Source organism: Streptomyces sp. ID05-26A, from assembly GCF_033794685.1.
Classification (GTDB): Bacteria; Actinomycetota; Actinomycetes; order Mycobacteriales; family Pseudonocardiaceae; genus Lentzea.
In genome coordinates, this window is the sequence record NZ_JARAYZ010000005.1 from 57,532 (window position 1) to 169,492 (window position 111,961).

The 111,961-nt window shown below is 69.2% G+C and carries 116 protein-coding genes, 1 pseudogene and 1 riboswitch (2 of these 118 running past the window's edge); of the genes and pseudogenes, 64 read left to right on the plus strand and 53 right to left on the minus strand.

The genetic code is table 11. The features are described from left to right. Nucleotides 1–1,495: the 3' end of an AfsR/SARP family transcriptional regulator gene (locus PV646_RS34830; RefSeq protein ID WP_500346562.1), read on the plus strand. Its footprint begins 1,544 nt before the window's first position; 1,495 of the gene's 3,039 nt are visible here — the last part of the coding sequence; its start codon lies beyond the left edge, outside the window; its stop codon occupies nucleotides 1,493–1,495. 4 nt (nucleotides 1,496–1,499) lie between these two features. Here PV646_RS34830 and PV646_RS34835 read toward each other — a convergent pair whose 3' ends face one another. After that, nucleotides 1,500–2,144 (minus strand): response regulator transcription factor, encoded by a 645-nt coding sequence (locus PV646_RS34835; protein ID WP_500346563.1) that lies wholly within the window; start codon nucleotides 2,142–2,144, stop codon nucleotides 1,500–1,502. After that, entirely contained in the window at nucleotides 2,129–3,310 is a 1,182-nt protein-coding gene (locus tag PV646_RS34840) for a sensor histidine kinase (protein ID WP_500346564.1), read from the minus strand. Before PV646_RS34840 ends, PV646_RS34835 begins: the two co-directional genes overlap by 16 nt. 173 nt (nucleotides 3,311–3,483) lie before the next feature. Between PV646_RS34840 and PV646_RS34845 the strand changes: the two genes are divergently transcribed. Continuing rightward, nucleotides 3,484–4,347, plus strand: coding sequence for an alpha/beta fold hydrolase (locus tag PV646_RS34845; RefSeq protein ID WP_500346565.1), 864 nt, complete (start codon nucleotides 3,484–3,486; stop codon nucleotides 4,345–4,347). Here the strand turns inward: PV646_RS34845 and PV646_RS34850 are convergent. Next, complete coding sequence (locus tag PV646_RS34850) at nucleotides 4,337–5,242, minus strand: helix-turn-helix domain-containing protein (RefSeq protein ID WP_500346566.1); 906 nt, start codon at nucleotides 5,240–5,242, stop codon at nucleotides 4,337–4,339. The two genes, PV646_RS34845 and PV646_RS34850, sit on opposite strands and share 11 nt — an antisense overlap. 34 nt (nucleotides 5,243–5,276) lie before the next feature. Beyond that, nucleotides 5,277–6,992 (minus strand): glycoside hydrolase family 99-like domain-containing protein, encoded by a 1,716-nt coding sequence (locus PV646_RS34855; RefSeq protein WP_500346567.1) that lies wholly within the window; start codon nucleotides 6,990–6,992, stop codon nucleotides 5,277–5,279. A 175-nt stretch (nucleotides 6,993–7,167) separates the two neighbouring features. Here PV646_RS34855 and PV646_RS34860 point away from each other — a divergent pair, with 175 nt between their 5' ends. Genes PV646_RS34860 through PV646_RS34875 form a run of 4 tightly spaced genes read left to right on the plus strand, consistent with a single transcriptional unit; the run spans nucleotide 7,168 to nucleotide 10,230 of the window. Beyond that, nucleotides 7,168–7,731, plus strand: a complete 564-nt coding sequence (locus PV646_RS34860; RefSeq protein WP_500346568.1) for a hypothetical protein — start codon at nucleotides 7,168–7,170, stop codon at nucleotides 7,729–7,731. 5 nt (nucleotides 7,732–7,736) lie between these two features. After that, nucleotides 7,737–8,831, plus strand: coding sequence for a sensor histidine kinase (locus tag PV646_RS34865; protein WP_500346569.1), 1,095 nt, complete (start codon nucleotides 7,737–7,739; stop codon nucleotides 8,829–8,831). Then, nucleotides 8,828–9,451, plus strand: a complete 624-nt coding sequence (locus tag PV646_RS34870) for a response regulator transcription factor (RefSeq protein WP_500346570.1) — start codon at nucleotides 8,828–8,830, stop codon at nucleotides 9,449–9,451. Before PV646_RS34865 ends, PV646_RS34870 begins: the two co-directional genes overlap by 4 nt. A gap of 32 nt (nucleotides 9,452–9,483) precedes the next feature. After that, entirely contained in the window at nucleotides 9,484–10,230 is a 747-nt protein-coding gene (locus PV646_RS34875) for an excalibur calcium-binding domain-containing protein (RefSeq protein WP_500346571.1), read from the plus strand. Here the strand turns inward: PV646_RS34875 and PV646_RS34880 are convergent, their stop codons facing one another. After that, nucleotides 10,231–10,383 (minus strand): hypothetical protein, encoded by a 153-nt coding sequence (locus PV646_RS34880; protein ID WP_500346572.1) that lies wholly within the window; start codon nucleotides 10,381–10,383, stop codon nucleotides 10,231–10,233. A gap of 130 nt (nucleotides 10,384–10,513) precedes the next feature. Between PV646_RS34880 and PV646_RS34885 the strand changes: the two genes are divergently transcribed. Further along, nucleotides 10,514–11,380, plus strand: coding sequence for a peptidase inhibitor family I36 protein (locus PV646_RS34885; RefSeq protein WP_500346573.1), 867 nt, complete (start codon nucleotides 10,514–10,516; stop codon nucleotides 11,378–11,380). A 53-nt stretch (nucleotides 11,381–11,433) separates the two neighbouring features. On the opposite strand, the gene PV646_RS34890 is transcribed toward PV646_RS34885, so the two are convergent. Next, nucleotides 11,434–12,660 carry a PucR family transcriptional regulator gene (locus PV646_RS34890; protein ID WP_500346574.1) on the minus strand — a complete coding sequence of 409 codons (1,227 nt, stop codon included), beginning with the start codon at nucleotides 12,658–12,660 and terminating at the stop codon, nucleotides 11,434–11,436. 175 nt (nucleotides 12,661–12,835) lie between these two features. Here PV646_RS34890 and PV646_RS34895 point away from each other — a divergent pair, with 175 nt between their 5' ends. The 6 genes from PV646_RS34895 to PV646_RS34920 are packed head-to-tail and all read left to right on the plus strand — an operon-like array spanning nucleotide 12,836 to nucleotide 17,345. Continuing rightward, on the plus strand, nucleotides 12,836–13,132 hold the full coding sequence (locus tag PV646_RS34895) for a hypothetical protein (protein ID WP_500346575.1): 297 nt from the start codon (nucleotides 12,836–12,838) through the stop codon (nucleotides 13,130–13,132). Between the two features lie 12 nt (nucleotides 13,133–13,144). Next, nucleotides 13,145–13,987, plus strand: a complete 843-nt coding sequence (locus tag PV646_RS34900; RefSeq protein ID WP_500346576.1) for an NYN domain-containing protein — start codon at nucleotides 13,145–13,147, stop codon at nucleotides 13,985–13,987. Nucleotides 13,988–14,003: 16 nt separating this feature from the next. Beyond that, nucleotides 14,004–14,948, plus strand: a complete 945-nt coding sequence (locus tag PV646_RS34905; RefSeq protein ID WP_500346577.1) for an ABC transporter ATP-binding protein — start codon at nucleotides 14,004–14,006, stop codon at nucleotides 14,946–14,948. Then, nucleotides 14,948–15,685, plus strand: a complete 738-nt coding sequence (locus PV646_RS34910; RefSeq protein WP_500346578.1) for an ABC transporter permease — start codon at nucleotides 14,948–14,950, stop codon at nucleotides 15,683–15,685. Before PV646_RS34905 ends, PV646_RS34910 begins: the two co-directional genes overlap by 1 nt. After that, the gene (locus tag PV646_RS34915) at nucleotides 15,682–16,746 is read left to right on the plus strand and encodes a sensor histidine kinase (RefSeq protein WP_500346579.1); all 1,065 of its coding nucleotides are present in this window, start codon (nucleotides 15,682–15,684) and stop codon (nucleotides 16,744–16,746) included. The genes PV646_RS34910 and PV646_RS34915 overlap by 4 nt, the downstream gene beginning before the upstream one ends. Then, entirely contained in the window at nucleotides 16,743–17,345 is a 603-nt protein-coding gene (locus tag PV646_RS34920; RefSeq protein ID WP_500346580.1) for a response regulator, read from the plus strand. Before PV646_RS34915 ends, PV646_RS34920 begins: the two co-directional genes overlap by 4 nt. Nucleotides 17,346–17,504: 159 nt before the next feature. On the opposite strand, the gene PV646_RS34925 is transcribed toward PV646_RS34920, so the two are convergent. Then, complete coding sequence (locus tag PV646_RS34925; protein WP_500346581.1) at nucleotides 17,505–18,170, minus strand: DNA alkylation repair protein; 666 nt, start codon at nucleotides 18,168–18,170, stop codon at nucleotides 17,505–17,507. 104 nt (nucleotides 18,171–18,274) lie between these two features. After that, the gene (locus tag PV646_RS34930; protein WP_500346582.1) at nucleotides 18,275–18,796 is read right to left on the minus strand and encodes an RICIN domain-containing protein; all 522 of its coding nucleotides are present in this window, start codon (nucleotides 18,794–18,796) and stop codon (nucleotides 18,275–18,277) included. 157 nt (nucleotides 18,797–18,953) lie between these two features. Here PV646_RS34930 and PV646_RS34935 point away from each other — a divergent pair. Beyond that, a pseudogene (locus PV646_RS34935) lies at nucleotides 18,954–19,586 on the plus strand (AfsR/SARP family transcriptional regulator); the annotation flags it as partial. 874 nt (nucleotides 19,587–20,460) lie between these two features. On the opposite strand, the gene PV646_RS34940 reads toward PV646_RS34935, so the two are convergent. From PV646_RS34940 to PV646_RS34950, 3 genes are read right to left on the minus strand one after another with little or no spacing between them, the layout of a single operon-like run. Then, entirely contained in the window at nucleotides 20,461–20,826 is a 366-nt protein-coding gene (locus tag PV646_RS34940; protein ID WP_500346583.1) for a MerR family transcriptional regulator, read from the minus strand. A gap of 6 nt (nucleotides 20,827–20,832) precedes the next feature. Further along, nucleotides 20,833–21,195 carry a hypothetical protein gene (locus PV646_RS34945; protein WP_500346584.1) on the minus strand — a complete coding sequence of 121 codons (363 nt, stop codon included), beginning with the start codon at nucleotides 21,193–21,195 and terminating at the stop codon, nucleotides 20,833–20,835. A 35-nt stretch (nucleotides 21,196–21,230) separates the two neighbouring features. After that, nucleotides 21,231–21,659, minus strand: a complete 429-nt coding sequence (locus PV646_RS34950; protein WP_500346585.1) for a hypothetical protein — start codon at nucleotides 21,657–21,659, stop codon at nucleotides 21,231–21,233. Between the two features lie 61 nt (nucleotides 21,660–21,720). Here PV646_RS34950 and PV646_RS34955 point away from each other — a divergent pair, with 61 nt between their 5' ends. Then, complete coding sequence (locus PV646_RS34955) at nucleotides 21,721–22,461, plus strand: hypothetical protein (RefSeq protein ID WP_500346586.1); 741 nt, start codon at nucleotides 21,721–21,723, stop codon at nucleotides 22,459–22,461. On the opposite strand, the gene PV646_RS34960 is transcribed toward PV646_RS34955, so the two are convergent. After that, the gene (locus tag PV646_RS34960) at nucleotides 22,451–22,672 is read right to left on the minus strand and encodes a hypothetical protein (RefSeq protein ID WP_500346587.1); all 222 of its coding nucleotides are present in this window, start codon (nucleotides 22,670–22,672) and stop codon (nucleotides 22,451–22,453) included. The two genes, PV646_RS34955 and PV646_RS34960, sit on opposite strands and share 11 nt — an antisense overlap. Nucleotides 22,673–22,767: 95 nt before the next feature. Here PV646_RS34960 and PV646_RS34965 point away from each other — a divergent pair, with 95 nt between their 5' ends. Then, entirely contained in the window at nucleotides 22,768–25,506 is a 2,739-nt protein-coding gene (locus tag PV646_RS34965; RefSeq protein WP_500346588.1) for an ATP-binding protein, read from the plus strand. 172 nt (nucleotides 25,507–25,678) lie between these two features. Then, nucleotides 25,679–26,251, plus strand: a complete 573-nt coding sequence (locus tag PV646_RS34970) for a dihydrofolate reductase family protein (protein WP_500346589.1) — start codon at nucleotides 25,679–25,681, stop codon at nucleotides 26,249–26,251. On the opposite strand, the gene PV646_RS34975 is transcribed toward PV646_RS34970, so the two are convergent. The 6 genes from PV646_RS34975 to PV646_RS35000 are packed head-to-tail and all read right to left on the minus strand — an operon-like array spanning nucleotide 26,233 to nucleotide 33,502. Beyond that, nucleotides 26,233–27,141: an EamA family transporter gene (locus tag PV646_RS34975; protein WP_500346590.1), complete on the minus strand. Its 909-nt coding sequence runs from the start codon at nucleotides 27,139–27,141 to the stop codon at nucleotides 26,233–26,235. The two genes, PV646_RS34970 and PV646_RS34975, sit on opposite strands and share 19 nt — an antisense overlap. Nucleotides 27,142–27,154: 13 nt before the next feature. Further along, on the minus strand, nucleotides 27,155–27,787 hold the full coding sequence (gene upp / locus PV646_RS34980) for a uracil phosphoribosyltransferase (protein ID WP_500347062.1): 633 nt from the start codon (nucleotides 27,785–27,787) through the stop codon (nucleotides 27,155–27,157). A 29-nt stretch (nucleotides 27,788–27,816) separates the two neighbouring features. Further along, a complete protein-coding gene (locus PV646_RS34985) occupies nucleotides 27,817–28,479 on the minus strand; it encodes an HAD family hydrolase (protein ID WP_500346591.1) in 663 nt (220 codons plus the stop codon). Beyond that, complete coding sequence (locus tag PV646_RS34990) at nucleotides 28,476–29,396, minus strand: pseudouridine-5'-phosphate glycosidase (RefSeq protein WP_500346592.1); 921 nt, start codon at nucleotides 29,394–29,396, stop codon at nucleotides 28,476–28,478. Before PV646_RS34990 ends, PV646_RS34985 begins: the two co-directional genes overlap by 4 nt. A gap of 7 nt (nucleotides 29,397–29,403) precedes the next feature. Beyond that, nucleotides 29,404–29,628: a tautomerase family protein gene (locus PV646_RS34995; protein WP_189158774.1), complete on the minus strand. Its 225-nt coding sequence runs from the start codon at nucleotides 29,626–29,628 to the stop codon at nucleotides 29,404–29,406. Nucleotides 29,629–29,638: 10 nt separating this feature from the next. Beyond that, nucleotides 29,639–33,502, minus strand: coding sequence for an amino acid adenylation domain-containing protein (locus tag PV646_RS35000; RefSeq protein ID WP_500346593.1), 3,864 nt, complete (start codon nucleotides 33,500–33,502; stop codon nucleotides 29,639–29,641). A gap of 253 nt (nucleotides 33,503–33,755) precedes the next feature. Between PV646_RS35000 and PV646_RS35005 the strand changes: the two genes are divergently transcribed. From PV646_RS35005 to PV646_RS35020, 4 genes are read left to right on the plus strand one after another with little or no spacing between them, the layout of a single operon-like run. Then, nucleotides 33,756–34,403, plus strand: coding sequence for an ABC transporter permease (locus PV646_RS35005; RefSeq protein ID WP_500347063.1), 648 nt, complete (start codon nucleotides 33,756–33,758; stop codon nucleotides 34,401–34,403). Continuing rightward, complete coding sequence (locus PV646_RS35010; RefSeq protein ID WP_500346594.1) at nucleotides 34,396–35,511, plus strand: ABC transporter ATP-binding protein; 1,116 nt, start codon at nucleotides 34,396–34,398, stop codon at nucleotides 35,509–35,511. The genes PV646_RS35005 and PV646_RS35010 overlap by 8 nt, the downstream gene beginning before the upstream one ends. Further along, nucleotides 35,508–36,242 carry an ABC transporter permease gene (locus PV646_RS35015; protein WP_500346595.1) on the plus strand — a complete coding sequence of 245 codons (735 nt, stop codon included), beginning with the start codon at nucleotides 35,508–35,510 and terminating at the stop codon, nucleotides 36,240–36,242. The genes PV646_RS35010 and PV646_RS35015 overlap by 4 nt, the downstream gene beginning before the upstream one ends. Continuing rightward, complete coding sequence (locus PV646_RS35020; protein WP_500346596.1) at nucleotides 36,239–37,192, plus strand: glycine betaine ABC transporter substrate-binding protein; 954 nt, start codon at nucleotides 36,239–36,241, stop codon at nucleotides 37,190–37,192. Before PV646_RS35015 ends, PV646_RS35020 begins: the two co-directional genes overlap by 4 nt. A 12-nt stretch (nucleotides 37,193–37,204) precedes the next feature. Here the strand turns inward: PV646_RS35020 and PV646_RS35025 are convergent, their stop codons facing one another. After that, entirely contained in the window at nucleotides 37,205–37,489 is a 285-nt protein-coding gene (locus tag PV646_RS35025) for an Rdx family protein (RefSeq protein ID WP_500346597.1), read from the minus strand. Beyond that, nucleotides 37,486–38,349 (minus strand): helix-turn-helix transcriptional regulator, encoded by an 864-nt coding sequence (locus PV646_RS35030; RefSeq protein WP_500346598.1) that lies wholly within the window; start codon nucleotides 38,347–38,349, stop codon nucleotides 37,486–37,488. Before PV646_RS35030 ends, PV646_RS35025 begins: the two co-directional genes overlap by 4 nt. Nucleotides 38,350–38,493: 144 nt before the next feature. On the opposite strand from PV646_RS35030, the gene PV646_RS35035 reads away from it, so the two are divergent. Then, nucleotides 38,494–39,534 carry an NAD(P)-dependent alcohol dehydrogenase gene (locus PV646_RS35035; protein ID WP_500346599.1) on the plus strand — a complete coding sequence of 347 codons (1,041 nt, stop codon included), beginning with the start codon at nucleotides 38,494–38,496 and terminating at the stop codon, nucleotides 39,532–39,534. 18 nt (nucleotides 39,535–39,552) lie between these two features. Here PV646_RS35035 and PV646_RS35040 read toward each other — a convergent pair whose 3' ends face one another. After that, complete coding sequence (locus PV646_RS35040) at nucleotides 39,553–39,924, minus strand: MerR family transcriptional regulator (protein ID WP_500346600.1); 372 nt, start codon at nucleotides 39,922–39,924, stop codon at nucleotides 39,553–39,555. Nucleotides 39,925–39,983: 59 nt separating this feature from the next. On the opposite strand from PV646_RS35040, the gene PV646_RS35045 reads away from it, so the two are divergent. Further along, nucleotides 39,984–41,033, plus strand: a complete 1,050-nt coding sequence (locus tag PV646_RS35045) for an alkene reductase (RefSeq protein WP_500346601.1) — start codon at nucleotides 39,984–39,986, stop codon at nucleotides 41,031–41,033. On the opposite strand, the gene PV646_RS35050 is transcribed toward PV646_RS35045, so the two are convergent. Beyond that, nucleotides 41,024–41,611 (minus strand): TetR/AcrR family transcriptional regulator, encoded by a 588-nt coding sequence (locus PV646_RS35050; protein ID WP_258948789.1) that lies wholly within the window; start codon nucleotides 41,609–41,611, stop codon nucleotides 41,024–41,026. The two genes, PV646_RS35045 and PV646_RS35050, sit on opposite strands and share 10 nt — an antisense overlap. Nucleotides 41,612–41,705: 94 nt before the next feature. On the opposite strand from PV646_RS35050, the gene PV646_RS35055 reads away from it, so the two are divergent. After that, on the plus strand, nucleotides 41,706–42,086 hold the full coding sequence (locus PV646_RS35055; protein WP_500346602.1) for a nuclear transport factor 2 family protein: 381 nt from the start codon (nucleotides 41,706–41,708) through the stop codon (nucleotides 42,084–42,086). Continuing rightward, nucleotides 42,083–42,874 (plus strand): Rossmann-fold NAD(P)-binding domain-containing protein, encoded by a 792-nt coding sequence (locus tag PV646_RS35060; RefSeq protein ID WP_500346603.1) that lies wholly within the window; start codon nucleotides 42,083–42,085, stop codon nucleotides 42,872–42,874. Before PV646_RS35055 ends, PV646_RS35060 begins: the two co-directional genes overlap by 4 nt. A gap of 1 nt (nucleotide 42,875) precedes the next feature. On the opposite strand, the gene PV646_RS35065 is transcribed toward PV646_RS35060, so the two are convergent. The 7 genes from PV646_RS35065 to PV646_RS35095 form a co-directional block, all read right to left on the minus strand. Further along, a complete protein-coding gene (locus tag PV646_RS35065; RefSeq protein WP_500346604.1) occupies nucleotides 42,876–44,207 on the minus strand; it encodes a hypothetical protein in 1,332 nt (443 codons plus the stop codon). A gap of 32 nt (nucleotides 44,208–44,239) precedes the next feature. Next, on the minus strand, nucleotides 44,240–45,742 hold the full coding sequence (locus PV646_RS35070; RefSeq protein ID WP_500346605.1) for a glycoside hydrolase family protein: 1,503 nt from the start codon (nucleotides 45,740–45,742) through the stop codon (nucleotides 44,240–44,242). 16 nt (nucleotides 45,743–45,758) lie between these two features. Further along, the gene (locus PV646_RS35075) at nucleotides 45,759–47,621 is read right to left on the minus strand and encodes an HtaA domain-containing protein (RefSeq protein WP_500346606.1); all 1,863 of its coding nucleotides are present in this window, start codon (nucleotides 47,619–47,621) and stop codon (nucleotides 45,759–45,761) included. Next, on the minus strand, nucleotides 47,614–48,405 hold the full coding sequence (locus PV646_RS35080; RefSeq protein ID WP_500346607.1) for a hypothetical protein: 792 nt from the start codon (nucleotides 48,403–48,405) through the stop codon (nucleotides 47,614–47,616). Before PV646_RS35080 ends, PV646_RS35075 begins: the two co-directional genes overlap by 8 nt. A gap of 146 nt (nucleotides 48,406–48,551) precedes the next feature. Then, nucleotides 48,552–49,301 carry a heme ABC transporter ATP-binding protein gene (locus PV646_RS35085; protein WP_500347064.1) on the minus strand — a complete coding sequence of 250 codons (750 nt, stop codon included), beginning with the start codon at nucleotides 49,299–49,301 and terminating at the stop codon, nucleotides 48,552–48,554. Nucleotides 49,302–49,309: 8 nt separating this feature from the next. Next, the gene (locus PV646_RS35090) at nucleotides 49,310–50,314 is read right to left on the minus strand and encodes a FecCD family ABC transporter permease (RefSeq protein ID WP_500346608.1); all 1,005 of its coding nucleotides are present in this window, start codon (nucleotides 50,312–50,314) and stop codon (nucleotides 49,310–49,312) included. Then, a complete protein-coding gene (locus tag PV646_RS35095; protein ID WP_500346609.1) occupies nucleotides 50,311–51,369 on the minus strand; it encodes a heme/hemin ABC transporter substrate-binding protein in 1,059 nt (352 codons plus the stop codon). Before PV646_RS35095 ends, PV646_RS35090 begins: the two co-directional genes overlap by 4 nt. Nucleotides 51,370–51,454: 85 nt before the next feature. Between PV646_RS35095 and PV646_RS35100 the strand changes: the two genes are divergently transcribed. After that, nucleotides 51,455–51,943 (plus strand): neocarzinostatin apoprotein domain-containing protein, encoded by a 489-nt coding sequence (locus tag PV646_RS35100; protein ID WP_500346610.1) that lies wholly within the window; start codon nucleotides 51,455–51,457, stop codon nucleotides 51,941–51,943. 378 nt (nucleotides 51,944–52,321) lie between these two features. Here the strand turns inward: PV646_RS35100 and PV646_RS35105 are convergent, their stop codons facing one another. From PV646_RS35105 to PV646_RS35115, 3 genes are read right to left on the minus strand one after another with little or no spacing between them, the layout of a single operon-like run. Beyond that, on the minus strand, nucleotides 52,322–52,939 hold the full coding sequence (locus PV646_RS35105) for a phosphotransferase family protein (protein ID WP_500346611.1): 618 nt from the start codon (nucleotides 52,937–52,939) through the stop codon (nucleotides 52,322–52,324). Then, on the minus strand, nucleotides 52,939–53,583 hold the full coding sequence (locus PV646_RS35110) for a response regulator transcription factor (protein ID WP_500346612.1): 645 nt from the start codon (nucleotides 53,581–53,583) through the stop codon (nucleotides 52,939–52,941). The genes PV646_RS35105 and PV646_RS35110 overlap by 1 nt, the downstream gene beginning before the upstream one ends. Then, nucleotides 53,574–54,701 (minus strand): sensor histidine kinase, encoded by a 1,128-nt coding sequence (locus PV646_RS35115; protein WP_500346613.1) that lies wholly within the window; start codon nucleotides 54,699–54,701, stop codon nucleotides 53,574–53,576. The genes PV646_RS35110 and PV646_RS35115 overlap by 10 nt, the downstream gene beginning before the upstream one ends. Before the next feature lie 167 nt (nucleotides 54,702–54,868). On the opposite strand from PV646_RS35115, the gene PV646_RS35120 reads away from it, so the two are divergent. Continuing rightward, on the plus strand, nucleotides 54,869–55,510 hold the full coding sequence (locus PV646_RS35120; protein ID WP_500346614.1) for a DedA family protein: 642 nt from the start codon (nucleotides 54,869–54,871) through the stop codon (nucleotides 55,508–55,510). Nucleotides 55,511–55,729: 219 nt separating this feature from the next. Here the strand turns inward: PV646_RS35120 and katG are convergent, their stop codons facing one another. The 3 genes from katG to PV646_RS35135 form a co-directional block, all read right to left on the minus strand. Continuing rightward, entirely contained in the window at nucleotides 55,730–57,961 is a 2,232-nt protein-coding gene (gene katG, locus PV646_RS35125; protein WP_500346615.1) for a catalase/peroxidase HPI, read from the minus strand. A gap of 18 nt (nucleotides 57,962–57,979) precedes the next feature. Then, nucleotides 57,980–58,414: a Fur family transcriptional regulator gene (locus tag PV646_RS35130; protein WP_189158790.1), complete on the minus strand. Its 435-nt coding sequence runs from the start codon at nucleotides 58,412–58,414 to the stop codon at nucleotides 57,980–57,982. Nucleotides 58,415–58,481: 67 nt separating this feature from the next. After that, nucleotides 58,482–59,876 (minus strand): aminotransferase-like domain-containing protein, encoded by a 1,395-nt coding sequence (locus PV646_RS35135; RefSeq protein WP_500346616.1) that lies wholly within the window; start codon nucleotides 59,874–59,876, stop codon nucleotides 58,482–58,484. Between the two features lie 22 nt (nucleotides 59,877–59,898). On the opposite strand from PV646_RS35135, the gene PV646_RS35140 reads away from it, so the two are divergent. The 5 genes from PV646_RS35140 to PV646_RS35160 are packed head-to-tail and all read left to right on the plus strand — an operon-like array spanning nucleotide 59,899 to nucleotide 62,797. Further along, complete coding sequence (locus PV646_RS35140) at nucleotides 59,899–60,831, plus strand: DMT family transporter (RefSeq protein WP_500346617.1); 933 nt, start codon at nucleotides 59,899–59,901, stop codon at nucleotides 60,829–60,831. Next, nucleotides 60,795–61,337, plus strand: a complete 543-nt coding sequence (locus PV646_RS35145; RefSeq protein ID WP_500346618.1) for a DUF6939 family protein — start codon at nucleotides 60,795–60,797, stop codon at nucleotides 61,335–61,337. Before PV646_RS35140 ends, PV646_RS35145 begins: the two co-directional genes overlap by 37 nt. Before the next feature lie 44 nt (nucleotides 61,338–61,381). Further along, nucleotides 61,382–61,729 carry an MmcQ/YjbR family DNA-binding protein gene (locus PV646_RS35150; RefSeq protein WP_500346619.1) on the plus strand — a complete coding sequence of 116 codons (348 nt, stop codon included), beginning with the start codon at nucleotides 61,382–61,384 and terminating at the stop codon, nucleotides 61,727–61,729. Further along, nucleotides 61,726–62,088 (plus strand): VOC family protein, encoded by a 363-nt coding sequence (locus PV646_RS35155; protein ID WP_500346620.1) that lies wholly within the window; start codon nucleotides 61,726–61,728, stop codon nucleotides 62,086–62,088. Before PV646_RS35150 ends, PV646_RS35155 begins: the two co-directional genes overlap by 4 nt. 34 nt (nucleotides 62,089–62,122) lie before the next feature. Then, nucleotides 62,123–62,797 carry an SDR family oxidoreductase gene (locus tag PV646_RS35160; RefSeq protein WP_500346621.1) on the plus strand — a complete coding sequence of 225 codons (675 nt, stop codon included), beginning with the start codon at nucleotides 62,123–62,125 and terminating at the stop codon, nucleotides 62,795–62,797. Here the strand turns inward: PV646_RS35160 and PV646_RS35165 are convergent. Beyond that, the gene (locus tag PV646_RS35165; RefSeq protein ID WP_500346622.1) at nucleotides 62,794–63,603 is read right to left on the minus strand and encodes a serine hydrolase; all 810 of its coding nucleotides are present in this window, start codon (nucleotides 63,601–63,603) and stop codon (nucleotides 62,794–62,796) included. The genes PV646_RS35160 and PV646_RS35165 overlap by 4 nt on opposite strands. A gap of 206 nt (nucleotides 63,604–63,809) precedes the next feature. On the opposite strand from PV646_RS35165, the gene PV646_RS35170 reads away from it, so the two are divergent. Genes PV646_RS35170 through PV646_RS35180 form a run of 3 tightly spaced genes read left to right on the plus strand, consistent with a single transcriptional unit; the run spans nucleotide 63,810 to nucleotide 65,394 of the window. Continuing rightward, a complete protein-coding gene (locus PV646_RS35170) occupies nucleotides 63,810–64,232 on the plus strand; it encodes a hypothetical protein (RefSeq protein WP_500346623.1) in 423 nt (140 codons plus the stop codon). Further along, nucleotides 64,229–64,453, plus strand: a complete 225-nt coding sequence (locus PV646_RS35175) for a helix-turn-helix transcriptional regulator (protein ID WP_500346624.1) — start codon at nucleotides 64,229–64,231, stop codon at nucleotides 64,451–64,453. Before PV646_RS35170 ends, PV646_RS35175 begins: the two co-directional genes overlap by 4 nt. A 50-nt stretch (nucleotides 64,454–64,503) precedes the next feature. Then, complete coding sequence (locus PV646_RS35180) at nucleotides 64,504–65,394, plus strand: NAD(P)-dependent alcohol dehydrogenase (RefSeq protein ID WP_500346625.1); 891 nt, start codon at nucleotides 64,504–64,506, stop codon at nucleotides 65,392–65,394. Here PV646_RS35180 and PV646_RS35185 read toward each other — a convergent pair. Both PV646_RS35185 and ribA read right to left on the minus strand, forming a co-directional pair. Further along, nucleotides 65,352–66,533 carry an amidohydrolase family protein gene (locus tag PV646_RS35185; protein ID WP_500346626.1) on the minus strand — a complete coding sequence of 394 codons (1,182 nt, stop codon included), beginning with the start codon at nucleotides 66,531–66,533 and terminating at the stop codon, nucleotides 65,352–65,354. The genes PV646_RS35180 and PV646_RS35185 overlap by 43 nt on opposite strands. Nucleotides 66,534–66,571: 38 nt before the next feature. Next, nucleotides 66,572–67,207: a GTP cyclohydrolase II gene (ribA, locus tag PV646_RS35190; protein ID WP_500346627.1), complete on the minus strand. Its 636-nt coding sequence runs from the start codon at nucleotides 67,205–67,207 to the stop codon at nucleotides 66,572–66,574. 91 nt (nucleotides 67,208–67,298) lie between these two features. Between ribA and PV646_RS35195 the strand changes: the two genes are divergently transcribed. Genes PV646_RS35195 through PV646_RS35210 form a run of 4 tightly spaced genes read left to right on the plus strand, consistent with a single transcriptional unit; the run spans nucleotide 67,299 to nucleotide 70,393 of the window. After that, nucleotides 67,299–67,709: a 6-pyruvoyl trahydropterin synthase family protein gene (locus PV646_RS35195; protein WP_452255043.1), complete on the plus strand. Its 411-nt coding sequence runs from the start codon at nucleotides 67,299–67,301 to the stop codon at nucleotides 67,707–67,709. Further along, nucleotides 67,687–68,658, plus strand: coding sequence for a glycosyltransferase family 4 protein (locus PV646_RS35200; RefSeq protein WP_500346628.1), 972 nt, complete (start codon nucleotides 67,687–67,689; stop codon nucleotides 68,656–68,658). The genes PV646_RS35195 and PV646_RS35200 overlap by 23 nt, the downstream gene beginning before the upstream one ends. Continuing rightward, nucleotides 68,655–69,434, plus strand: a complete 780-nt coding sequence (locus PV646_RS35205) for a class I SAM-dependent methyltransferase (RefSeq protein WP_500346629.1) — start codon at nucleotides 68,655–68,657, stop codon at nucleotides 69,432–69,434. The genes PV646_RS35200 and PV646_RS35205 overlap by 4 nt, the downstream gene beginning before the upstream one ends. Further along, nucleotides 69,434–70,393 carry a lysylphosphatidylglycerol synthase transmembrane domain-containing protein gene (locus tag PV646_RS35210; RefSeq protein WP_500346630.1) on the plus strand — a complete coding sequence of 320 codons (960 nt, stop codon included), beginning with the start codon at nucleotides 69,434–69,436 and terminating at the stop codon, nucleotides 70,391–70,393. The genes PV646_RS35205 and PV646_RS35210 overlap by 1 nt, the downstream gene beginning before the upstream one ends. Here the strand turns inward: PV646_RS35210 and PV646_RS35215 are convergent. Beyond that, nucleotides 70,310–70,999, minus strand: coding sequence for a creatininase family protein (locus tag PV646_RS35215; RefSeq protein WP_500346631.1), 690 nt, complete (start codon nucleotides 70,997–70,999; stop codon nucleotides 70,310–70,312). The genes PV646_RS35210 and PV646_RS35215 overlap by 84 nt on opposite strands. After that, complete coding sequence (locus PV646_RS35220; protein ID WP_500346632.1) at nucleotides 70,986–71,963, minus strand: zinc-dependent alcohol dehydrogenase; 978 nt, start codon at nucleotides 71,961–71,963, stop codon at nucleotides 70,986–70,988. Before PV646_RS35220 ends, PV646_RS35215 begins: the two co-directional genes overlap by 14 nt. Before the next feature lie 44 nt (nucleotides 71,964–72,007). On the opposite strand from PV646_RS35220, the gene PV646_RS35225 reads away from it, so the two are divergent. Both PV646_RS35225 and PV646_RS35230 read left to right on the plus strand, forming a co-directional pair. Beyond that, nucleotides 72,008–72,739 (plus strand): CDP-alcohol phosphatidyltransferase family protein, encoded by a 732-nt coding sequence (locus tag PV646_RS35225; protein WP_500347065.1) that lies wholly within the window; start codon nucleotides 72,008–72,010, stop codon nucleotides 72,737–72,739. Next, the gene (locus PV646_RS35230; RefSeq protein ID WP_500346633.1) at nucleotides 72,732–73,136 is read left to right on the plus strand and encodes a DoxX family protein; all 405 of its coding nucleotides are present in this window, start codon (nucleotides 72,732–72,734) and stop codon (nucleotides 73,134–73,136) included. Before PV646_RS35225 ends, PV646_RS35230 begins: the two co-directional genes overlap by 8 nt. On the opposite strand, the gene PV646_RS35235 is transcribed toward PV646_RS35230, so the two are convergent. Then, nucleotides 73,114–73,887: a RibD family protein gene (locus PV646_RS35235; protein ID WP_500346634.1), complete on the minus strand. Its 774-nt coding sequence runs from the start codon at nucleotides 73,885–73,887 to the stop codon at nucleotides 73,114–73,116. The genes PV646_RS35230 and PV646_RS35235 overlap by 23 nt on opposite strands. Between PV646_RS35235 and PV646_RS35240 the strand changes: the two genes are divergently transcribed. Beyond that, nucleotides 73,859–75,439: a sulfatase-like hydrolase/transferase gene (locus PV646_RS35240; RefSeq protein ID WP_500346635.1), complete on the plus strand. Its 1,581-nt coding sequence runs from the start codon at nucleotides 73,859–73,861 to the stop codon at nucleotides 75,437–75,439. The two genes, PV646_RS35235 and PV646_RS35240, sit on opposite strands and share 29 nt — an antisense overlap. Here the strand turns inward: PV646_RS35240 and PV646_RS35245 are convergent, their stop codons facing one another. The 3 genes from PV646_RS35245 to PV646_RS35255 form a co-directional block, all read right to left on the minus strand. Then, entirely contained in the window at nucleotides 75,440–75,958 is a 519-nt protein-coding gene (locus PV646_RS35245; protein ID WP_500346636.1) for a DinB family protein, read from the minus strand. A gap of 158 nt (nucleotides 75,959–76,116) precedes the next feature. Continuing rightward, complete coding sequence (locus PV646_RS35250) at nucleotides 76,117–76,296, minus strand: hypothetical protein (RefSeq protein WP_500346637.1); 180 nt, start codon at nucleotides 76,294–76,296, stop codon at nucleotides 76,117–76,119. Between the two features lie 35 nt (nucleotides 76,297–76,331). Further along, on the minus strand, nucleotides 76,332–77,297 hold the full coding sequence (locus PV646_RS35255) for a peptidase (RefSeq protein ID WP_500346638.1): 966 nt from the start codon (nucleotides 77,295–77,297) through the stop codon (nucleotides 76,332–76,334). Nucleotides 77,298–77,406: 109 nt separating this feature from the next. On the opposite strand from PV646_RS35255, the gene PV646_RS35260 reads away from it, so the two are divergent. After that, a complete protein-coding gene (locus tag PV646_RS35260) occupies nucleotides 77,407–77,976 on the plus strand; it encodes a DinB family protein (RefSeq protein WP_500346639.1) in 570 nt (189 codons plus the stop codon). A gap of 4 nt (nucleotides 77,977–77,980) precedes the next feature. Here the strand turns inward: PV646_RS35260 and PV646_RS35265 are convergent, their stop codons facing one another. The 4 genes from PV646_RS35265 to PV646_RS35280 form a co-directional block, all read right to left on the minus strand. Further along, nucleotides 77,981–79,219 carry a YeeE/YedE family protein gene (locus tag PV646_RS35265; RefSeq protein WP_500346640.1) on the minus strand — a complete coding sequence of 413 codons (1,239 nt, stop codon included), beginning with the start codon at nucleotides 79,217–79,219 and terminating at the stop codon, nucleotides 77,981–77,983. A gap of 19 nt (nucleotides 79,220–79,238) precedes the next feature. Further along, nucleotides 79,239–79,442: a hypothetical protein gene (locus PV646_RS35270; protein WP_500346641.1), complete on the minus strand. Its 204-nt coding sequence runs from the start codon at nucleotides 79,440–79,442 to the stop codon at nucleotides 79,239–79,241. A 95-nt stretch (nucleotides 79,443–79,537) separates the two neighbouring features. Continuing rightward, nucleotides 79,538–81,148, minus strand: a complete 1,611-nt coding sequence (locus PV646_RS35275; protein ID WP_500346642.1) for a hypothetical protein — start codon at nucleotides 81,146–81,148, stop codon at nucleotides 79,538–79,540. Then, nucleotides 81,148–82,962 (minus strand): hypothetical protein, encoded by a 1,815-nt coding sequence (locus PV646_RS35280; RefSeq protein ID WP_500346643.1) that lies wholly within the window; start codon nucleotides 82,960–82,962, stop codon nucleotides 81,148–81,150. The genes PV646_RS35275 and PV646_RS35280 overlap by 1 nt, the downstream gene beginning before the upstream one ends. A 375-nt stretch (nucleotides 82,963–83,337) precedes the next feature. Between PV646_RS35280 and PV646_RS35285 the strand changes: the two genes are divergently transcribed. The 3 genes from PV646_RS35285 to PV646_RS35295 are packed head-to-tail and all read left to right on the plus strand — an operon-like array spanning nucleotide 83,338 to nucleotide 85,867. Continuing rightward, nucleotides 83,338–83,832 (plus strand): phosphatase PAP2 family protein, encoded by a 495-nt coding sequence (locus PV646_RS35285; protein ID WP_500346644.1) that lies wholly within the window; start codon nucleotides 83,338–83,340, stop codon nucleotides 83,830–83,832. A gap of 8 nt (nucleotides 83,833–83,840) precedes the next feature. Next, complete coding sequence (locus PV646_RS35290) at nucleotides 83,841–85,220, plus strand: sensor histidine kinase (RefSeq protein ID WP_500346645.1); 1,380 nt, start codon at nucleotides 83,841–83,843, stop codon at nucleotides 85,218–85,220. Then, complete coding sequence (locus PV646_RS35295; protein WP_500346646.1) at nucleotides 85,217–85,867, plus strand: response regulator; 651 nt, start codon at nucleotides 85,217–85,219, stop codon at nucleotides 85,865–85,867. Before PV646_RS35290 ends, PV646_RS35295 begins: the two co-directional genes overlap by 4 nt. 157 nt (nucleotides 85,868–86,024) lie before the next feature. Here PV646_RS35295 and PV646_RS35300 read toward each other — a convergent pair whose 3' ends face one another. Then, complete coding sequence (locus PV646_RS35300; protein WP_500346647.1) at nucleotides 86,025–87,605, minus strand: monocarboxylic acid transporter; 1,581 nt, start codon at nucleotides 87,603–87,605, stop codon at nucleotides 86,025–86,027. Nucleotides 87,606–87,608: 3 nt separating this feature from the next. Next, nucleotides 87,609–88,025: a DUF485 domain-containing protein gene (locus PV646_RS35305; protein ID WP_500346648.1), complete on the minus strand. Its 417-nt coding sequence runs from the start codon at nucleotides 88,023–88,025 to the stop codon at nucleotides 87,609–87,611. Nucleotides 88,026–88,323: 298 nt separating this feature from the next. Between PV646_RS35305 and PV646_RS35310 the strand changes: the two genes are divergently transcribed. From PV646_RS35310 to PV646_RS35350, 9 genes are all read left to right on the plus strand, one after another. Continuing rightward, nucleotides 88,324–89,778: an OFA family MFS transporter gene (locus PV646_RS35310; protein WP_500346649.1), complete on the plus strand. Its 1,455-nt coding sequence runs from the start codon at nucleotides 88,324–88,326 to the stop codon at nucleotides 89,776–89,778. Next, nucleotides 89,775–89,885, plus strand: coding sequence for an MFS transporter small subunit (locus PV646_RS35315; protein WP_433203837.1), 111 nt, complete (start codon nucleotides 89,775–89,777; stop codon nucleotides 89,883–89,885). The genes PV646_RS35310 and PV646_RS35315 overlap by 4 nt, the downstream gene beginning before the upstream one ends. Continuing rightward, nucleotides 89,885–91,975, plus strand: coding sequence for a sensor histidine kinase (locus PV646_RS35320; protein ID WP_500346650.1), 2,091 nt, complete (start codon nucleotides 89,885–89,887; stop codon nucleotides 91,973–91,975). The genes PV646_RS35315 and PV646_RS35320 overlap by 1 nt, the downstream gene beginning before the upstream one ends. Further along, nucleotides 91,972–92,370: a roadblock/LC7 domain-containing protein gene (locus PV646_RS35325; protein ID WP_500346651.1), complete on the plus strand. Its 399-nt coding sequence runs from the start codon at nucleotides 91,972–91,974 to the stop codon at nucleotides 92,368–92,370. Before PV646_RS35320 ends, PV646_RS35325 begins: the two co-directional genes overlap by 4 nt. After that, nucleotides 92,367–92,891: a DUF742 domain-containing protein gene (locus tag PV646_RS35330; RefSeq protein ID WP_500346652.1), complete on the plus strand. Its 525-nt coding sequence runs from the start codon at nucleotides 92,367–92,369 to the stop codon at nucleotides 92,889–92,891. Before PV646_RS35325 ends, PV646_RS35330 begins: the two co-directional genes overlap by 4 nt. Nucleotides 92,892–92,947: 56 nt before the next feature. Then, a complete protein-coding gene (locus PV646_RS35335; RefSeq protein ID WP_500346653.1) occupies nucleotides 92,948–93,535 on the plus strand; it encodes a nitroreductase family protein in 588 nt (195 codons plus the stop codon). Further along, nucleotides 93,526–96,441, plus strand: coding sequence for an AfsR/SARP family transcriptional regulator (locus PV646_RS35340; protein WP_500346654.1), 2,916 nt, complete (start codon nucleotides 93,526–93,528; stop codon nucleotides 96,439–96,441). The genes PV646_RS35335 and PV646_RS35340 overlap by 10 nt, the downstream gene beginning before the upstream one ends. Nucleotides 96,442–96,987: 546 nt before the next feature. After that, nucleotides 96,988–97,536, plus strand: a complete 549-nt coding sequence (locus PV646_RS35345; protein WP_500346655.1) for a Uma2 family endonuclease — start codon at nucleotides 96,988–96,990, stop codon at nucleotides 97,534–97,536. A 144-nt stretch (nucleotides 97,537–97,680) separates the two neighbouring features. After that, nucleotides 97,681–99,816: a terpene synthase family protein gene (locus tag PV646_RS35350; protein ID WP_500346656.1), complete on the plus strand. Its 2,136-nt coding sequence runs from the start codon at nucleotides 97,681–97,683 to the stop codon at nucleotides 99,814–99,816. Here PV646_RS35350 and PV646_RS35355 read toward each other — a convergent pair. Together PV646_RS35355 and PV646_RS35360 are read right to left on the minus strand one after the other, a co-directional pair. After that, complete coding sequence (locus tag PV646_RS35355) at nucleotides 99,800–100,822, minus strand: alpha/beta hydrolase (protein ID WP_500346657.1); 1,023 nt, start codon at nucleotides 100,820–100,822, stop codon at nucleotides 99,800–99,802. The two genes, PV646_RS35350 and PV646_RS35355, sit on opposite strands and share 17 nt — an antisense overlap. After that, complete coding sequence (locus tag PV646_RS35360; RefSeq protein WP_500346658.1) at nucleotides 100,819–102,150, minus strand: cytochrome P450; 1,332 nt, start codon at nucleotides 102,148–102,150, stop codon at nucleotides 100,819–100,821. The genes PV646_RS35355 and PV646_RS35360 overlap by 4 nt, the downstream gene beginning before the upstream one ends. Nucleotides 102,151–102,272: 122 nt before the next feature. Between PV646_RS35360 and PV646_RS35365 the strand changes: the two genes are divergently transcribed. After that, nucleotides 102,273–103,091, plus strand: coding sequence for an SAM-dependent methyltransferase (locus PV646_RS35365; RefSeq protein WP_500346659.1), 819 nt, complete (start codon nucleotides 102,273–102,275; stop codon nucleotides 103,089–103,091). Between the two features lie 73 nt (nucleotides 103,092–103,164). After that, entirely contained in the window at nucleotides 103,165–104,253 is a 1,089-nt protein-coding gene (locus tag PV646_RS35370; RefSeq protein ID WP_500346660.1) for an FAD-dependent monooxygenase, read from the plus strand. On the opposite strand, the gene PV646_RS35375 is transcribed toward PV646_RS35370, so the two are convergent. Beyond that, a complete protein-coding gene (locus PV646_RS35375; protein WP_500346661.1) occupies nucleotides 104,234–105,745 on the minus strand; it encodes a hypothetical protein in 1,512 nt (503 codons plus the stop codon). The two genes, PV646_RS35370 and PV646_RS35375, sit on opposite strands and share 20 nt — an antisense overlap. Before the next feature lie 90 nt (nucleotides 105,746–105,835). Further along, nucleotides 105,836–105,907: riboswitch (adenosylcobalamin-variant (AdoCbl-variant) riboswitch) on the plus strand. A 34-nt stretch (nucleotides 105,908–105,941) separates the two neighbouring features. Here PV646_RS35375 and PV646_RS35380 point away from each other — a divergent pair. The 7 genes in view from PV646_RS35380 to PV646_RS35410 are tightly spaced (at most 46 nt apart) and all read left to right on the plus strand, a layout consistent with a single transcriptional unit that may run on beyond the window. Beyond that, nucleotides 105,942–107,147, plus strand: coding sequence for a prenyltransferase/squalene oxidase repeat-containing protein (locus tag PV646_RS35380; RefSeq protein WP_500346662.1), 1,206 nt, complete (start codon nucleotides 105,942–105,944; stop codon nucleotides 107,145–107,147). After that, nucleotides 107,147–107,560 carry an SCO2322-related protein gene (locus PV646_RS35385; RefSeq protein ID WP_500346663.1) on the plus strand — a complete coding sequence of 138 codons (414 nt, stop codon included), beginning with the start codon at nucleotides 107,147–107,149 and terminating at the stop codon, nucleotides 107,558–107,560. The genes PV646_RS35380 and PV646_RS35385 overlap by 1 nt, the downstream gene beginning before the upstream one ends. Continuing rightward, the gene (locus tag PV646_RS35390) at nucleotides 107,557–108,324 is read left to right on the plus strand and encodes a hypothetical protein (RefSeq protein WP_500346664.1); all 768 of its coding nucleotides are present in this window, start codon (nucleotides 107,557–107,559) and stop codon (nucleotides 108,322–108,324) included. Before PV646_RS35385 ends, PV646_RS35390 begins: the two co-directional genes overlap by 4 nt. A gap of 10 nt (nucleotides 108,325–108,334) precedes the next feature. Beyond that, entirely contained in the window at nucleotides 108,335–109,366 is a 1,032-nt protein-coding gene (locus PV646_RS35395; protein ID WP_500346665.1) for a CbiQ family ECF transporter T component, read from the plus strand. Beyond that, nucleotides 109,363–110,919 (plus strand): ABC transporter ATP-binding protein, encoded by a 1,557-nt coding sequence (locus PV646_RS35400; RefSeq protein WP_500346666.1) that lies wholly within the window; start codon nucleotides 109,363–109,365, stop codon nucleotides 110,917–110,919. Before PV646_RS35395 ends, PV646_RS35400 begins: the two co-directional genes overlap by 4 nt. Before the next feature lie 44 nt (nucleotides 110,920–110,963). After that, the gene (locus tag PV646_RS35405; RefSeq protein ID WP_500346667.1) at nucleotides 110,964–111,725 is read left to right on the plus strand and encodes an ECF transporter S component; all 762 of its coding nucleotides are present in this window, start codon (nucleotides 110,964–110,966) and stop codon (nucleotides 111,723–111,725) included. Nucleotides 111,726–111,771: 46 nt separating this feature from the next. Then, a protein-coding gene (locus PV646_RS35410) for a beta-N-acetylhexosaminidase (RefSeq protein WP_500346668.1) crosses the window boundary here: on the plus strand, nucleotides 111,772–111,961 show its 5' end (the start). 1,538 nt of this gene lie beyond the right edge of the window; 190 of the gene's 1,728 nt are visible here — the first part of the coding sequence; its start codon is at nucleotides 111,772–111,774; its stop codon lies off the right edge, out of view.

A 111,961-nucleotide genomic window follows, 5' to 3' on the forward strand; every position in this document is an offset into this window, starting at 1 on the left:
CCGGATGCTGCCGGCGGGCGCGCAGCGTGCTTTCCGGCTGGCCGGCCTGCTCGACGCGCACGACTTCGCGTCCTGGGTGGTGGCGGCGCTGCTCGACCTGCCGGTGCGGCAGGCGGAACGGGAGATCGAGACGCTGGTCGACGCGCATCTGCTGAACCTCACCGGGACCGACGAGACGGGCAGGCTCAGGTACCGGTTCCACGACCTGATCCGGTTGTACGCGAGGGAACAGGCGCGGCGCGAGGACTCCGAAACAGAGCGTCGTGCCGCGCTCGCACGGGCTTTCGGCGCGTGGCTGGCCCTGGCGGAAGTCGCGTCGGAACGCGTCCCGGGCCCCTGCTACACGCTCATGCACAGCGACGCGGCACGCTGGCGGCTGCCCGCGGCCGTCTCCGGTGCGCTGCTGGCCGACCCGATGGCCTGGTTCAGCGCGGAACACGCCGCGTTGATGGCGGCGGTCGCCCAGTCGTGCCAGGAGGGACTGACCCAGCTCGCCTGGGACCTGGCGGGGGCCACCGAGACGTACCTCAACGTGCGCGGTGTGTACGACGGCTGGCAGCGCATGCACGAGCAGGCCGTGGTGCTCTGCCGGCAGACCGGCGACAAGCGGGGTGAGGCCGTGCTGATCCGCGGTCTCCTGCAGGTCACCACGTGGAACTCACCGCCCGGTCCCGGACCCGCGATGACGCGGATGCGGGCCAGCGCTTCACAGCTCCTCGAACTGTTCACCGCGCTGAACGATCCACGCGGGACGGCCGACGCCCTGGCGACGCTGGCCTGGAGCATGACGGCCGACGGGAACAGCACCCGGACACTCGGCCTGGCGGAGCGCGCGCTGCGGATGGCGACCGACGCGGACTACCTCGAAGGCCAGGCGCGGGCCTATCACGTGATGGCGATCATCCACGGCGAGGACGACCCCCACGGGGCGCTCGCGGTGCTGGAGAAGGCGACGACGGTCGCCGAGAAGCTCGGCAACCCCCACTACACCACGACGGTCACCCAGTTCCTCGGCGCGGCGAAGTCGCTCTCCGGTGACGTCACGGGCGGCAGGGAACTGCTGGAGAGCTCGCTGGAAATGGCGCGGCGGTTGAACTACCGCTACCTGGAGACGTTCTCGCTGCTCTACCTGTCGAAGCTGTTCGCCATGGTGGGGGACGAGCGAGCCAGGGCGACCGCCGAGCTGACGCTGGCCTACAGCGAGGACGGCAACTTCGGCCACTACCTCGCTGACGCGCTCAGCATTCTCGGACAGCTGGACCTGGCGGAAGGCGACGTGCCCGCCGCTGTCAGCGCGTTCGAACGCTCGGTCCGGGTGTGGCGGACTCGCGGCTCGATTCCTTATCTGGCAAGGACACTGCGCGCACTCGGTGACGCGTACGGTGCTGCCGGCGAGGACCAGAAGGCCAGGGCCGCCTGGGAAGAAGCCCGCGAACTGTTCCTGGGGATCTCGCACGAAGAGGGTTGGAGAACGTTGGACGCCCGGCTCGGCTGAGAGGTCAGCCTTCCAGGTACGCGAGAACGGCCAGGACGCGGCGGTTGTCGTCGTCGGACTGTTCCAAGTGGAGCTTCGTGAAGATGCTGCAGATGTGTTTGCTGACGGTCTTCTCGGTGACGACCATTCGTGCCGCGATCGCGGCGTTGGAGCGGCACTGGGCCATCAGGGAGAGGACTTCCCGCTCACGTGGGGACAGCGTTCCCAGGTCGGGATCGGCCGAGCGGTGGGTCACCAGTGCGGAGATCACGTCGGGGTCCATGACCGTTCCGCCCGCGGCCACCTTCCGGACGTCGGCGACGAACTGGTCCACGTGCATGACCCGGTCCTTGAGCAGGTAGCCCACTGCCCCGGTTCGGTCGGCGAGGAGTTCCCTTGCGTAGAACTGTTCCACGTACTGCGACAGCACCATGACCGGCAGGCCGGGGATCTCCTTGCGTGCCTCGGCTGCGGCGCGCAGGCCCTCGTCGGTGAACGTCGGGGGCAGGCGCACGTCGACGACGGCGATGTCGGGGCGGTGCGCGGTCAGGGCTTGGATCAGCGACGGGCCGTTGTCCACGGCTTCCAGGACCTCGCAGCCGTTGGCCTCGAAGATCCTGATCAACCCCTCGCGGAGCAGGGCCAGGTCTTCGGCTATGACGATGCGCACGGCAACGACATCCTTATCTCCGTGGGCCCTCCGTGTGGGCTGTGGATGGTCATGGTGCCGTCGAAGGCAGCCAGGCGGCGGGCGATGCCGCGCAGGCCGGTGCCCGCGTTGGTGTCCGCGCCGCCGCGGCCGTTGTCGGACACCCGCATCGTCAGTTCTCCCGCGCTCCCCGTGAGCACTTCGATGGTGATGTGGCCGGCTCCGGAGTGCTTGATGGCGTTGGACAACGCTTCGCTGACGGCGAAGTAGGCCGCGGACTCGACCGGTGCGGGCAGTCGTCCTGGCAGGCGGGTCGTCACGGTGGTCTCGACCGGGTTCACCAGCGCCAGGGCTTTCAGGGCGCCGGCCAGGCCGCGGTCTGCGAGGACCGGCGGGTGGATGCCGCGGACCAGGTCGCGCAGTTCGGTCAGGGCTTCGGCGGTCGCCGTCTGGGCGTCGGACAGCATCTGTCGCACGGCCTGTGGATCGTGGTCCAGCACCTGTTTCGCGAGGCCCAGGCTCATTCCCAGTGAGACCAGACGGGCTTGCGCGCCGTCGTGCAGGTCTCGTTCGATCCGGCGCAGTTCGTTGGCCTGGGTGTCCACGGTCTCGGCTCTCGTCGCTGCCAGGTGTGCGACGCGGGCTCGTAGCCGGGCCTGTTCGGTGGGGCCGAGCAGGGAGCGGATCAGGCGGGCGTTCAGCTTCGCCAAAGAGGTGGAAGTGCTGAACCAGAGCAGGAGGAGCACCGGGCTCAGCGGGACCAGGATCAACGACTTCTGGACGTCGTCGAAGAAGAACGGGTGCAGCAGGGAGGCCACGCCGAGGAGGAAGAGCAGGAGGGACAGGCCGCTGGTGAACCAGAAGGTGATCGCGTTGACCACCAGCCAGGTCCAGTCCCGCCAGCTCGCCGGGTCGCGCAGGATCGTCCGCAGTCGCGTCGGCCACGTGGTGCCGGGAGCGGACAGGTAGGAGCGGGGGATCGGTTCGCCGAGGCGGTCGGCGGCCCAGTGGCGGTGCAGGTCGGCGAACCAGCGGACCACGGGTGTCACCAGCAGGGCCAGCGGGATGCCGGCTCCCAGTGCGACCAACGGGATCGACGTGATCCAGAGCGTGGCCAGTGCGGCGCCCGCGGCCGCTCCCAGCAGCAGCACCAGGGACCAGCCCAACTGGCTCAGCCGCAGGACCATCGGTCATCACCACCTCGTTCGCCCGGTCCACGATCATGGCCGGACAGGTGTGTTCGGCACAGGGGAGCTAGCACCACTGTGTCGGCAGGGGACTTGGCACCCACTCGGAACGGTGGCCCGCCGGATCGTTGACAAGGCCTGGAATTCCTAGGGTTCTCGGCATGGTCAATCACATGAATCCATTGCGCCGCAAGAAGATCGCTGCATCCGCCGCGGTCCTGCTGGCTGCCTCGCTCGCCGCGTGCTCGGCACCGGCCGCCGAGAGCGCGCCCTCGTCCACCACTCACAAGGTGACGAACGCCGAGCACGAGGTGGTCTTCCACGTGGTGGACGGGAAACTGCCCGCCCTGGTGCTGGACGCGGGCGGTGGGCTGAGCTCGTCGTACTGGAAGGACCTCGCGCCGCGGCTGGCGAAGGCCACCGGGTCGAAGGTGATCACCTACGACCGTGCCGGTGAGGGGGAGAGCGACGAGGTGTCGGGGCCGTGGCGGGTCGAGAACGCCGTGTCGGACCTGGAAGCCGGGCTCAGGGAACTGGGGGTGACCGACGACGTGGTGCTGGTCTCGCACTCGATCGCCGGTGAGGTCGCCACGAACTTCGTGAACAAGAACCCCGGCTGGGTGTCCGGTGCGGTCCTCGTCGACGCGAACGTGCCCGACTTCTTCACCGACGGGATGCTGACGGCGTTCGCGCCGGTCATCGAGAAGCAGAAGGCCGACCTGCTGGCCCAGCCGTCCACGAAGAAGAACCGCCAGCTGCTGGCCGTGATGGCCGACTACGCACCGGTCCACCGCGTCTTCCACCGGCTCGCCTGGCCGAAGGACGTGCCGGTGACCGCGATCGTCGCGTCCCAGACCCCGTTCGTCGACTCACCCGAGGCGGCACAGCTGTGGCGGGACGGCCAGGCGCGGTTCGCCCAGGCCGGACCGAACCGGAAGCACGTGGTCGCCGAGAACACCTCGCACGAGGGGATCGTGACCGAACGCCCGGAGGTCGTCACCGGTGCGGTGGACGATCTCCTGAAGATCATCCGTTAGCGGCCCGCAGCGCAGTGGCCAGCCACTGCAGGTCTTCGGTGGCGTCCGGCGCGCTGCGTTGTCCCCGGACGCGGCCGACGAGGACGCGATACCGTTCCGCGCCCGCGTCGATGCCCGCTTCCAGGGATGTCAGCACCGCGTTCAGATCGGCGTCCCGGAACATGGTGGAGATCAGCTCGGCCGCGGCGGGGGTGTCGGGGCTGATGCCGTTCTCCCTGGCCTGTGCGACGTTGTTCACGACCTGCCGGGCCCACCAGATGGTCGCGCCGGGCGGTGCCTGCTGGCCTGGGATCGGGGTGTTGAGTGCCAGGAAGGTGCCCAGGCGGGTGCGGAAGTCCGGGTCCTGCACGAGTTCCGCCAGCTCGATCCAGGCGTTCACCTGGTCGGGCGTGGGGTCTTCCGGCAGGTCGATGCGGAGTTGTCGCACCTTCTCGCGGAGTGCCGGGTCGATGTCGAGGCGGTCGAACACCTCCGCCTTGAAGTCGTCGATGATCTGTACGCGTTCAGCGGTCGAGAGCCTTGCCAGCCGGTTCATCAGTGCGGTCTCCTCGAGGGTGGATCGGCGTTGCGACACAGTGGACAGAACAGCCCGGCTCACCTTCAGGGCGCGGATCTGCGCGTCGATCGCGGTCACGTGGGCCTCGGCGACCTCGGCGAACGATGCGCCGCGTTCGAGCACGCGGCGCACGTCGTCCAGTCCCAGGCCCAGCTCGCGCAGGGTGTGGATGAGCTCGACGCGGACCACGCACGCGGCGTCGTAGAGCCGATAGCCGCTTGCCGAGCGGCCCGCCGGGGTGATGACCCCCTCGTTCGACCAGAAGCGCAGCGTGCGGGCCGAGATGCCCGTACGGCGTGCCAGCCGGCCGATGGTGAGGAGGTCGGTGTGTTCGTCCATGGGATGAATCCTCGACCTTGCAGCCGCTGGAAGGTCAAGGGGTGCAGCCGACGCCTTTCCTGAGGTGCAGTTCGGCCCGGACGGCGTCGAGGTACGTGCAGCCGTCACGCTCGTTCGGTTCGATGGCGCCGCCTTCGTGCCATTCGTTCCACGCGTACAGCAGCACGATGTTGTCCACTGTGGATGGGCGGGTGGAGGCGTCGACGTCCGCCCTGACGTCGGCGAGGAGTCTGCTGAACGCGGCCGGTGACTGGTCCTCGTACCAGCGGAAACTGGCGTGCAGCTTGGCCCTTGCCTGCTCGGGTGTGTCGGCCGGGAGGACCGGGTCCGGTTTGCTGATGCCGATCCTGGGGCGTTCGTCGAAGTCGGAGGTGGCGCAGCGGATCAGGGAGTTCGGGATCGTGGCGAACCAGCGTCGTTCCGCGGCCACGTAGTTCTCGTACGAACCGGTGGCGCTCCAGCGGCCGGGGCAGTAACTGCCGTCCAGGCCCTGTTCCGGCTTGGGCGCACCGTTGTCGGTGGTCATCATGATCATGACCTCTTCGCCGAGCCGTGTCCTGGCACGGGTCTTCACGGCGTCGGAGAACTGGCGGACCGCCGCGTTGTCGATCGTGTTGTTCTCGCTGGTGTCGTTGGGTTTGCCGATGCCGCGGACGTCGCAGAGCTGGAGGATCGGGCGGCCGTCGTTGGCGCGCAGGATGTTCGGCTGGCTCAGGTAGTCGTCGACGAGGATCTCGGCGGCCCTGTCGATCTGCTCGGCCGGCATGCGCAGGGTGCCGCCCGCGCCGCCGCGCCAGGGGTGGATGCAGGGGAGGACGGTGAACTTCAGGTCGGCGCGGTTGCTCGCGGCCAGGAACGCGCGGAGTCCGGCGGCGTACTGCTCGGTCGCGGCGCCGGGGTTCCAGTACCAGTAGAACGCGAAGTGGTCGAGGCCTGCGCCCGCCGCCTGGGCGATCTGCCGTTCCAGGGTCTCCGGCCTGGAGTCGTCGTAGTAGCCGATCGAGGGCTTCAGGTGGGAGAAGTCCTCGTCGGGCCAGTGCTTCACCGCCTTGGGGTTGCGGTCGTGGGCGTGGCGGACACCGCCCCACCAGTCGTCCTTGGCGTCCGGGCCGTAGTACTGCTCGATGCGGTCCATCATCGAACGGTTGCCGTTGGCGTCGAACGTGCCGAAGTAGATCGCCCCGGCGCGGATCCACCTCGGGTACACGTGGCCCAACGGGCCGTCGACCTTGTCGTAACCGAGGGCGCGCATCGCGTCCAGTTGTGAGGCGAGCACCGGTCGCCAGGAGTTGGCCAGGCCCTCCTTGCGCACGCGGTAGAGGATCTCCGTGCCGGGTCGCGGCGTGGAGAACGCGTGCCCGATGACTCCTTCGTAGTGGAACTGCGGGGTGGAGCCGGACGTCAGGTCGTCCCGTTCTCGCACGGACGCGGTGAGCAGGTACGCGCCCTGCTTGCGCAGCCGGAAGATCGGTTGAGAACCGTCGAACGCCTGCCGCTGGAGGTAACCCACCCGTGCGTCGGCGCGCAGGCGCATGCCGTGCCGGCTGACCGCCGCCTGCATCTCGGCCTGGGACAGCGTCCAGAACATGCCCTGGTCGCCGGGCGTCGACAGCTCCAGCAACGGCACCGGATCGGTGACCTTGTTCTCCGAATTCGCACTCGCCGCGGCGGGCGGTGGAGTGGTCGAGGTCAGCGTTGCGAGTGATGCCGCAACGGCGACCGCTGTCAGCAACGAGAGGTGTTTCCGCACGGTTCGCATCGTGCAGCAATCGAGGTGGAGGTGGGTGGGGGAGCGGGGATTCGGCGACTGCGGTTGCCCACCTCCGGCACGTGCCGAACGGCACCCCGCGGGGCATGACCTGTGGCGTCCGGAGTGGCCGGTCGGGACTCCTGGGCACGGCGGTGGCGTCCCTAGCGTCGACGGCGTGACGGACAACAAGATCTTCTTGCCGAGGTTCGGTGCTGCGTGCGGGGTCGTGCTCGCGTTGTCGATCGGGGTGCCGGGGGCCGTGGAGGCCTTCACCGGGGAGACCGCGCTCACCAGTGCGGTGATCGGGCTGGGGACGGCGTTCGGGGCGCCCGCCGTGCTGGCGTTCCACGGGCATCAGGCGCACGCGTCCGGGCGGTTCGGGGCGTTCGCGTTCGGTGCCAACGTGCTGGGGCTGGGGGTGTTCACCGGGGTGGCCTTCGCGTTGAACCTGGTGATCTTCTTCCTGGAGCCGGGCGGGCTGGCGCCGCTGACCCAGGTGGTGGTGAAGGCCGGGTCCCTGGTGTTCGTGGCCGGCACCGTGTTGTTCGGGGTGTCGATGGTGCGAGCCAGGGTGTTTCCCGTGGTGCCGGCGTGGGGGTACGGGATCAGCTTCGTGTTGCTGGCCGTGTTCGCGGTGCTGCCGGACACGCCGGTCTCCGCGGTGGTGCACGTCGTGTGCGCGGTGGTGCTGGTGTGGCTGTCGAAAGCCGTGTGGTCGGCGCGTTCGGCACTAGCCTGAGCGGCATGTACACCTCGCGGCCGGCGTTCTGGGTTTCGCCGGTGATGTGCGCCGCCGTGCTGGTCGCGGGGGTGTACGCCGCGCTGTCCGGGCTCGGTGACACCAACGTGCCGTTGCTGGTCGGTGGGCTCGCGGTGCTGGTGGTCGTGGACCTCGCCGAGTTCCGGCGGTATCCGGTGCGGACGCCTCGGCGGGTGGCGGCGGGGTTGTTGGTGTCGCGGGCCGCGCTGTACGTCGGACTGGCCGTTGTGGACGGATCCGGGCTGGCGCGGCTGTTGTTGTTGCTCGTGCCGTTCACGGCCTACTTCGCGTTCGGGCGGGGTGTGGCGATCGGGCTTGCTGTGGCCTGTCTGGCGGTGGCCGTCGTGAGCACCCCTGGCTGGTACGCGCACGTCGAGCAGGTGTCGGACCTGGTGATGTTCGTCGTGGGGCTGGTGCTCACGATCACGATGGCCGCGGTGGCGGTGCGCGAGCGCGACGGCCGGATCCGGTTGCAGGAGTCGCATCGGACGGTCGCGGAGCTGTCGGCCGCGGCGGAACGGGCGAGGGTCGCCAGGGACCTGCACGACGACCTCGGGCACCACCTGACGGCGATCGTCGTGTTGCTGGAGAAGGCTTCCGCGTTCCACGAGCGCGCACCGGACACGGCGAAGGCCGCGGTGCTGGACGCCGAACGGTCCGCGCGGCGGGCGTTGGGCGAGGTGCGCGAGTCGGTCCGGTCGCTGCGGTCGTTCCACCTGCCGGCCGCCCTGGACGAACTCGTTGCGGGGCAAGGAGATGTGACGCTGACGGTCAGCGGTTCGCCCGAGTCGCACGACACCGGCTCGCTGCACGCGTTGTACCGGGCGGCGCAGGAGGGCATCACGAACTCACGCCGGCACGCCGCCGCCACGCGCATCGACGTGGCGGTCGAGCTCGACGCCGAGCGGGCGCGGCTGACCGTGGCCGATGATGGACGGGGCATGGGCGCTGCGGCGGAGGGGTTCGGGTTGCTCGGGATGCGGGAACGGGTCGCGCTGGCCGGCGGGCGGGTCGACCTCGCCAGCACGTCGGCCGGCACCCGGCTGACCGTCACGATTCCCGTTGCGGGGACGGCATGACGCGCGTGCTGGTCGTCGACGACCAGCGGCTGATCCGCGAGGGCATCGCGTCGTTGCTCGGACTGCAGCCCGGCATCGAGGTCGTCGGCACGGCCGCGGACGGGCACGAGGCCGTCGAGCAGGCGGTGGTGCTGGCGCCGGACGTGGTGCTGATGGACGTGCGGATGCCCGGCCTCGACGGGGTCGAGGCGGTGGCGTTGCTGCGCAGGCGGGCACCGGCCTGCAAGGTCGTCATGCTGACCACGTTCGACGACGAGGACTACGTGGTGCGTTCGCTGCGTGCGGGCGCGACCGGGTACCTGCTCAAGGACCTGCCGTCGCAGGAACTCGCGGCGGCGGTCAAGCTGGCCGCGGCGGGCGTGGCCCAGTTCGACCCGGCCGCGGCGGCCCGGCTGGCGGCAGTGCTGGAGCGGTCGGACAGTCATCGCGAACCGCTGACCGTGCGCGAGGTCGAGGTGTTGCGGCTGGTCGCTGTCGGGGCCACGAACAAGGAGATCGCCGAGCGGCTCTTCCTGTCCGAGGGCACGGTGAAGAACCACATCTCGCGCATCCTCGGCAGGCTCGGGTTGCGGGATCGCACGCAGGCCGCGCTTTATGCGCAGTCGAATGGACTTGTGTAACGAGGTGCGGCGATGGCCGCGATGTGGCGGCCATGACCGTTTTCTCGAAGCTGGCCAAGGAAGCCGCGATCGTGGCCGGTTTCCTGTTGGCGGTGTCCGCCTGTGGCACTGAGGCACCCGCGAATCTTGCTGCCGACGTGTCCACCGCGACGACCACCACGACCACGACCATCACGACGATGACCGCGCCGCCACCGGTGACGGTGGAGTCTGTTGTGGACGGACGCACGGTGTTGTTGTCCAACGGTGCCAAGGTCGTGCTCACCGGGCTCGCTCAGCCCGGTGAGTGCTGGGCGGCGTCGGCCGTTGAGTTCGCGACGAAGACGTTGGTGGGCAATCCAGTCCAAACCGCAGTGCTGAGCCTGCCGGCTCAGACCATGACGTCGAGTCTGATGCTGGCCGATGGCAAGGACTACGCGGTACTCGCGGCGAGTCAGGGTGTCGCTCGCGCAGTCGCCGGTGTGAACTCGGCAATCGAGGTCGCGGAGACCACCGCCAAGCAGGCCTCGCTCGGGTTCTGGGGACCGTCGTGCGGTGGGCTCGACGTGAAGCCCGCGCCCGCACCGGTGGCACCGCCGGTGGCGCCGAAGCCCGCACCGCAACCCGTTGTGCCGCAGCCGAAACCGCAGCCGGCGCCCGCGCCACCCGCTCCGGCGCCCGCGTACTACGCGAACTGCTCCGCTGCGAAGGCCGCCGGTGCGGCGCCGCTCTACCGGGGCCAGCCCGGCTACGGCTCGCACCTCGACCGCGACGGTGACGGCGTGGCCTGCGAGAAGTAGCTAGAACCCGCGCTCCAGCACCTGCCGCGCCTCCCGCACCTCGCGGTCGGCCTCGGCCTCCTCGAGGGCGCCGGGGAGTGGGTTGGTGTCCTTCTCGGCCACCCACTCCTCGGGCTTCGGACGGTCGGGCAGCGCGTTCCACCTGTCGCTCATGGCTCCAGTGTGCCCTGACAAATCGGTGGCTGCCGGTGTCAGCGGGATGTCAGCGGCGCTCGGAATTCTCTGGCTCGACGAAGCTCCCCCCGACCAGGCCGGGGAGCCTGTGGAGCGAAGAAGGTCAATCGTGCTGAAGAAGTTCACGTTCGTGGCACTGATGGGTGCGCTGGTCAGCGCGTCCTTCGGTGCCGGTGTCGCCAACGCGGCGACCGACCGCAACGGGTCGTGTGAGACCGGGGAATTCTGCCTCTACTACAACAGCGACAACGCCGGGTCGGTGTCCGACTTCGCCGGCTCGATCGCCGACTACGGTGACTCGCAGCCGAGCTGCTACGACTTCAAGAGCGCGGGCAACGGGCAGGGCGTGTGCGTCAAGAACAACGCCGCCTCGGTCTGGAACAAGACCAGCAAGGCCGTCACCGTCTTCTACAACAGCAACTACGGTGGCGCGAAGCAGACGTTCGCGGCCGGCGCCAAGGGAAACCTCAAGGCCGAGCTGAAGAACGAGAACGCCTCGCACCGCATCGGTGACGCCGGCAACGACCCGGACCCGTCGCCCGGCACCTACCCGACTCCGGCCACCAACAACGAGCCCTCCCAGGCCGTTCGTGCGCCGCAGGCGAGCAAGCGGACCGCGTTCGTGCGCACGCAGATCTCCACGCTGACCGGTGAGAAGCAGTGCTACGTGGGTGACTACCGCTCGGGTGAGTCCTCGACGAGCAACCACAACACCGGCAACGCGCTCGACTGCACCATCTCGAACGCGATCGGCCAGTACCCGAACGCCACGCAGAAGGCCCAGGGCTGGAAGCTCGCCTACTGGCTGCAGAAGCACGCCGTGAAGCTCGACGTCCGCTACGTGATCTGGCAGGGCAAGATCTGGAGTGTCGCCCGTGCGTCCGAGGGCTGGCGCAACTACACCGCCGGCGGCGGTGTGACCGGTGGTCACTACGACCACGTCCACGTCTCGATCCAGAACCCCTACGGCGACTGATCTGAGCCGTTGACAAGGCGAGCGCACTCCGGTGCGCTCGCCTTGTCGGCATTTCAGGACCTGAGGTCGTGCACGATCAACGACGCCGAGAGCAGGCGGATGTCAGTCGGGTCGGCCGGGTTGTAGCCGGTGAGCTCGGCGACGCGGCGCAGCCGGTAGTTGAGCGTGTTGCGGTGCAGGTGCAGCTCGTCGGCCGTGCGGTGGCGGTTGTGGTCGCTGTTGATGAACGTCCGCAGCGTGTGCAGCAGGTCGGGGTGCTCGGCCAGCCGGTCCATCACGCGTGCCAAGCGCTTGCGGCCCGGGCCGGGGCGGCAGAGCTGGTACTCGAGCAGCACGTCGTCGAGGACGTACGCGCCGGGCGGGCGGCCCAGACGCTGGGCGAGTTCGGCGATGTCCGCGGCCTGCCGGGCGGCCGCCGGGATGTCCTCCCGGCTCTCCGCCGCCGCGATTCCGCCTGTCAGGCCGGTGCCGGCGGCGGTGAGGAGGTTGCGGACGAGTTCGGCGGCCACCTCCATGTCGTTGTCGATCTCCTCGGCTGACGTCGGCAGCAGCACCGTTCCGCCGTCGTGGTCCAACGCGGAGAGGGCGTGCTTGGGCAGTTCGGCCCGTAGCCGTCGCACCAGCCCATGGACGGCCAGGCGTGCGTCGGCGCCGTCGGCCACTGACGGTGCCTCGACGCGCACGGCGACCACGACGTGGTGACCGGACAGTTCCAGCCCGATCCGTTCGGCGAGCGGCTCGGCCTCCCTGCCGGTCAGCAGGGCCGCCACCAGCGCACGACCGGCTTCGCGGCGTTCGGCGTGCAGGGCCTGCTGCTCGGCGAGGTACGACCCGGCGACCGCGGGCACCGCGACGCTCAGGTACCGCAGCAGCGCCGGCACCGTCGCGAGCAGGTCCGGAATCTCCTCGGGCTCGGCGACCGCGGCCATCGCCTCCCAGCCGACGGTCGCGGCGACGTGGTAGGTGCTGAGCACGATGTCGAGGGGGACGCCCTGCTGGGCGCGCCGGACCGCCGTGGCGATCTGCATGTCCAACTCCTCGGGCGCGGGTGGCCGCTGTTCTCGCAGTGCGCGCAGGAAGACCTGCAGGTGACGGGTCACGGCCTCGGTGATCTCGCGGTCGACGAGCTGGTGCGGCAGCTGCCGGTACGTCGCCGATCTGGCGAAGAACGCCTCCAGCACCTTCTCGGCGATGCGCGGGATCTGCGTCGCGGCACGGTCGTAGAGCGGTGCGGCGGGGTTCGGGGCGGGGATGTCGACCACCGCCAGAGGCTTGCGCATCCGTCGGCCGCAGGCGATAGCCCGATCCGGTCCTTCTCGGCTGGCCGAGTGCACGAAAGAGGGACGCTCATGTTGTGCACGTGCCCGAAGGTTTTGACCCTATCGAGTGACGACAGGTGGGGTCGGCCACCGCGCACAGCCACAATCGGATGTTGTGAGCGGCGTCGAGGAATGCATGAAGTTGTTGCTGCGCAGGGGGTTTCAACGGACCGTGGTGCGTGATCGCTTCACGTGCGTCAACGCTGTGATGTTCAGACGGGTGTGGCGGGGCACCAACGAGACGGTGCTCGCGTACTCGGAGTCGGAGGCCCTGGCCTATCGCGTGGCCGAGGGCGACGCGGACCCCACGGACCCGTTCGTCGTGGATCCCGACCTGACGATGTGGCAGTGCGGGGGCGAGTTCCTGGACGTCGCGGGGCAGCTGCTGGAGTTACCGGCCGTGCCTGGTCACTCCGCTTTCGGGGGGAAGTAGTAATCTCTGCTGGTGGGTGAGACCGTCCGGATCGGAGTGTTCTACGACGGCACGTGGTTCGCCTATCTGAGCGACTTCTACGCGACAGCGCACCCCAGGGGAGCGCGCGTTTCCCTCGACGGCCTGCACGACGCGGTGCGCTGGTACGTCCACACTGAGACGGGTCGTCCGCTGGACGAGTGCGTGGTCGCCGAGGCGCACTACGTTCGCGGTCGCATCGACACCCCCGCTGAGTCGTTCGACCGGGCACTGGCCGCGGCCGGCATCACGCGGCACGACCTGCCGCTGCACAACGGCAAGGAAAAAGGCGTCGACGTCCTGCTCGCGCTGGAGGCGTGGGACCGGGCGATGACGGTGCCGCTCGACTGGGTCGTCCTGCTGACCGGTGACTCCGACTTCTCCCCGCTCGCGTCCAGGCTGACCGAACGCGGTGTGCACGTGATCGTGCCGGTGGTGGACATCAGGACGGTGCAGGCGCCGCCCGCCTGGACCCCGCGCACGGCCGCACCGCTGCGGGCCGCGACGCCGTTCACGCCCGGTTTCGACGAGCTGTTCGCCCCCGGTGACCAGGCCGACTACCCGCTGCGGCGCGCGTTCGTGCGGTCGTCGCAGGCGGTGGCGTCGCCGGTCGGAGCGCCGCGCGGACGCCGCAAGGGCACCGTGGCGACGTGGAAGACCGGGCAGGCGCACGGCTTCATCACGGACACGCGCGGCGGGTCGTGGTTCGTCTCGCGCGACGAACTGCCGGCCGGGCTGACGCTGCTGCTCGCGGGCACGCCGGTCTCGTTCACCGGGTCACCGGCCCCGATGCCCGGCCGCAAGTACCCGAGGGCGCAGGCCGTCCGGCCCGAATGACTTTTGTCATCCGGATGTGGTGACGCCGCTTCACTACTGGCGCGAGCCCGCGCCGACCAGGCTCAACGCCATGGAAACGGTGCTCGAAGTACGGGGAGCGCGGCACAACTACGGTGCCACGCAGGCGCTCGACGGCGTTGATCTCGACGTCGGCGCGGGGGAGTGCGTGGCGCTGCTCGGGCCCAACGGCGCGGGCAAGACGACGCTGGTGAACCAGGTGATCGGGCTGCTGCCCGCCAAGGCAGGTTCGGTGCGCGTCCGCGGTGGTGATCCGCGCGTCGCGTCGACCCGCCGGCAGCTCGGCGTGGTGCAGCAGTCGCTCGGGTTCCCGAACACGCTGAAGGTGTCCGAGCTGGTCACGGGGGCCGCAGTGCGCGCGGGGAAGCCTCGTGCGGCGGCCGGGCCGGTGATGGCGGAGCTCGACCTGACCGAACTGGCCGGGCGGCGCGCGTCGAAGCTCTCGGGTGGTCAGAAGCAACGGCTGCAGCTCGCGATGGCCCTGGTCGGCGACCCGGCGTTGCTGGTGCTGGACGAACCGACCGCGGGCCTCGACGTGCCCGCCCGCAAGCGGTTCTGGCAGATCCTCGCCGAACGGCGTGAGCGCGGGACGGGCGTGCTGCTCACCACGCACCTCATCGAGGAGTCCTCGGCCGTCGCCGACCGCGTCGTCGTGCTCGCTCACGGCCGGGTGCTCGCCCAGGGCACGCCCGACGAACTGGTCGCGAAGCTGCCCGACCGCACGGTGATCGCCCGGACGGGTCTCGGCTTGGAGCGCCTCCAAGCGCTGCCGGGTGTCGTGTCGCTGCGCAACGACGGTGACCACGTCCACCTCGGCACGCGGGCACCGGAGGCATTGCTGCGGGTGCTGCTCGTGGAGGACCCCGGCCTGACCGACCTGCGGGTCGAGGGCGCCGGGCTGGAAGAGGCAGTGGCCGGTCTGATCGAGAGGGGTGCCGCGTGATGAACACCAAGGTCTTCGGTGTGGAGCTCACGGACGAGCTGAGGGGTATCGTCCGCGAGCCTGCCGCCCTGTTCTTCTCGATCGTCATGCCGGTCGCGTTCTTCGCGCTCTTCGTGTCGCTGTTCGGGAAGTTCAGCGCCGGCGGGGTGTCCGCGGGCACCACGATGCTCGCCACGTTCGGCACGTTCGGCGCGATCTCGGTGGTGCTGATGAACCCCGGCATCGGCGTCGCGGCCGACCGGGAACGCGGCTGGCTGAAGTCCAAGCAGGTGTCCGCGGTGCCGATCGGGGTGACGCTCGCGGCGAAGGTCGTGGCGGCGCTGCCCTACGCGGCCGGGGTGCTGATCGCGATGACGGTGACGGCGGCGCTGACCGGTTCGCTGAACGCGCCCCTGCCCGCGTTGCTGCGGCTGCTCGTCGTGCTGCTGGTCGGCTCGCTGCCGTTCGCGTTGCTGAGCCTGGCGATCGGGTTCCAGGTCGGCGCGGGTGCGGGTGCCGCTCTGCTCAACGCGCTCCTCATCCCGACGTCCGTCGTGTCCGGACTGTGGATGCCGCTCGACATCATGCCGGCGTTCTTCTTGGACGTGGCGCGGTTCCTGCCGAACTACCACCTGTCCCAACTCGCTCGTGCGCAGCTCACCGGTGGTCCCGTGTTCACACATGTGCTCGTGTTGGTGGGCTTCGCGATCGTGGCTGCGGTGCTCGCGGCCGTGTCGTATCGTCATGCGCGGTCATGAGAAAAAACGTGGGGGTCTCCCGCTGGTTCCACCTGATCTACCTCGGGAACCTGTTGTGGGCGCCGGTGTTCGACCCGGCCGTGGACTGGGCGGACTGGGCGCTCGTCGCCGCCGTGGTCGTGGCCTTCGTCCCGATGTACGTGCTGTCGTGGAGCCGTCCTGAACTGGTTCGCCGCTGGTGTCTCGTGCCGACGGTCGTGCTCGGCGCGCTGGCGACCCCGTTCAACGCCGGCGCCGCGGTGCTCTTCGTGTACGCGGCGGTGTTCGCGGGCCTGTCGGAGTCGCGCCGGGTGGCGATGCGGTGGTTCGTCGGCCTGTCCGCGCTGATCTGCGTGTTCGGCGTGGTGTCGGTGGTCGAGATGCCGTACCGGGTGTGGGCGCTGCTGCCGTCGTTGATCTTCCTGTGGGTGGTCGGCCTCGTGCAGGTCGAGTGGGCCGAACGAGAGCGCGAGGGCTCCGACCTGCGCATCCGCACCGCACGGGTCGAGCACCTCGCCACCCTCGCCGAACGGGAGCGCATCGCCCGCGACCTGCACGACCTGCTCGGCCACACGCTGACCGCGATCATCCTGCGTGCTCAGCTGGTCACTGCGGACCCGTCGCGGGCGAAGGAGGAGGCGGCGGAGATCGAACAGGCGGCCCGTGCGGCGCTGGGCGAGATCCGCGACGCCGTCACCGGGTGGCGCAGCGCGTCGCTCGAGACCGAACTGGAGGCGGCGCGTGCCGCGTTGTCGAGCCTCGGCGTCGAGGTGACCGTGCACAGGGATCCGGAGCTGGTGATCGTCGGCTCGACCGAGCACGAACTGGCGCTCGCGTTGCGGGAGGCCGTGACGAACGTGGCCCGGCACGCGCGCGCCAAGAAGTGCCACATCGGCGTGGAGGCCCGCGACGGCGAACTGCGGCTGGTGATCGCCGACGACGGTGTGGGTGGGCATGCGGTGGAGGGCAACGGGCTGACGGGCATGAGGGAACGGATCGCCGCACTGGGCGGCCTGGTCGCGCGGACGGTCTCGGCGGGCACCACCGTCACGATCGCCGTCCCGCTGAAGGTGGCGACGTGATCAGGGTCGTGCTGGCCGAGGACCAGGCGATGGTGCGCGGGGCGTTCGCCCAGCTGCTCGACCTGCAACCCGACGTCGCGGTCGTCGCGACCGCGGGCGACGGCGACGAGGCCCTCGCGGCCGTCGCGGAACACCGGCCCGACGTGCTGCTGACCGACATCGAGATGCCCGGCCGGACCGGCCTGGACGTCGCCCAGGCGCTGAGCGAGCGCGGTGACACGACCCGCGTCCTGATCTTCACGACGTTCGCCCGCAGCGGGTACCTGCGGCGCGCGATGGACGCCGGGGTCGCGGGGTACGTGCTGAAGGACGCGCCGATCGCGGACCTGGTCTCGGCGCTGCGCCGCGTCCACGCCGGCGAACGCGTCGTCGCGCCCGAGCTCGCGATGGCGGCGTGGGACAGCGCGGATCCGTTGACGCCGCGCGAACGTGAGCTGTTGCAGGAGGTCACGACCGGCGCCAGCAACGCCGACATCGCGGCCCGGCTCAACCTCGCCGAGGGGACGGTCCGCAACTACCTGTCGACGGCGATGGCGAAACTGGGCGCGCGCAACCGTTCGGAAGCCGCCAACACGGCTCGTGAGCGTGGCTGGCTCTAGTGGTGTGGCTCGGAACGTTGCCGGGGGAATTCGCGGTCAGACGGGTGCATCGTGGTGTCGCCCCCACGTCCTCGTACTGGTTGTACGGGGGCGTGGGGGCGGCGCCGCGAGGCGCCCTGCTGAGCGTGGATTACCTCGCCAACGGTCCGGGTCGCACCACTAGCCCTTGCGCCGCACCATCTCGTTGATCCAGATCGGCGCGAACGGTGACGTGCAGTTCGGCGGCGTCGGATAGTCCTTGAGGACCTCCAGGCGTTCGCCGATCTCGATCGCCCGCGCTCGCAGCGAGGGGTGTTCGATCCCGATCTGTGCCAGGCAGTGGTTCTGCGCCCACTGCAGACGCTGCGGGGCGGCCTTCATGTCCTTCTCGACGAGGTCGAGGAGACCGTCGAGGTCCAAGCCCTCGGGCTGCTTCGCGACGCGGTCGATCGTCAGCGCCCAGCCCGCGCTCGCGACCACCGGGTCCGGGTCGTCGAACCACAGCACGCGCAGTTCTTCGGCGTGCGGGTTCTTCTTCACCACGTAGTTCACGAGCCAGTCGTGCACCTTGGGGCGCTTGGCCTCGCGCAGCATCACGTCGAGCTGGTCGTGGGAGAACGCCTTGGGGCGGCAGATCAGCAGCGCCAGCAACCTCGCCGCCGTGTCGCCCGTTGCCCACAGCTCCAGCGCCAGGTCCTGCCGGGTCTTGAGGCGTTTCGCGATCGCGCGGAGCTTGCCGAGGTTCACGCCGTGGTCGTCGCCGTGCTTCTCGTTGACCGCACGGGCTTTCGGATCGTCGAGCGCGGCCAGTTCGGCCAGCAACTCCGCCACCGTGTCGTCCGCCACCGCTCGACCTCCCGTTCGCCACCGACGCCCGACAGCCTACGAGCCGGAACGCCGGAAGGCGGGTTGTGCCTCCGGCAAGAGGCACAACCCACGTGAGGGGGCGATCAGCCGATGGTGAAGAGCTGCGCGCGGTGGGTGACGCAGGTGTCCTGGTGCAGGATCGACTTGTCCTCGAAGTCGCGGTCCTCGATGTCGAGGCACAGGCCGCTGTGACGCGCCCGGAACTTCTTCGCGCCGGAGTCGGTGGTTTCGACGAGGAACTGCTGGTTCCACTTGGTGGCACTGCAGGTGTACTGGACGGCGTCGGCGGTCCGGTCCTGGCTCGAGTCCCAGATGTCGATGCACTTGCCGCTGTGCGCCACCTTGATCCGCACGGCGCCGCTGCCGTCACCGACCTCCTCGAGCGCCCACTGCTGGTGCGACTTCGACGCGTTGCAGGTGTACTGCAGGATCGCGGCCTTGTCGGAACGGCTGCCGTTGGCGACGTCGAGGCACTTGGCGCTGTTGGAGTTGCGGAGCAGGTCGTAGGTGACGGCCGCGGACGAGGTGCTCGCGCCGGCGAACGCCACCGCTGCGGCGGTCAGCGCGATCGCGGCGCCGGTACGGCGAAGAAGCGTCCTGGACATTGTGCCCTCCGAAGGTCTGGCTGATCTGTTGTGGACGACCTAACCCGTCCGGTGTTCGGCAGGGATTCGGGAACTGTGTGATCGGCTGCTCAGGGGAGTGTGGTCAGTGGAGTTCGGACTGCTCGGCGATGTCGAGGTCCGCGTGGGGGACCGGGTCGTGGACATCGGTCACGCCCGGCAGAGGTGTGTCCTGGCGGTGCTGCTGGTGGAGGCGAACCGGCTGGTGCCCGTCGACGTGCTCGTGGACCGGGTGTGGGGTGAGGACGTGCCGCATCGGGCGCGCAACGCCGTGGCCGGGTACGTGTCGCGGCTGCGGCAGGTGCTCCCGGGCGTGCGGATCGTGGGCCGTCAGGGCGGGTACGTGCTGACCGCCGACCCGATGTCCGTCGACCTGCACCGGTTCGAGTCGCTCGTGCGTCGTGCACGAGTGGAATCCGATGCCGTTGCGCTGCTGGACGAAGCACTCGGACTGTGGCGCGGTGAACCGTTCTCCACTGTGGACACACCGTGGCTGGCAGGCGTGCGGACGGCGTTGGAGGCGAGGCGGTTCGCGGCGTTGCTCGACCGCAACGATCTCCTGCTGCGCCTGGGAGGGCACGCGGAACTGCTGGCGGGCCTCGAAACGACGGCGGCGGCGTTCCCTCTGGACGAACGGCTGGCCGGGCAGGTGATGCTGGCGCTGTACCGCTGCGGGCGGCAGGCCGACGCTTTGCTGCGCTACGAACGGATCCGGCTGCGACTGGCCGACGAACTCGGTGCCGATCCCGGGCCGGAGCTGCGGGCGGTGCACCGCCGGATCCTCACGGCGGACTTGGCGCCGCCCCGGTGGATGCCCGCGCCGCCGCGGTCGTTCGTGGGGAGGGAACGTGAGCTCGCCGCGCTGGACGCGGTGGCGGACAGGCAACTCGTGACCGTGACGGGCACGGCCGGAGTGGGGAAGACCGCGCTGGTGCTGCACTGGGCTCATCGGGTCGCCGAGCGGTTCCCGGCCGGGCAGCTGCACGTGAACCTGCACGGGTTCGGGCCGGGCGGGGAGGTGGCGCTGCCCGAGACCGCGCCGGGCCGGCGCCTGGTCGTGCTGGACAACGCCAGGGACGCCGACCAGGTCCGGCCGCTGCTGGCCCGGTTCCCCGGCTGTCTCGTGGTGGTGACCAGCCGCGACCGGCTGACCGGCCTGGTCGCCGTGGACGGCGCGCACCCCGTCGCGGTGGGCCTGATGTCCACAGAGGACTCACGGGCGTTGCTCACGGCGAGGCTCGGCGTGCTCGGCGACTCGGCGGCCGAGATCGTCACGTGCTGCGCCGGCCTGCCGCTCGCGCTGACCGTCGTGGCCGCGCGCGTCGCCTGCACCGGGTTCTCGTTGCGGGAGATCGCCGCCGAGTTGCGCGGCGGGCTCGACCCGTTCGACGGCGGCGACTCGGCGACGGACCTGCGCCGCGTGTTCTCCTGGTCCTACGACGCGCTGGGACCGGACGCGGCGCGGCTGTTCCGGTTGCTCGGCCTGCACGCGGGCCCGGACATCTCCGTCGAGAACGCCGCTGCCCTGTCCGGAACGCCGCTGGTCCGGCCGTTGCTCGCCGAACTCGCCCAAGCGAACCTGCTCGCCGAACACCGCCCCGGCCGGTACTTCCTGCACGGTCTGCTGCGCGCCTACGCCGCCGAACTCAGTCGCTCAGCGCCGCGACCACAGGGCACTGATCGCGCACGCCGTTCTCGGCGACGTCCAGCAACGCGAGCCGCACCCGGTCCAGATCGTTCATCCGCTGCTCGATCTCCGCGACCTTGCCGGTGATCACGTCCCCCACGTCGGGCGTGGTGGAGGCGGAGAGGAGCTGCTCGACCTCGGTGAGCGTGAAGCCGAGCCGGGCCGCGCGGCGGATGAACCTCAACCGCTTCAACGCTTCCTGGTCGTAGTGGCGGTAACCGCCGTGGGACCGGGTGGTCGGCACGACGAGGCCGCGGCGCTCGTAGAACCGCACCGTGCTGATGCCCACCCCGGCGGCCCGGGCCAGTTCGGATATGCGCACCACCGGAAACTACCTCCGCAGCAGCGCGCGCAGCTGCGCCACGCCCCAGAACAGTTCCAGTGCCAGGAACACCGCGATCGCCGGCGTTTCGCCCTGCCACAGCGCCCACGCGAACCAGCAGCTGAACAGTGCACGGCCGAGGGTGTCCGCGGTGATCAGCAACCGTTCGGGACGGAGCCACCGGACGATCGACCACATCACCACGACCGTGCCGAACAGCGTGGCGAACATCCGTGTAGCGGTGGTGTGGGGCGTGCCGAGCAGGTCCATCGCGAGTGCGCCGGTCCAGGGCGTCACGAACGCGACGCTCGCCACGAAGTCGTACAGCGCACCGGCTTTGCCCCAGCGGGCGACGTGATCATCTCTGGTCATGCCGATCACGATGGACTCTGCACCGTGGTGCAGAGTCAAGTCCGCTTGCGGGTCAGCCAGAGATAGCCGGTGCCCATCACGACGACGACCACGCCCGCGCCCCACAGGGTGAGGATCCCGAGACCGCGGTGGTCGCGGCGGATCTGGTGCGAGTGGACGCCCTCGGCGTCCCCGATGTCGTACGCGGGCACGATGTCGCCGGGGCCGAGGTGTGCCGGGAGATCGACGTCCAGTCGGACCTCCTCGCGGATCACCTCGCCGTCCTCGCTCGTGAACCTGCCGTCCGGGCTGATGCAGCCGGTGCGGGGAGCGCAGGAGAAACCCTCGCCGACCACGTAGGTGCCGGGCCTGCCGATGTCCAGGGCGGCCACGGCACCCAGCCACGCGCTCTGCGCGCAGAACAGCGCCAGCAGGAACCCCACGACCACCGACGCACCGACCACGCCACGGTGTGAATCGTCCACCCGCCACCCCCTGTCCCCACTAACGTTGCCAGGCGAGGGTTCGTTGAGCCGAGGGGGACGTGTGACCGGCCAGATCGTCCGCCACGCCGGCCTGATCGAGGCCGTGCGCGTGCGGTTCGCGGCCGTGCACAAGGCGAGCGCGGTCGTCGTCGGCGACGAGACCGTGTACGGGCGGCTGTGCCGGTGGGTCATCCACCCCGTCCTGGAGAAGCACGCCCGGCAGGACGAACTGGTCGCCTACGTCGAGGAGAACCTGCGCCTGATCGTGGCCGGGCTGTACGACCTCTACGGCGTGCGGGCGCCTCGGCCGGACCTCGTGCGCGAGGCCGCCGTGCCGTCGCTGGTCGAGCCGGTCGAGGACTCGGCACGGGCGGCGATGGAGCAGATCGGGCCGTTGCGGGACGTCCTCGACGACCTCACCGGGCTGCCGGACGTCATCGCCGCGCACGCGATGACCTGGTACAACATCTCGGCCGAGCAGCAGGACATGGCCGACGAGCTCGAAGACCTGCTGGAACTCGACGCGCCCGAGTGGACCGGCGCCGAGGAGCACCTGCGGTTGATGGGGCACAACATCGACGCGATCCGGGGGCTGAGCTCGGTGTCGGCGGCGTTCGGGGAGATCACCGAGAGCGTCGGGGTGCTGGTCGCGCAGACCCGGCGGCTCGTGCGGGAACTCGTGATCGGCCTGGCCGTGGCGCCGACGGACGCGACGCTGTGGCGGCTCGCGTGCCGGATCGCGGTGTACGGGGTGGCGCTCGACGCCACCCTCACGCACCTGGAGGACCGGCTCAACGGGTAGCGGCCTGGCGAGCGCGCCGGCGGGCGAGCTGCGGCAGGAACCACATGTAGACGCCCGTCCCCATCAGGACGAACAGCGGCAGCAGCGGCACGTACGACACCCAGATCGCCTCGGCGTTCACGGTGAGCGCGACCGCCGTGAACACGACGGTGGCCATGAAGACCATGCTCACGACGCGGTGGAACTGACGGATTCCCTTGCTGCCGGCCATTTTCCTCGTCCTCCCGGTTGTTGGTGAGGACAACGGTAAGAGCGCGGGCTCAGCGGTGCTTCTCGATTCCTGACCGGCTAGTACGCTCGGGCGCCATGCAGTTCCAGTCCCCGGTGCTGGTCGGTCGTGACGAGGAGACCTCAGCACTGCGGGCCGCGGTCACACGGGCCGAGCACGGTCGCGGTGGCGCGATGTTCCTGGTGGGGGAACCGGGCATCGGCAAGTCGCGACTGGCCTCCGAGATCGCGGGGCACGCCTCGCGACGCGGATTTCGCGTGCTCAAAGGACGAGCGAGCCGTGCGGTGCCGCTGAGGGCGTTGTGCGAGGCCGTGTTGTCGGCTTTTCGCAGGGTGGCGCCGGACGAGGAGCAGCTCGGCGCGTACCTGCCCGTGCTGGTGCGGATGACCCCGGACGCGCCCGCCGGTGTGCCGGACCCGGCCGTGGTGCGGGCCGAGGCGGTCCTGCGGCTGGTCACGGCCGAGAAGACCGTGCTGGTGCTCGAAGACCTGCACGAGGCGGACGGCGAGACGCTGGCCGTGGTGGACTACCTGCTCGACAACCTCGCGGACGAATCCGTGCTGCTGGTGGCGACGTTGCGGCCGCATCCCGACGGTGCGCACCGGCTCGCCGACGAGGCCACCGCGCGCCGGGTGGCCGGGACGGTGAGGCTCACCGGGCTGACCGGGGACGAGGTGGCCGAACTCGCGCACCACTGCCTCGGCGAACCTGCCCCGGACGACGTGCTCGCCCAACTGGTCAAGGTCTCCGACGGCGTTCCGTTCGTCGTGGAGGAGCTCCTCAACGGCGACCTGCGGGCCGTGCCGCCCACGGTCGCGGCCGCCACGTTGCAGCGGGTCGACGCGCTCGGACCGGAGTGCGTCGCGGTGCTCGAAGCCGCCGCGATCTTCGGGCGGACGTTCCCGCTCGACGTCGTCACGGCCGTCGCGGGCAGGTCGGCGGACCTGTTGCAGGCCGCCGAACGCGCGCAGCTCACCGAGGGCCCGCAGTTCCGGCACGCCCTGACCGCCGACGCCATCACCGGCCGGATGACGCCGACCGCACGGGCGACGCTGGCCCGCCGCGCCGCGCACGCCGTGGAGGCGTTGCGGCCCCGCGAACTAGAGCTCGTCGCCGAGCTGTGGGAGGCGGGTGGCGAGACCGCGAAGGCCGTGGGGTGCCTGGCGAAGGCCGGACGGCAGGCCGCCGCGCTCGGCCGGTTCGGCACGGCCGTGGAGCTGCTCGAACGCGGCCAGGCGCTGACCGCGGATCCCGATCTCACCGCCGACCTGCTCGACGCGCTCGCCGCCGTCCTGCCACTGGCCGCGGTCGTCGTTCCGGCGGACGACGGCGCACGGGCCTTCGCACTGGGAGAACGGCTCCAGCAGGCCCTCACCGCGGCGCACGCCGAGCCCGAACGCCGTGCGGCCGTCCGGCTCGCGCAGGCCGGGGTCGCCGCCGTCGCCGGTCAGTGGGAGCGCGGCCTCGACCTGCTGGCGGCGACGAAGGAGACCACCCCGTCCGTCGACGTCGTCAAAGCGGCGCTCCTGCTCGGCCTCAACCAGCTCGACCTCCTGCCCAAGGCCCGGGCACTGGCCGAACGCGCCGCCGCCACGGGCACACCGGAGGTCGTCTGCGAAGCACTGGAGGTCCTCACCCGCTGCACGAGAGGGCAGGACCTCGCGGAGGCGCGGCAGCACATCCAGCGCTGGCTCCACACGGCCGAACAGCACGGGCTCGCGGCGTGGCGGCTGCGGGCGTTGCTGGAGCTGGGGATCACCGACAAGTACCTGACGATCGGCGTCGACACCCTGCTGGCCGCCCGCCAGGCCGCGCTCGACACCGGGGCGATCGTGATCCTCATCGCCGCCGACCTGCACCTGGGTGGCACCTACCTCGTGCGCGGTGAGTACGAGGAGGCCGCGCGGTACGGGGCCAGCGCCGGGGAGGCCGCGCGGAAACTGGGCCTGCACGCGCTCGAAGCACTCGCCGTCGCGATCGAGGCCGGCATCGCGTCCATGCACGGCGATCGCAGGGCGACCGACAGGGCGCTGGCGTGGCTGCGTGAACGCGGCGGTTCGGAGGAGATCTGGTCGTACAGCTCGGCTGTCTGCGCGTTGATGGAGGAGCGGTACGACCGGGCGCTGGCCGAGTTCGACGAGGTGGAGAGGGCTGTCACGGAACCGCGCATCCTCCGCGGCACCTTCTACCAGGGGCCGCGGCTGCTGGTGCGGGTCGCGCACGGCCTCGCGGGCCGGCCGGAGTACGAACGGCTGGCCGAGTCGCACCTCTCCCAGGTCCGGTTGCACCGCACGTACTTCGCGTGGAGCCACGCGATCCTGCTGGGTCGCGAGGGCCGGACGGCGCAGGCCGACGCGGCGGCGGCCGAGGCGCTGGAACTGAGCGCCGGTCTCGGCCTGCCCCGTTACCTCGGCCTGCGGCTCGCCGGGCCGAGAGCGCTGGCGGACGGCTGGGGTGAGCCGGTGCGGTGGCTGCGTGAGGCCGAGGAGTACTTCCACCGGACCGGCGTGCCCGCCGTCGCCGCCGCCTGCCGGGCCGTCCTCCGCGAGGCGGGCGCACCGCAGCAACGTCGGCGCCGCGACCACGACACCGTGCCCGCCGAGCTGCGCAAAGCCGGCGTCACGGTCCGCGAGTACGAGGTGCTGAGGCTGGTCGTGGAACGGTTCGGCAACGCCGAGATCGCCGAGCGGCTGTTCCTGTCCCCGAGAACGGTCGAACGCCACGTCGGGAGCCTCAAGTCCCGCACCGGCTGTCAGAGCCGGGCTGACCTCATCACCCACGCCCGCCCGCTAATTGGGGGCTCTGCCCCCATGTGAGCGGCTCGACCAGCGGGAAGACTCCCCGAGCAGACCGGCGGCGCTGGACTCGGAGGGGTGTTCAGCGCCGCCGTCACGCATGTCGCAAAATCTCCTGGCGCGAGATGTCGATTTCCGCCATCTCCCGTTCGACGCACTGATGACAGCAAGCGCGAACACCGAGGAGAACTCCATGCGCACCCTGATCGCCACCGCTTTCGTCTCCCTCGACGGCGTCATCGAGGCGCCCGGTGGCGAGCCCGGTCACCGCAGCTCCGGCTGGACCTTCAAGGACATCGAGTTCGACGAGGCCGCCTACGAGATCAAGGGCCGCGAGCAGGAAGAGGCCGCGGCGATGATGATGGGCCGGGTCAGCTACGAGGCGTTCTCCCCGGTGTGGCCGACGCTCGACTACTTCCCGCAGTACAACGCGATGCCGAAGTACGTCGTCTCCAGCACCCTGAAGGACGACCAGCTGGTCGACAACTGGGGTGACATCACGATCCTGCGGTCCCTGGACGACGTGGCGGCGCTGAAGGAGACCGAGGGCGGCCCGATCTCCCTCCACGGCAGCGCGACGCTCAACCGCAACCTCTCCGACGCGGGCCTGATCGACCGCTACCACCTGCTGGTGTTCCCGGTGCTGCTCGGCGCCGGCAAGCGGCTGTTCAGCGCGACCGACAAGGACAAGCAGCAGCTCAAGGTCGTGGAGAGCGAGTCCTACGGCAACGGCATCCAGAAGCTCGTCTACGACGTCGTGCGCTGAAGTTCGCGTTCCGGTTCCAGCACCGGCTTCTTCGTCGGGGTGAGTTGCACGAGGACGATCGACCCGATGAGGACCAGCGCGCCGACGAGTTGGAACGCCGACAGCGTCTGACCGAGGAACACCAGTCCGAGCACGGTGGCGATCAGCGGGCTGCAGAAGCCGAGGAACGACAACCCGATCGCGGGCACCCGGTCGGTGCCGCGGAACCAGACCGAGTAGCCGAACAGGGAGCCGAGCACGATCAGGTAGCCGAAGCCGAGCACGTTGGTGCCGGTGATCGTGCTCGGGAGGCCCTCCAGCAGGAAGAGCGCGGGCAGCAGCACGAGCCCGCCGGCCGTGAGCTGCCAGCCGGTGAACAGCAGGACGTTGACCTCGGCCGGGCGCTTCCAGCGCTTGGTCAGCACGATGCCGGACGCCATGCTGACCGCGCCGCCCAGCGCCGCCAGCACCCCGACGAAGTCCAGCTGTGCCGTGGCTTTCAGCACCAGCAACGCGACACCGGCGGTGGCGGCGAAGCAGGCGAGCACGTGGGGGAGCCGGATCTTGTCGCCGAGCACCAGTGCCGCCAGCCCCAGCATGATCACCGGCTGGACCGAGCCGACCAGGGCCGCCACCCCGCCGGGCAGCTTGTAGGCGGCGACGAAGAGCAGGAAGAAGAACGCGCCGATGTTGAGCGTGCCGAGCACGAGCGCACGCCACCACCAGATGCCCGTGGGCAGGATCCGGCCGAACAGCAACAGGATCAGGCCCGCTGGCAGCGCGCGGACGACCGAGGCCAGCAACGGCCGGTCGGGCGGCAGGAGCTGGGTGGTGACGATGTAGGTGCTGCCCCAGATCATCGGCGCCAGCGCCGTGATCGCGGAGTCGGCCAGCAGCCGGTTGCCCTTCATGGTCGTGCCCCCGTCACTTGTCGGTGCCGAAGAACCGGTCGCCGAAATCGCCGATGCCGGGCAGCATGTAGGCGTTCTCGTCGAGCCGTTCCTCGATCGCCGACGTCACGATCCGCACCCGCGGGAAGCGCGAGCACACCGCCTCGATGCCCTCCGGCACCGTGATGAAGGTGACGAAGACGATGTTCTCTTCTAACACTCCCCGGTCGAGCAGCACTTGAATCGCCTCGTTGGCGGTGCCACCGGTGGCGAGCATCGGGTCGAGCAGCAGCACGTGCCGTGACGCGATGTCGTCCGGCAGGTTGGAGTAGTAGAGCTTCGGGAGCTTGGTCTCCTTGTCCCGCTGGATGAGGATCTTGCCGATCCGCGCGCCCCGCACGACCGCGCGCAGCCCGGCCTCCATGCTCTCGCCCGCGCGGATGATCGGGACGCCGACGAGCTTCTCCGCGAACCTCAGTCCGTGGTAGGTCGCGCCGACCGGGGTGGTGACGTCGTGCGGTGCGAACGGCAGCAGGCCGAGGCCGGCCTCGATCAGCAGCCGGTTGATCCGCTCGGTGTAGAAGACGAAGTCCTCGCGGGACACGTCCCGGTCGCGGACGATCGTGTGCATCGCGCGCAGCTGGTCGTTCTGCGGCAACAGATGCACGTTCTTCTCGAGGTAGGCCTCGATGGAGATCACGAGCACTCCTTGACGGCGGCCACGACCCCGGCGAACGAGTCGACGAGCCAGGTGGGGTTGGCGCTGAGCAGTTGGTCGACGCTGTGCACGCCGTAGGAGACGCCGACGGATGCCATGCCGGCTCCGTGCGCCATCAGGACGTCGTGCGTGGTGTCCCCGACCATGACGGCGTTCCCCGGTGCCACGCCGAGCTTGCGCAGCACCAGGAACCCCGACTCCGGGTCCGGCTTGGGTTTCGAGACCTGGTCCGCGCCGACGACGACGGAGAACTCCTCGCGCAGACCGGCGGCGGTGAGCAGCGCCTCGGCGTTCACGATGAACTTGCTCGTCGCGACGGCGAGCAGGAAACCGTCCTCCCGCAACGACTGCAGCCCGTCGTACACGCCGGGGAACACCAGCTGCGTGGCCATCGGCAGCACGATCCTGCGGAACGTCGACTGGTAGAGCTCGACGCAGGACGCGACGACCGGTTCGTCCTCGGGGAGTCCGAGCACCTTCGCGAACGCGGCCGGCAGCGGCAGCCCGATCGTGCCGCGGATGGTCGCGGAGTCCACTGTGGGCAGGTCGAGCTGGGTGAACACGGCCGCGAACGTCGTGACGATCCCGCGCGGGGTGTCGACCAGCGTGCCGTCCAGGTCGAAGATCGCGCAACGACTCATGACGAGAACTCCTTCGCGTGGGCGGCGGCCAGCTCACCGGCGACCTCGGCGGTGCTGATCAGCACCGCCATGTTGGCCTTCGCGGAACGGCCCTCCGTCGCCCGGTCCACTGCCCGCATGAGGTACTTCGTGATCGCCTGCCCCGACACGCCTTCGCGTTCGGCTCGGGCGACGGCCTCGGTGATCACCGCCTCCACCTCGGCGCCGTCGATCGCGTCCGCGTGCTTCGTCGGTGTGGTGACGAGGAACGAACCGGGATTGCCAAGCGCCCAGTGGTTCTCGATCGCCTTCGCCAGCACCAGCGGGTCGTCGACGCGGTGCGGGGCGCGCAGACCGCTGGACACGCAGTAGAACGCGGGGAAGTCGTCCGAGCGGTAGGCCACGACCGGAACGCAGTGCGTCTCCAGGAACTCCATCGTGAGCCCGAGGTCGAGGATGTTCTTGGCACCCGCGCAGACCACCGCGACCTTGGACCGGGTGAACTGCACGAGGTCCGACGAGACGTCCATCGTCCGTTCGGCACCTCGGTGCACGCCGCCGATCCCGGCCGAGGAGAAGAACTTCAGCCCCGCCAGTTCCGCCGCGATCACCGACGACGCGACGGTCGTCGCGCCCATTCCACCGCGGGCCAGCACGATCGGCAGGTCGCGGCTGCTGACCTTCGGGATCCCCGGTGTGGACGCGAACCTCTCGATGTCGGTCTCGGTGAGGCCGATGAGGATGCGGCCGTTGTCGATGCCGATCGTGGCCGGCACCGAGCCGCTCGCCCGGACCGCGTCCTCGACCCGGCGGGCGGTCTCGGCGTTGTCCGGGTAGTCGAGGCCGTGCGTGATGACGTTGGACTCCAGCGCCACGACGGGCTGCCCCGCCGTGATCGCCTCGGCCACTTCCTCGCTGTAGACAAGGGGAATGTTCATCGGCACCTCAGTAGCTCGGGGTCTTGCGCAGGAGGTGGTGACGTTCCACGATCTCCGGCGCGTAGACCTGGTCCTGCCACGCCTGCGGCCCGACCGGCTCCAGGGCGATGGACACGACGCCCTCGTCGCAGCCGAACGCCTTGGTCACCGCCTCGGTGATGGCCGTGACCAGCTCGGACGCCTGCTCGTCGTTGAGCGGTGCAGGGAAGTGCTTGATGTTCACGTGCGGCATCGTGTGCTCCTCACGACCGGCCTCCCGCGATGGCGAGGGTGACGGCCTTGGTGACGGCCGCGATGAGCTCGGCCATCTGCGCGTCGGACAACAGCACCGGCACCTGGGCGATCTCCTGCTGCACGGCCGCGGTCTGCTCCATGGACGCCAGCAGCTCGTCGATGTCGGGCTCGCGCAGCAGGCTGTAGTGGTCGGCCCGCAGCTCGACGACGGTCGGGTCGGTGACCGAGAAGCCCTCGCTGCCCTCGATGAACGAGTAGTCGTCGCCCTGCGCCTTGAAGATCGTGAGCGGCGCGGTGATGGTGCGCTCGGCCAGTTCGCTGAAGGTGTACTTGAAGGAGAACGTCTCGGTGACGATCTTGATGATCCGTCGCACGAGCTCGCTGTCGAGGTCGCGGAACTCCGCGCTGATGAACGCCGCGAAGCTGTCCTCGTCCTTCGCGACCTCCAGGCACTTCGAGAGCCGCGCGTCGGTGATGCTGCCCGCGAACACGGAGAAGAGGATCGTCACGAACGCGCTGTTGTCGTACGACGCCTCGTCGCTGTCCCGCTCCGAGCGGACCTTCGGTGATCCAGGTGCGATCAGGTGGAGGTTCGCGACCACCTCGCCCGCCTGCTCCAGCTGGTAGGCCGCCTCGAACGCGACACGCGCGCCGAAGGAGTAGCCCCACAACGTGTACGGCCCCTCCGGCTGGACCTTCTTGATCGCCTCGATGTCGGCGGCGGCCATCTCGCGGATCGTGCCGTACGGCGTCTCGCCCTCGTTGATGCCGTGCGCCTGCACGCCGTAGAACGGGCGCTCCGAACGACTTGCGAGCGTGCGCAGGTTCATCGGGTAGCCGCCGAGACCGGGCCAGCAGAACACCGGCACCGCGTCCCCGTTGGGCTGCAACGGGACCAGTCGTGAGATCGGTCCCTCGTGCAGGCCGTCGACCCGCCGGGAGAGCTGCTCGATCGTCGGCGACTCGAAGAGCACCTGCAGGGGGAGGCTCGTGCCGAAGTCCTTGTTGATGCGGTTGACCAGGCCCACCGCGATCAGCGAGTTGCCGCCGGTCTCGAAGAAGTCGTCGTGCGTCGAGACGGTCTCGCGCTTCATCAGCTTCTTCCACATCTCGCTGATGCGGCGCTCGGTGATGGTGCGCGGAGCGACGAACGGGCGGTCCTTGTCGTCGACGTCGGTCTTGTCCGACGCCTCCAGGGCCTTGACGTCGATCTTGCCGTTCGCGGAGAGCGGCAGCCTGTCGAGCACCACGACCTTGTTGGGGATCATGTAGTCCGGCAGGAAGTTCACCAGGTCGTCCCGGATGAGCTCGGCCGGGCCCTTCATGTGGACGACGTCCTCCTTCATGCCCGGGCTGCGGCGCTGCTCGTAGGAGACCTTGCCGCCCAGGAAGAAGTACGACGGACCGCCGTCCTCGCCGAGGTCGTTCAGGATGCCGTTGATGCGCTTGGCCGACGGCAGGTCGTTGTCCGACTTCGAGCTGTAGCCCGACGACATGAAGCCGAGGTCCACGTCGTTGGCGGACAGGCGGTGCATGGTCCGGCCGAGGTCGACGTACCGGCGCCAGTCCTCGGCGGACCGGCTGACGGCCGTGACACCGAAGCTCGCGCGCTCGTAGACCGCCTGGTTGATGGCGATGACGTGCTTGCGCAGCACCAGTTCGTCGGACACGCGCTCGAACTCGCCGTCCGCGTACCGGTACTGGCCGCCGGGCAGGTTCGCGACGCGGCCGGGGTGCGTCTGGACGTAGACGTCGACGTCGTCCTCGCGGATGCCGGTGTAGGCGCACAGTTCGAACGTGCCGAGGTAGTAGTCCTCGTCCGCGACGTCGAGCTGTTCCTTGGTCTCCGGCGTGTACGCGGCGGCCGTGATGTCGAGGCCGTAGCCCGGCAGGACCTCTTCGAAGAGCCCGACCATGTGGCCGGTCTCGATCTCCAGGACCTCCTGGATGTTGTTGAGGTAGACCGACTCGATCGCGGCCTTGCGCCCGATGAAGTGCAGCTTCGCCTTGGCCTCGAAGCTTTCCGGCAGCTCCGAGATGAGCACGAGCTGGTGGCGCAGCGGGTGGTAGTAGTACAACCCGGCCGGCAGCCCCGCGATGTGGTGCAGCTCCAGGTGGAGCTGGGTCGCGTAGAGCGAACCCGGTGACGCGTAGCCGTACTTGGGCAGCAGCCGCTGGTCGCTGAAGTGCGCGCCGAAGTAGCGCAGGATCTCGCCCAGTTCGGAGACGTGGATGGTCTTCGGGTCCTTGGAACCGGCCCCGATCGGCTTGCGTTCCAGCAACCGCTGGAGGTCGGCGTCGGTGACCTGACCGCCCTCGTAGAAGCGGTAGGACTTGCGGCTGAAGACGACCTTGCGCTGCAGGCAGCTCGCTTCCTCGCCGGGCAGTTCGAAGCTCCGCCGGCCACCGAGGTCGTCGCGCACACCGGGGTTCGACAGTTGTGCGCGGACCTGCAGGCGGCTCGACTTCGACTGGTGGTGCGACCCGGAGTTGCCCTGGTCCATCAGGGCGGCTTCCTTGGGGTTCAGCTCTACGCACGCGATCAGGTTCTGGAACCCGGTGCGCTCGTCCTCCTTGACGATCACCGCCGCGTTGCGCACCCAGTCGTGCGTCTCGATCGCGAGCCGGATCTCGTCCAGTTCGACGCGGTAGCCGCGCAGCTTCACCTGGCTGTCGGCGCGCCCGGCGAACTGCACGGTGCCGTCGAGGTTCTGCGTCACGAGGTCGCCGGTGCGGAACATGCCGTCCACGAACCGTTCCTCGGTCAGCTCCGGCTGGTGCAGGTAGCCGCGCGCGACCTGGACGCCGCCGATGTAGAGCTCGCCGATCTCGCCCGGCGTGACCATGTCGCGGTTCGCGTCGAGCACCAGGTACGTCGTCCCCGCGACCGGCAGGCCGATCGAGATGGACTTCGGGGCTTCGGCGAGCTCGGCGGGGTCGACCACGTGCGACGACGAGTTGATCGTCGTTTCGGTGGGGCCGTAGAGGTTGATGAGCCGCACGTTCGGCATGTCCGCGACGAACGCCTGGGCGAGCGTGCGGGACAACGCCTCACCGCCGCTGAAGACCTGCTTCAACGACGTGACGGTGTGGAACTCCTCGGTGTCGATCAGCGCCTGGAGCAGCGTCGGCACGCACTGCAGCGTCGTGACACCCTGCTCGCGCATGGTCTCGATCAGCATCTCGGGGTCGCGGTAGATGCCGGGACGCCCCATCACCACGGTGCTGCCGACCGCGGGGGCGAGGATCTCCCACTGCGCGGCGTCGAAGCTCATCGGCGTCTTCTGCACCACGCGCTTCGTGCCGTCGATGGCGTGCGCGTCGTGCAGCCACAGCATCTGGTTGACGATGCTGCGGTGCTCGATCATCACGCCCTTGGGCCGGCCGGTGCTGCCCGAGGTGTAGATGATGTACGCGAGACTGGTGTGCGAGGGGGAGAAGCCGTCGTCGAACGCCTCGTCGCAGTCGTCGAGGGTGACGATCCTCGTGGTGCTGGGCGCGAGTTCGGTCAGGCGCTGCTTCAGGGCGCGCTGCGTCACGACGACCTTCGTGCGCGAGTCCTCGATCATGTAGCGGAGTCGCTCTTCCGGGTACTCCGGGCTCAGCGGCAGGTAGGCGCCGCCGGCGCACAGGATTCCCCACGCCCCGACCACGAGGTCCAGCGACGGTTCCAGGAACATGCCGACGCAGTCGTCCTCGCTGATGCCGAGGCGCCGCAGGTGCGTGGCCAGCGCGGAACTCTGTTCGAACAGTTCGCCGTAGGTGATGCTCTCTTCACCGAAGACGACGGCCGTGCGATCGGGGTGTTCCTCGACCTGCTTGCGCAGCAGGTCGGGAAGGCAGCCGCCGTCCACTTCAGCTTCGTGCGACATCTCAGAAATCCCCCAAGCGGTCAGCGGGCATGAGTGCGTGCGAGCGCGTTCTTGGTTAGTTGAAGAACGTATGAGTGACGGCTCGAAACCCACTGGAGTGATGCGCCTGGTGGACAGCCGCAGAGGTCTACCAGAACCGCCTTGAACCACACCGGAATTCCACCCGCTGAGACGGTGGTTCGGTGGCGAATGGTTGCCGCACTGTCCACAATGGTGTTGGGTTGACGCCAACTTCGAGGGCGGGGCCACGAGGATGAATGTGCTCGAGTACGTAGCCGATCGCTGGGATCGGCTGTCTTTGCAAGCGTTCCTGCACGTCAGTGCCGTGGTGCAGTGCACAGTCCTGGCAGCGGTGCTCGGGGTGGCGATCGGCGTCGCGGTGTACCGGAGTCCGGCCGGATCCGCGCTGGCCACGGCGTTGGCGAGCACGATTCTCACCATTCCGTCGTTCGCTTTGCTGGCGTTGCTGATTCCGGTGTTCGGCCTGGGCGCGGACACGACGGTGGTCGCTTTGGTGCTTTACGCGCTGCTGCCGATCGTGCGCAACACGATCGTCGGACTGGCCGGTGTGGACCCGGCTGTGAGTGATGCCGCAAGAGGGATTGGGATGAGCAGATTCGGGGTACTCACCCGCGTTGAGTTGCGGTTGGCGTGGCCCGCGATTCTCGCCGGAATGCGCGTCGCCACCCAGATGCTGATGGGGATCGCGGTCATCGCGGCCTATGCGAAAGGGCCGGGTCTGGGTTCCGAGGTGTTCTCCGGGCTCGCGAACGCCGGCAGCGCGAACTCCATGAACCAGGCCCTCACCGGAACGATCGGCGTGGTGATCCTCGCCCTGCTGCTCGACGGCGTCTACGTGCTGGTCAACCGTTTCACCGTGTCGAGGGGCGTCCGTGGCTGAGGCAGGCATCGAAATCAGGCTCGACCACGTGACCAAGCGGTACGCGGGGCAGAAGGCCCCCGCCGTCGACGACTTCTCGATGGTCTTGCCCGCCGGGCAGATCGTGGTGTTCGTCGGGCCGTCCGGGTGTGGCAAGACCACGACCATGCGGATGATCAACCGCTTGATCGAGCCCACGTCCGGCACGATCACGATCGGCGGTGAGGACGCGCTGAAGATCGACCCGGACGATCTCCGGCGACGCGTCGGCTACGCGATCCAGCAGGCCGGGTTGTTCCCGCACTTCACGGTGGCGCAGAACATCGGGATCGTGCCGGGGTTGCTGGGCTGGGACAAGAAGAAGACCGCCGATCGAGTCGACGAGATGATGGACCTCGTCGGGCTCGACCCCGGCGAGTTCGGCGCGCGCTTCCCCCGGCAACTCTCCGGCGGTCAGCAGCAACGCGTCGGTGTCGCGCGGGCGCTGGCCGCCGATCCACCGGTGTTGCTGATGGACGAGCCGTTCGGCGCGGTCGACCCGATCACGCGCGGGCATCTGCAGGACGAGTTGTTGAGGCTGCAGAACGAACTCCGCAAGACCATCGTGTTCGTCACGCACGACTTCGACGAGGCCGCGAAGCTCGGGGACAAGATCGCGGTGCTCGGCGACCGGTCCACGATCCTGCAGTACGACACCCCGGACGCGATCCTCGCGAACCCGGCGGACGACACGGTGGCCGGATTCGTCGGCGCCGGCGCGTCGCTGAAGGCGTTGACGCTCATGAGGGTCCGAGATGTCGAACTGGGCCAGACGGTCACGGTGCGCGCGGACGCCGATCCGTCCACTGTGGAGACCGGCGACGCCAGGTTCGTGCTGGTGCTCGACCAGCGCGACCGGCCGGTGCGCTGGGTGCGCGCGACCGAGCTGAAGCGGGCGACGTCGCTCGCCCGCATCGGCCAGCCGGTGCAGGACTCGGTGTCGTTGCAGTCGACGCTGCGGGACGCGCTGGAGGCGATGCTCACCGAGGGCGGCCGTGCCGTCGTCACCGGTGGCCGCGGCGAGTACGTCGGCACGATCGACCTCGCGGCCGTGACCGAGGTCGTCCAGCAGTTGCGGTCGAACGCGTGACGGCCGGGCGGATCCGGTTCTGGGCGCAGCCCGTCGTCGTGCTGCTGATCGTCGGCGGTGTGCTGGCGTGGGTGTTCGGCGGTGAGCTCACGGCGACCGAGAAGAGCACGCTCAACGCGACGTCGTTGCTGACGGCGCTGCGCGACCACCTGGCGATGACGGTCGTCGTGACGGCGATCGTGGTGGTGGTCGCCGTGCCGGCCGGGATCGTGGCCACCAGGCCGTGGGCACGATTCCTCGCCCCGGTGTTCCTGGCGATCGCGAACGTCGGCCAGGCCGCACCCGCGCTGGGTGTGCTGGTGCTGTGGTTCCTGGTCACCGGGGCTTCCGGCGGACTGTGGGTGGCCGCGTTGCCGCTCGCGTTCTACTCGTTGCTTCCCGTGCTGCGCAACACGATCGTCGGCATCCAGCAGGTCGATCCGTCCCTTGTGGACGCAGGGCGCGGCATCGGCATGTCGGCGTCGGGCGTGCTGTGGCGCGTCGAGTTCCCGTTGGCCACACCGCTGATCCTGGCCGGCCTGCGCACGTCGCTGGTGCTCGCGGTCGGCACGGCCACGTTCGGCCTGTTCGTCAACGCGGGCGGGTTCGGGTTGCTGATCGACACCGGCTACAAGCTGAACCTGATGAAGGTCCTGGTGACCGGCTCGGCACTGGCGGCGGGTCTCGCGCTGCTGGTCGACTGGGCGGGCGCGGTGATCGAGCAGTGGTTCGGCCCCAAGGGGGTCCGATGAAGAAGCTCGTGCTCGTGCTGGTGTTGTGCCTGTCCGGCTGCGGTCTGGACGTCAACACCGCGTTGCCCTACAAGGTGTTGCCGGGGTCCATCAAGCCGGACCAGTCGCTCCAGGGCGTCGAGATCACCGTGGGGTCCAAGGACTTCACCGAGAACATCCTGCTCGGCTACCTGGCCGAGATGGCGTTGTCCGCGGCCGGTGCCGACGTCGTCGACCTGACCGACCTGAAGGGCTCGCAGACCGCGCGCCAGGCCCTGCTCAACGGCGAGGTCGACGTCACCTGGGAGTACACCGGCACCGGCTGGATCAACTACCAGGGCAACGAGCTCCCGGTGCCCGGCGGTGAACAGGCGCAGTACGACGCGACGAAGAAGGCCGACCTGGAGAGGTTCGGCGTCGAGTGGCTCGCCTACTCGCCGTTGAACGACCAGTACGCGTTCGCCGTGACCGAGGACTACGGCTCGAAGCACGGCCTGAAGACCACGTCCGACCTGGCGGCGTTCCTGAACCAGAATCCGGACCAGGCGGTGTTCTGCCTGGAGACGGAGTTCACCAGCCGCCAGGACGGTTTCCCCGCGGCGCAACGGACGTACGGCTTCCCGACGACCGAGGTGAAGAACTTCGGCATCGGCACGATCTACTCGGCCGTGGCGGGTGGCACGTGCCCGGTCGGTGAGGTGTTCACGACCGACGGCCGCATCGCCGCGCAGAAGCTCCGCGTGCTGGAGGACGACAAGAAGGCCTTCCCGCAGTACAACGTGGCGCCGACGGTGCGAGCGGAGTTCCTGAAGCGCTACCCGCAGATCCGCGGGCCGTTGGAGGAGGTGAGCGCCGCGTTGACCAACGAGCAGATGATCGAGCTGTGCCGTCAGGTCGACGTGGAGGGCAAGGACGCGGGTGTGGTCGCCCGTGACTGGATGGTGTCGAAGGGGTTCATCTCGACGGCCTGACCACTGCGGTCGTCAGGAGTTCTTGCGGTCGGTGTGGCCCAGCGAACGTTCCGGTGCCAGCCGGTCGCGCACGAGCTGCTTGAGCACGGCGAGGTCCGGGAAGCCCTCCTGCTCCTTGCGGGACCACAGGGTCTCGCCGTCGAGTCGCACGTCGAACACGCCGCCGGTGCCGGGGATCAACGCGACCTCGCCCAGTTCGGCGGTGAACGTCGTCAGCAGTTCCTGCGCGGTCCAACTCGCACGCAACAGCCAGCGGCACTGCGTGCAGTACTCGATCTCGAGACGGGGTGTTCTCACGCCTTAGTAGTAACAGACGGTGTCGCGCCCGCACCCCAGTTGGCCAGCAGTTGCAGGCCCTCGGCGGACGGGGTGCCCGGTTCGGCGTGGTAGGTGCTGAGGAACATGCCGGGCTCGTTCGGCATGCGCAACGTCTCGTACGACAGCGTGAGCTCGCCCACCAGAGGGTGCTTGAGCACCTTCGTGCCGAAGCTCTTCTCCTTGACCTCGTGCGCGGCCCAGAGCTGCCGGAAGAGCTCGCTCTTCAACGAGAGCTCGCCGATCAGCGCGGCCAGTTCCGGGTCGTTCGAGCAGCAGGCGGCGTCCGAGCGCAGGAACGCGACGATGTCGGCGGCCTTGGTCTGCCAGTTGACGAAAAGTCCCTGGTACTCGGGTCGCAGGAAGATCATGCGTGCCCAGTTGCGGTCGCGCGGCGCCAGCTGGCCCCAGTCGCCGAACAGGGCCGCGGCCATCGGGTTCCACGCGAGGATGTCGGTGCGCCGCCCGCCGATGTACGCGGGTACGGCGATGCCTTCGAGCAGGTGCCGCAGCGCCGGGCGGACCATCGACCCCGGGTCGGCCTTCTTCCTCGGCGGCTTGCTGCGGGTCAGGTTGCCCAGGTAGTCGCGCTCGGCGTCGGTCAGGCGCAACGCGCGGGCGATCGCGTCCAGGACCTCCGTCGAGACGTTGCGGCCGTTGCCCTGCTCGAGGCGCGTGTAGTACGCGACGGAGACGCCCGCGAGCTGCGCCAGTTCCTCGCGGCGCAGGCCCGGTACGCGGCGGGTGCGGCCGTACCGGGGCAGGCCCACGTCGTCGGGGGACAGCCGTGCGCGGCGGCTGCGCAGGAAGTCGCTCAGCTCGGTGCGCGGATCGACGGTCATGGACCCGAGTATCCCCGCGCCGTCCACGACGTGCCTGCTACTGCTGGTGGTAGGCACGGCAGACATACGAAAAGCAGGTGACTGGGTAACCCCCTCGGACCGGAGCACTGTCGACATCGACACGACGAACCGAGGAGAAACCTGATGAGCACCGTCGCTGCCTACGCCGCTCCCGCACCCAAGGCACCGCTGGAGCGCACCACCATCGAGCGTCGCGCGGTCGGCGCGCACGACGTCCTGATCGACATCAAGTTCGCGGGCATCTGCCACTCCGACATCCACCAGGTCGACGAGGGCTGGGGCCAGGGGATCTTCCCGATGGTGCCGGGCCACGAGATCGCCGGCGTGGTCGTCGAGGTCGGTGCCGAGGTGACCCGCCACGCCGTCGGTGACCGGGTCGGAGTCGGCTGCATGGTCGACTCGTGCCGCGAGTGCGAGTTCTGCCTGCGCGGGCTGGAGCAGTACTGCGCGAACGGCAACACGATGACCTACAACGGCATCGACCGCCGCGGCGACGTCACGTACGGCGGCTACTCGCAGCAGATCGTGGTCGACGAGAACTACGTCGTGCGCATCCCGGACGCGTTGCCGCTCGACGTGGCCGCGCCGCTGCTGTGCGCCGGCATCACGCTCTACTCGCCGCTCAAGCACTGGGGTGTCGCGCCGGGCAAGAAGGTCGCCGTCGTCGGCCTCGGCGGGCTGGGCCACATGGGCGTCAAGATCGCGGCCGCGCTCGGCGCCGAGGTCACCGTGCTGTCGCAGTCGTTGCGCAAGAAGGACGACGGGCTCAAGCTCGGCGCCCAGGACTACCGCGCCACCAGCGACCCGGCCACGTTCACCGAGCTGAGGGGCAAGTTCGACGTCATCGTCTCCACGGTGTCGGCCCCGCTGGACTTCACCGCCTACCTCGGCCTGCTCAAGACCGACGGAGCCCTGGTGAACGTCGGCGCGCCCGAGGAGCCGATCTCGATCAACCTGTTCGGGCTGCTCGGCGGACGCAAGACGCTCGCCGGGTCGATGATCGGCGGCATCGCCGAGACCCAGGAGATGCTGGACTTCTGCGCCGAGCACGGCTTGGGCGCGGAGATCGAGCTGATCACCGCCGAGGAGATCAACACCGCCTACGAGCGCGTGCAGTCGAGCGACGTGCGGTACCGGTTCGTGATCGACACCGCCACGATCTGAGTTCGCGGCCGTGCCCGCTCACTGGGGCGGGCACGGCTTTCCGGTCGCGTACGCCGTCGTGGCGCCCGCGATCACCCTGTCGAGCTGCAGGAGCGTCTCCTGCAGCTCCTCGATCTGCTGGACCACGGACGAGCGGTGGCCGTGCAGCTTGGACAGCACCTCCGGCGCCGCCACCCCCGTCACCACGCACGGCAGCATCTCCAGGATCGACGCGCTGGAGATCCCGGCGCCGTAGAGCTGCTGGATGAGCCGCACCCTGGCGACGGCGTTCTCCTCGTACCGCCGCTGCCCGCTCTCGCTGCGTTCAGACGCGAGAAGGCCCTGCTCCTCGTAGTAGCGCAACGCGCGCACGCTCACGCCCGTGCGTTCCGCCAGCTCACCGATGCGCATGAGACCTCCGCCACAAAAGCTACCTCTGACGTCAACGTCAGGTTCCTAGCGTAGCTCTCATGCTTCTCAGCAGCTACCGACTCGGAAACCTGACCCTGCCGAACCGCCTCGTGATGGCGCCGATGACCCGCGCACGGGCCGTTGACGGCAAACCGACCGAGGCCACGGCCACCTACTACGCGCAGCGCGCCACGGCCGGACTCATCGTCACCGAAGGCGTGCACCCGAACGCGGTCGGCCAGGCCGGTCCGTTCATGCCCGGGGTCCACACCGACGACCAGGTCGAGGCCTGGCGCGTGGTCACCGACTCCGTGCACGCCAACGGTGGCCGGATCTTCGCCCAGCTCATGCACGGTGGCCGGATCGGGCACCCCGACGTCGCAGGGCACCACCCCGTCGGTCCGTCGGCGATCGCGGCCGGCACCGAGGTCTTCACCCCGTCCGGCATGGCGTCCGCGCCCGTCCCGCGCGCCCTGGAGACGGCGGAGGTGGCCGAGCAGGTCCAGGCGTTCGCCGACGCGGCACGACGGGCCGTCGACGCCGGGTTCGACGGCGTGGAACTGCACGGCGCCAACGGGTATCTGATCCAGCAGTTCCTGTCCTCCAGCGCGAACGAGCGCACGGACGGCTACGGCGGCTCGACCACCGGCCGCATCCGGTTCGCCGTCGAGGCGGTTGAAGCCGTGGCGGACGCCATCGGGCCGGACCGCGTCGGCATCCGGCTCTCACCCGGCGGCGAGATCCAGGGCATCGTCGAGGAGAACGTGCCCGTGCTCTACGGCGAGCTGCTGAAAGCGTTGCCGGACATCGCTTACGTCCACGTGCTGGCCACTGTGGACGACGAGGCGCTGATGGAACTGCGCAAGGCGTGGCCGACCGCGTTCATCCTCAACCCGGGCGGCCAGATCGGTCCGGTCGAGAGCACCCAGGAGCAGGGTGAACGCTGGCTCGCGAACGGCGCCGACCTGATCAGCTACGGCCGCGCCTACATCGGCAACCCCGACCTCGTCGAACGCTTCCGGCTCGGCCTGCCGCTCGCCGGCACCGACCGCGACACCTGGTTCCAGACGCCGAACGGGTACGTCGACTACCCCGGCTATCAGCACTGAAGCGCACGCAGCAGGTGGTCGACGAGCCGTTCGAGGTAGTCCGGCTCGACCTCGGCGCGGCGCACCGACAGCCGCCAGTAGACCGGCGCCGCGACCAGGTCCAGCGCGATCTCGAAGTCGAGGTCCGCGGGTAGTTCGCCCCGGTCGACCGCCCGTCGCAACGTCACCGCGCCGAGCGCGCGCCGGGGTTCGCCGATCGTCGCCGCGATCGCCTCGGACAACGCCGGGTTGCGCACGGCCTCGGCGGTGAGGTCGGGCAGGATCGTGGCGAACCGGGGGTGCGTCAGCCAGTCGTGCACCGCCGTGACGGTGGCCAGCAGGTCGCCGCGCAACGACCCGGTGTCCGGCACCTCGGCCAGTGGCACGGAGAACTCCGACAGCGCCGCGACCACCATGTCCTGCTTGGACGGCCACCGCCGGTACAACGCGCTCTTGCCGACCTCCGCTCGCTTGGCCACGGCCTCCATCGAGAGCCGGCCGTAGCCGTGCAGGGCGAGTTCGTCGAACACGGCGTCGGTGATCGCCTGCGTCACCTGGGGCTGCAGGACGGCGGCGCCGGTCGGGGTGCGCTTGGTCATGGCGCACATCATAGGACTGGACGAGACGGTCCCGTCCCGCCTAATGTGACGGACGGGACGGGACCGTCTCGTCCATTTCTTTCGGAGGGCTTCCGTGGACCTCATCCCCAAGGCACTGCAACTGCTGCTGGACAAGGACATGATCGGCTTCGCGGGCCTGTGGGCCGAGGACGGCGTGGCGGAGTTCCCGTTCGCCCCGCCCGGCTGGCCGGCCAGGCTGGAAGGCCGCGCGGCTGTCGAGGACTACGTGCGCGACTACCCGCAGATGCTCGACATCCAGGGCTTTCCGAAGCAGGTCGTGCACCACACGACGGACCCGGACGTCGTCATCGCCGAGTTCGACGCCGAGGGCGTGGTCGTCGCGACCGGCAAGCGCTACCGGACGTCCTACGTCGTGGTCGTCACGACCCGCGACGGCGAGATCGTGAACTACCGCGACTACTGGAACCCCCTCCTCGCGCAGGAGCTCGCGTGACCACGTTGATCATCGGCGGCACCGGCACGACCGGCGGTCGCCTCGCCTCGTTGCTGCCCGAAGCGCGGATCGGCACCAGGAAACCTCTGCGGGACAACCACGTCCGGTTCGACTGGGACGTGCCCGCGACGTTTGAGAAGGCGCTGGACGGGATAAGAAACGTCTACCTGATCCCCCCGATCGGGGTCGTCGACCCCGTTCCGGTGGTCGAGTCGCTGCTCGCTCGAGCGCGGCTCGTGCGGCGAGTGGTACTGCTGAGCTCGTCCGCGGTGCCGGAGAGCGCCACGGGGATGGGCGCTCTCCCCGCACTCGTGCGCGCCCTGCCGGAGTGGGCGGTGCTGCGCCCGTCCTGGTTCATGCAGAACTTCACCGGCGAACACCAGCTCGCGGCCGGTGTCCGCGCGGGCGAGATCGTGACGGCCACCGGTACCGGCAGGGTCGGGTTCGTCGACGCCGCCGACATCGCCGCGGTCGCCGCGAGAGCGCTGACGGATCCGTTGCCGCACAACACGGATCACCTGATCACGGGCCCGGAGGCGTTGAGCTACGCCGATGCCGCCGCGATCATCACCGAGGTCACCGGCAAACCCGTGCGGCACCGTTCGGTCAGCACCGCCGAGATGACCGTACGCTTCGCCGCCGCGCTGCCCCGCGAGTTCGCCGCGCTCCTGGCCGGGCTCGACGAGGACATCCGCGGCGGTGCCGAGGACCGGGTGACCACGACCGTGCTGGACGTGACGGGCAGGCCCGCGGGGTCGTTCCGGGACTTCGTCAGGCGAACGTTGTAGCTCAGCGGACGGACTCGCACGGAACGACGAAGAACCAGTCCTGGGGCTCGTGCTCCAGCCGTGCTTCCGGGGCCCCGGCGGCACAGGCCGCACGGGCCCTCGCCAGGCTCTCGTCCCACGGAACACCCGTCAGCACCGTGTCCGGCGTGCGCAGGTGGACGAAGACGCTGACCACCACGAGCGCCCCGATCAGGTACCGGCTGCCGGCCACCACCACGCGTTCCCACGTCCTCGCCGGCGTCGCGTCGAGGCCCACGAAGATCGCGGTGAACAGGAACAGGCACGGCGCGATGCTGTAGCGCTGCCCGGCCATCACGGCGTCGGGTGCCTGCACCTGCAGGGCCGCCGACCAGTTCAGCACCAGGCACGCGACGATGACGATCACGCTGTACGCACCGGAGACCAGCACGAGCGTCCGCCCGGCCCGGTCGCCGAACCGCAGGCCCGCCACGATCGGCACGACGGCGACCAGCAACGCCGCGAGGATCAGCAGGTTGCCCTGCGCCGGGTAGAACTGGCTGACCCGTTCCGACCCCGTGAACGCCACCACGGGCACCCGCAACAGGCTCGCCAGGAACACCTGCACGGGGTCGATCGCGTCGTGCGAGTACGGCGTCCGGGAAGCGAACACCATCGTCAGGCCCTGCACGACCAGCGCGCCGAGGAACGCGATCGGCACGACCCTGCGCGGCTGGAAGAGCCGCACGAGCGCGATCGGCGCCAGGATGAACACCAGCGGGCTCGACAGGGCGGCGAGGACCACGAACACCGCGATCGGCACGCGCGGGGCGTTGCGCCACAACAACGCCCAGAAGACGCCGTACAGCAGGAACCAGTGCAGGTTCGCCATGTTGTTCAAGGTCTCGGAGTTGCCCGCAGGCAGCACGACGACCAGGGCCGCGAGCGCGAACCGCAGCGGCGACGACCTCAGGTACGGCTTCGAGGCCGCGAACGTGATCAGCGCGATCGACGCCCGCAGTGCCGCGGCGCAGATAGCGAACCCGGCGGCCGTCCACTCGATCGGCAGCAACGCGACCAGTTGAGCGACCATGCGCGGCAACGCGTGCAGGTAACCGCCGTAGGGGTCGACCAGGTTCTCCAGCACCGGCGAGCGCACCGCGTCGACCACGAACCGGGCGCCGTCCTCGGCCCACAGGTGGTCGAGCCGGGACCAGCCGGCGGGGATGAGCAGCAGGAACGCCATCGAAGCCACGAAGGCGGCCGTCATGCCCAGCCACGTGAGCTCGTGCCGCGGTTCGTCCGGCAGAGGCACGACGCTGTCCGCGAGAGCCCCTGTCCGTTGTGCTGTCACGACCACCATTCGGTCCCCCATGTCCGATTTCGACCTCGGGAGAACGTATCCGGTCAGCGCCGGACGAGATCCGGCAGGCGCTCGTACTTGGCCCACTGCTCAGCGGTGACCTGGGTGATGGGGGACGAGTTCAGCGTCGCGATCTCGGGGGACCCGACGATCCACAGCTTGCCGTCGAGCAGCAGCCCGACCTGACCCGCGGGGTTGGCCACCGCGGGCGCTCCGGCCGGGACGGTGAACGCGACCTTCAGCGCGTCGACGCCCTGCGGCCGGGTGCCGAGCACGCCCTTGGCGAACTGCTGGGCGACCGAACGGCGCTCGAAGCGCATCACATTGGCACCGACGACGACGTCGAGCGTGCGTTCCGGGGAGGGCACCGCGAAACCGTTGAGCGCCTTCGCCTCGTTCGCGGTGGCGCAGCCCTTGAGGCCGACGGCGTCGATGCCGAAGTGGGAGATGTTCGTCGGACCGGCCGGGCCCTCGAAGGTGCCGCGCAGCACGTCGAGCGCCACCCGTCCGCACGGGTCCTTGGCGTTGGCCGGCGCGTGGCCCTCCGGCGTGCGCAGCAGGCCGGGACCTTCCTTCCAGGGACCGGGGATCACCACGGGTTCGAACGGGTGGCGGGTGAAGTCCCTGTTCCAGAAAGTGATGGTGGTGCCGTCGTCGGTCTCGTGGGCGATGGCGAACGAGGCCACCGCCTCGATCCACATCCAGTCCGCGCTGAACGCCTCGACGACCGAACGGGTGCGCGGCTGGTTGTTCGACGCCGCCGGCTTGAAACCCTGCGGGCCGAGCGCCTCGACGCCCTTGGAGAACGTCGGGTCCTTCGAACGCAGCACGTACTGGCCGGCGCCGTTCTGGTGCGAGGCGAGGCCGGTGGTGTCCGTGAACATCAGGTACACCCAGCCGTCGAGGTAGATCGCCGTCTGCTGGCCCGCGCCGTAGGTGTTCTCGCGGAAGTTGTCCCCGGCCGGGGCGACGATCGACTGACCGCCGGCCTCCCGCTGCCACGTGATGCCGTCCTTGCTGGACGCGACCCCGACCGCGCTGCCGTTCGCGTGGTTGTCCCTCGCCGCGCCCGTGTAATACATGTAGTACGTGCCGCCGATTTTGATCAGCGACGGGTCGCACGTGTGGATCGCGTCGAAGCTGCCGCCGCTGCCGGAGAACACCGGGACCGCCGTCGAGAACGGTCCGTTGATGGCAGGGCCGTCGCTGTAGAGGATGTCGTCGCCACCGGGCGGCGCGGCGCTGAGCTGGCTGCACCACCACGCGCGCACACGGCCGCCGTCGAGCATGACGGCGGGCGCGTAGTTGTACGGCGCGTCACCGGCCCCGGCGATGACCGTGCCAGGGCTCTGGCGGCCGTTCTCGACGCCGAGCCGGATCTTGTTCCTGAGCGGCGCCGCCTGCGGTGGCTTCTTCGTCGACGTGGGGTTCTGCTGGTCGAGCTGTGCCCCGACCGGGTCGCCGACCGCTGCGTTGGTGCACGCCGTGACCGCACCGAGCAGTGCGAGCGCAGCGAGTAACGCGAGAGGTCGATTACTCAGGGGCACTCACCCATCATAGTGATCAACTCCTCCGTCCGGGTGAAGTCCGGATCCTGGCTGCCCGCACGAGCGCGAAACCGCTGACCAGGAGCACGAATCCCGCCGCCAAAGGCACCAGTGGGGACGCACCCGTGTTCGCCAGCCGCTGAGGCCGGAACGCGAGCGGCGGCACCAGGTCCTGGGGTGTCTGCGCGACCGGCGGCGGACCGGCGGGACCAGCCTGTGGAGGCAGCACCGAGCAGGACGAACCCAGCGTGAGCGTGAGGTCGTCGAGCTTGTCGCCGGCCCCGTAGAACCCGGCGAACGCCTCGGAGTTCGTGAGCGTGGCCTTGACACCTGTGACGGTGAGCACACCGGCGTCGTTCGTGGTCTTCGCCGCGGCCAGGTCCAGGTCCGCCAGTTCGACGCCGATCAGCTTCGTCGGCTTGCCGGGCGTGGGACCGCTGGTGACGAGTTCGACGTTCGCCGAGAGCCTGCCCTTCGCGTCCTTCACACTGACCGCGGGGTTCGCCAGGTGGATGGTGAAGAAGTGGCCGGGGTACGTGAACGTGATCGTGCCGCCGAACGCGACGTCGAACTGCGTCTTCGACGTGTACCGCGCGTCCCGGAACGGGTACTGGTGCGCGCCGGTGGTGACGCCGTTCGTGTTCGGGGAGGCGTCGACGTCGGTGACGATCGCGCCGTTCGTGCCGGTGATGCTGTTGCCGCTGCCCTTGCCGACGTAGTCGCGGAAGCTCTTCTTGAAGCCCCACAGCAGCGTGCCCTGGGTGACCGCGGTGACGTCGCACTCGGCCGCTTTCACGGTGTAGGTGGCGCCGGCCGTGCGCTTGGAGGTGAGGCCGGTTGCGGTCAGGGTGTGCGTACCGGGTGCGGCGTTGGTGGTGATCTCACCCGCGATGCCGCCGTCCTGACCGGCCGCGAACGTGCCCCGGTCGTCGAGGCCGACCTGTTCGCCGGGGCTGAAACCCTTGCCGGTGAAGGAGAGCGTGCCGTTCTGGGAGATCTCGGTCCGGGCCAGCGTGAGGGTGGGCGCGGCGACCGGGTAGGTCAGGGTCGCGGGAGCCAGTGCCGTGTTCGGAGGCAGGGAGCCGTTCAGCGCGGTGCTGCCGGCCTCGGTCAGCTTCAGCTCTGCCCGGAGCGTGGCGTTGTTGCCGTTGAAGGCGGGCAGACCTGCCTTGATGTCGGCGAACGGCACCGTGACGCCGTTGACGTCGACTCGCAGCGTTTTGCCGTCGAGGTCGGCGCGGGGGTTGGTGATGCGCACGTTCGGCGTGGCGAAGTCGATCCTGCCGCCGAACTCGTGGGTGTTCCGCGTGCTGCTCCGGTACGGCCAGGTCTGGCCGACGGTGCCGTCGCTCGGGGTGCCGTTCCAGTCCGGCACCACCGGCCAGCTCAGGCTGCCCTGGCGCGGTGACGACGGCGAGGTGACGCCGGTGAACTGGAGCGGGACGACCAGGTCCTTGCTCGTGTCCGGGTTGTCCCAGCTGAAGATCATCAGGTAGAGCTGTTCGGTCGCGGCGCTGAACTCCTCGCTGCCGACCTCGTAGGTGGCCTTGACCGTCGGCGTGGCCTGCCAGGTGCCGTCGGGCTTCAGGCTGATGCCGACCGCCCAGTTCTCCTTGAGCAGCTTGGAGTACTGACTCGTGGTCGTAGTCCTGTCCCGCCAGCCGTCACGCTTCGGTCCGACGCGGACACCCCAGCCCTTCCCGTCGTTGAACTTCGGGTCGAACCCGGTGCCGGACACGGTGATCTTGCTGCCGGCGGGGTCGAGCGCGCTGACGTTCGGCGACACCGTCACCGACGGTGTCAGCTGTTCCTGCGCTGTGGCGGGTGTTGTTGTCGCCAGCGTTGCCGCCGCCGTGAGCGCCGCGAGCGTTCTACGCATCGGTCTTGCCCCTTCTGAACCGCAGCCACCACACGAGACCTGCCGCGAGCAGCACGGCGGCACCGACGCCGCCGGGGACGAGCCAGCCCGGTCGTTCGTCGGGGCTGGTCTGTGCAGCGGGCTGGACCTCAGGCTGAGTCGTGGTCGTCGTTGTTGTCGTGGTGGTGGTCGTGGTCGTCGTCGGGGTGGTCGTGACCAGGGCAGTGGTCGTGGTCGGTGCGGGTTGGATCGGTGTGGGTTGGTCCGGTGCGGGCTGATGCGGGACGGGCTGGTTCGGGACGGCGAACCTGATCGGTGTGAACGTCTCGTTGTTCGCGTTCACGACACCGTGCGCGCCGATGGTGATGACACCGCACGTGACCTTCGTGCAGTCCACTTCGGACACAGCGCCGTCCCGCCCAGCCGCTTTGAACCGCGCACCGGGCACGTTGAGCTGCGCACTCCACGTGCCGTCAGCGTTCACCGTCCCGTTCGCCGCGTGCTCGGTCTCGCCGCCGGGGAAGGAGATGAACCGCTGGTAACCGTTGTTGTCCTTGGCTTCGCGGTCCTGGACGTACCGCATCGTCGTGCCGGACGCGCCGCCCTGGCTGGGCCGCCACAGGTCCGAGACCCAGCCGAAGAACACGTAGACGCCGCCGTAGCCGTTCTTGACGGACTGGAAACCGGTGCCGCGCAACGAGAGCGTGGTGGCGTAGTCGGGGTCGGCACTGGCGGGGGAGGCGGACACCCGCGCGCTCTGGGCGTGGGCAGCGGGGGCGGTGAGGACGAGCAGCGCCGCGGCCACCGTCAGCGATCCCCGTCGCGTGGTTGCGGCTGAAGGTGTGCGCAACGATCCCCGCCGAGCGTTCGCTGTCGAAGGCTTGCGCAGGGGTCCCCTCCAGGGGGTCCCCTTGCTTTTATTCTTCCAGACAGCACCGACAGTTTTCGGCCTCACGATTCCCCTCTCCACGGCAGCACGACCGGTCGCCCGGTCCGCGGATGCGCGAACACCTCGACCCGATGCCGGTACACCTCGCTCAGCAACTCCCCGGTGAGCACCTCGTCCGGCGGCCCGTTCGCGACGATCGCGCCCTCGGACATCACCGCGACCCGATCCGCGTGCGCCCCGGCCATCCCGAGGTCGTGCACCACCACCAGCACCGCGTTGCCCCGAGCCGCCTGGCTCGTGGCGGTCCGCAGCACCAGTTCGGAATGCCGGATGTCCAAGGCCGCGGTCGGTTCGTCCAGCAGCAGCACCCCGGCTCGTTGGGCGAGCACACGGGCGAGCGCGGCACGGGCCTGTTCGCCGCCGGACAGCGTCGTGAACTTCCGTCCCGCGAACGCCGTCATCTCGGTCTGTGCCATGACCTCGGCTACCACGTCCTCGTCGTCGTCCCACGGAGCCCGGCCCATCCTGACCACCTCGGCCACCGTGAACGGGAACGACAGCGTGATCCGTTGGAGCAGAACGGCCCGGCGCTGGGCGGTTTCGCGCGCGGACCACTCGTCGAGCGGTTTTCCGTCCAGCCACACCGAACCCGCGTCGGCCCGGACGTCGCCCGCTAGCACTGCCAGCGCCGTCGACTTGCCCGCGCCGTTCGGCCCGACCAGCGCCAGCACCTCGCCGGAGGCCACGGTGAGGCTCAGGTCGCGCAGGACCTGCTGTCCGCTTAGCCGGACGGACACGTTCTCGCAGAACATCTCCGGCTTCACGCCCAGCCACCCGCCTGCTGCCGCGTCCTGCGGAGCAGCCAGAAGAAGAACGGCCCGCCGACGAGCGCGGTCAGCATGCCGATCGGGAGGTCCACGAACGTGATCACCCCGCGGGCGCCCAGGTCCGCGGCGACCAGCAGCAGGGCGCCGCCGAGTGCGCTGGCCGGCAGCAGCACGCGGTGGCCGGGTCCGGCGATCATCCGGATCAGGTGCGGCACCACGAGTCCGACGAACCCGATCACGCCGGTGAACGACACCGCGGCCGACACCATCAGCGCCACCAGCACGATCGACCCCAGCCGCAGCAGTTCGACGTTCACGCCGAGGTGCCGCGCCGGGCGTTCGCCGAGGGACAACAGATCGAGCCTGCGCGCGAGAACCGCGGCGAGCACGACGCCGACGACCGCGAGAGGCAGCACCGTCCAGACGTAGCTCCACCGTGCGCCGGCGATGCTGCCGAGCTGCCAGAACACGATCTGCTCGCGCGCCTGCTGGTCGCCGAGGAACGTCAGGAACGCGATACCCGCGCCCGCCACCGCGTTGACCGCGACACCGGTCAGGATCAGCGTGACCACCTCGGTGCGCCCGCCCGACCGTGCGAACGAGTACACGAGCAGCGTCGCCACCAGTCCGAACGCGAAAGCGACGACCGGCGTCGTGAACTGGCCGAGGAACGTCAGCTGGAACACGATCGTCAGGCACGCGCCGACCGCGGCGCCGCTCGACACCCCGACGACGCCGGGTTCCGCGAGCGGGTTGCCGAACACGCCCTGCATCAACGCGCCCGCGACCCCGAGCACCGCGCCCACGACGATCGACATGACCACGCGCGGGAACCGGACGTTCCACAGCGTCGCCTCGGCCATCGGATCGCTCGACGGACTCCCGAACAACGACGCGAAGACCTCGTTGACGGGGATGGGGAACTGGCCGATGGACGCGGACAGCAGCACGGTGCCGAACAGCAGGACGGCGAGCGTCAGGAAGAGCAGCGACCTCACGTGTACAGCGCCCTGGCCAGGCCGTCGATCACGGAGGCGGTCAGCGGTCCGAAGCTCAGCACCTGGTAGTCGTTCATGTCGACGATCCGGCGCTTCTGCCCGGCCGGAGTCTGCGCGACACCGGGCACGCCGACCATGCCGTCGACCCCGCCGACGGACTGGAGTCCCTTGGACATCACCAGGATCACGTCCGGTGCCGCCTTCGACAACGCTTCGGGGTTGATCGGTTTGGAGCCCTGCAACCCGGCCTCGGTGGCCACGTCGACCCCGCCGATCGCGGTGATCAGCTCGTCGGCGCCGGTGCCCTGCCCGAACATCTGGTAGACCCCGGACTGGCCCCGGACGTAGAGGAACACGATCCGCAACTGGGACCCGTTCGCGAGCCGCTGGGCAGTGATCTTGGCCTTCTCGATCTCGACCGTCGTGCGGTAGGCGAGTTTCTCGCCCTCCGCCGGCACCCCGAGCGCGTCGGCGACCTGCTGGATCAGCTTGCCGACGTTGTTGACGGCACGCCGCGACTCCGTGACGACGACGGGGATGCCGGAATCCCTGAGCTGCAGCACCACGTCCCACGGCCCGAGCGTGGTGTCGGTGATCACGACGGTCGGCCGCAGCGCGAGGATCGCCTCGGCGTTGAGCTGGTGGCCGTTCGTCGTGACGAGCGGAAGCTGTGCGGCAGCGGGGAAACCGGTCGACGTGTCGCGTCCGACCATGCGGCTGCCGAGGCCCAGTCCGAACACCGTCGCGCCCAGCGTGCCGTACTGGTCGAAGGCGAGGATCCGGTCGGCGCTGGTCACCGTGACCTGGGTGTCCTGTGCGTCGGTGACCGTCGTCGGCAGCGTCGGCGAGGTCCTGTCGCTGATCGGCACGACGTCCGGCACCGCCACCGTCGCGGTGCTGGGACCGGACTTCTGCCGGGGATCCGCGGCGGGTTCCAGCTGCTCCAACGGAGTTCTGCCGGGATCGCTCGGAGGCACCTCCGGCGTGTTGCGGCTCGCCGGTCCGGTGCATCCCGCGACCAGCGCGACCGTGAGCACAGCCACCCAGATTCTCACGCTTCGAACTTAACTTAGCCTTACCTAACCGTCTAGGGTGGAGATCCCACCACACCCGAGTTCCTATTCACACCAAGGACGAGTGATGGCAAGGAAGATCCTGGTTGTGGCGGCCGTTGCGGCTGCTCTCGTGACGACCGCCGTGCCTGCCTCGGCCGCGCCGGGAAGCGCTTCCCGCAACGGCCACACCCTGAGCGCCTCGAACGCCACCGACCTCGTAGTGGCGGGCGAGACGATCACCGTGACCGGCACCGGCTACGACCCGGCCAAGGGCTACTACGTGGCGCTGTGCCAGGTGCCCGACGACTACAGCTACGGCGCGGCACCGACCCCGTGCCTGGGCGGTGACGGGCAGGGCGGCACCGGTGTCGGCCCGTCCGCGTGGGTCACCAACCTTCCCGGGGGCACCACGACGATCGCGCCGAACGGTTCGTTCACCGCGCAGGTCCACGTCAAGCAGACCGGGGGCAACCTCGACTGCGCTCAGGTGACGTGCGCGATCGTCACCAGGCGCGACCACCTCGGTCTCTCCGACCGCAGCTTCGACGTCTTCATCCCGGCGTCCTGGAGCTAGTGGTGCGTCCCGGAACATCGGCGAGGTGATCCACGCTCAGCAGGCGCCTCGCGGCACCCACGCCCCGTGCAACCAGTACGAGGGCGTGGGGCGGCATCGCAGAGCACACGCCGTCCAACCGGTACGAGGGCGTGGGGCGGCACGCAAATGCGCCCGTCTGACCGCGAATTCCCTTGGCAAGGTGCCGAGCCACACCACCGGTTCGCCCTAGCCGGCCGGTGGGTGTTCGCGGACCGCGCAGCGGCGGCGGAACCAGGCGAGGAACTTCGCCGGGTCGCTCTGCTGGCGGATCGCGGACACCGCGCCGGTCAGCGGGAACATCGCGGCGTGCGTACGGGCCCGGTCGTAGAGGTGTGGTCTGACCCGCTTGACCAGGGGTCAGCCGTAGCTCGCGAACGCGGCCGCGTCGAGAGCGGGATCGCCGGCGCAGGCGAAGTCCCAGTCGATGATCCCGCTGACCTTTCCGTTGTGCCAGCGCAGGTTCACCGGTGCCAGGTCGCCGTGCACGAAGCCCGTCACGCTGGGCAGGCCGGCGAACCTGTGCAGGACGTCCTCGGCCTGCGCGCGTTCGTCGGCGTCGAGCAGCGGGAACACCAGCTCGGTGATGGCTTCCGCCGCGCGGCTTCCGCCCGCGTGGTGCAGCGGTTCGTCAAGCAGGGCAACGAGTTCGTCGTCCAGCTCGACTGCGGCGAGGGCGTCGAGCACCACGCGGACCGCGTCGTCGCTCGCCGTCTCCGACCGCTCGCCAGGCAGGTACGAGATCACGACGTGGGCCTGGCCGAGCGGCAGGTCCAGCCGGTCCTCGAGGACCTCCGGCACGGCGAACGGCAAGTCCAGCCGCGAGATCAGCCCGAGGGCCTTCGCGCGGCGCCTGGCGTCGGCCAGGTCCTGGCGGGGGAACCGCGCCACCCAGTGCCCCGGCAGCACAACCGCGTCGTTGAACGTGCCGTGCTCGAGTGTCGTGCCCGGCGTCCTCGCCAGCTCCTCGATGGCCATCAGCTGCCCAGGTAGCGGACGACGGCCATCACGCGGCGGCTCAGCCCCGACGAACCGGACAGGCCGAGCTTGTCGAAGATCGCGTTGATGTGCTTCTCCGCGGCGCTCTGCGAGATGTGCAGCTGCGCGGAGATGCGCGCGTTGGTGAGACCTTGGGCCATCAGTTCGAGGACCTCCTTCTCCCTCGCGGTCAGCGTTTCGATCGGGTTGACGTGGGTCGTCCTGGTCAGCAGCCTGCGCACGACCTCCGGGTCGAACGCCGCTCCGCCCGCCGCGACCCTGTCCAGCGCCTCCAGGAACTCGTCCACCTGCGCCACCCGGTCCTTGAGCAGGTAGCCGACCTTGCCGCCGGTGCTGGTGATGAGTTCGGTGGCGTAGCGGTTCTCGATGTACTGCGAGAGCACGAGCACGCCGACCTCCGGCCACCGCTCGCGGATCTCCAGGGCGGCGCGCATGCCGTCGTCCTTGTGGTCCGGTGGCATCCGGACGTCGGTGACCACGATGTCCGGCCGGTGTTCCTCGGTGGCCTTCAGCAACTCCGGCGCGGTGCCGACGGCGGCCACGACGTCGTGGCCCTCCTCGGCGAGCAACCGGATGAGGCCCTCGCGCAGCAGCGTCGAGTCCTCGGCCAGGATCACTCGCACGGCACCCTCGCGTAGACCGTGGTGGGACCGCCGGGCGGACTGGTCACGTCGAAGTCGCCGTCCACCGCCTTGACCCTCCTCGCCAGCCCGGACAGGCCGGTGCCGGTCGGGTCCGCGCCGCCGACGCCGTCGTCGCGCACCACGATCGTGATGCCACCCTCACCGTCCGGCCCCACGTAGATCTCGACCGTCGACGGATCCGCGTGCTTGGCCGCGTTGGTGACCGCCTCGGACGTCACGAAGTAGATCACCGTCTCCAGCGCGGTGCCCGGCGACTCCTCGAGCCTGTTCCTGATGGCGACGCGCACGCTCGACCGCTCCGCCAGCACCTCGAGCGCCGCGTCCAGCCCCGCGTCGTCCAGCACTGCCGGGTAGACGCGCGTCGCGACCTCGCGCAGCTCGTCAATGGCCTCGCCCGCCGTGTCGTGCGCCTGCTGCAACAACTCCTGCAACTGCTCCTCGCCCCTGGCACGTTTCGCCCTGCCGATCAGCATGCCGAGCGCCACGAGCCGCTGCTGGACGCCGTCGTGCAGATCGCGCTCGATGCGCCGCCGTTCGTCGTCGATCGCCTCGATCACCTCGGCCCGCGTGCTCGTCAGCTCCGCGACCCGTTCGCGCAGCAACGTCTGCTGGCTCGTGCCGAGCATCGAGGTGGCCAGCCACCGGTCCAGCACCGACACGCCCACCACGCCGGCCGTCGTCACGAAGATGACCAGCAGGCCCGGAATCGCCACGATCCCGATCAGCCCGAGGGTGACCACACCTTCTTCCTCGATGAACCCCCAGTCGCCGTCGAACAGCCACGCCGTCACCATCGACAGCGCGATGGCGTACCAGAACGCCAGCATCCAGATCACGCCGGCACCGAGCGCGCCGACCAGCCACCGCGCCGCGAGGTAACGGCGGCATCCCTTACGTGTCAGCGGGTTCGTGTGCACGGGCCGGTCGAACCGCGCGATCCTGGACAACTCGTACTCGGTCAACCGGACCGTGAACACGTCGACCGCCGAGGCGGCCAGCCCGGCCAGTCCTGTCACCGACCCGAGCGTGAGACCCACGAGCATGCGGAACCAGTCACGCACCAGCGAACCCGCGCTGAGCCGCTCCACCTGATGCACGTTCGCCACCGTACTGGCCGACTCAGGCCCCGGCATTGCGGTTTACCACAGTATGGCCCTGCGGTTTCCCCCACGATTCCCGACGGACAACCTCATGGTCCCGCTCGATCCCCATTCCTAACGTGGACCTCGACCGATTCCACCCGTTTCACCTGAGGGGAAGTCCAATGCTGGCTGAATGGGCCGTGTCGCTGATGGAGTCACTGGGAGGCGTGGGCGCGGCCGTGGTCGTGGGCCTCGACAACCTGTTCCCACCGATCCCGAGTGAACTGGTGCTGCCCCTGGCCGGCTTCTCCGCGAGCAAGGGCGTGTTCAGCCTGCCGGCGGCCCTGTTCTGGACCACCCTCGGCTCGGTGGCGGGAGCCGTCGTCGTCTACTTCGCGGGCATGCTGCTGGGCCGCACCAGGACCCGTGCCCTGGTCGCCCGGATCCCGCTGGTCCGGGTGACCGATTTCGACAGGACCGAGGCCTGGTTCACCCGCCACGGCACCAAAGCCGTGTTCTTCGGCCGAATGGTGCCGCTGTTCCGCAGTTTCATTTCGTTGCCGGCGGGTGTGGAACGCATGAACCTTCCGAAGTTCCTCGTGCTCACCACTGCGGGGAGCCTGATCTGGAACACGCTGTTCGTGAGCGCCGGTTACCTGCTGGGCGAGAACTGGCACCGAGTGGAGGCCTACGCGGGCATCTTCCAGAAGCTGGTGCTGGTCGCGGTCGCCGCGGCCGTGGTGCTCTTCGTGGTCACACGCCTGCGGCAGCGCTCGAAGGGCGACCCGGAGGCGACCGCGGTGTTACCGCGCGTCAAGCGATGACGTTGCCGCACAACAGGTTCTGCCTGGGTCGAGTGGGCGGCGACGGATCCTCGGCCGAGTCCGCGACATCGGCGAACCCCGCCGTCCGCCAACCCGAGAAGCTCCGAACAGCCAACCGCCACCAGCCGCCGGAGTCTGGAGTGGACAGTGAATGCACGCCGCGGAAACGCCGGTACCCCAAGCCGGGGGAGTGGCCTGGGGTACCGGGGTGGAGCTGGATCAGACGTCGTAGCGGTCCGCGTTCATGACCTTGTTCCACGCCACGACGAAGTCCTGGACGAACTTCTCGGCGGCGTCGTCACTCGCGTAGACCTCGGCGATGGCGCGCAGCTCGGAGTTCGAGCCGAACACCAGGTCGTTGCGGGTGGCGGTCCAGCGGACGGCTCCGGTGGCGCGGTCGCGGCCCTCGAAGTTCTCCTCGTCCTCGGTGACCGACTTCCACTCCGTCTCCATGTCGAGCAGGTTGACGAAGAAGTCGTTGGTCAGCGTCTCCGGCTTGGCCGTGAGCACGCCCGCCTGCGAGCCGTTGTGGTTGGCGCCCAGCACGCGCAGGCCGCCGACCAGCGCGGTCAGCTCCGGCGCCGAGACGCCGAGCAGGTTCGCCCTGTCGATGAGGAGGTACTCCGACGGCAGCGGGGTGGCCTTGCCGCCGTAGTTGCGGAAACCGTCGGCCTTCGGCTCCAGGACGGCGAACGACTCGGCGTCCGTCTGCTCCTGGGTGGCGTCGGTGCGGCCCGCGAGGAACGGCACCTCGACGTCGTGGCCCGCGGCCTTGGCGGCCTGCTCGATCGCCGCGGCACCGCCGAGGACGATCACGTCGGCCAGCGAGACCTTCTTGCCGCCGGTCGCCGAGCTGTTGAACGCCTCCTGCACGCCTTCCAGCGTGCGCAGGACCTGGGCGAGCTGGTCGGGCTCGTTGACCTCCCAGCCGCGCTGCGGCTCGAGGCGGATGCGGGCACCGTTGGCGCCGCCGCGCTTGTCGCTCTGGCGGAACGACGAGGCCGAGGCCCACGCGGTCTTGACCAGCTGCGAGATCGAGAGACCGGTCTCGAGGACCTTGGCCTTCAGCGCTGCCACGTCGGCGGCGTCGATCACCTCGAAGTCGCGCACGGGCAGGCGGTCCTGCCAGATCAGCTCCTCCTGCGGCACCTGCGGGCCGAGGTAGCGCTGGATCGGGCCCATGTCGCGGTGGGTGAGCTTGAACCAGGCGCGGGAGAAGGCCGCCGCGAACGCCTCGTTGCTCTCCGCGAACTTGCGCGAGATCGGCTCGTAGATCGGGTCGAAGCGCAGCGCCAGGTCGGTCGTCAGCATCTGCGGCGTGCGGTTGAGCGTGCCGTCCTCGGGGTCGGGCACGGTGTTGGCGCCCGCGCCGTCCTTCGGCTTCCACTGGTGTGCGCCGGCGGGGGACTTGGTGAGCTCCCACTCGAACTCGAACAGGTTCTTGAAGAACAGGTTCGTCCACTTGGTGGGCTGCTGCGTCCAGGTCACCTCCAGGCCGGAGGTGATGGCGTCACGGCCCTTGCCGGTGCCGTGCGTGCTGATCCAGCCGAAGCCCTGCGCGTCGATCGCGGCGCCCTCGGGCTCCGCGCCGACCAGCTCCGGGTCACCCGCGCCGTGCGCCTTGCCGAAGGTGTGGCCGCCGGCGATGAGCGCGACGGTCTCCTCGTCGTTCATGCCCATGCGGCCGAACGTCTCGCGGATGTCGCGGGCGGAGGCCAGCGGGTCCGGGTTGCCGTTCGGGCCCTCGGGGTTGACGTAGATCAGACCCATCTGGACGGCCGCGAGCGGGGACTCCAGGTCGCGGTCGCCGCTGTAGCGGCCGTCGCCGCCGAGCCACGTGGTCTCCGGGCCCCAGTAGACGTCCTCGTCCGGCTCCCACACGTCCGCGCGGCCACCGGCGAAGCCGAAGGTCTCGAAGCCCATGGTCTCCAGCGCGCGGTTGCCCGTGAAGATCATGAGGTCGGCCCAGGAGACCTTCTTGCCCCACTTCTTCTTGACCGGCCACAGCAGACGGCGGGCCTTGTCCAGGTTGCCGTTGTCCGGCCAGCTGTTGAGCGGCGCGAAGCGCTGCATGCCCGCGCCGGCGCCACCGCGGCCGTCGTGGGTGCGGTAGGTGCCCGCGCTGTGCCACGCCATGCGGATCATGAAGGGGCCGTAGTGCCCGAAGTCCGCCGGCCACCAGTCCTTCGACTCGGTCAGCACGGCGTCGACGTCGCGCGCCAGCTCGTCGAGGTCGACGGTCAGGAACGCCTGGCCGTAGTCGAACTCGCCACCGAACGGGTCCGCCTGGACGGGGTGCTTGCGCAGGATCCGGAGGTTGAGCTGGTTGGGCCACCAGTCACGGTTGCTGCCGCCCTCGCTGGGGTGGCTGATCCGGCCGTGCGCGACCGGGCAACCCCCGGCCTCCTCCTCGTTCAGGTCGCTCAGCTTGGCGTCAGTGCTGTCGGACACGGGAATCCTTCCGGGTGTTCAGGAACTTTTCGCGGCGGTCGTGCACTCGGGGCAGGAACCCCAGTAGATGACCTCGGCCTCGTCGATGACGAACCCGTGGTCGTCGGATGCGTCCAGGCATGGCGCGTGGCCGACTGCGCAGTCGACGTCGGCGATCGCACCGCAGGATCTGCACACGACGTGGTGGTGGTTGTCCCCGACGCGGGCTTCGTACCGGGCGACCGAGCCCTGGGGCTCGATCCGCCTCAGCAGCCCGGCTCCGGTCAGCGCTCGGAGCACGTCGTACACGGCCTGGTGGGAGACCGCGCCGAGGTTCTGACGCACGACGCCGATGATCGAGTCCGTGTCGGCGTGCGGGTGGGCGTGCACTGCGGACAGCACTGCTATCCGCGGGGCCGTCACCCGAAGCGACGCTCCACGCAGCAGGCGCTCGAACTCGGAAGCCGTGGGCACGAGAACCACCCTGCCGTCTTTTCTGGAATGAGTCAAGTTAACGAGTCATGCAATTCACCCGAAGTGGTCACCGCCGGATGGCGAACACGGCTTCGGCCAGCCGTCGCACTCCCTCGGCGAGCACGTGCTCGGGTGCGCCGCCGTAGGTCAAACGAAGAAAGCTGCCCGGTGGTTCAGCGGCGAACCACGGCCGGCCGGGGAACACCACGACGTCACGCGCGGCGGCCGCTGTCGTCAGGTCCAGGTCGTCCACGCCGTCCGGCAACGTCACCCACAGGTGCAGGCCACCCGACGACCTCGCGATCTCGAACTCGGGCAGGTGCTCACCGAGCGCGCGTGTCAGAGCGTCACGCCTGGACCTCAAGGCCTGCTGGAGCGTCCGCAGGTGCCGGCGCCACACCGGGGACGTCACGAAGTCGATCGCCGCCTCCTGCAACGGCCCGGCGACGTAGAGGTCCTGCCGGGACCGGGTGTTCTTCAGCCTGGTGCCCGCCGGTCCGCGGGCTCCGATCGCGGCGACGCGCAGGCCCGGCGCGGCGACCTTGGTGAGCGAGCGGACGTAGACGACGTGGCCGTCGGTGTCCTGCGAGACCAGTGTCGGCGGCGCGGTGCCGTCGATGGTGAAGCCGCGCGCCCAGTCGTCCTCGACCAGGAACGCGCCCACACCGCGCACGATGCGCATGACCTCGGCGCGTCGCTCGTCGGACAGCACGGCGCCATGCGGGTTCGCGTGCAACGGCTGGCAGTAGAAGACCTTCGCGCCGGTGCGTTCGAAGGCGGCCTGGAGCAGGTCCGGCCGCACTCCGTCCTGATCGGCCGGTACCGGCACGACCTTGAGCCCGGCGTCGCGCGCCGCCGCGATCGCGCCGAGATAGGTGGGTGACTCGACCAGCACGGCGTCCCCGCGCTCACCGAGACCGCGGAACACCGTCGCGAGTGCTTCCTGAGCGCCCGCGCACACCGTGATGTCGCCGGCCCTGAGTTCGCCGCCGGCCTCCTTCGCGAACCACGCGCGCAGCTCCTCCTTGCCCTCGACCGGGACGCGTCCCCACGACGCGGGCCGGCGTGCGGCACGGGTTAGCGCGGCGCCGAGCGCGTCGGTCGGCTGCAGTTCGGGGTCGAGGTACCCGCTGGTCAACGGGATCGCCTCGGGTTTCGGCACCGCGACGAGGTTCGCGACCAGGTCCTCGCCGGGCCTGCCCTCGCCGAGCGCGACGGCCTGCCACGACAGGTCGTGGCTCGTCGCGGCCGTGCGCGGGGCGACGTAGCTGCCGCGACCGGGTCGCACCTCGACGAGCCCTTCGGCGGCCACGCGCTGGATCGCCTGTTGGACCGTCGCGGGGGAGGCCCGGTGCCGCGCCATCAGGTCGCGCACCGAGGGCATGCGGTCGCCGGCCCGGCCGGACCGTGCCGCTGCTCTCAGGTGCTCGATAACGCGGGCGGCTGCGTTATCCTCATTCATGAGAGCCAAGAGTAACGTTATCGTGCCAGCGGGGGTAACACTCGGCGCGCTCGGCGTGCTGGGTTTCAGCTTCTCCCTGCCGGCGACCCGGCTGGCAGTGCTAGGTCTGGACGCGTGGTTCGTCGCGTTCGGCCGCGCCCTCGTCGCCGGTGTCCTGGCGATCGCCTATCTGGCGTTATCGCGAGCGCCGCGTCCTTCGGTAACGCAGGTTCGCCGCTTGGTCGTCGTCGCCCTCGGTATCGTGATCGGCTTCCCGCTCTTCACCTCTCTGGCCCTCACCACGCAGACCTCGGCCCACGGCGCCGTCGTGATCGCGGTGCTGCCCATGTCCACGGCGATCTGGGCGGTCGTGCGGGCTGCCGAACGCCCGCCCCTCAAGTTCTGGCTCGCCAGCGGCGCCGGTCTGCTCGCGGTGCTGGCGTTCGTGGCCACCGGCGGCGGTTTCTCCGGCTCGCTGAGCCTGGCCGACGGTTACCTGCTGATCGCCGTCGTGCTGTGCGGCCTGGGTTATGCCGAGGGAGGCGCGCTCTCCCGCGAGCTGGGCGGGGCCAGGACGGTCTGCTGGGCTCTGGTCGTCTCGCTCCCGGTGACGATCCCGGTCTCCTTGTACACAGCCGACTTCTCGCGCGCTGACACCGTCGTGTGGCTCAGTTTCGCCTACGTGGCGCTGATCTCGATGTTCCTGGGCTTCTTCGCCTGGTACGCGGGCCTGGCCGCGGGCGGGGTGGCCAAGATCGGCCAGATCCAGCTGGCCCAGCCGGTCCTGACGCTGATGTGGTCGGCGCTCGTGCTGAACGAACTGGTCGGCTGGCCTGCTCTCGCGACCGCGGCCGTCGTGCTCGTCTGCGTGGTGCTGACCCAACGCAGCCGCGTCCCGAGCGTCCCGAAATTGTCAGACCCTCCTGCCATCCTCGAGCCATGCCGATCGAAGTCGCGAGCAAGCGACGCAAGGTGAAGCGCCCGGACGCGGTGGTCATCGACGTGACCTCCCGCGGCCCCGAGCCGTGGGTTCGCTTCAGCCCGTTCTTCCCGCACGGCCAGATCCCGGTGCCGTTGTCGGAAGGCGTCACGAGCGAGTCGGTCGAGGGCCTGTGGCAAGCCCTCAAAGTCTTCGAGAGTGCCGACGTCGACCCGTCGAAGCTCACCGTGACGTCGATGAAGGGCCTGAAGCGCACGGTCCGCCGCCACGGGCCGGTGCGAGGCCACCGCGCGGGGCTGGCCGGCGAGCACTTGCTCGACTACCGCACGGCCCGGCAGGAGATCTACTTACCGGCCTACCGCTGGGTTCTCGAGCACCGGCTGCGGGCCGAGGTCACGCTGTTGCGCGAGCTGGCCGAGTCCGCCGACGTCGTGCTGCTCGACTACACGACGAACGGCGACGTGGAGGACCTGAGCACGCCGCTGTCCCACGCTGCGCTCGTCGTCGATCATCTGAGGAGGCTCACCGCACCCGCGTCCTGAAAGCCGGATTTATACTTTCCGCTCTTCGGCTTTGGGGGTCGGCAGTGGCGACGACGAACAAGCAGCTCTTCAAGATCGTGGACGGGCTCGCCGAGGCGCAGCGGTCCTCCGGTCAGCAGTACGACACGCTCCGCGTGCGGGGCAAGGTGTTCGGCTACTACTGGCCGCGCACGCAGACGGTCGGGCTCAAGCAGACGCTGTCCGAGCAGCAGGCGCTGGTGGCCGAACGTCCCGAGGTGTTCGAGCCGCAGTTCACGTCCGGGGGCTTCGGCTGGGTCGTGGTGTACCTCGAGGGCGTCGAGGCGGACGAGATGAAAGAACTCGTCTTCGAGGCCTGGCGGTTGTCGGCGCCCGAGGAGCTCGTCGCCCAGGTGCCGGACCTCGCGCGATGACCAGGGTCAAGTTCGAGCTGCCGGCGGACGACCTCGCTCGTGCGACGGCGTTCTACCGCGACGTCTTCGGGTGGTCGGCGCAGCGGTTGCCGTTCGACTACGTGCTGGTCGACACGGACGGGGAGCCGGTCGACGTCGCGGACTCGGACGGCGGGATCTCGCCCAGGACCGAGTTCGTGCAGGGGCCCGTGCTGATCATCGAGGTGCCGGCCGTCGACGAGGTGGCGGGCAAGGTCGTGGCGGCCGGGGGCGCGCTGCTCAACGCCAAGGAACGCGTGGGCGACTTCGGGTACTCGCAGTACGTCAAGGACAGCGAGGGCACCGTGCTCTGCCTGTGGGAGTCGATCCCGGCGGCTTGACCTCCACCGAGATCGAGGGTGCACCATCGGGGTCATGAACGTGGTGATCACCGGTGGTGGCAGGGGCTTCGGGCGCACGATCGCGCGACGGTTCGCCGAGCAGGGCGCGACGGTCGTCGTGACGGCCCGTGATGTCGGTGCCGCCCAACGCACTCGCGACCTGCTGCCCGACGCGCACGCGCTCCAGTGCGACCTCACGGACCCGGCGTCGGTCCGACGCTGTGCCGAAGAATCCGGTGAGCTGCTCGGTCACGTCGACGTGCTGGTCAACAACGGGGCGGCGTTCCTGACGGAGTCCCAGGTGGACGATGCCGCGATCGTGCGCACGATCCTGTCCGGCACGGCCGGGACGGTGCTGATGACCGAGAGCTTCCTGCCGTTGCTGCGGCGGTCCGGACGCCCGGACGTCGTCACGCTCGTGTCGCTGGAAGCCGAGTCACGCAGCGATCCCGCGCACATCGCGCACGCGGCGTTCCACGCGGCCAAGGCAGGCCAGGGCCGCTACACGGAGATCATGTCGCAACGGCTGCGGCCGGAGGGCATTCGCATGATCTCGTTGTACCCGCCCGACTTCGACAACAACGACGACGCGGCGCGCAACGGGATGCTGACCGCGCAGTCTGTGGCCGATTGCGTGTTGTTCGCAGTGAACCAGCCACGCGACTGCTTCATCCGCTCGTTCCACTTCGAACCGATGCCGCAGCACTAGCGGAACAACAGGCGCGTGATCTCCGTGTCGGTGGCCCGGCCCTCGTCGTAGGCGCCTTCGCCCTTGAGGTTGTTCATGATCGCGAGCGTGTACCGCTCGTCCTGGCCGACGAACCCGACCGAGTTCATCACCCAGCCACCGTCCTCCTCGGACCAGCCGTTCTTCGCGCCGGAGTCGGGACCCCAGACGCCCCACTGCTGCACGGGTCCGACCTGGCGCATCTGGCCGAGGATGTACGCGCGGTCGTCGGCGGGCACCGTGTCGAGGATGTAGTTCATCAGGCGGTCGAGGTCGTTGGCGGTGCACTTCTCGAAGCCCCAGTAGGGGAACGCGGACGTATAACCCTTTTGTGGCACCAAATCGGTCATTCCGTACTTGCCGAACGCCGCGTTGAACGTCGCGCCGGTGTACTTCCTCCACAGCGTGTCCGCCGCGTCGTCGTCGGACGTGTGCAGCATCGCGTTCATGAGGCTGCGGTCCTCGGTGCTCAGCCTGATCTTGCCGGCGCGGTGGCGTTCCAGGAGGTTCACGACCATCGCGAGCTTGATCGTCGACGCGGTCCACGTCATGTCGCCCGCGTGGCCGTTGCGCCAGATCGCCCCGGACTTGCGGTCCCGCAGCACGAAACCCGTGGTTCCCGGCCTGGTCTCGGCGTAGTCCTGGGCGGCCTTGATCCGCTTCTGGAAGTCGCACTCGAACCCGCTGTCGGGCAGTGGGCAGACCTCGGGCGTCGCGATGAGCGGTGCCGCTGCGGGGGTGTGAGACGGGACTTGGGTGCGCGCGGCGGCGGGAGGTTCTGCCGTCACTGCGTGGCCACATGCCGTGAGGGCAAGCGCGCACGCAACAAGGATCGGACGGAGCATGCGCCGCACGCTAATGGGTCCGATCGGAGGTAGTCGACCGCCATACGGACGCGTTGATCACGGAAAGGTTAAGTCAAAGATGTTTGACACAGTGTCGGGTTCGCTTTACCTTGGTGATGTCAGGTTTCTTTGACATCAGGAGCGGGACCATGGCGTTCGAGGAGAAGCAGGCGTGGGCGCTGGCGGTCATCGCCTTGGCTGGTTATGCCGTGTATGTCGTGCTTGTCCTGACTGGGATGGGCGGCAGACCTCTGGCCGAATCGCCCTATGTCGGCGCGATGGTGTGGACGATCGCGTCCGGGATCGTCGCCGGCATCGTGTCGGGCATCTGGTTCGGCATCGCGTCGCGGGGCGACGGCCTGCAGGCCGACGAACGGGACCGCGAGATCGGCCGGCTCGGTGACCACGTCGGGCAGTCGTTCGTCGTCATCGGCGGTGTGTCCGCGATGGTGCTGGCGATGCTCGAAGCGCCGTACTTCTGGATCGCCAACGTGCTCTACCTGTGCTTCGTGCTGTCCGCGGTGCTCGGGTCGTTGGCGAAGATCGCGCTCTACCGGCGAGGAATGCTGTGAAGCCCACGAAAGTCACGAACTCCATCCGTGCGCTGCGGTTCGCGCGCGGCGAGATGAAGCAGGCCGACCTCGCCACGGCCATCGGCGTGACGCGGCAGACGTTGATCGCCATCGAGCAGGGCAAGTACTCGCCCTCGCTGGAGGTGGCCTTCAAGATCGCACGCGCGTTCGGGGTGTCGCTCGAAGAAGTGTTCCAGTACCCGGAGGAGGAAGAGCTGTGAAGGCTGTTGTGCAACGAAGATACGGATCGGCGGTGCTCGGTGACCTCGATGTGCCTGTGCCTGGGGAGGGCGAGGTTCTGCTGGACGTGCGGGCGGCGGGCGTCGACATGGGCGTCTGGCACATGCTCACCGGCAGGCCGTACCTGTTGCGGATCCTCGGTTTCGGGTTCCGCGCACCTAAGTCGATCGTGCCGGGACGGGACGTCGCCGGTGTGGTGGAGGAGATCGGGCCCGGCGTGACCGGGTTCGCGGTCGGCGACGAGGTCTTCGGCACGTGCGAGGGGTCGTTCGCCGAACACACCGTCGCGCCGGTCTCACGGTTGGCGCGCAAGCCGCAGGGCACCTCGTTCACGGAGGCGGCCGCGGTGCCGATCTCGGGCGGAACGGCGCTGCAGGGGTTGCGCGGGGTTCAGGCGGGGCAACGGGTTCTGGTGCTCGGCGCGGGCGGTGGCGTCGGCTCCTACGGGGTCCAGATCGCAAAGTCCCTCAACGCACACGTGACCGCCGTGTGCAGCACGCGCAAGGTCGAACTGGTGCGGTCGCTGGGCGCCGACGAGGTCTTCGACTACACGGTCGCGGACTTCACCGGCACGTACGACCTGATCCTCGACTGCGGTGGCGCCAGGCCGTTGTCCCGGCTGCGCGGAGCCACGAACGAGCGCGGCAGGATCGTGCTGGTCGGTGCTGAGACCGGGGGATCGATCACGGGCGGGTTCCACAAGGCGATGGGCTCGGTTCTGCTGAACCCGTTCTCGTCGAAGAAGTTCGTCCCGCTGATGTCCCAGGAACGCGCCGACGTCTTCGACGAGCTGCGCGTGCTGGTCGAGTCGGGGTCCGTGAAACCCGCTGTGGGCAAGGTCTTCCCGCTGTCCGAGGCACTGGACGCGGTGGACCACGTCTACTCGCGGCGCTCCGTCGGCAAGACCGTCGTCGCGATCTGACCCGCGATCACCACGGTGGTCACGTGGTGCAACGCCGTGATGTCCCGCATGGGATCTCCTTGCACGGCGATGACGTCCGCATCCCAGCCGGGCTTCAGCACGCCCTTGCTCACGCCGCACGCCCTGGCGGCCTGACTGGTCGCGCTCGCCAGCACGGCACTGTTCGGGATGCCCGCCTCGATCAGGTTCTGCATCGCGTGGGCGATGATCCCGTGCGGTTTGCCCGCGCCGATGCCACCGTCCGTACCGGAGACCGTGCGCACGCCGTGGTCGTACATGCGACCGGCCGCGTCGATCTTGGCGGCGAGGCTCATCCCCATGCGCTCGAACGCCTCCTTGATGTGCGGAGGCGGCTCCACCGTGGCACCGAGCGTGTGGCAGACGGCGATGTCGGCCTCCGCCAGCGCGTCCATCAGCTCGACGGGGACGACCATGGCCCCGCCGGACAGGCAGGTGCAGTGCTCGATGCCGTCGACCCCGGCGGCGACGGCGTGCTGGACCGCCCTGAGGCTGTGGGCGTGGGCGGTCACCGGGAGGCCGGCCGAATGGGCCTCCTCGACCACCACGCGCAGTTCGTGCTCGGTGAACTGGCAGTCGTCGACGATCGTGCCGGGGGTGGCGAACCCGCCGCTCGCCATGATCTTGACGACGTCCACCCCGCGCTCGGCCCGGTCGCGCACGGCCCGGCGGAGCGCCTCGTCACCGGACGCCTCCCCGCCCATCGACCAGCAGTGGCCGCGCGGGCTCGTGATGGGCGGGCCGGAGGCGAGGACGCGCTGCCGGAACCGGTCGCGCTGGTCCGTCACGGCCCACGCCCGGTCACCGAGGTCGCGCACGGTGGTCACGCCGGCCCTGAGGTGGCGGTCGAGGCCGTCCTCGATCACCGCGTCCAGCTCCGGGGAGGTGAACGACGGCAGCCGGTCGAGCGCGCCGTTCTCGCTGTCCGCGCACAGGTGGACGTGGGTGTCGATCAGTCCGGGTAGGACGGTGGCGGTGCCGAGGTCGACGACCTCGGCACCGGCGACGTCGGGATGGCCCTGTTCGACGGCCTTGATCTTCCCGTGCTCGGTGACGACCGTGACGGGGCCCGCGATGGACCGCTCACCGTCGAACGCACGCCCTGCCCGCAGCGCCAGCATCGAGACAGTTTGAGCCCCACATGCTGGGAAAGCAATGGTCAGCGTGCGTGCGGAAGGGTGGTGAACTCCTCGACCTGGGGCAGGTCGTGACCGAGCCGGTCGCGCTTCGCCGTCAGGTACGCGATGTTGTGCGCGTTGGGGGTCATCAACGACGGCACGCGCGCCGTCACCGAGATCCCGTGGGACTCCAGCGCCGCGATCTTGTCCGGGTTGTTGGACATGAGCCGCACCGACTGCACGCGCAGGTGCTTGAGCACGCGGGCCGCGGGGGAGTAGTCGCGCACGTCGACGGGCAGGCCGAGCGACGTGGCCGAGTCCAACGTGTCCAGTCCCTCGTCCTGCAGCACGTGCGTGCGAATCTTTGCCACCAAACCGATTCCACGTCCTTCGTGCCCGCGCAGGTACACGAGGATGCCGCTGCCCTCACGCACGATGGTGTTCAGCGCGGCGTCGAGTTGCTCACCGCACTCGCAGCGCATGGCGGCGAAGATGTCGCCGGTCATGCACTCGGAGTGGATGCGCACCAGCACGTTCTCGCGCAGCTTCGTCTTGCCGTAGACGAGAGCCATGTGCTCGTGACCGTCCGCTCGGAACGCGACCGCGCGGAAGGTGCCGCGGCGGGTCACCAGATCGGACTCCGCAACGTCTTCCTCGTTGAAGGCCTCTTCGAACATCTCCGGTCCCCTTGTCACCAGGCGCCTTCCGAACGTGCAGCTACGCTCGGATGGAGTCGCACCGTAACCCGACCGCACAGCGGAGGTCATCCTGTTCAGCATCACCGTCCGCGATCACGTGATGATCGCCCACAGTTTCCGCGGCGAGGTCTTCGGTCCAGCGCAACGTCTGCATGGAGCAACGTTCCTGGTGGACGCAACGTTCAAACGCACTGAGCTCGATTCGGACAACATCGTCGTCGACATCGGACTGGCGACCCAGGAGCTGAACAAGGTCCTGGCCGCCTTCAACTATCGCAACCTGGACGAAGAACCGCAGTTCGCGGGCATCAACACGTCGACGGAGTGGCTCGCGAAGCACATCGCGGACCAGCTCGCGGACAAGATCTCCGAGGGTGCTCTGGGTGAGGGCGCTCACGGCATCGATGCGATCGCCGTCACACTTCACGAGTCGCACGTGGCGTGGGCGGGCTACGAACGTGCACTTCGTCCTTCCGGCTGACGTCGGGGATCCGGGCAGTCCCAGCGGCGGCAACGTCTACGACCTGCGCGTGAGCGCGGGCCTGAACCGTCTGACCGTCGCTGGTGACTGGCCGCGGCCGAACGACGCCACCGCGTTGGAGCAAGCGCTTGCGGGGATCCCGCAAGGGGACGTCGTGCTCCTCGACGGCCTCGTGAGCTGCGGATTACCCGAGATCGTCGTCCCTCACACACGAAGATTGAACGTCGTCGTGCTCGTGCACCTGCCGCTCGCCGACGAGACAGGCCTCGACCCCGCAACGGCACGCGCCCTCGAAGTCGGGGAAGGCCAGGTCCTGAGGGCCGCGAGGGCGGTCATCGCGACGAGTCCGACGGCCGCGCGCGACCTCGAGCGCAGGCACGGGCTCGACCACGTCCACGTCGTCCTTCCCGGCACCGACCCGGCGCCGCTCGCACACGGCACGGACGGCATCCACCATCTGCTCTGCGTCGCGTCCATCACACCCCGCAAAGGCCACGACCTGCTGGTCAGGGCGTTGCGGCGGATCGAACGCGACTGGCGGCTGACGTGCGTGGGCCCGCACCGGCCGTTCCTGCGCGAACTCCCGCGAGACGACCGCGTCAGCTTCCCCGGACCACTCTCCGGCGAGGCTCTGACCAGCGCGTACTCCAGTGCCGACCTCTTCGTGCTGGCCTCCCGCAACGAGACCTACGGCATGGTCGTCACGGAGGCCCTCGCGCACGGTCTGCCGGTCATCGCGAGCGCTGTTCCGGACGCGCTGGGCGACGGCGGCCTGCTCATTCCGGCCGGGGACGAAAATGCATTCGTAGCTGCACTGACATGCTGGTTCGAAGATCAGGATTTCCGCTCGGAACTGCGCTCCAGAGCCCTCGCCCGGCGGGCTGTTCTGTCCACTTGGGATGAATCCACAGAGGACCTGCGGAGGGTGCTGGCTACTCTCCGGCCATGACCTTCGCCCCGGAATGGCTGGCACTGCGGGAAAACGCCGACGCACAGGCACGCTCGACCGAGCTCGCCGACGTGGTCCGCGAAACTCTGGTGAACCGAAACCCCCTGACGATCCGTGACCTGGGTTGTGGAACGGGATCGATGGGACGTTGGCTCGCCGGGAGGCTCGGCGGCGTACAGCACTGGGTGCTGCACGACCGCGACCCCCGGCTGCTCGGGCTGGCCGAGGCCGGCATGAACGCCCTCGAGAACGTCACCGCCGAGACGCGGGAGGGCGACCTCACGGCGCTCAAAGCCGCCGACATCGCAGGCGCTGACCTGGTCACTTGCTCCGCTTTGCTCGACTTGCTCACTACTGACGAGATGAACGCTCTGGCGGTTGCATGCGTAGAAGCACATGTGCCCGCTCTGTTCACGCTCTCGGTGGCAGGCCGGATCGACATCGATCCGGCCGAGCCGCTCGACGCCGCCTTCCAGGACGCGTTCAACGCTCACCAGCGTCGCGTCGTGGACGGGCGCCGTCTGCTCGGACCTGATGCTCCCGCCGCTGCCGAAGAGGCGTTCGTGGCAGCCGGCGCTTCGGTTCGGACGGCTCAGAGCCTCTGGCGGATGCACGGTGACGCCCTGCAGTCCGAGTGGCTCCAGGGCTGGGTCGACGCCGCGGTGGAGCACGAACCCGCCCTCGCCTCGGAGGCCTCCGAGTACCTGCGCCGCAGGTCAACGGCCTCCGTGGTGGTCCACCACGTCGATCTGCTGGCACTACCGGGAGCTGTGTGATGAAGAAGTTGTGGCCGTGGCTTCGCCTGGTGCTGGCACTGGGGATCCTCGTCGCGCTGGGCCTGCGCCTGGGCACGGGGGCCTTCCTCGACGGACTGCGCGCGATCGACGCGTTCTCCGTCGCCGCGGCACTGGTGATCGGGCTCGTGACGACGGTGCTCAGCGCGGGCCGCTGGGTGATCGTCGCGCGCCGCCTCGGCCTGTCGCTGACCCTGAGGACCGCGGTCAGCGACTACTACCGCGCCCAGCTCGTCAACGCCGTGCTGCCCGCGGGCGTGCTCGGTGACGTGCACCGCGCGGTCAACCACGGCCGGGAGTCGGGCGACGTCGGACGGGGCGTGCGCGCCGTGTTCTTCGAGCGCATGGCGGGCCAGGTCGTGCTCATCGGGATCGGGCTCGCGGTGCTGCTCACGCACCCCGCGCCCGGCCTCGACCTCGCGCCGAACGGCACCACGGTGGCGTTGATCCTCGTTGGTCTGGCCCTGCTGGTCGCCGTCGGCTGGAACATCCGGCCGGTGCGCAGGGCGCTGGTCAACACCCTCGCCGACGGCATCAGGCTGCTGTCGTTCCGGACCTGGCCGGCGGTCATCGGACTCTCGGCCGCCACGGTCGCCGGGTACGTGGCGATGTTCCTGGTGGCCGCTCACGCCGCCGGGTCGGACGCAGGGGTCACCCAGCTCGCGCCGGTCGTCGTGCTGGCGCTGCTGATCATGGCGATCCCGGTCAACATCGGCGGGTTCGGCCCGCGTGAGGCCTTCCTCGCGGTGGCGTTCGGTGCCGCCGGTCTGGGCGCCGCGCAGGGCTTCACCACCGGCATCGTCTACGGCGTGCTGGCGCTCATCGCGGCTCTGCCCGGCGCGGTCGTGCTGTTCCTCTCACGCCGGAAGACCGAAAAGCTCGAGGTAGTGGCCGAAGGACTCGGTCAGCCCCGCGAGCAGGAGCTCGCCCTTGCGCGCTGACGCGAGCGAGGGACGCCCGATGACGCCCGAGGACGTGTAGGGCGCCAAACCCCGGGTAAGCATGTGTCGCCTGTCCTCCGCCAGGTGGTCAGCGGTCTCGTAGCCGGGACGGATCAGATCGGGGTGAGCGTGCAGCAGGATCGAGGTCTCCAGCTCACCCGCGTGCATGTCGCTGTACGCCGAGGTCTCGACGCCGGCCTTTTCCCGCGCGAACGCCCAGTCGTCCCGTCCGGGGAACAGCGCCAGGCCCTCGCCCTCCTGCACGACGTTCGACAGCACGTAGTTGCCGCCGTGGCCGTTGACGAGCACCACGTGCGTGACACCGTTGCGCCGCAAGGACTCCGCGATGTCCTTGACCACTGAGATCAGCGTGCTCGCGGAGATGCTGACGGTTCCCGGCCAGTCGGCGTGCTCCTGCGAGCACGAGAACTGGATCGGCGGCAGCAACCGCACCGGGTACCTCGCCGCGATCCGCGACGCGATGGTCCACGCGATCACCGAGTCCGTGGCCAGTGGCAGGTGCGGGCCGTGCTGCTCGGTGCTGCCGACCGGGAGCACGGCCACGCTCTTACCCCGGACGTCGACCGTGGTGTCACTGGGAAACATGGGCCTGACCGTAGTCAATCCGGTGGCACAGCGCCGGAATCTCGCCGTCGGCCAGCCTGGGCATCACGTCGGGGAGTTCCTCGAACGCGCTGTGGCCCGTGATCAGCGCGTCGAACCGGTCGTCGGCCAGCAGGTCGAGCGCGACGGCCATGCGTTCGGCGTAGCTGCGGTCCGGGCGGCCGACCGTGCCGACCTGGCTGCTGCGGATCGTCAAGCGCTTCGAGTGGAAGAACTCGCCCAGCGGCACGGAGATCTTCCTGTCGCCGTACCAGCTCAGCTCGATCACGCGGCCTTCCGGCGCGAGCAGGTTCAGCGCCGTGGTGAGGCCCTGTTCGGTCGCACTGGCGTGGAAGACCAGGTCACAGCCATCGAGAGCATCGCCCGGCAGGGCGAAGCCGACACCGAGCTTCCGGGCGACGGCCTCACGAGCCGGGTCCGCGTCCACGAGTTCGACGCGGGCGCCGGGGAACGTCGCCAGCACCGCCGCGATGCTCGACCCGACCATGCCGCCGCCGACCACCGCGATCCGGTCACCGATCAACGGACGCGCGTCCCACACGGCGTTGACCGCGGTCTCGACGGTGCCCGCCAGCACCGCCCGTGCGGCCGGAACCGCCTCCGGCACGAGCGTGACCGAGGTTTCCGGGACGACGTAACGAGTCTGATGTGGATAGAGGCAGAACACCGTGCGCCCGCGCAGATCGCCGGTCTCCACGACGCCCACGTTGAGGTAGCCGTACTTCACCGGCCACGGGAAGTCGCCCTCCTGGAACGGCGCGCGCATCACCGCGTGCTGGCTCTCGGGCACACCACCGCGGAAGACGAGGGTCTCCGTGCCGCGGCTCACCCCCGAGTGCAGCGTGCGCACCTCGACCTCACCCGGCCCGGGCTCGGCCAGTGTGACCTGCCGAACCTCCCCTTTTCCGGATTCATTGAGCCAAAAGGCACTCGCCGTACGTGTCACTCACAACACCTCCGCCGCACGAAGTTCGTTAGGGGCACCTGATGATCACACTTCAGCACACCAGGACCGCGCCCGTCCTGCGCGAGCCTGCCATCTGGGCGGGCTTCCAGGTCCTCGCGCTGGCCGTGGTCGGTGCCACGGCCGGACTCGGCCCGCTCGGCTGGGCCGCCGGCCTCGCCTACGGATTCGCCACCTGGGCGTTCCTCGGTTACGGCATGCAACGCCACCGCACCATGACGTTGGGGCCCGCCGACCGCGTCACGCTCGCCCGCGGCCTGATGGTCGGAGCGGTGACCGCCCTGGTCGCCGACCGCGCGGGTCAGGACGTGCCGGTCGCGCTGGTCGTGACGCTGGCGGCCGTCGCGCTCTCACTCGACTGGGTGGACGGGCAGGTCGCTCGCCGCACGGGCACCTCGTCCGCGCTGGGTGCCCGGTTCGACATGGAGGTCGACGCGTTCCTGATCCTGGTGCTGAGCGCGTACGTGGCCGTGCACATGGGGCCGTGGGTGCTCACGATCGGGCTCATGCGGTACGTGTTCGTCGCCGCTTCCTGGCGCCTGCGCTGGATGAACGCGCCGCTGCCCGCCAGCTACGCCCGCAAGGTCGTCGCCGCGGTGCAGGGGATCTTCCTGGTGGTGGCCGCTTCGGGCCTGCTGCCGTTCGCCGGTGTGCTCGTTGGTCTCGCGCTGGCATCGCTCGTGTGGTCGTTCGGTCGCGATGTGCTGTGGCTGTGGAACAACGCGGCGGTTTCGGTGGGACAATCCCGCCATGTCTGAGCAGACCTCTACCGCGGCGAAGGTCGGCAACATCGTCGTCTGGATCCTGCAGATCGTGCTCGCCGTGCAGTTCGTGATGAACGGCTACGCGCTGTTCACCGACTCGTTCGTCGCGAAGTTCGACGACATCGGCTTCGGCCAGTGGTTCCGCTACTTCACGGGGGTGCTGGAGATCGCCACCGCGATCGGCCTGCTCGTCCCGCGCATCTGCGGCCTCGCCGCGCTGGGTCTCGCGGGGATCATGGCGGGCGCGGCGCTGACCGAGCTCACGCTGGTCACCAACGGCGGGTTCGACGACGCGATGATGCCGTTGATCTTCATGGTGTGGGCGCTGGTGATCGCGGTCTACCGCCGCGAGCAGATCTTCGGCGCGCTCAGTCTCGTGCGTCGGAAGTGACTTTCGGGAAGTAGCGGAGCACCGCGACGTCCCCGACTTTCGTGACGTCCTCCAGGTGGAATCGGCGTGCCGGTCCACCGGGGAATTCGGCGGGATTCACGAAACGCGGGGCCGCCGCCTGTCCGATCAGCATCGGTGCCACCGCCACCCGGATCTCGTCGGCCAGTCCGGCTCGCAGGAACGCCGTGTGAATGCTCGTGCCGCCTTCGACCATGAGCTTTCTCACTCCGCGCGCGCCGAGATCGTCCAGAATCTCTGAGAATTCGCTGAAGTTCTTCGTTTCGGCGAGGTGGCCGACCGTGGTCGTCGCGCTCTTCGTGTAGACGATCCGCTCGCCGCCGCAGTGCCAGAACCGCAGCTCAGGGTCCAGATCACCGCTCCTCGTGACGGTGGCGCGCAACGGGAACTCCGGTTTGCCCTCGGCTATTCTGCGGGCACGCCGTTCGTCGCTGTAGACGAGCAGCCGTGCGTTGTCACGGCGCAACGTCTCGGCCCCCGCCAGAATCGCGTCCGACTCCGCGCGCAACCGGTCGACGTGGTCGAAGTCCTCGGCGTTCGAAAGCGGAAACCTCTCGGTACCGCGATCGTCGATGTGACCGTCGAGGCTGACGGCGACGCTGAGCAGAACGTGCGGGCGGGTCATGGGATCCGATGGTAGGGCAGTTGAACCGGTGACATGCCGCGCCGCGTTTACCTCATAGGGTCCGGAAAGGGGAATCTCGGTGAGGACGTTGTTGCGGCGGACGGTCACGGCCCTGGCGGGGCTGTTCGTGTTGTTCGTGCTCATCGCACCGAACGACCTGGAGAAGTTCTCCTTCGAGGCGTTCCTGCGGGTGCCGCTCGAAGGCCTCGTCGGCGTCCTCGTGCTGGTGCTCCTGCCGGACCGGATCCGCAAGCCCGCCGCCATCGCCGGCGGTGTCGCGCTGGGGCTGTTCGCGGTCGTCAAGATCATGGACATCGGCTTCGACATGGTGCTGTACCGGCCGTTCGACCTCGTGCTGGACTGGCCGCTGCTGGTGCCCGCCATCGACTTCGTGGACGTGACGTTCGGCCGGTTCGCCTCGGTGCTCGCCGTGGCCCTCACCGTCGCACTGGTCGCCGGGATCGTGTTCCTCGCGGCGATCTCCGTGCAGCGCCTCGGTTCCGTCGCCGCCGGACGGCGTCCCGTCGCGATCCGCGCGGTGGCCGCGGCGGTCGTGGTGTGCGTTTCCCTCGCCGTGCCAGGGGTTCCGGTCTACTCCGACGCCGCCGCCACGTCGCTGGTCGACCACGCGCGGCGCGTGCAGGCCGGTCTGAACGACAAGGAGGTGTTCGCGGCGGAGGCCTCGGTCGACGCGTTTCGCGGCCACCCCGGGCTGCTGTCCTCGTTGCAGGGCAAGGACGTCGTCTTCACGTTCGTCGAGAGCTACGGCAAGTCGGCGCTCGACATGCCGGACGTGGCGGCGAAGCTGGCCCAGGGCGACGACCGGCTGAAGGCGGCCGGGTACAGCGCGAAGTCCGCCTACCTCACCTCGCCGACCGCCGGCGGGGGCAGCTGGATGGCGCAGGCGACGCTGCTGTCCGGGCTGTGGATCGACAACCAGCAGCGCTACCGCAACCTCGTGGCCTCCGACCGCCTGACGCTGCCGCGCGCGTTCCGCGAGTCGTCGTGGCGTTCGGTCGGCGTCGTCCCCGGCATCACGCAGGCGTGGCCGGAAGGCGACTTCTTCCACTACGACAAGATCTACGCGGCTCAGGACCTCGGCTACAAGGGCCCGCGCTTCGGTTACGCGACGACGCCCGACCAGTTCACGTTGGAGTCGTTCCAACGCAACGAGCGCTCGAAGGCCCACGGCCCGGTGATGGCCGCGATCCCGATGGTGTCCTCGCACGCGCCGTGGTCACCGACCCCGGACTCCGTGGAGTGGGAGAAGCTGGGCGACGGCTCGATCTACTCGACCATGCCCGCCTCGAACGATCCGCCGGAGTCGATCTTCGGCCGTGACCCGGCGGCCGTGCGCGCCGACTACGCGCACTCGATCTCGTACTCGCTCGAGTCCGTCATCTCGTACCTGGAGAAGTACGGCGACGAGAACCTCGTGATGGTGTTCCTCGGAGACCACCAGCCGGCGCAGATGGTGACCGGCGAGGGAGCCTCCCGGGACGTGCCGATCACCGTCGTCGCCAAGGACCCGGCCGTGATGGCCGAGGTCACGGACTGGAAGTGGGACGACGGGATCAAGCCGGGAGGGTCGGCCCCGGTGTCGCGGATGAGCGACTTCCGGGACCAGTTCCTCTCGACCTTCAGCCCGCCGAAGACCTGATCAGCCCATCGTCTTCTGGCCGTCGATGGTCTCGCGGATGATGTCCGCGTGGCCCGCGTGCTGCGAGGTCTCGGCGACGATGTGCACGAACACCCGGCGCGCCGACCACGTCTTGCCCTCGGGGAACCACGGGGCGGCCGGCAGCGGGTGGGAGAGGTCCATGTCGACCGTCTCGACGAGCTTGTCGGTGTAGGCCGCGATCTCGTTGTACTCGGCGATGATGCCTTCCAGCGTCTCGCCCGGCTCCATCCGGAACGTGCGCGCGTGGTTCTCGTAGTCCTCGGACTCCGGGTCGGTCTCCATGGCCGAGGTGCCGTGCTCGATGAACCGCACCCAGCTCCGCTCCACCGTGCCGACGTGCTTGATCAGACCGCCGATGCTCAGCACGCTGGCCGTGGGGCTCGACGCCGCCTGCTCGTCGGTCAGGCCCTGCGCGGTGAACGTCAGGAACCAGCGGTGCTGCTTCAGGGTCTCGAGGAGGTCCGCGCGCTCGCCGGTGAGGATCTCGGTGGTGGTCATCGCTTCTGTCCTTCGCTCGTTTGTCCCGACATGAAGGACTCTAGGACCACTTGAGGTCAGCTTGTGTCCTAGACGAACGGCCGCTCCAGCGAAACTCGAGCGACATTCGAGCGATCCCCGGCTGACCTGTGCTCACTGTCCGTGAGCACCCGAAAGTGTCACTCGCCCTCGAGGTAACCGTCGCCGGGACGGTCGACGCGGCCGCCGCCCTCCTCGGTCTCCTCGATGTGCATCGCGGTCTCCTCAGGCGAGGTGATGTGCTCGTTTTCGAGGTCCAACACGACGGCGTCCGGCTCGTCGTCGACGGTCCCGGGCGCGGTGAACTGGTGTTCGGTCATGCCCGGTGGTTTCCGGCGAGCCGGCCGCGCAAACGTCAGCAGTGCAGCTGAGGGGCTCCGTCCGGGCCGCCGCCGCGCAACGTCACGAGGTTCGCGCCCGTCAGCCCGAGCACGGCCTGCGCGGTCGCACGGGGAGCGGTGCTCCTGTCGAAGCCGGACGCGTCGAAGGCGATGGCACCCCGTTCGGTCCCGGCACACCCCACCTGCAGCGACGTCAGGTAGTGGCGTGCCCTGACGGCGGAGGAGCCCTTCACGACCTGCGCCACGAGACCGGTGCTGTTGGCGTTCGACCCGCCCTGCGCGCTCGGGAACCCGCCGTCGGCCTGCTGCTTCGACTCGAGCCACGTGACCGCGCGGCCGACCGGCTTGCCCTGCGAACGCAGCGCCTGGACGACGATCGCGGTGGCGTCCACGTCACTCACGCAGGGCGAGGTCTCGAACGTCACGGGGAAGCCGCCGTCCGCGCACTGCGTCGCGGCCAGGTAACCCGCGCCCTTGGAGTCGCGACCCAGCGCGAACAGGGCGTAGGACTGGGTGAACGCGTTCGAGAAGTCACCGAACGCCGAACGGTCGGAGAAGCGGCCGGACGGTGCCTGCAACGCCTTGAGACCGGCGATCAGGTCGGTGCCGGCGAACGCGCGCGGGTTCTTGCCCTTCACCCGTGCGGCCACGGCCAGTTTGGCGTGCGCACCGGCGTACGACTCGCCGTCCGAGCCGAGGTAGGCGCTGGAGATCTCGGGTTTCGCGAGCCACGCGATGGCGCGGTCCGCGTAGTCGTCGGCGGTGCGAGCGGACGCGAAGGCGAAGATCGCGTCGATGGTCAGGCCCTGGTCCGGGTACTTGACGCCGCCGAACTCGGTCTCCAGGCGTTCGCCGTCGGCCATCTGTCTCGCGAGCCAGCCGGCGGCGGCGTCGACGCGATGGGCGGTACCGGCCGAGGCGGGCACGGCGGTGCCCAGCAGGGAGGCGCCCAGCAGGGCGGCGATGATCAGTTTCTGCACACCCCCGACTCTCGCATTCCGGCCCTCACGACCGACAGGCTTTGCCAGACTCGTGGCGTGCGTCTCGCCCTTGCCCTGCTGCGCACCTGAAGGAAGTGAAGGTCGGCACATGATCGCTCAGGACCTCCAGCGCTACCTGCAAGACTCCCGCGACTCAGTGGTGTCCTCTTTGGACGGACTGAGTGAGTACGACATCAGGCGCCCGCTCGTGCCCAGCGGCACCAACCTGCTGGGCCTGGTGAAGCACCTGGTCGGCATCGAACTCGGGTACCTCGGCGCGAGCGCGGGCCGTCCGGCGTCGTTCACGCTGCCGTGGGTCGAGGACAGGTCGATCTGGGAGAACGGCGACCTGTGGGCCAAACCCGGTGAATCCCGCGACTACGTCGTCGACCTGTACCGCGCGGCCTGGCAGCACTCCGACGAGTCGATCGCCGCACTGCCCCTCGACGCGCCCGCGGAGGTCGAGTGGTGGCCGGAACGCAAGCGGCACACCACGTTCGGGCACCTGCTCGTCCGCGTCACGGCGGAGACCGCGCAGCACGCCGGCCACTGCGACGTCGTGCGCGAGTTGATCGACGGCCGGTCCGGCGCGGACAACCCCGAGGGCTACTACGACCTGGTCCTGAGCATGGCGAGCGCGCCGATCGTCGGGCCGGGTACGAGCACCGGGAACGCGTGACACGTCAGCAGACGGAATCGTTCGGCTGAGGGTTCGAGAGCCCGAACAACGGCCGCAGCCGAAGCCCGATCCAGGTACCACCGAGGGCGAACACGCCCCACAGCCACCCGTGCAGCGACCCGACGGAGATGCCGCCGAGGTACGCGCCGATGTTGCAGCCACCGGCGAGCCGGGCACCGATGCCCATCAGCACACCTCCCAGCACGGCCGCGAGAGCCGTCTTCCACGGGATCGTGCTGTGGATCCTCCACGCTCCGGCCGCCGCCGCGGCGACAGCGGCGCCGATCATGATGCCGATGTTCGTCAGCGACGTCTTGTCCGTCCAGATCGGAGCGGCGAGCGCCTTCGCGTTGGCCGGCGTCTGCCAGAACTCCCACGCCTCCGGGTGCAGCCCGAGCAGTTGGACGAGCTTCGCGCCCCACAGCGCGAACGCGAACGTGACACCCCAGATGCCGCCGGACACGAGAAACACCGCCGCGGCCAGCACACCGAGCACCAGTGCACCGACCAGCAGCGGCCACGAGCCGCGCGCGATCCGCGCGAGCCCGTGGGCGGTCGGCACCACGTCGGCCGGCGGCGGGATGCGACGAGCCTGCACGAGCCGGGTCACGAAGAAGATCGCCGCCAGCGCCGCGATCGTGATCAGCCACGACCCCCACCAGCCGACGTGCTCGGACAGCACCACGGCGGGCAACCCGGGCCAGCCGTCGAACAGCGGGAACGCCCAGGTGTAGAGCACCGAACCCGCGATGAAGCCGAAGAGCGTCAGCACGATCGCCGACTGCCCGGACCCCACCGCGAACAACGTGCCGGACGCGCACGCGCCGCCGAGTTGCATGCCGATCGCGAACAGCACGGCGCCCACCAGCAACGCGACGCCCAACGGACCGCCAGTGGCCTTGGGCACCGACCCGAAGAGCCCCGAGCCGGTCGAGATGATCAACGCGATCAGCGTGGCCGCCGTGCCGAGCAGCACCGTGTGCGCCCGCAGCCCGGCACCGTTGCCCACGGCGATCAACTGACGCCACACGGAGGTGAAACCGAAGCGGGAGTGGAACAACGCGAGGCCCAGCGCGAGACCGAGCGCGAGCAGCACGCCCTGTTTCGCGCCGTAGGACGCCCACACGAACCAGGTCAGGCCGGCCGCCAGGAGCCCGGCGACGACGAGCGGAACGGTGCGGACCGGTTCCTCGGGAGAGGGGACCGGGGCCGCACAGGATGTCGGGAAGTACTGCGTCGTCACCGGGAACTCCTGGAACCTGCTAGTTGGGGATGATGAAGTTGGGGGCCTTGACCACGGACTCGACCAGGCCGAAGACCGGGACGCCCAGAGGTGCGAACGTCCACTTGTCGTTGAGGTCACTGGTGTCGGGCTTGTCCACGACCACCGGGTCGGCGAGCGCGGGCGAGGCGAAACCGGCGAGCACGGCACCGCTGAGCACGGCCGCGGCAACGATCTTCTTCATGGAACTTCCTTTCACAGAGGGGGAAACTCAGCCGCCGACGAACTTGAGCAGTTCGAAGACCAGCGCGAGGACGGGGGTGACGTCCATCTCTCTCCTTACGACAGCACCGGGCTGACCGGTACGACGGTGGCTTTCGGGACCCATTGCCCCGCCAGCTCTTCCTGCATGGGCATGCCGGGACCGTGCGCCTCGCCCGGTCCCATCGGCATCGCGGTCACCTGCGCGACCGCGTAGATCTGCACCTGGTCGCCGGCGGACTGGCCACCCAGCCAGGACCGGAACCCGGCGGGGGTCGGGTTCGCGCCGCCGAAGGAGTTGCCGATCTCGATCGCGTAGCCGATCGGCAACTGTTCGCGGGGGTCGAACCTCAAGGGCACGGCCAACGTGGTCACCGACGTCGCGATCGGGGTTGTGAGCAACCACGGTGCGACGTACAGGCCGTGCGGATAGACGGGGTTCTCTGCCTGTTCGACTCCTGCCTTGGACAACGCGCGGTAGGCGTCGGACCAGCCGGACAGCACGACCAGCGCGTCCCCGGAGTCCTCCACCCGCAGCCCGGCGCTGACCAGTGCGGAGGCCTGAACCGACCGAGGCGAGGAGTCCGTGACCAGCCGGACGCTGGTGACGCCCTTGTTCTTCAAGAACGTCACCAGCTTCGTCAGCGAGTCCGAGTCCTCAGTGGACAGCCCGTCGGACGGGCAGGACGCGAGCACGTCCTTCTTGCCCGCGACCAGCCCACCGAGTGCCGCCGACGCGCACTCGACGTCCGGTGCCGGACCGGGAGCGGTGCCGGTGTCGAACCGGACCGAGGAGCTGTCGTCGCCGGACCGGACGGTGAGCGATCCCCGTCCGGCGGGCAGGTCGACCTCGGCCCACGTGCCGTCCGCACCCGCGACGGGCACGGCCGGCACCTCGACCGAACCGACGCTGACGGTCGGGTTTCCCGCGCTGGACGGGAAGTGCACGAGGTTGCGGCCGGGCCGGTGCGGGCTGATCAGCACGGGGAACCCCGCGGCCGAGGCCAGCACCGGAACCCCGGGCGCCGGGAGCTCCTGTGGCGAGGGGATCGCGGCCAGCCCGCTCCAGACGAGCAGCGAGGCCGCGACCACAGGAGTTCCCCACCGGCGGATCCCCAGTGCCGCCAACGGGAGCAGCACCACGACCACGAGCCCGGCACCGAGCAGCGTCTCGTGGATCCGCCGGTCGAACGCGAGCCCGGACGACACCAGCCGCACCAGGCCTGCCAGCGCCAGCACCACGCCCAACGAGAGCGCGTGCTGCCGGAACCGCGAGCCCGGCGACAGGGCCAGCGCCACCCACGCGACCGCACCGGCCACGTAGACGGTGTTGGCCACCAGCAAGAGGCCGGAGTCCCCCACGGAGGTCTCGATCACGAGCAGCAACGTCAACGCGCCCGCCACCCACCGGACGGCGGGTGTGCCCAGCAGCACAGGCACCGCGACGACGAGAACACCGTGTGCCGCGGCACCGAGCACGTGCGCGTCGAACGCCACGACCGACACCGTGACGAGCCCGAGGGCGACCGCCGCGAGTGCGAAGTTCGCGGCCCTCACCCATTTCGGGACCGTGACCGCGAGGCCGGAACCTGCGATCAGGGCCGACACGAGCAACAACACGAGCCGCACCACGACGACCCAGGGCGAGACGCCCTCGACCGCCTCGAAACCTCCGTGGGGATGATCCATTACTTCACGTCCGCATCCGAGATCACGAACAGTTCGGAGTGCGGCTTCGCGTTGCCGAACGGGCCGTGCGGCCAGTCCTTGCGGTTGAAGTTGATGCCGACCTGGCCGCTGAACTCGTCCTTGAACGACGTGTCCAGGGTCAGCTTCCCGTCGTCACCGACCTTCACCATGTTGACCTTGTGGTCACCGTCGAGGCCGGTGCGCGCGACGAAGTAGTTCGACACCGCGATGCGCTTCGGCGAGCTGATCTCGCGGTAGAAGCCGTCGGAGCCGAGTTCGAAGTTGTCGTACGCGCCCCAGTGCGGACCCGCCGCGGGCGTGCCGGGGTTGATCGGGACTGCTCCGGCGAGGGTCGGGCAGTCCGCCTCGGCGCCGCCGTTCTGCGCCTCCGCCAACGTGTCGACGCGGCACTGGAAGTTCGTGCCCGCCGCCAGCAGCTTCTCGATGTTCAGCACGTACACGCCACCGGTGGTGCCGGGGTCGTTCGGCCCGAGGGCTCCCTTGCCGCGTCCGGAGATCGCCCGGTACAGGAACCGGTCGTCCGGCGACGTCTGGATCCAGCCGCCGTTCGACCCGCCGCCGTTGGAGTCGTTGCCCGCGTGGATCGCCTTGCCGGCCGACCCGTCGTCGAACACCTCGTACCAGTGCGGCTCGGCCGCGGTGATGTCCGGCGTGTAGTGCACCGCGCCGCCCTGCATGGTCTGGGCGAACGCGCCCTTGTGACCGGGCAGGTTCGTCACCGTCGTCTCCATGACCGCGCGGCTCTCCTGGTGCAGCGGGTCGGCGGGATCGGAGCGCGGCCCGTTCTGCAGGTAGCTCACGGCCTTGAGCCTCGGGTTGTTCCGGTCGGAGATGTCCCACGTGCGCACGGTCGGGCGGCGCAGGTAGGGCGAGGGCGCCTTGACCGGGTCGAGGATGATGTTGCGCGGCTCGGCGTAGTCGCTCGTCACGAGGATGTTCAGGTCTTCCCGCGCCTGGATGCCGTGCGGGTTCGCGCAGGACGGCGCGCCGAGGCGAGGCAGGTTCGCGCACAGCTTCGGGTCGTCGCCCTGAGGTGTCGCAGCCGACACCTGGGAGAGCACCTCGCCGTTCCGGTCGAACCGCACCAGCGACCCCGGTGAGCCCGCGAAACCGTTGCCCACCACCGTCTGCCCGTTGGCGTAGACGTACGGGCCGGGCACCACGGGACCGCCTATGTAGGTGCCGTAGGCCGTGCCGTCCTTCAACGTCCAGTAGGCGTCCGGAACGCTGCCGCCGAGCGTGTTCGTCGGCAGGCTGATGCCCTTGAGCTTCAGTTGCGGCAACGCACTCACGTCGAACGCGTAGGTGGCCGCCGCGAACAGCGCGCCCGCGTAGATCGTGTCGCCCTTGTGCCACACGTACTGCATGTGGTGTGGCTCGTTCTCGACCAGCGGTCCGACGGTCGCGGTGTTCACGACCTTGCCGTAACTGGGCGAGCCCTCCGTCGCGTCGATGACCGCGAGGAAGTCGGGACCGGGCAACGCGTTGGTGACCTTGCCGAGTCCGCCGGTCAAAGACCCCGGCAGGTTCTTGAGGTCCTTCACGAGCGTGTCCGCGATGTTCTCGTCTCCAGCCCAGACGAGAAGCCACTTCTTGCGCTCGCCGTCGCTGCGAGTCTGTGCCTGCGGGGTGAGGTGGTTCTTCACCCAGTACTGCTTGCCGTCAGTGGCGGTCTTGCTGTCGACGAACGTCTGCACATCGGCATAAGCGGGGGAGTTGTCCCCACTTGCCGTGACGACGCCGGCCGCGAGTACCGCGACTGCGGCTCCGGCCAGGGTTTTTCGCCATCGCATTGCGTTGTTCTCCTTGTTTCGGGCATGCCGAATTCACTGTTTTCCGGCGGTGCGCGGAAAGCAGCGGTGTAGCGGGGAAGGGTGCTCTACAGGGAGCGACAGAGTGCGCTGGCCTGGTGGCCCAGGTCCACGTGGAGGCGTCCTACCAGGACGACTGCGGTGCGCATGACGCTGAGGATCTCCATAGTCACCCTATGTTGTCAATTCGGTGACCAAAGTATGGGAGTTATTGAATATCGGTCGAGGGATAATGTCGGTGACCGAAGTACTGTTTTGTGTCGCTATTTGTGTTGATGCATTCCTTGTCGAAAGTCAGGGGCAAGCGGTGCCGAACGGCAGAGGTGGGCGAACCGGGATCTTCGTAGGTTCGGCTGGGTGACCTGGCTGACTGTGGGCACCGATGCGGTGCTCGGTGTGTTCGCGCTGATGTTCTTGTTGTTGTGGTTCAAGCACAGGCTGCGGGCGTTCCTCGCCGGTGCCGGTGTGGTGGTGGCTTACGCGATCAGCGAGGTCGTCAAGCTGGTCGTGCAGGAGGACCGGCCCTGCCGGACGCGGCCGTCGATCGCGGAGTGCCCCGAGGTCGGCGACTGGTCGTTCCCCAGCAACCACTCGGTGATCGCGGGTGCGTCCGCGATGGCGATCTGGGCGCTGCACCGGACTTATGGCTGGATCGCGGCGGTGTGCGCGATCGCGGCGGCGTCGTCACGGGTGATCGTGGGTGTCCACTACGTGCACGACGTGATGGCGGGACTGGCGCTCGGCGCGTTGGTGTCGTGGGGGATCGCGTTGCTGTTGAAGAAGAAGATGCCGCCGAAGAGCCAGAGCAGGGAGATGGACGCACCGACCGTGGTGATGCAGCGACTGCGATGATGGCGGTCGTGTGGGAGGTTCTGCTCTACCTGGTCCTGTTCGCCGCGGCCTTCGTCGTCGTGCGCAGGCGGCCGGCGGTCGCTCTGGGGCTCGCACTGGGAACCTGGCTCGTCTGCTACCTCGTCAGCGTCGAGTTCGACGTGCCCGTGCTCGCGCTGGCTCCCGCACTCGCACTGGTCAGCTTCCTCGCCGGCCGCTACGCCTTGGACCCGCGCCCGTCCGCGATCACCCTGACCCTCGCCGAGATCGCGGGCGTCGTCGTCGCCCTGACCGAGCGCGGCGGGTCGGACACCGCGCTCGCCGTCACCTCCGGCATCGGTGTTCTCGGTGTCGTCCCGTGGGCCTTCGGGCGGCTGCGGCGCCGGTACGCGGAGCTGCGCGAGGTCGGCTGGGAGCACGCCTCGCTGCTGGAACGCAGCGTGGAGAACGCCCGCAACGCCGAACGTGCCCGGCTCGCCGGCGAGATGCACGACCTCGTCGGCCACGAGCTCGCCCGGGCCGCGCTGCTGACCGGCGCGCTGGAGCTGGAACCGACGCTCACCCCGGAACAACGTGAGGCAGCCAAAACCGCCCGTGCCAGCGTCACGGCCGCGGCGGAACGGCTCGCCGACGTCATGCAGGTGCTCCGGGCCGACGAGGACGAACCCGTCGCGACGATCGAGGAGGTCGTCGCCAGGAGCGGACTCGACGTCGAGCTCACGAACAACCGCAGGACCGCGATCGACGGCATCATCGCGCGAACCGTGCACCGGGTCGTCGCCGAGGCGCTGACGAACGTGATCAAGCACGCCCCCGGCGCGAAGGTCACCGTGAGCCTGACCGCGAAGCTCGAACTCCGCATCACCAACGGCCCGGCGCCGAGGACTCAGGCGGTCGGCAGCGGCAAGGGCCTGGTGGGCCTCGCCGAACGCGTCGCGCTCGTCGGCGGCTGGTTCGAGGCGGCACCGAGCGACGACGGTGGGTTCGAGGTGAGGGCGAAGCTCCCGGAACGCCCACGGGCCCGCACCACGCCAACGCACGTGCGCCGTGAACGTACGGAGAAGGAACTCCGCAAGAGCACCAAACGCACGGTGTTGATCACCTCGGTCGTGTGCGCGGGGATCGCGGTCGGTGTGCCGGGCTACATGGTGTTCGACGCCGTGACGTCCGTTCTCACACCGCAGCAGTTCGAACGGGCACAGTTCGGGCAGAACGAGGACGATCTCGACTTGCCGTGGCGCACGCGCGTCGACAACCCCTTGGGCGTCACCGCGCCGCCGCGCACCGAGTGCCGCTACTACAGCACGCACCCCAACCCGTTCGACGGCAACCGCCACGACCTGCACCAGCTGTGCTTCCGGGATGATCGGCTCGTGCACAAGCAGTGGCTCGCCAGGGGGACCGGTTGATCAGGGTCGTGCTCGCCGACGACGAACCGGTGGTCAGGTTCGGCGTGAAGGCCGTCCTGGCGACCTCCGGGGACATCGAGGTGGTCGCCGAGGCGGAGAACGGCAGCGCGGTGATCGACCTCGTCGCCCGGCACCGCCCTGACGTCGCCGTGCTCGACATCCGCATGCCCGTGTTCGACGGCCTGGACGCGGCCAAGGTGATCCGCGAGTGCCATCCGGGCACGAAGACGCTGGTGCTGACGACTTTCGCGGACGACGCGTACATCAGCCGGGCGCTGGGGGAGGGCGCGGCGGGGTTCGTGCTGAAGACCGGCGACCCGCAGGAGATCATCTCCGGGGTCCGCGCGGTGGCGAACGGCGGCGCGTTCCTGTCCCCGATGGTGGCCAAGAGAGTGGTCGACAGGCTCTCCCGCGCCCACCCCCGACCCCTTGCCACGCAACGGATCGAGGTGCTGACCGCACGCGAACGCGAGGTGCTCGGCCTGGTCGGCGCCGGCCTGTCCAACGCCGAGATCGCGACACGCCTCTACGTCGTGGAGGGCACGATCAAGGTCTACGTCAGCACGATCTTCCGGCAGTTGGGCGTCAAGAACCGCGTGCAGGCGGCCATCATCGCCCACGAGTCCGGGATCATCCCCGGGAACTAGTGGCGTGACTCAGAACGTCGGCGGCGTATCCGCGCTCAGCAGGGCGCCTCGCGGCACCGCCCCCACGCCCCCGTACAACCAGTACGAGGACGTGGGGGCGGCACCACGAGACACCCGTCTGACCACGAATACACCGGCAACGTTCTGAGCCACGCCACTAGGTGCGGGCGCCGATACCTGAGATCGCGCGGACTTCCATCTCCGCCGCCTTGGCCGCCATCTCCGGCTCGCGCTTGGAGAAGATCGTGGCGAGGAACCCGCACAGGAACGAGAACGGGATCGACACCAGACCGGGGTTGCCGAGCGGGAACCAGGCGAAGTCGACGTCCGGGAAGATCGACGTCCTCGCGCCCGACATCACCGGCGAGAAGATGATCAGCACGAGGCACGAGCCCAGGCCGCCGTAGATGCTCCACAGCGTGCCGGTGGTGTTGAAGCGCCGCCAGAAGATCGTGTAGAGGATCGTCGACAGGTTCGCCGAGGCGGCCAGCGCCAGTGCCAGCGACACGAGGAACGCGACGTTCTGCCCGTTCGCCGCGATGCCGCCGATGATCGACAGGATGCCGACGACGACGGCGGTCAGCCGGGCGACCCGGATCTCCCGGCGCGGTTCGGCGTTGCCTCGCTTGATCACGTTCGCGTAGACGTCGTGGGCGAACGAGGCGGAGGCCGCCAGCGTCAGGCCGGCGACGACCGCGAGGATCGTGGCGAACGCGACCGCGGACACGATGCCGAGCAGCACCGCGCCACCGATCTCGAACGCGAGCAGCGGCGCGGCGGAGTTCTCGCCACCCGGTGAGGCCGCGATCTTGTCCGTGCCGACCAGTGCCATCGCGCCGAAGCCGATCACCAGCGTGCACAGGTAGAAGATGACCATCGTCCAGGTCGCCCACACGACCGAACGGCGTGCCTCGGAGGCGTTCGGCACGGTGTAGAAGCGCATCAGCACGTGCGGCAGGGACGCGATGCCCAGCACCAGCGACAGCGCCAGCGAGACGAAGTCCAGTTTGGACATCGCGCTGAAGCCGTACTTCGCACCGGGGTCCAGCACGGCTTCGCCGAGCTGGTTGTTCTCGGTGGCCTGCTGCATGATCGCCGACAGGCTGAACCCGAACTTGCCCAGCAGGAACACGCTCATCAGCGTCACGCAGAGCAGCAGCAGGACGGCCTTGATGATCTGCACCCAGGTCGTGCCCTTCATGCCGCCGAGCAGCACGTAGAGCACCATGACCATGCCGACCAGCGCGATCAGGATCGCCTGGCCCCACTTCGAGGTCACGTTGAGCAGCAACGCGATCAGGCCGCCGGCGCCCGCCATCTGCGCGATCATGTAGAAGAACGAGATCACCAGCGTCGCGTTCGCGGCGGCGGCGCGGACAGGGCGCTGCTTCATCCGGAACGCCAGCACGTCGCCGACGGTGAAGCGGCCGGTGTTGCGCAGGCCCTCCGCGATCAGCAGCAGGCCGACGAGCCACGCGACGACCCAGCCGACGGAGTAGAGGAACCCGTCGTAGCCGTGTGCCGCGATGCCGCCGGAGATGCCGAGGAACGACGCGGCGGACAGGAAGTCACCGGACAGCGCCACGCCGTTCTGGGCACCGGTGAACGAGCTGCCGGCGGCGTAGTAGTCCGACGCCGTCACGTTCCGGCTGCTGAAGCGGTAGACGATGTAAAGGGTGATCAGGACGAACACCGCGAAGACGCTGAGGTTCAGCACCGGGTTGCCGGTGGTGGGCATGACTTACTCCTCGACGCCTGTCTTCTCGGCGAGCAATTTCCGCTGCGGGTCCAGCCGTCGCTTTGCGTAACGGGCATAACCGAGCGTGATGATGATCGAAGTCACGAACTGTCCGAGGCCCAGCAGGATCCCGAGGTTGATCACACCGATCACCTTGGTGCTGACGAAGTCTTTCGCGTACGCGGACAGCAGTACGAACGTCAGGTAGGACGCCAGGAAAAGCGCGGTCATCGGGAAGATGAACGTCGTGAGACGGCGACGGAGAGTGCGGAATTCGTCGGTCTGCCGAATCAGCTCGTAGTTCGGGGTGCCGTCGGAATCGACGTACGACAAAGTATCGGGGTCGTCGAACGACGCGAAACCCCTGATTTCCCGGTACTCGTGCTGTGCTTCGCCAGGCGACCTCATCGCCTTGGTCATGTACCCCTGCCCCTCGTGTGCGGCGCCCACTCTAGCGCTCTCACGTGTGCAGTCAACGTGACGGAGCTCCCGGAAACGGACGAAACCGGACCAATGCGAGAGCTCGGTCGGACAGAAACCGGACTGAAAACCGGCGCCCCATTCGTCTCAAATGGTTCGACCCAGGCGTTGTATCAAGTGGACGGTCGCGAGTTGCGTCGTGTGCAACACCTGAAGCCTTCGTCAAGACCGTTGTCGCACGTGTGCACCTGGCCTAGGATCGATCGGTCCGCATTAAGTGGTGACGGTTGGGGATAAAGTGGGGTTCTTAGCGCGCGAACGTCAGGTCGCGCCTCCCGGATGGAACCGCTGGCTCGTTCCGCCCGCAGCTCTGGCGATTCATCTCTCCATTGGTCAGGCATACGCCTGGAGCGTCTTCAAGACGCCGCTGGAGAAATCCCTGGGCATCACGGGAACGCAGTCCGCACTGCCGTTCCAGCTCGGCATCGTGATGCTCGGGTTGTCGGCGGCGGTGCTCGGCACGACCGTTGAACGCAGGGGCCCGCGCTGGGCCATGCTGATGTCCACGATCGCCTTCTGCTCCGGTCTGCTGATCTCGGCCGCGGGCGTGTGGGCCGGTCAGTACTGGGTCGTCGTGCTCGGTTACGGCCTGGTCGGCGGCATCGGTCTCGGCATCGGCTACATCTCGCCGGTCTCGACCCTGATCAAGTGGTTCCCCGACCGTCCCGGCATGGCGACCGGCATCGCGATCATGGGTTTCGGCGGCGGTGCGCTGATCGCGTCACCGTGGTCGACGTCGATGCTGTCCGCGTTCGGCACCACCACGTCGGGCATCGGCCAGGCCTTCCTCGTGCACGGCATCGTGTACGCGGTCTTCATGAGCCTCGGCGTGCTGCTGATCCGCCTGCCCTCCCCGGAGTTCACGGCGGAGAAGGAAGCGCTGCTCAAGGCCAAGCCCAACAAGGTCACGGTCTCCCACAACGTCTCGGCGAACAACGCGATCAAGACGCCGCAGTTCTGGCTGCTGTGGGTCGTGCTGTGCTTCAACGTCACCGCGGGCATCGGCATCCTGGAGAAGGCCGCGCCGATGCTGGTCGACTTCTTCAAGGAGTCCTCGACGCCCGTCGCCGCGACCGCCGCCACCGGTTTCGTCGCACTGCTCTCCGCCGCGAACATGGCCGGCCGGTTCGTCTGGTCGTCCACTTCGGACATCGTGGGCCGCAAGAACATCTATCGCCTCTACCTCGGCGTCGGCGCGCTGCTCTACCTGGTGCTGCTGACCGTCGGCTCGACCAGCACCCCGCTGTTCGTGATCGCGGCGATGGTGATCCTGTCGTTCTACGGCGCGGGCTTCGCGACCGTGCCGGCGTACCTGCGCGACCTGTTCGGCACCTACCAGGTCGGCGCGATCCACGGCCGCCTGCTGACCGCGTGGTCGGTGGCGGGCGTGCTCGGGCCGCTGATCGTCAACGCCATCGCGGACGCGGGCAAGAAGGCGGGCCACGTCGGACCCGACTTGTACGCCACGTCGTTCTACATCATGATCGCGCTGCTGGTCGTCGGTTTCGTCGCGAACGAGTTGATCCGCCCGGTCGACCCGAAGTTCCACGAGCCCAAGGCCGCGGACGAGACGGACAGGCCCTCGCCGAAGGGCGACGACGAGGCCACGGTCGCCAAGTGGAACGAGGCCGAGGCGGCGGACGTCGCAGAGTCGGCTGACAAGGAAGACGTGGAAGGCGTGGTGAAGAAGTGAGCTCCCAGCAACGTTTGTTGCTCATCGGTGCCTGGCTGTGGGTGGGTCTGCCGCTCGCCTACGGCCTGTACCGGCTCTTCCTGAACGCGGCCAAGCTCTTCGTCTGATGTTCAAGTCGCTCACCAACTGGCGCAACTGGCGCCTGCCGGTCAAGCTCACCGCGGTGCTGATCGTTCCGGTCACCATCGCGGTGGGCGCCGGCGTCGTGCTCATCAACTCCCAGATCGAGCGCGCCGAGTCCTACGCGGCACTGCAACGGCTCGTGAAGGTCCGCGCGGCTCTCATCCCCGTGATCGAGGGCGTGCAGGCGGAACGGCGGATCGTCGCCGAGGGCGTCGGCCCGGAGCTCCTCTCCGAGCAGAGCAAGCGCACCGACGACGCCCGCGCGGTGCTGCGCGACCAGATCGGCAGGACCTCTGTCAGCGAGGTCGTGACCGCCCGTCTCAGCGACGTCCAGAACCGCATCGGCGACCTGACGGTGTTGCGCGACCGCAGCAGCAACGACATCCCCGCGGTGATCAAGATCTACAGCGAGCTCACCGACTCGCTGCTCGACGTCGACGAGGTGATGGCCAGCGAGTTCGGCGACGCCGCCCTGCTGCGCACCGCGATGGGCCTGCACCACGTGGTGCACGTCCGCGACCAGGTGCTCTACCAGCAGGCCGTCGTGCTGTCGGGGCTCACCCGCGGCCAGCTCACCAACGCCGAGGTCCGCGCGCTGGTTGAGTCGAACGTCAAGCTCGGCTACATCGCGGACGAGTTCGCGGCCCTCGCGACGCCTGACCAGATGAAGGTCTACGGCAAGAACTTCAGCGGCCCGGACACCGAGGCCCAGCGCACGATGCTGGCCGCCGCCGTGCTGCACCCGACCTCGGACGCGCCCAGCACGGGCACCAACGCGAACAGGCCCAAGCAGCCGTTGCCGATCGCGGCGGCGGACTGGAGCAGGGCGACGAACGCCGTCGTCGCTTCGATGGGCACCGTGGTGACGGGTCTGCAGGACGACCTGCGCGCCACCGCCGACCGTCTGCGCGACGAGAGCAGTGATGCCGCCGGCACCGCGTCCGCGATCCTGTTCGCCAGCCTCATCCTGGCCGCCACCATCGGTTTCGTCGTCGGCCGCTACCTGCTGCGTTCGCTCAACGCGCTGCGCCGCTCCGCGCTGGACGTGGCCTGGGACACACTCCCCGAGATGGTCGCGACGGGCCGCGGCAGCACGGAGATCGAACCTGTACCGGTGCACACGACCGAGGAGTTCGGCCAGGTGGCGCGCGCGTTCGACGCGGTGCACCAGCAGGCCGTGAAGTCCGTCATCGAGCAGGCGGGCATGCGCGCCAACATGCGCAACATCTTCGTGAACCTCTCACGGCGCAGCCAGAGCCTCGTCGAACGCCAGCTCAAGCTGATGGAGGAGCTGGAGAAGTACGAGGAGGACCCGGACCAGCTCGCGAACCTCTTCAAGCTCGACCACCTCGCCACCCGCATGCGCCGCAACAACGAGAACCTGATGGTGCTCTCCGGCGGCGACGTGGCCCGCCGGTTCCACAAGCCGATCCCGCTCACCGACGTGCTGCGCGCGGCGGCCGCGGAGATCGAGCAGTACCAGCGCGTGATGGTGCACACGGCGCCGAACGCCGAGGTCGTCGGTTACGTGGCAAGCGACCTGGTCCGGTTGCTGGCCGAACTCCTCGACAACGCAACGGCTTTCTCGCCGCCGCACACGCAGGTCGCGATCAGCGCGTCGATCGAGGCGGGCGGCATCGTGCAGATCGACGTCGTCGACCAGGGCATCGGCATCGACCCCGAGGCACTCGACGGCGTGAACCGCCGCCTTGAGGCAGCGGGGGAGGGCGTGGACGTCCAGGTCTTCCGCGAAATGGGACTTTTCGTCGTGGGAAGGCTCGCCGCACGCCACCAGATCGTGGTACGTCTGGATGCAAAACAGGGGCAAGGGACTCGCGCGATCGTGTTGGTTCCGGCCGAACTGGCACCACGACGGGAAGAGTCCTGGGAGTCTTTCCGAGGGGAGGCGATCGAACGGCAGCAAGCTTCGTGGTTCCAGCAGACGAAATCGGCCGCCGCACCGCCACCTCCCCCCGCAACCGCACGCCAGACACCGGAGTCGGCCCGAGGATTCCTCGACGCCTTCCAGCGCGGTGTGCAGCGCGGCCTTCCCGACCACCAGGAGAGTCGATGAGCACGCAGGTGGACCAGTTCGGCTGGCTGGTCACCAACTTCGCCGAACGCACGCCCGGCATCGAGCACGCCGTGGTGATCTCCGCGGACGGCCTGGTGTTGATCTCGTCCTCGAAGCTGCCCCACCACGTCGCACCGCAGTTCGCGGCGATCGTGGCCGGTGTGGTGTCGCTCGCCGAGTCGGCGTCGTACGTCTTCGCGGGTGAGGCCGTCGTCCGCACCGTCGTGCAGATGGACCGGGGCGTGATGCTGCTGTCGTCGATCAGCGACGGCTCGGTCCTCGCGGTGCTGGCGTCGTCCTCGGCCGACGTCGCCCAGATCGCCTACGAGATGACGGTCGTCGTGCGGCAGGTGGGCCAGCTGCTCACGCCCGAACTGCGGGCAGAGCTCGCATGAAAGAGCCCGACGAACAGGTCAACTTCGGCGATCTGATCAGCGGTTTCAGCTTCGACAGCGAACGGATCCGCAAGCGCGGGAAGTCCAAGCAGAAGCGCGCGCCGGAGCCCCCGCCGACGCCGGACCCGTACGCCACGCTGCCGTTCGACCCGTTCCCGCCGCTGCCGTCGGTCGAGACCGGTGTCGAGTCGTCGTCGATCGTGCGGGCCTACGCGTGGACCGGCGGCCGCACCACGTCCGACGTGCACCTGGAGATCGAGACCCTGGTCTCGGTCAACGAGTTCTCGTCGACCGCCGTGCGGCCGGAACACCAGGACGTGCTGGCCCTGTGCATGCAGCCCCGCTCGGTGGCGGAGATCGCCGCCCTGCGCGGGTTGCCGCTGGGCGTCACGAAGGTGCTGCTCGGCGACATGGCCGGGCACGGGCTGATCGACGTGCACCGCACCGCGTCGTCCTACGGCGACGACAGGCCGGACGGGATGCTGCTCGAACGGGTGCTGGCGGGCCTTCGCCGCCTCTGAAGTGGGTCTCCCCGGACGCTGCTACGGTCGGGAGGACCTATCTGGGGAGGTACGGGGTGGAGTTCCAGGACGTCGTCCGCCGTCGGCGGATGGTGCGCAAGTTCACCGACGAGCCGGTCAGCGACGAGAGCATCCAGCGGATCATGCGCAACGCCGTGCGCGGTCCGTCGGCCGGGTTCTCGCAGGGCCAGGGCTTTCTCGTGCTGCAGGGCGAAGAGCTCAAGCGGCTCAACGAGATGTTCGAGTGGTGGAGCGGGGAAGAGGCCAAGACGGCGCCGGTCGTCGTCATCCCGTTCTCGTCCAAGAAGGTCTACCTCGACCGGTACGCCGAGCCCGACAAGGTCTGGGCCGGCCTCACCGAGGAACGCTGGCCCGTGCCGTACTGGGACATCGACACCGGCATGGCCGCGCTGCTGATCCTGCAGACGGCCGTGGACGAGGGTCTGGGCGCGGTGTTCTTCGGCACGGACAAGGAGACCTGGCCTGAGCTGCGCGCGGCGTTCGGCGTGCCGGACACGTACGTGCCGATCGGCATCATCGCGATCGGGCACTCGGCGGAGGAGGGCGTCTCCGAGGGCGCCTCGCCGCAGCGCCGCAAGCGCAAGGCGTTCGACGAGGTCGTGCACTGGGGTCAGTGGCAGTGAGGTCGTTCGGCCTTCTCGGGCCGTTGGACGTGGTGCTCGACGGGCGCCACGTCCACGTCCCACCCGGCAAGCGGCGGGTGGTGCTCGCCGCGTTGCTGTTGCGTCCCGGCCAGGTGGTCGGGGTCGACGAACTGGTCGAGCTGGCCGGGGGTTCGCGCAACGCCCTGCAGACCACGGTGGGCCGCCTGCGCGAGGTGTTGCCGGGTCTGGTGCTGACCAGACCGGGCGGGTACCTGCTGGACGTGCGGCCCGACGAGGTCGACGTCCACCGGTTCGGTCAGCTCGAACCGAGGGAGGCGCTGGCGCTCTGGCGCGGTCGCCCGTTCGCGGACATCGGCAGCGACGCGCTCGAACGCGACCACGTGCCCGCGTTGACCGAGAAGTACCTCACGACGCTGGAAGCCAGGATCGAGGCCGACCTGCGGGCCGGCGCGCACGAGCGACTGGTGCCCGAACTGCGTTCGCTCACCCGCCAGCACCCGACCAGGGAACGCCTGTGGGCGCAGCTGATCGTGGCGTTGCACCGCTGCGACCGGCAGACCGAGGCGTTGCAGGCGTACGACGACATCCGCGCCAGACTCGCCGGCGAACTGGGCCTCGACCCCGGAAAGGACCTGCAGAAGGCGCACCAGCAGGTGCTGACGGCCGACAACCGCCCGCGCGCCCGCAACGACCTGCCCGGCGACATCGCCGACTTCGCGGGCCGCACCTCGGACCTGGACGAGATCCTTGCCGCCGTGCCGTCCGGGTGCGTCGCGATCACCGCGATCGACGGCATGGCGGGCATCGGCAAGACCACGATCGCGGTCCGCGCCGCCCACCGCCTGGCTTCCCGGTTCCCCGACGCGCAACTGTTCGTGGACCTCCACTCCTACACCGCGGGCGTCGAACCACGCACGCCGTCGGACGCGCTGCTGGAACTCCTGACGGCGTTGGGCGTGCCCGCGCAGGACATCCCGGACGGCCTGGACGCCCGCGCCGCCCGGTGGCGCGCGGAAATGGCGCACCGCAAGGCACTCGTGGTGCTCGACAACGCGGGCAGCACCTCCCAGGTCCGCCCGCTGCTGCCCGGCACCGGCCTGGTGCTGGTCACCAGCAGGCGCCGGCTCGTGGACCTGGACGCGGCGCACACGATCTCGCTGGACGTGCTGTCCGAAGAGGACTCGTTGAGCCTGCTGGCGAGCATCGCCCGCAAGGACGACGAGGACTGCCGGGAGGTCGTGCGGCTCTGCGGCTACCTCCCGCTGGCCGTGCGGATCGTCGGCGCGCGCTGGCGCACCCGCCCGGCGTGGTCCGCGAAGGACCTCGTCCGCCGCCTCACCGAGCACCGGCTGACGGAACTGACCGCCGGTGAACGCAGTGTCGCGGGCGCGTTCGCCTTGTCCTACCAGCAACTCACGCCCGAGCAGCAACGTCTGTTCCGGCGCCTGGGCCTGCACACGGGGGAGGACTGGGACGCTCACCTCGCGGCCGCCGTGATCGGCACGACCCGCGCCGAGGCCGAACGTCTGCTCGACGAACTCCTGGACGCGCACCTGGTGCAGCAGAAGGAGAACGGCCGCTACCGCTTCCACGACCTGCTGGCGGACCACGCGAAGGCGTTGGTCGAGCCGGGGGAGCGGAGCGAGGCGATCGCCCGCATCCTCGACCACTACCTGCGCGGTGCGGAGGACTCCGCGCGGCGGATCGCCCCCGGCCGCCCGGAGCTCGACTCCGCGGTCACCCACGAGCTGGTCGATCCACCGGTGTTCCCCACCCCGTTCGAGGCGTTGGCGTGGCAGGAGGCTGAGCGGCTGAACCTCAGGGCAGCCGTCTACCTGGCGGCGTACGAGGGGTTCTTCCACCACGCGTGGCAGCTGCCGCACCAGTTCGCCCACTACCTGCTGTTGCGCGGTTCCGGCAGGGAACGGGTCGAGGTGCTGAACGTCGCCCTTGGAGCCGCCCGCCACCTCGGCGACCTGAAGGCTCGCGCGGAGGCGTTGCGGGGCCTGGGTTCGGCCTACATGGAGGACGACAACCCGAGGGCGGAGAAGGACCTGCGCGAGGCGCTGGGCCTCATGCGACAGATCGGCGACCTGCGCGGTGAGGCGTCCGTGATGGGCCTGCTCGGCATGATCGCACGCGGCCGGCACGACTTCGAAGGGTCGTTGGAGTACTTCGAACGCGGTGTCGTGCTGATGGGGCAGGCGAACGCGCCGACCGGGGTGGCGGCAGCGCTGCACAACATCGGCATCAACCACGCCCAGCTCGGGCAGACCGAGGAAGCCTTGGCCTACATGGGGGAGGCGGTCGCGTTGATGGACGAACACGGTGACGTCCGGTCCGCCGCGCTGACGCTGCACAACATCGCCCACGTGCACTTCGACGCGTTCTCCGACGAGGAGTGCCTGACCCACGCGGAGCGGTCCCTGGTCGCCTACCGCGAGTCGGCCGACCGGCGCGGCGAAGCGCTCGCCCTGGCCGATTACGCCTACTGGCGTTACGAAATGGGCCACCACACCACCGCACGCGAGCTGGCGCGGGAAGCGGCTCGGTTGTGCCGGGCGTACACGAACCTGCCGGACGACCACGCGGTGCTGGCCTCCATGGAGGACGTCCGAGACCACGTCGGCCAGGTGGCGCTGCTCGTCGCCCTGTCGCTCGACGCCCAGTTGGCGGGCAGGCCGGCCGAAGCGCTCGGTCACCTGCGGAGGTGCCTGCCGATCGTGGAGCGGCGCAGCTGGTGGAGCGAGGACCGCGTGCTCGGGCAGCTCTCGGCCGTGCACCTGGCGCTGGGCGACCGCGAAGCCGCCGTCCGGTACGCGGAGAAGGCGGTGGCCGCCGCCGAGGCCACGCCCCAGCCCAGGGCTGTGGCCTTCGCGCGGCAGACGCTTGCTAGAGCGAAAGCCCCAGCACCACAACCGTGATCACGGCCGCCGCCAGCACGGCGAAGGCCACCCACTGCCGCACCCTGTCCTCGGTCCTGCGCATCCCCTGCTCCCCTCGGTGGTGATGCCACCGAGGGTGGACGAGTCCGTCCCCACCCCGTCCCCACCGCGATCACACGGATTACCCGGAATCGAGCGGGAAGTGTTTTGATCATCGCAGTGTGAGGTACTCGTGAGGTATTGCTCCAACAGAGTGCTTGGCTCGCTCGTAAGATTCCGTTAGGGTCGCATTCGCGAGCAATTGGCAGGGCGTGGCGCGTTATCAAAAATCGCCCGAAAATTGATCAAAAATTAGCCACTTGTTCGATTGAAACCATCTCGCTGCTCCGTCCGGGTGGTGCCCTCCACGGCAGGACCAGTGATCGCTCACCCTGCGGGATGGTGGTGACGAAGACGTGTGCGTGCAGTGGTGCGGGGTCGGCCAAAAGGGGCTTGCGAGTCGTGAGAATCGGACCAGTCTTGTCTAATGGCATCGCCGGGATCCGTCCGGCGGACAGTGGCCTCGACACGGGGGTGGAACGCACCATGGGTGGTGTCCCGACGTTTCCCCACGGCAGACCGCTGACGTGGGCGGACCTGGAGGCGATGCCTGATGACGGGCACCGTTTCGAACTCGTCGACGGGGTGCTGGTCATGAGCCCCTCACCCCGCCCCGTGCACCAGCGCGTCGTCGCACGACTGCTGGTGGCGCTCACGGCTGTCTGTCCACCGGAGCTGGAGGTCCTCCCGGCGCCGGTCGACGTGGTGCTCGCCGACGACACGGTCTTCATCCCGGACCTGGTGGTCGGCCGGCGCGAGCAGTTCTCGAAGCAGGCGCTCATCGGGCCGCCGGTGCTGGCGGTCGAGGTCCTGTCGCCCCGGACGCGGCACGTGGACCTCGAACTCAAGCGCGCGAAGTTCCAGGAAGTCGGCTGCGAGAACTACTGGATGATCGACTACGACCGTCCGTGGCTGCGGTGCCTGCACCTCGAAAACGGTGTCTACGTCGAACAGGCCCGTTCCGACGGCGAGGAAATCATCGAGCTGCAATTCCCGTTCGCGGTGAAGCTGAGCGCCCAGTCACTGGTGCGCTGAGTATTTGCGGTCGAGATCCCGCTGGGCTGAACGGGCGACACCCGTCCACGCACGTGTGGATCAAGGTTTCACCATCTGGCGCCTCCGCGCGCCGGGCTGGTTGCGTTCATCGCGTCCAGCCCCACGCGCGGAGGTCCAACGCACATGCAGCCGTTCCAGCTGCCGGAGTTCTACACGCCCCACCCGGCTCGGCTGAACCCGAACCTCGAACGCGCCCGCGTCCACACGCGCGCCTGGGCGCACGAGATGGACATGGTCGACGTGCCGCAGCACGGCACCGTGATCTGGACCGCCGCCGACCTCGAGGCGCACGACTACGCGCTGCTCTGCGCGTACACCCACCCCGACTGCGACGGTGAGGCGCTCGACCTCATCACCGACTGGTACGTCTGGGTCTTCTACTTCGACGACCACTTCGTCGAGCTCTACAAGCGCAACCCGGACATCAAGGGCGCGCAGGCCTACCTCGACCGGCTGCCGCTGTTCATGCCCGTCAACGGCGCCATCACCGAGGAACCGGCGAACCCGGTGGAGAAGGGCCTCGCCGACCTCTGGCGCCGCACGGTCTCCACGCACTCACGGGACTGGCGCGAACGGTTCGTCGCGAACACCAAGCACCTGCTGGACGAGTCGATGTGGGAGCTGCACAACATCAGCTCGAACCGGCTGTCCAACCCGATCGAGTACGTCGAGATGCGCCGCAAGGTCGGTGGCGCGCCGTGGAGCGCGAACCTGGTCGAGCACGCCGTCGGCCTCGAAGTCCCGGCGAGCATCGCCCTCAGCAGGCCCATCGGGGTCCTGCGGGACACGTTCAGCGACGCCGTGCACCTGCGCAACGACCTGTTCTCCTACGAACGCGAGGTGCTCGACGAGGGTGAGCTCTCCAACGGCGTGCTGGTGTTCGAGAAGTTCCTCGACCTCCCGACCCAGCAGGCCGCGGAGGCCGTCAACGACCTGTTGACCTCGCGGCTGCACCAGTTCGAGCACACGGCGCTCACCGAGGTGCCGATCCTGCTGGACGAGCACGCCATCGACCCGATCGGGCGCGCGGCCGTCCTGGGCTACGTGAAGGGCCTGCAGGACTGGCAGGCGGGCGGCCACGAGTGGCACCTGCGGTCGTCGCGGTACATGAACAAGGACCCGAAGCCGCAGCTGGGCGTTCTCGGTTCGTACGCCAAGACGCTGCCGCAGCGGCTCAGGCAGTTCAGCAACACGCCGAAGGTCGTCGAGCCGTACGCGCTGCCGGAGTTCACCACGCCGTTCACGCTGACCCTGTCGCCCCATCTCGACCAGGCCAGGGACCAGGTCGTGAAGTGGGCCGTCGAGCACGGCATGACGGACGAGGGCATCTGGGACGAGCGGAAGATCCGCGGCTTCGACTTCCCGCTCTGCTCGGCCGGCATCGACCCGGACGCGACGGAGCAGGAGCTGTTCCTGTCCGGCTGCTGGCTCACCTGGGGCACCTACGCCGACGACGCCTACCCGCTCTGGTTCGGCCAGACCCGCAACCTCCTCGGGCTCAAGACCCAGACGGCCCGGCTCAAGGCCTGCATGCCCCTTGACCTGGTGCAGACCGTCATGCCGGCCAACGCCATGGAACTCTCGCTCGCGAACCTGTGGCAGCGGACCGCGGGACCCATGACCCCGGCGTTCCGCGCCACGTTCCGCGAGACCATCGACGCGATGCTCGACGCGTGGGTGTGGGAAGTGGTCAACATGCACTACAACCGCATCCCCGACCCGATCGACTACGTGGAAATGCGGCGCAGCACGTTCGGTTCCGAGCTGACGACGTCGCTGTCGCGGTTCTCGCATTCCGCGACGGTCCCGGCGGAGCTGTGGGGAACGCGGGTCGTGCAGACCATGGAACGGTCGGCCATGGATTACTGCACGATGCTGAACGACGTCTTCTCGTACTTGAAGGAGATTCAGCACGAGGGCGAAGTGCACAACATGGTGCGCGTGGTCGAGAACTTCCTGGGGGTCTCGCAATCCCGCGCCTTCGAGATCACCTACGCGTTGATGGACGCCCGGCTCGGCCAGTTCGTGAAGTCCGTCGAGACCGACATGCCGAAGATGTTCGACGACCTCGCACTGGACTCCCCGGCACGCGACGGCCTGACCCGGTACGCCGACGAGCTGAAGGACTGGATCGTCGGGATCATCCACTGGCACGAGGAGACGAGCCGCTACGACGAAGCCGGAGAGATCCCGGTGGTGTTCCACCAGGGCCCCTCCGGCCTCGGCACTTCGGCCTACCGGCTCACATCCCGAACCTAGAGCTCAGCCAGGCGCGGGTCGCGTCCCGGTAGTCCTCCGCGTTGCGGTGCAGACCGAGGGAGTGGCCCGCGCCCGGCAGCACGTACGTCTGCAACTGCGCTTCCGGCCGGTAGTAAGGGGCTTCCTGGGCGCGCAGGCTCGCGGCGTTCGAGCAGTCGCGCAACGCCAGCAGGCCGCAGAACAGCACGTCGTCGCTGCCGACCGCCTGGAACACCGGCACGTCGATGCCGTACGTCGTGGGCAGCACGATGCCGAACACGGCCACGGTTCCCATGCCGGGCACGGAAACCTGGTCCTTCGTGGCCTCGTCCGCGTTCACGACGACCTGCTCGGCGTCGTTCATCGCGTAGAACAGCCCGGCCCGCGCACCCGGCCGCGTCGTGAAGTACAGCGGGTCGCTGCCGAGCTTGGCGAGGACGTTGTCGAGGAACGCGGGCTGGAGTCCCAGTGCCGCACCAAGAGCGAGCACCGGGACGGCGGGCATGTGCGTCATTCCGGACAGGACCACGCCGTCGACGTCGTGGTACGTCGCGGCCTCCATCGCCACGATGCCCGAGCCCACGGAGTGCCCGACGATGACGACCTTGCGGTACGCCGTGCCGCCAACGCGTCCGGCACGCAGGTGCTGCACGACCTCGTGCATCGTCCGCGCTTCAAGGGAGATCAGCATCGGCAGGCTGAGCGGATGTGACGAGGCGCCGGTGCCGAGCCGGTCGACGGCGAAGGTCGCGCGGCCTTCGTGAGCCATGTTCCGCTGGTACGAATAGGACTCCGGCACTCCCGGCAGGTCCCAGTACGCGCGGTTGTACGTGCCGCCGTGCACCAGCAGCTGGATCGAGTCCGGGTTCGCGCCCGCCGGTGTGCAGAGCTGGCCGGAGATCGTCGCCGTGCCGCTGGGCCCGGACACCGGGAGCGTGGTGAGCGAGCAGTCGGCACCGGAGGCGTGCGCGGCAGGCGTCAGCGACGTCAAAACCAGCACAGCGGCGAGAACGGGGAGCAGTTTCACGCTGGAGGCTTTCTACTCACGGCGGTCATGGGCAGCCGGTTCGGCTGCATGGTCGCCTTCACCTGGGCATAGACGCGTTGTCCCGCAACGGGGACAAGGTCCCAGCGGGTCGCGATCGTCGCGGCGGCGATCGTGATCTCCGTGTGGGCGAGGAAGTGTCCTGGGCAGAACCGGGCGCCACCACCGAACGGGATGAACGCGCCCTTGGGCAGCGCGGCGGCTCTGGCGGGCTCCCAGCGGTCCGGGTCGAACCCGTCGGGGTCCGGGAACCAGCGCGGGTCGCGGTGCAGGGTGTGCTGCGAGACGGCGATCTCGGAACCCTTGCGCACCAGCACCCCGCCGATCTCGACGTCCTCGCGGGCCCGGCGCATCAGGATGATCGGCGGGGTGCGGCGGAGCACCTCGTTGATGATCCGGCCGGTGTACTCGAGCTTCGCCACGTCCGCGAACGTCGCCGGCCGCCCGCCCAGCACGGCGTCGACCTCGGCGTGGAATCGTTGCCGCACAGCGGGTCGAGTGCCGATCTCGTGGAAGAACCAGGCCAGCGCCACCGCCGTCGTCTCCGCGCCGGTGGTGAGGATCGTGACGACCTCGTCGTGGATCTGCTCGTCGGTCATGGCTTCACCGGTGTCCGCGTCCCGCGCGGCGAGCAGTGCCGACAGCAGGTCACCGTGGTCCGTGCCCTGCTTCCGCGCGCCGACCACGACCGCGGGGATCACCTCGCGCAGCCGGGCCGCGGCCGCGTCGAACTCGCGGTTCGCCTTGAGCGGCAGCCTTTCCACGAACGACGGGGAGAACGCGCGCACCAGCACGTGCCTGAGCATGATCGGGATGGACCGCCTGACCTCGGCCAGCACCTCCTGCCCGAGCTCGGCGGAGAACAACGTGCGCCCGGCGACCGTCAGCACGAAGTCCTGCATCAGCGCGTCGAACTCGAGCCGCTGCCCGTCGTGCCACGAGTCGCGCAGCTCGGTCGCGAGCGTCGTGATCACGTTCTCCGCGTAGGTCGAGACCCGCGCGCGGCTGAACGCGGGCAGCATCATCCGGCGCTGCCGCTGGTTGAACGCGCCGTTCGACGTCGCGAGCCCGTTGCCGAACAACGGCCGCATCTTGTCGAACACGATGCCCTTGTCGAACGCGTCCGACGCGAGCAGTTGCTGCGCCAGTTCGGGCGTCGTGACCAGGTACACCGGCAGGGGACCGAGGAAGACTCTGACCACGTCACCACTGGCGGGTAACGAGGACAGGAACTCGACCGGAGACCTGAGCAGGGTGACGGAATGCCCGATGAGGGGCCAGCGGCCCGGCACCGTCGTGACGCTCGGCATCACACCCACCTTCTCGTGACCCCGAACAACCTAGGGGCAGCGCGCCAGTGGGGGCGAGCAGATACACACGATCGGATGCTCATCTGCTCGTCCGTCCTGGTGCACGCGGATACGCTCGGTCGGTGAGCAGCGACCTCGGTTGGGTTCCTCCAGGTGTGGACACGACGGTGCCGTCACCGGCTCGGGTGTACGACTACTGGCTGGGCGGCGGCCACAACTTCGCCCCGGACCGCGCTCTGGCCGAGAAGATCCTGCAGATCATGCCCGGCGTCCGCGACGCGGCACGGCTGAACAGGTCGTTCCTGCGCCGGGCCGCGCTGCACATGGTCGAACGGGGTGTGCGGCAGTTCCTCGACATCGGCTCCGGCATCCCGACCGTCGGCAACCTGCACGAGATCGTCCGGGCGGAGGCGCCGGACTGCAAGGTCGTCTACGTGGACAGGGACCCGGTCGCGGTCGCGCACAGCGAGCTGATCCTCGCGGGTGACCGCGACACCGCCGTGGTGCAGGCCGACCTGCGCGACCTGGACGCGATCTTCAACGCCGGTCAGGTGCGCGAGCTCATCGACTTCGACCAGCCGGTCGGCCTGTTCATGTTGCTGGTGCTGCACTTCGTCCCGGACGAGTGGGACCCGGCGGCGATCGTCGGGCACTACCGCAACGCGCTCGCGCCCGGCAGCTTCCTCGCGTTGTCGCACGCGTCCGCCGACGCCAAGCCCGCCGGGATGGACCAGGCCGTGCAGACCTACAACGTGAAGAGCACGGCGAACCAGGCCTTCCCGCGCACGCACGACGAGGTGCTGGCGTTCTTCGGCGGGTTCGACCTGGTGGAGCCCGGTCTGGTCGGCTGCCCGTCGTGGCGGCCCGACGGCGAGGGCGACTTCGCGGCCAGCCCGGAGATCAACGAGGTCCCGTTCGCGGGGGTCGCTGTCAAGCCCTGACCGCCGACGGTCAGCGCACGGTCAGCGCCGGCCCGCACCTTGTGAGCAACACCGACTCACAGGGGGCACCACCATGAAGAACGTCCTGATCTCCGGCGCCAGCATCGCCGGGCCCGCTCTCGCGTACTGGCTGCGCCACCGCGGTTTCGAGGTCACGGTGGTGGAGCGGTGCCGCGGCATGCGGCCCGGCGGCCAGGCCATCGACGTGCGCGGTCCCGCGTTGGAGGTCGTCGAACGCATGGGCCTCGGCGACCGGCTCAGGTCGTTCAGCACCAACATGCGCGGCATGAACGTGGTCGACGCCGACGGCAACGAGCTGTTCCGTTCGACCACGCACACCCTGAGCGGAGGTGACCTCGCGAGTCCCGACGTCGAGCTGCTGCGCGACGACCTCGCCCGGATGCTGTTCGACGCGGTGGACGGTGTCGAGTACCTGTTCGACGACACGATCACCTCGATCGACGGCACCCGCGTCACGTTCGAGAAGGCGGCGCCGCGCGACTTCGACGTGATCGTCGGCGCGGACGGCCTGCACTCCACCGTCCGCCGGCTCGTGTTCGGACCGGAGGCGGAGTTCATCACCCACCTCGGCATGAACCTCGCCGTCTTCACCGCGCCGAACTTCCTCGGCCTCGACCACTGGCAGACGTTCCAGCAGGGCGAGGTCGTCGGCGGTGGCGTGATGAGCGCCCGTTCGAACGCGGAATGCCGTGTCTACATGGGTTTCTACGGCGAGGTGGACTTCGACCACCGCGACGTCGACGCCCAGCGTCGTTTGCTCGCCGAGAAGTTCGCGGACGCGGGCTGGGTGTGGCCGACCGCGGTGAAACACATGTGGGAGGCGCCCGACTTCCACTTCGACTCGATGAGCCAGATCAGGATGGACTCCTGGTCACACGGCAACGTCGTGCTGCTCGGTGACGCCGGGTACTGCGGTTCGCCGTTGTCCGGGCAGGGCACCAGCATGGCGCTGGTCGGCGCGTACGTGCTCGCCGGTGAGCTCGCGAAGGACCCGTCGGCCGCTTTCCAGCGCTACGAGGAGGTTCTGCGGCCGTACGTCGTCGCGAACCAGGAGATCGCGCTGAAGAACCAGGCCAACGGCGGCGCGCCCACCGAGGAGTTCGCCCAGGTCGTGAACAGCCTCAGCCTGCCGAACTACTGACCAGTTCCCGGATCGCCTCGGGGATCACGGTGCCGGTGAACCTCACCACCGCCGTGATCCCCTTGGCGTCGAGGTGCCGCAGGTCCGTGAAGCTGAGTCCCTCCACCGCCTTCCGGGTGTCGGCGTCCTCGGTCAGCTGCCCGTCGCGGGCGAACGACAGGCGCGTCACCCGGTTGGCGTTCCAGTGGTAGCTGGCGGCCTTTCCGTTGCGGGACAGCCGTTGCAGGACGGCAATCCGGCTGCCCTGGTAGTTGTTGAACTCGACGACGAGCACCCCGCCCTCGATCTCGACGGCGACCGAGTCCTCCTCGAACTCGTCCACCACGTCGGCGACACCGGCGTTCGTGACGACCGTGACCGTCGCCGCGGGCCCGAGGTCCTCCAGCCACTGGTACGGCCGTTCGGGACGGGAGATCGGCGGCGGGGCCGGTTCGCCGCGCAGCAGGTGCCCGACTCGGTCAGCCGCCTTGTGCACCACCGGATCCGTCGCCGGCGCGGGCCACAGCGTCAGGTCGTAGCGCTCCTCGCCCTCGTCCCGTCCGGTCGCGCAGACGCGGACCCGGAACCCACCCGGCCACGGAGCGGTGCTGCCGTGACCGAACTTCGCGGCCCCGGCCACCGCGACGTAGTCGATCTCGGCGACCTCGTCCCACTGCTCCAGGTCGGGCAGGTGCGGTTCGTCCAGCACGACCTGCACGGACACGGGAACCTTGCCGTCGGCGAGACCCGTGCGCACCGCGAACCCGGTGTCGATCGCGGCCACGAGACCCGTCGCCGTGAAGTCCGCCTCGGTCAGGCTCGGCTCTTCCACCACCACGAACTGGTGGCCGGACACCATCGCCTCCGTCATCCAGGACGTGGGCCGGTACTCGCGGCGCCGCTTCTCCTGCACGGCCCGTTCGTACGCGTGAGGCATGGGCACGTCCGGCAGGATCGCGGCGCAGGCGCCGATCGCGATGCCGACGGCCGCCGCGGGATTGGCCGCCACCGGAGTGCCGATCGCGTTCAGAACCGCCCTTGCCACCACCACGGCCACCGCCAGGTGCGTCGCGCCGCGTTTGACGGCGATGGCGTGCTCGTCACCCTCGACGTCGTTGATGTCCGGGAACAACGCGCGCACGTGCCCGAGGATCAGGCTGCTCGCTCCGGGGTGCGCGCCGTCGACCATGGTCATCGGCAGCGCCATCGCGCTCTGCTCGCCCATCGACACGAACCCGAAAGTGGCGTTCGCCGGTGGCGGCACCAGTCCGGAGACCAGTTCGGCCGGTGCGGTCAGGTCCAGCCGGGCCACGGCCAGTTCCAGCGCGCCGAGCAGCCGTTCCGCCGCCAGGGACGAGAACCCGCGCAACGCCTGCTGTGTCGCGGAGCCACGGGCGTGCCGCTCGTTCCCGCGCTGGGCGGTGTGCGTGCCCAGCGTGGCGGCCGGTTCGTCCGGGATCAACGCCTCGATCACCCGTGCCGCGTCGTCGACCTGCTTCGCGAAATCCCCCATCCGCCGATTCTGCTCGTTGATGGCCCAGCTCACAGCCATTTGACTCAAATAGATCCCTCCCGCACGATCGTTGACTGACAACAGCATCCGCATGCCGCGGGGGAAGCCGGTGGAACTCCGGCGCTGACCCGCAACGGTGATAGTCCGACTGCCCGTGGCGTGCGGTAGCTCCACCGACCCGTCGAGGACCGCGGGCATGGGAGGCGTAGTGATCAGGAGATCCGCGTTGGTGGCCTTGGTGGCCACCGCGCTGGTGGTGACACCGCAGGCGCAGGCGGCGGAAGCGGCCCCGTCCGCGGGGACGTGGCTGGTCAGCCAGTTCGAGGGTGGCGACCACCTGCTCCAGGGCCCCGGCCTCGTGGACGCCGGGTTGACCGCGGACGGCGTCTACGCGCTGGCGGCGGCGGGCGTCGGCAGGTCGACGGCGGTGAAGGCCGCCGCCTGGCTCGCCCAGCCCGACCAGCTGAACTTCCTGATCGGTGAAGGCGACGAGTCGTACGTCGGCGGCCTGGTGAAGCTCGCGCTGGTCGCGCAGACGCTCGGCACCGATCCGCACGCGTTCGCGGGCGTCGACCTGCTGGAGCGGCTCGCGCCGTTGCAGGAGGAGTCGGGGCGCTACCGCGACGCGACCGGTCCCGGGTTCGACCAGACCAACGCGTTCACGCAGGCGTTGGCGATCATCGTGCTGAAGCGCGCCGCCCTGCCGTCCGACCAGGCGGTGGTGTACCAGGTTTCCACGCAGTGCCCGGACGGCGGCTTCCCGATCGCCTTCGAACAGGCGCCGTGCAAGTCCGATGTGGACGGTACGGCGATGGCACTGCAGGCGCTGCTGGCGGTGGGCGAGAAGACCGCGTCGCCGAAGGCCCTGACGTGGCTCGCCTCGCAGCAGAAGCCGGACGGCGGTTTCCCGTCCGCGACTGCCGGGGCCAACGCCAACAGCACGGGACTCGCCGTCGGCGCGCTCGTCGAGGGGGGTCTCACTCAGCCCGCGGACAAGGCCGTGGCGTACCTGAAGTCGTTGCAGGTCGGCTGTTCCGGACCGGAGGCGCGACGCGGTGCGGTCGCCTACGACAGCGCCGGTTTCGAGCCGTACCCGGCGATCCGCGCCACCGCACAGGCGATGCTCGGCCTGGCTCGCGTGAGCCTCGCGGACGTGACGGCTTCGTCGGCTGTTCCCGGGGTGCCCGCGATCGACTGCACCACCACGCCACCGGTCACCTCGGCGCCCGAGCCGACCGTGCCGACCGCGCCCGCTCCGGCAGGGCCCGAGGCCCCGGCCGACCCGCCGCTCGCCGTCACCGGACCGGACCAGGCCGTTCCGCTGAGCCTGTTCGGGTCGTTCGCGGTGCTCGCCGGTGCCGTCCTGCTCTTCGTCTCCCGTCGTCGGAAGGTTGGTGCGTGATGCGCCGCATGCTTGCTGTCCTCGCCCTCGTCGCGAGCTCGTTCGTCGTCACGTCCCCTGCCTCCGCCGTTCCGTGCGCGAACGTGAAGGTCGTCGTGGACTTCGCCGCACTGGGCGGCGGAGTCCAGACCGGCTGCACCTCGATCGATCCGACCACCGGAATCCAGGCGCTGAACAACGCGGGCTTCCCGACCACGTTCGTGCCGCGCCAGCCCGGGTTCGTCTGCACGATCAAGGCCCTTCCGAACCCGTGCAAGATGCCCACGACCAGCGCGTACTGGTCCTACTGGCACGCCACCCCCGGCGGCACCTGGACCTACAGCACCTCCGGCGCGCTCGGCTACGACCCGGCTCCCGGCACCGTCGAGGGCTGGGCGTTCGGCGCCGGCACCGCTCCGAGCACCGCCCCGTGAAAAGGCTCTTCCTCGCGCTGGCACTGGTAGCGGCGTTCGCACCGGTGCCGGCGCAGGCCGCGGGATGTGACGGCGTGACCGTCGTCGTCGACTACCGCGGCCTCGGCGGAGGCGTCCAGCAGGGCTGCGCACCCGGTAGCCCCGCCTCCGGCATCGCGGCACTGACCGCCGCGGGCTTCGGCTACACCTACGCCTCGCGGCAGGCTGGTTTCGTCTGCCGCATCAACGGAAAGCCGGGCACGGACGCGGACAAGTGCGTCAACGCCTCGCCCGCCACCGCGTACTGGTCGTACTGGCACGCACCGGCCGGTGGTTCGTGGGTGTACAGCAACCAGGGCGCGGCGACGTTCGTGCCGGGACGCGGAACCGTGGAGGGGTGGGCGTTCGGCGCCGGCGAACAACCTGGCATCGCACCGCCCGCGGCTCCCGCACCGCCTCCGCCGGCGCAGCAACCGCAGCCTCCCGCGCCGCCGGTGCAGCAACCTCCGGCACAGCAACCCCCTGCGGTGACCACGACCGTTCCGCCGACTTCCTCGTCGGCCGCTGCGCCGTCTTCGGTGGAGTCGGCTCCGCCTTCGTCCGCCGTGTCGTCGTCTGTGGCGGGGGAGACCTCGACTCCTGCGGTGGCGGAGAAGTCGCAGCAGGTGGAGGAGAAATCGGGCTCCGGCTGGTTGTGGACGCTGCTCGGGGCGCTGGTCATCGCAGCACTGGCGGTGGCCGGGGTGCTGGTGGCACGTCGTCGCCGCGCCGCGGAAGACGCATGAGGCTTTCGGCGTGAAGCTGCACTCCGGCGCGTGGTGGCTGTGGGCACTGGGCCTCGCCACCGCCGCCAGCCGCACCACGAACCCGTTGCTGCTGGGCCTGATCCTGGCGGTGGCGGGCGTGGTCGTGGTGACCTGCCGTGCGAACACGCCGTGGGCCGGCACCTACGGCGTGTTCCTCAAGTTCGGCCTGCTGATCATCGGCCTGCGCGTCCTCGTGCACGCGTTCCTCGGCGGTGTGACCGGCCTGACCGTGTTGTTCACGCTGCCGCAGGTCCCGTTGCCCGACTGGGCGCAGGGCATCCGCGTCGGCGGACCGGTGAGCGCCGAGGGGCTGATCTTCGCGCTGTACCAGGGGTTGTTGCTCGCGACGATCCTCAGCTGTGTCGGTGCCGCCAACGCCCTCGCCAACCCCCGGCGGCTCCTGCGGTCGTTGCCGGCCGCGTTGTACGAGGTGAGTGTGGCCGTTGTGGTGGCGCTGACCGTGGCACCGCAGTTGGTCGCGTCCGCCCGATCGGTGCGCAAGGCAAGGCAGCTCAGGGGCGACACGGCCAGGGGAGCGAAGGCGATCCGCACGATGCTGGTGCCGGTGCTGGAGGACGCGCTCGACCGGTCGCTGGTGCTGGCCGCCTCGATGGACTCGCGCGGGTACGGGCGCACGGCCGGCATCTCGCGCAAGGACCGGGTGCTCACCGGCACGTTGGTGCTGGCTGGACTCTTCGGGCTCTGCATCGGCACGTACGGGCTGCTCGCCGGCGCCTACACCGGCTGGCCGCTGCTGGTGCTCGGTGGTGTGCTGGCGATCGCGGGGCTGCGGGTCGGGGCACGCCGGGTGCCGCGCACGCGGTACCGGCCGGACCGGTGGACGCCCACGGCGATCGGGGTGGCGTTGAGCGGGGTGGTGGGAGCGGTGGTGCTGGTGTTCTCGGCGGATCCGGCGCTGTCGCCGTCGACGGTTCCCCTGCAGGCACCCGAACTGCCCCTGATTCCGGCGCTGGGCGTGCTCGTGGCACTGGCACCTCTGGCCTTCGCGAGGGAAGCATGATCAGGTTCGAGGACGTCACCGTCACCTACGCCGAGCAGCCCGTGCTCGCGGACATCTCCGTGGAGATCCCCGAAGGCGAGCTGTGCCTCGTCGTCGGCCGCACCGGCTCCGGCAAGTCGACCTTCCTGCGCGCGATCAACGGCCTCGTCCCGCACTTCAGCGGCGGCACCCTGGCTGGACGTGTGCTGGTCGACGGCCGTGACACCGCCACGCACCCGCCGCGCGAACTGGCGGACGTCGTCGGGTTCGTCGGCCAGGACCCGATGGCGGGTTTCGTCGCGGACAACGTCGAGGACGAACTCGCCTACTCGATGGAGTCTCTGGGCCTCTCGAACGACGTCATGCGCAAACGCGTCGAGGAAACCCTCGACCTGCTCGGGCTCGCCATCCTCCGCGACCGTCCACTCGCGACACTGAGCGGTGGTCAGCAACAGCGGGTCGCGATCGGCGCGGCCCTCACCGCCCACCCGAGGGTCCTCGTCCTCGACGAACCCACCTCGGCACTCGACCCCGGCGCCGCCGAAGACGTTCTCGCTGCCGTGCAACGACTTGTGCACGACCTCGGGATGACCGTCGTGATCGCCGAACACCGCCTCGAACGCGTCGCGCAGTACGCGGACCGCGCTCTCCTGCTGCCGCAGGGACTGATCGGCGACGTCGGCGAGGTCCTCAAGGCCGCACCGGTCGCCCCGCCCGTCGTGAGGCTCGCGCAACTCGCCGGGTGGGAACCGATCCCGGTCTCGGTCCGCGACGCCCGCCGCCAGGCCGCACCCCTGCGTGCCCGGCTCCCCGAACCCCGGCCCGAACCCGTGACGAAGACCAGCCCGGTCCTCGAAGCGAGCGATGTCGTTGTCCGGTACGGAGATGTCCAGGCCGTGCGCGGCGTGACGCTCGAAGTCGGCGAGGGCGAACGGGTCGCGCTCATGGGACGTAACGGCTCTGGCAAGTCGTCGCTGCTCTGGGCGGTGCAGGGCAGCGGCAAACGCACGTCCGGAAACGTCACGATCGGCAACATCGACCCCAAGACGCTCAAGCCCGCAGAACGACGCCAGACCGTGGCGCTGGTGCCGCAACAGCCCTCCGACCTGCTCTACCTGGAAACGGTCGAGCAGGAGTGCGTCCAGGCCGACACCGAGACCGGCCGGCCGTCAGGAACGTGCCGGAGCCTCCTCGACAGCCTCGCGCAGGTGCCGCCCCAGGCCCACCCGCGCGACCTGTCCGAAGGCCAGCGGCTCGCGCTCGTGCTCGCGGTGATGCTGACCGGAACCCCACAGGTCCTGCTGCTCGACGAACCGACCCGCGGCCTCGACTACCCGGCGAAGGCAGCGCTGGCCACCGCGCTCAAGAACCTGCCCACCACAACGGTCCTGGCCACGCACGACGTCGAGTTCGTCGCCGAGTACGCCACCCGCGTGATCGTCATGGCCGAAGGCGAGATCGTCGCGGACGGCCCCGCGCGCGAGGTCGTGACGTCGTCACCGATCTTCGCCCCGCAGGTCAGCAAGATCCTCGGGCCGTGGCTCACGGTCGCCGACGTCGAGGCCGCCCTGTGATCACCATCGGCAGACGGTCGGCGGTCGCGCTCACCATCTCGGGCGTGATCGGACTGGCCGCGTTCACCTGGCCGCTCGTGGTCCAGCCGTCCAGCGACATCGCGCACGGCGGCGACGCGCCCTGGACGTTCGCGCTCCTGCTGCCGTTGGTGCTCGCGGTCGTGCTCGCCGAACTGAGCGACAAGGGCATGGACTCCAAGGCGATCGCGATGCTCGGCGTGCTGTCCGCGCTCGGCGCCGCGATCCGGCCGCTCGGACCGGGCACGGCCGGTATCGAGACGGTCTTCTTCCTGATGGTGCTGGGCGGCCGGGTGTTCGGGCCGGGCTTCGGGTTCGTGCTGGGCAACACGACGCTGTTCGCGTCGGCCCTGCTGACCGGTGGCGTCGGACCGTGGCTGCCGTACCAGATGCTCGGGGCGGCCTGGGTCGCGCTGGGCGCCGGGCTCCTCCCGCAGTGGCGCGGCAAGGCCGAGATCGCGCTGCTGGCCGGCTATGGCGTCCTGAGTTCGCTCGTCTACGGCTTCCTGCTCAACCTGTCGTTCTGGCCGTTCGCGGTCGGCGAGGGCACGTCCGTCAGCTTCGACCCCACCTCCTCACCCGTGACGAACCTCGTGCGGCTCGCGGCGTTCACCCTCGCCACGTCGCTCGGCTGGGACCTCATGCGGGCCGTCACCACCGCCGTTCTCGTTGCGGTGACAGGGCCCGTGCTGCTCCGGACGCTGCGCCGAGCCGCGCGGAAGGCCGCTTTCGAGCCGGTCTCGAAGAAAGAATTGGCCCAGACCATTGACGACAAAAGGGATGTTTGAGCACGCTGGAGGCAGGGTCGCCGCCCCCGACTCGTGAGGAGGAGTCGTGAGAACTCGTGTTCTCGCCGCGGTCATCGCTGTCACAGCGGCGTTGTCCGTGAGCGCGCAGTCGCAAGCCGCGGAACCACTGCAGAGCCTCGTGCCGGTCCCTGTCTCGGTGCAGGCCAGAAGCGGTGTCACGCACACGCTGACGGCAGCCACGAAGATCTACACCGCCCCTGCCGCGAGGGACGTCG

Coding starts and splice junctions, on each gene's coding strand:
- PV646_RS34840 (WP_500346564.1), bottom strand. CDS start 3,310: ATGGTCCTGCGGCTGAGCCAGTTGGGCTGGTCCCTGGTGCTGCTGCTG.
- PV646_RS34845 (WP_500346565.1), top strand. CDS start 3,484: ATGAATCCATTGCGCCGCAAGAAGATCGCTGCATCCGCCGCGGTCCTG.
- PV646_RS34850 (WP_500346566.1), bottom strand. CDS start 5,242: ATGGACGAACACACCGACCTCCTCACCATCGGCCGGCTGGCACGCCGT.
- PV646_RS34865 (WP_500346569.1), top strand. CDS start 7,737: ATGTACACCTCGCGGCCGGCGTTCTGGGTTTCGCCGGTGATGTGCGCC.
- PV646_RS34870 (WP_500346570.1), top strand. CDS start 8,828: ATGACGCGCGTGCTGGTCGTCGACGACCAGCGGCTGATCCGCGAGGGC.
- PV646_RS34875 (WP_500346571.1), top strand. CDS start 9,484: ATGACCGTTTTCTCGAAGCTGGCCAAGGAAGCCGCGATCGTGGCCGGT.
- PV646_RS34880 (WP_500346572.1), bottom strand. CDS start 10,383: ATGAGCGACAGGTGGAACGCGCTGCCCGACCGTCCGAAGCCCGAGGAG.
- PV646_RS34890 (WP_500346574.1), bottom strand. CDS start 12,660: ATGCGCAAGCCTCTGGCGGTGGTCGACATCCCCGCCCCGAACCCCGCC.
- PV646_RS34895 (WP_500346575.1), top strand. CDS start 12,836: ATGAAGTTGTTGCTGCGCAGGGGGTTTCAACGGACCGTGGTGCGTGAT.
- PV646_RS34910 (WP_500346578.1), top strand. CDS start 14,948: ATGAACACCAAGGTCTTCGGTGTGGAGCTCACGGACGAGCTGAGGGGT.
- PV646_RS34915 (WP_500346579.1), top strand. CDS start 15,682: ATGAGAAAAAACGTGGGGGTCTCCCGCTGGTTCCACCTGATCTACCTC.
- PV646_RS34930 (WP_500346582.1), bottom strand. CDS start 18,796: ATGTCCAGGACGCTTCTTCGCCGTACCGGCGCCGCGATCGCGCTGACC.
- PV646_RS34945 (WP_500346584.1), bottom strand. CDS start 21,195: ATGACCAGAGATGATCACGTCGCCCGCTGGGGCAAAGCCGGTGCGCTG.
- PV646_RS34960 (WP_500346587.1), bottom strand. CDS start 22,672: ATGGCCGGCAGCAAGGGAATCCGTCAGTTCCACCGCGTCGTGAGCATG.
- PV646_RS34965 (WP_500346588.1), top strand. CDS start 22,768: ATGCAGTTCCAGTCCCCGGTGCTGGTCGGTCGTGACGAGGAGACCTCA.
- PV646_RS34970 (WP_500346589.1), top strand. CDS start 25,679: ATGCGCACCCTGATCGCCACCGCTTTCGTCTCCCTCGACGGCGTCATC.
- PV646_RS34975 (WP_500346590.1), bottom strand. CDS start 27,141: ATGAAGGGCAACCGGCTGCTGGCCGACTCCGCGATCACGGCGCTGGCG.
- PV646_RS34985 (WP_500346591.1), bottom strand. CDS start 28,479: ATGAGTCGTTGCGCGATCTTCGACCTGGACGGCACGCTGGTCGACACC.
- PV646_RS34990 (WP_500346592.1), bottom strand. CDS start 29,396: ATGAACATTCCCCTTGTCTACAGCGAGGAAGTGGCCGAGGCGATCACG.
- PV646_RS34995 (WP_189158774.1), bottom strand. CDS start 29,628: ATGCCGCACGTGAACATCAAGCACTTCCCTGCACCGCTCAACGACGAG.
- PV646_RS35000 (WP_500346593.1), bottom strand. CDS start 33,502: ATGTCGCACGAAGCTGAAGTGGACGGCGGCTGCCTTCCCGACCTGCTG.
- PV646_RS35005 (WP_500347063.1), top strand. CDS start 33,756: ATGAATGTGCTCGAGTACGTAGCCGATCGCTGGGATCGGCTGTCTTTG.
- PV646_RS35020 (WP_500346596.1), top strand. CDS start 36,239: ATGAAGAAGCTCGTGCTCGTGCTGGTGTTGTGCCTGTCCGGCTGCGGT.
- PV646_RS35030 (WP_500346598.1), bottom strand. CDS start 38,349: ATGACCGTCGATCCGCGCACCGAGCTGAGCGACTTCCTGCGCAGCCGC.
- PV646_RS35035 (WP_500346599.1), top strand. CDS start 38,494: ATGAGCACCGTCGCTGCCTACGCCGCTCCCGCACCCAAGGCACCGCTG.
- PV646_RS35040 (WP_500346600.1), bottom strand. CDS start 39,924: ATGCGCATCGGTGAGCTGGCGGAACGCACGGGCGTGAGCGTGCGCGCG.
- PV646_RS35045 (WP_500346601.1), top strand. CDS start 39,984: ATGCTTCTCAGCAGCTACCGACTCGGAAACCTGACCCTGCCGAACCGC.
- PV646_RS35050 (WP_258948789.1), bottom strand. CDS start 41,611: ATGACCAAGCGCACCCCGACCGGCGCCGCCGTCCTGCAGCCCCAGGTG.
- PV646_RS35065 (WP_500346604.1), bottom strand. CDS start 44,207: ATGGGGGACCGAATGGTGGTCGTGACAGCACAACGGACAGGGGCTCTC.
- PV646_RS35075 (WP_500346606.1), bottom strand. CDS start 47,621: ATGCGTAGAACGCTCGCGGCGCTCACGGCGGCGGCAACGCTGGCGACA.
- PV646_RS35085 (WP_500347064.1), bottom strand. CDS start 49,301: ATGTTCTGCGAGAACGTGTCCGTCCGGCTAAGCGGACAGCAGGTCCTG.
- PV646_RS35100 (WP_500346610.1), top strand. CDS start 51,455: ATGGCAAGGAAGATCCTGGTTGTGGCGGCCGTTGCGGCTGCTCTCGTG.
- PV646_RS35105 (WP_500346611.1), bottom strand. CDS start 52,939: ATGGCCATCGAGGAGCTGGCGAGGACGCCGGGCACGACACTCGAGCAC.
- PV646_RS35120 (WP_500346614.1), top strand. CDS start 54,869: ATGCTGGCTGAATGGGCCGTGTCGCTGATGGAGTCACTGGGAGGCGTG.
- PV646_RS35135 (WP_500346616.1), bottom strand. CDS start 59,876: ATGAATGAGGATAACGCAGCCGCCCGCGTTATCGAGCACCTGAGAGCA.
- PV646_RS35145 (WP_500346618.1), top strand. CDS start 60,795: ATGCCGATCGAAGTCGCGAGCAAGCGACGCAAGGTGAAGCGCCCGGAC.
- PV646_RS35155 (WP_500346620.1), top strand. CDS start 61,726: ATGACCAGGGTCAAGTTCGAGCTGCCGGCGGACGACCTCGCTCGTGCG.
- PV646_RS35160 (WP_500346621.1), top strand. CDS start 62,123: ATGAACGTGGTGATCACCGGTGGTGGCAGGGGCTTCGGGCGCACGATC.
- PV646_RS35170 (WP_500346623.1), top strand. CDS start 63,810: ATGGCGTTCGAGGAGAAGCAGGCGTGGGCGCTGGCGGTCATCGCCTTG.
- PV646_RS35185 (WP_500346626.1), bottom strand. CDS start 66,533: ATGCTGGCGCTGCGGGCAGGGCGTGCGTTCGACGGTGAGCGGTCCATC.
- ribA (WP_500346627.1), bottom strand. CDS start 67,207: ATGTTCGAAGAGGCCTTCAACGAGGAAGACGTTGCGGAGTCCGATCTG.
- PV646_RS35205 (WP_500346629.1), top strand. CDS start 68,655: ATGACCTTCGCCCCGGAATGGCTGGCACTGCGGGAAAACGCCGACGCA.
- PV646_RS35210 (WP_500346630.1), top strand. CDS start 69,434: ATGAAGAAGTTGTGGCCGTGGCTTCGCCTGGTGCTGGCACTGGGGATC.
- PV646_RS35215 (WP_500346631.1), bottom strand. CDS start 70,999: ATGTTTCCCAGTGACACCACGGTCGACGTCCGGGGTAAGAGCGTGGCC.
- PV646_RS35230 (WP_500346633.1), top strand. CDS start 72,732: ATGTCTGAGCAGACCTCTACCGCGGCGAAGGTCGGCAACATCGTCGTC.
- PV646_RS35245 (WP_500346636.1), bottom strand. CDS start 75,958: ATGACCACCACCGAGATCCTCACCGGCGAGCGCGCGGACCTCCTCGAG.
- PV646_RS35250 (WP_500346637.1), bottom strand. CDS start 76,296: ATGACCGAACACCAGTTCACCGCGCCCGGGACCGTCGACGACGAGCCG.
- PV646_RS35260 (WP_500346639.1), top strand. CDS start 77,407: ATGATCGCTCAGGACCTCCAGCGCTACCTGCAAGACTCCCGCGACTCA.
- PV646_RS35270 (WP_500346641.1), bottom strand. CDS start 79,442: ATGAAGAAGATCGTTGCCGCGGCCGTGCTCAGCGGTGCCGTGCTCGCC.
- PV646_RS35275 (WP_500346642.1), bottom strand. CDS start 81,148: ATGGATCATCCCCACGGAGGTTTCGAGGCGGTCGAGGGCGTCTCGCCC.
- PV646_RS35280 (WP_500346643.1), bottom strand. CDS start 82,962: ATGCGATGGCGAAAAACCCTGGCCGGAGCCGCAGTCGCGGTACTCGCG.
- PV646_RS35300 (WP_500346647.1), bottom strand. CDS start 87,605: ATGCCCACCACCGGCAACCCGGTGCTGAACCTCAGCGTCTTCGCGGTG.
- PV646_RS35305 (WP_500346648.1), bottom strand. CDS start 88,025: ATGACCAAGGCGATGAGGTCGCCTGGCGAAGCACAGCACGAGTACCGG.
- PV646_RS35320 (WP_500346650.1), top strand. CDS start 89,885: ATGTTCAAGTCGCTCACCAACTGGCGCAACTGGCGCCTGCCGGTCAAG.
- PV646_RS35325 (WP_500346651.1), top strand. CDS start 91,972: ATGAGCACGCAGGTGGACCAGTTCGGCTGGCTGGTCACCAACTTCGCC.
- PV646_RS35330 (WP_500346652.1), top strand. CDS start 92,367: ATGAAAGAGCCCGACGAACAGGTCAACTTCGGCGATCTGATCAGCGGT.
- PV646_RS35345 (WP_500346655.1), top strand. CDS start 96,988: ATGGGTGGTGTCCCGACGTTTCCCCACGGCAGACCGCTGACGTGGGCG.
- PV646_RS35350 (WP_500346656.1), top strand. CDS start 97,681: ATGCAGCCGTTCCAGCTGCCGGAGTTCTACACGCCCCACCCGGCTCGG.
- PV646_RS35360 (WP_500346658.1), bottom strand. CDS start 102,150: ATGCCGAGCGTCACGACGGTGCCGGGCCGCTGGCCCCTCATCGGGCAT.
- PV646_RS35370 (WP_500346660.1), top strand. CDS start 103,165: ATGAAGAACGTCCTGATCTCCGGCGCCAGCATCGCCGGGCCCGCTCTC.
- PV646_RS35375 (WP_500346661.1), bottom strand. CDS start 105,745: ATGGGGGATTTCGCGAAGCAGGTCGACGACGCGGCACGGGTGATCGAG.
- PV646_RS35380 (WP_500346662.1), top strand. CDS start 105,942: ATGGGAGGCGTAGTGATCAGGAGATCCGCGTTGGTGGCCTTGGTGGCC.
- PV646_RS35385 (WP_500346663.1), top strand. CDS start 107,147: ATGCGCCGCATGCTTGCTGTCCTCGCCCTCGTCGCGAGCTCGTTCGTC.
- PV646_RS35400 (WP_500346666.1), top strand. CDS start 109,363: ATGATCAGGTTCGAGGACGTCACCGTCACCTACGCCGAGCAGCCCGTG.